At 72.6% G+C, this 115343-nt stretch carries 102 protein-coding genes, 4 tRNA genes and 4 pseudogenes (2 of these 110 running past the window's edge); 50 read left to right on the top strand and 60 right to left on the bottom strand.

What is annotated here, in order from left to right; genetic code table 11:
- Positions 1-324 (top strand): annotated as a pseudogene (locus EF879_RS02900) (PP2C family serine/threonine-protein phosphatase) (it extends 400 nt beyond the left edge of the window).
- Between the two features lie 182 nt (positions 325-506).
- Here EF879_RS02900 and EF879_RS02895 read toward each other — a convergent pair.
- From EF879_RS02895 to EF879_RS02785, 23 genes are all read right to left on the bottom strand, one after another.
- Entirely contained in the window at positions 507-881 is a 375-nt protein-coding gene (locus EF879_RS02895; RefSeq protein ID WP_148086342.1) for a hypothetical protein, read from the bottom strand.
- Positions 882-1143: 262 nt separating this feature from the next.
- Positions 1144-1791, bottom strand: coding sequence for a response regulator transcription factor (locus EF879_RS02890; RefSeq protein ID WP_123554331.1), 648 nt, complete (start codon positions 1789-1791; stop codon positions 1144-1146).
- Complete coding sequence (locus EF879_RS02885; protein WP_123554328.1) at positions 1782-3386, bottom strand: sensor histidine kinase; 1605 nt, start codon at positions 3384-3386, stop codon at positions 1782-1784. Before EF879_RS02885 ends, EF879_RS02890 begins: the two co-directional genes overlap by 10 nt.
- 172 nt (positions 3387-3558) lie before the next feature.
- Positions 3559-4242, bottom strand: a complete 684-nt coding sequence (locus EF879_RS02880; protein WP_123554326.1) for a hypothetical protein — start codon at positions 4240-4242, stop codon at positions 3559-3561.
- 26 nt (positions 4243-4268) lie between these two features.
- Positions 4269-5303: a methyltransferase gene (locus EF879_RS02875; RefSeq protein ID WP_123554324.1), complete on the bottom strand. Its 1035-nt coding sequence runs from the start codon at positions 5301-5303 to the stop codon at positions 4269-4271.
- 59 nt (positions 5304-5362) lie between these two features.
- On the bottom strand, positions 5363-6103 hold the full coding sequence (locus EF879_RS02870) for an SDR family NAD(P)-dependent oxidoreductase (protein ID WP_123554322.1): 741 nt from the start codon (positions 6101-6103) through the stop codon (positions 5363-5365).
- 71 nt (positions 6104-6174) lie between these two features.
- Positions 6175-7398 (bottom strand): cytochrome P450, encoded by a 1224-nt coding sequence (locus tag EF879_RS02865; RefSeq protein WP_123554320.1) that lies wholly within the window; start codon positions 7396-7398, stop codon positions 6175-6177.
- Positions 7399-7655: 257 nt separating this feature from the next.
- Positions 7656-8480: an SDR family NAD(P)-dependent oxidoreductase gene (locus EF879_RS02860; RefSeq protein ID WP_123554318.1), complete on the bottom strand. Its 825-nt coding sequence runs from the start codon at positions 8478-8480 to the stop codon at positions 7656-7658.
- Between the two features lie 151 nt (positions 8481-8631).
- Positions 8632-9270, bottom strand: a complete 639-nt coding sequence (locus EF879_RS02855) for an antibiotic biosynthesis monooxygenase (RefSeq protein ID WP_123554316.1) — start codon at positions 9268-9270, stop codon at positions 8632-8634.
- A gap of 53 nt (positions 9271-9323) precedes the next feature.
- Positions 9324-9917 (bottom strand): NADPH-dependent FMN reductase, encoded by a 594-nt coding sequence (locus EF879_RS02850; RefSeq protein ID WP_123555303.1) that lies wholly within the window; start codon positions 9915-9917, stop codon positions 9324-9326.
- Between the two features lie 5 nt (positions 9918-9922).
- Positions 9923-11164, bottom strand: a complete 1242-nt coding sequence (locus tag EF879_RS02845) for an MFS transporter (RefSeq protein WP_199736104.1) — start codon at positions 11162-11164, stop codon at positions 9923-9925.
- 65 nt (positions 11165-11229) lie between these two features.
- On the bottom strand, positions 11230-12528 hold the full coding sequence (locus EF879_RS02840) for an acyltransferase (protein ID WP_123555301.1): 1299 nt from the start codon (positions 12526-12528) through the stop codon (positions 11230-11232).
- A gap of 23 nt (positions 12529-12551) precedes the next feature.
- Positions 12552-13316: an SDR family oxidoreductase gene (locus tag EF879_RS02835; protein WP_123554312.1), complete on the bottom strand. Its 765-nt coding sequence runs from the start codon at positions 13314-13316 to the stop codon at positions 12552-12554.
- A 29-nt stretch (positions 13317-13345) separates the two neighbouring features.
- A complete protein-coding gene (locus EF879_RS02830) occupies positions 13346-15355 on the bottom strand; it encodes an SDR family oxidoreductase (protein WP_123554309.1) in 2010 nt (669 codons plus the stop codon).
- Positions 15356-15358: 3 nt separating this feature from the next.
- Positions 15359-16306 carry an aromatase/cyclase gene (locus EF879_RS02825; RefSeq protein ID WP_123554307.1) on the bottom strand — a complete coding sequence of 316 codons (948 nt, stop codon included), beginning with the start codon at positions 16304-16306 and terminating at the stop codon, positions 15359-15361.
- An 88-nt stretch (positions 16307-16394) separates the two neighbouring features.
- Complete coding sequence (gene fabG, locus EF879_RS02820) at positions 16395-17180, bottom strand: 3-oxoacyl-ACP reductase FabG (RefSeq protein ID WP_123554305.1); 786 nt, start codon at positions 17178-17180, stop codon at positions 16395-16397.
- A 54-nt stretch (positions 17181-17234) separates the two neighbouring features.
- Entirely contained in the window at positions 17235-17510 is a 276-nt protein-coding gene (locus EF879_RS02815) for an acyl carrier protein (protein WP_123554303.1), read from the bottom strand.
- A gap of 57 nt (positions 17511-17567) precedes the next feature.
- A complete protein-coding gene (locus EF879_RS02810) occupies positions 17568-18785 on the bottom strand; it encodes a ketosynthase chain-length factor (protein WP_123554301.1) in 1218 nt (405 codons plus the stop codon).
- On the bottom strand, positions 18782-20035 hold the full coding sequence (locus tag EF879_RS02805; RefSeq protein WP_305036032.1) for a beta-ketoacyl synthase: 1254 nt from the start codon (positions 20033-20035) through the stop codon (positions 18782-18784). The genes EF879_RS02810 and EF879_RS02805 overlap by 4 nt, the downstream gene beginning before the upstream one ends.
- Positions 20036-20058: 23 nt before the next feature.
- Entirely contained in the window at positions 20059-20385 is a 327-nt protein-coding gene (locus tag EF879_RS02800; RefSeq protein WP_123554297.1) for a TcmI family type II polyketide cyclase, read from the bottom strand.
- A 19-nt stretch (positions 20386-20404) separates the two neighbouring features.
- Positions 20405-21916: an FAD-dependent monooxygenase gene (locus EF879_RS02795; protein ID WP_123554295.1), complete on the bottom strand. Its 1512-nt coding sequence runs from the start codon at positions 21914-21916 to the stop codon at positions 20405-20407.
- A gap of 549 nt (positions 21917-22465) precedes the next feature.
- Positions 22466-23158, bottom strand: a complete 693-nt coding sequence (locus tag EF879_RS02790) for a response regulator transcription factor (protein ID WP_123554293.1) — start codon at positions 23156-23158, stop codon at positions 22466-22468.
- Between the two features lie 607 nt (positions 23159-23765).
- The gene (locus EF879_RS02785) at positions 23766-25223 is read right to left on the bottom strand and encodes a DHA2 family efflux MFS transporter permease subunit (protein WP_123554291.1); all 1458 of its coding nucleotides are present in this window, start codon (positions 25221-25223) and stop codon (positions 23766-23768) included.
- Between the two features lie 136 nt (positions 25224-25359).
- Between EF879_RS02785 and EF879_RS02780 the strand changes: the two genes are divergently transcribed.
- Positions 25360-26022, top strand: a complete 663-nt coding sequence (locus EF879_RS02780) for a TetR/AcrR family transcriptional regulator (protein ID WP_123554289.1) — start codon at positions 25360-25362, stop codon at positions 26020-26022.
- A 444-nt stretch (positions 26023-26466) separates the two neighbouring features.
- A complete protein-coding gene (locus tag EF879_RS02775; RefSeq protein ID WP_123555299.1) occupies positions 26467-27006 on the top strand; it encodes a GNAT family N-acetyltransferase in 540 nt (179 codons plus the stop codon).
- 34 nt (positions 27007-27040) lie between these two features.
- Here the strand turns inward: EF879_RS02775 and EF879_RS27150 are convergent, their stop codons facing one another.
- The 4 genes and pseudogenes from EF879_RS27150 to EF879_RS02770 all read right to left on the bottom strand — a co-directional run bounded on the left by EF879_RS27150 (position 27041) and on the right by EF879_RS02770 (position 28071).
- Positions 27041-27178: a hypothetical protein gene (locus EF879_RS27150; RefSeq protein WP_158624101.1), complete on the bottom strand. Its 138-nt coding sequence runs from the start codon at positions 27176-27178 to the stop codon at positions 27041-27043.
- 58 nt (positions 27179-27236) lie between these two features.
- Complete coding sequence (locus EF879_RS27145; RefSeq protein WP_158624100.1) at positions 27237-27404, bottom strand: DUF6228 family protein; 168 nt, start codon at positions 27402-27404, stop codon at positions 27237-27239.
- 10 nt (positions 27405-27414) lie between these two features.
- Positions 27415-27474, bottom strand: a pseudogene (locus tag EF879_RS28705) (hypothetical protein); the annotation flags it as partial.
- Positions 27475-27998: 524 nt separating this feature from the next.
- Positions 27999-28071: transfer RNA gene (locus tag EF879_RS02770), tRNA-Lys, on the bottom strand.
- Positions 28072-28195: 124 nt separating this feature from the next.
- Here EF879_RS02770 and EF879_RS02765 point away from each other — a divergent pair.
- The gene (locus EF879_RS02765) at positions 28196-29521 is read left to right on the top strand and encodes a low temperature requirement protein A (RefSeq protein ID WP_123554287.1); all 1326 of its coding nucleotides are present in this window, start codon (positions 28196-28198) and stop codon (positions 29519-29521) included.
- Between the two features lie 254 nt (positions 29522-29775).
- Here EF879_RS02765 and EF879_RS02760 read toward each other — a convergent pair whose 3' ends face one another.
- The 9 genes from EF879_RS02760 to EF879_RS02720 form a co-directional block, all read right to left on the bottom strand.
- Positions 29776-30480 carry a C39 family peptidase gene (locus EF879_RS02760; protein WP_123554285.1) on the bottom strand — a complete coding sequence of 235 codons (705 nt, stop codon included), beginning with the start codon at positions 30478-30480 and terminating at the stop codon, positions 29776-29778.
- 375 nt (positions 30481-30855) lie between these two features.
- Positions 30856-32001 carry a MalY/PatB family protein gene (locus EF879_RS02755; RefSeq protein ID WP_123554283.1) on the bottom strand — a complete coding sequence of 382 codons (1146 nt, stop codon included), beginning with the start codon at positions 31999-32001 and terminating at the stop codon, positions 30856-30858.
- Between the two features lie 203 nt (positions 32002-32204).
- Positions 32205-33482 carry a HAMP domain-containing sensor histidine kinase gene (locus tag EF879_RS02750; protein WP_233604184.1) on the bottom strand — a complete coding sequence of 426 codons (1278 nt, stop codon included), beginning with the start codon at positions 33480-33482 and terminating at the stop codon, positions 32205-32207.
- Complete coding sequence (locus EF879_RS02745; RefSeq protein ID WP_233604183.1) at positions 33479-34165, bottom strand: response regulator transcription factor; 687 nt, start codon at positions 34163-34165, stop codon at positions 33479-33481. Before EF879_RS02745 ends, EF879_RS02750 begins: the two co-directional genes overlap by 4 nt.
- A 50-nt stretch (positions 34166-34215) precedes the next feature.
- Complete coding sequence (locus tag EF879_RS02740) at positions 34216-35502, bottom strand: cation:proton antiporter (RefSeq protein WP_123554281.1); 1287 nt, start codon at positions 35500-35502, stop codon at positions 34216-34218.
- A 46-nt stretch (positions 35503-35548) separates the two neighbouring features.
- Positions 35549-36922: a cytochrome P450 gene (locus EF879_RS02735; protein ID WP_123554279.1), complete on the bottom strand. Its 1374-nt coding sequence runs from the start codon at positions 36920-36922 to the stop codon at positions 35549-35551.
- Positions 36919-37977 (bottom strand): alpha-hydroxy acid oxidase, encoded by a 1059-nt coding sequence (locus EF879_RS02730; RefSeq protein ID WP_233604182.1) that lies wholly within the window; start codon positions 37975-37977, stop codon positions 36919-36921. The genes EF879_RS02735 and EF879_RS02730 overlap by 4 nt, the downstream gene beginning before the upstream one ends.
- A 66-nt stretch (positions 37978-38043) precedes the next feature.
- Complete coding sequence (locus EF879_RS02725; RefSeq protein WP_233604181.1) at positions 38044-39624, bottom strand: FAD-dependent oxidoreductase; 1581 nt, start codon at positions 39622-39624, stop codon at positions 38044-38046.
- A gap of 117 nt (positions 39625-39741) precedes the next feature.
- Positions 39742-40743: a sigma-70 family RNA polymerase sigma factor gene (locus tag EF879_RS02720; protein ID WP_233604180.1), complete on the bottom strand. Its 1002-nt coding sequence runs from the start codon at positions 40741-40743 to the stop codon at positions 39742-39744.
- A gap of 175 nt (positions 40744-40918) precedes the next feature.
- Between EF879_RS02720 and EF879_RS02715 the strand changes: the two genes are divergently transcribed.
- Positions 40919-41746, top strand: a complete 828-nt coding sequence (locus tag EF879_RS02715; protein WP_123554273.1) for an alpha/beta fold hydrolase — start codon at positions 40919-40921, stop codon at positions 41744-41746.
- Positions 41747-41796: 50 nt separating this feature from the next.
- Here EF879_RS02715 and hutH read toward each other — a convergent pair whose 3' ends face one another.
- Positions 41797-43308, bottom strand: a complete 1512-nt coding sequence (gene hutH, locus EF879_RS02710; RefSeq protein ID WP_123554271.1) for a histidine ammonia-lyase — start codon at positions 43306-43308, stop codon at positions 41797-41799.
- 77 nt (positions 43309-43385) lie between these two features.
- On the opposite strand from hutH, the gene EF879_RS02705 reads away from it, so the two are divergent.
- From EF879_RS02705 to EF879_RS02690, 4 genes are all read left to right on the top strand, one after another.
- The gene (locus tag EF879_RS02705; RefSeq protein WP_123554270.1) at positions 43386-44957 is read left to right on the top strand and encodes an NAD(P)-binding domain-containing protein; all 1572 of its coding nucleotides are present in this window, start codon (positions 43386-43388) and stop codon (positions 44955-44957) included.
- Positions 44944-46713, top strand: coding sequence for a class I adenylate-forming enzyme family protein (locus EF879_RS02700; protein WP_123554268.1), 1770 nt, complete (start codon positions 44944-44946; stop codon positions 46711-46713). Before EF879_RS02705 ends, EF879_RS02700 begins: the two co-directional genes overlap by 14 nt.
- 114 nt (positions 46714-46827) lie before the next feature.
- Positions 46828-47106, top strand: a complete 279-nt coding sequence (locus tag EF879_RS02695; RefSeq protein WP_123554266.1) for a cell division protein SepF — start codon at positions 46828-46830, stop codon at positions 47104-47106.
- A gap of 90 nt (positions 47107-47196) precedes the next feature.
- Entirely contained in the window at positions 47197-48282 is a 1086-nt protein-coding gene (locus EF879_RS02690) for a GlxA family transcriptional regulator (protein WP_199736103.1), read from the top strand.
- Here the strand turns inward: EF879_RS02690 and EF879_RS02685 are convergent.
- The 6 genes from EF879_RS02685 to EF879_RS02660 all read right to left on the bottom strand — a co-directional run bounded on the left by EF879_RS02685 (position 48180) and on the right by EF879_RS02660 (position 56281).
- Positions 48180-48767: a hypothetical protein gene (locus tag EF879_RS02685; protein WP_123554262.1), complete on the bottom strand. Its 588-nt coding sequence runs from the start codon at positions 48765-48767 to the stop codon at positions 48180-48182. The two genes, EF879_RS02690 and EF879_RS02685, sit on opposite strands and share 103 nt — an antisense overlap.
- 127 nt (positions 48768-48894) lie before the next feature.
- Positions 48895-50481: a S41 family peptidase gene (locus tag EF879_RS02680; RefSeq protein ID WP_158624099.1), complete on the bottom strand. Its 1587-nt coding sequence runs from the start codon at positions 50479-50481 to the stop codon at positions 48895-48897.
- Between the two features lie 396 nt (positions 50482-50877).
- Positions 50878-51405 carry a hypothetical protein gene (locus EF879_RS27140; protein ID WP_158624098.1) on the bottom strand — a complete coding sequence of 176 codons (528 nt, stop codon included), beginning with the start codon at positions 51403-51405 and terminating at the stop codon, positions 50878-50880.
- Between the two features lie 241 nt (positions 51406-51646).
- Complete coding sequence (gene lon / locus EF879_RS02670; protein WP_123554256.1) at positions 51647-53989, bottom strand: endopeptidase La; 2343 nt, start codon at positions 53987-53989, stop codon at positions 51647-51649.
- 114 nt (positions 53990-54103) lie between these two features.
- The gene (locus tag EF879_RS02665) at positions 54104-55129 is read right to left on the bottom strand and encodes a fibronectin type III domain-containing protein (RefSeq protein ID WP_158624097.1); all 1026 of its coding nucleotides are present in this window, start codon (positions 55127-55129) and stop codon (positions 54104-54106) included.
- A 180-nt stretch (positions 55130-55309) separates the two neighbouring features.
- Positions 55310-56281, bottom strand: coding sequence for a PaaX family transcriptional regulator C-terminal domain-containing protein (locus tag EF879_RS02660; protein WP_123554252.1), 972 nt, complete (start codon positions 56279-56281; stop codon positions 55310-55312).
- Positions 56282-56725: 444 nt separating this feature from the next.
- Between EF879_RS02660 and EF879_RS02655 the strand changes: the two genes are divergently transcribed.
- Positions 56726-58060, top strand: a complete 1335-nt coding sequence (locus EF879_RS02655) for a PHB depolymerase family esterase (protein ID WP_199736102.1) — start codon at positions 56726-56728, stop codon at positions 58058-58060.
- Positions 58061-58228: 168 nt separating this feature from the next.
- Positions 58229-58819, top strand: a complete 591-nt coding sequence (locus EF879_RS02650; RefSeq protein ID WP_123554250.1) for a hypothetical protein — start codon at positions 58229-58231, stop codon at positions 58817-58819.
- A 56-nt stretch (positions 58820-58875) separates the two neighbouring features.
- Here EF879_RS02650 and EF879_RS02645 read toward each other — a convergent pair whose 3' ends face one another.
- Positions 58876-59184, bottom strand: a complete 309-nt coding sequence (locus EF879_RS02645; RefSeq protein WP_123554248.1) for a hypothetical protein — start codon at positions 59182-59184, stop codon at positions 58876-58878.
- Between the two features lie 134 nt (positions 59185-59318).
- Between EF879_RS02645 and EF879_RS02640 the strand changes: the two genes are divergently transcribed.
- Positions 59319-61559, top strand: coding sequence for an ATP-dependent RecD-like DNA helicase (locus EF879_RS02640; RefSeq protein WP_233604179.1), 2241 nt, complete (start codon positions 59319-59321; stop codon positions 61557-61559).
- Positions 61560-61679: 120 nt separating this feature from the next.
- On the opposite strand, the gene EF879_RS02635 is transcribed toward EF879_RS02640, so the two are convergent.
- The gene (locus EF879_RS02635; RefSeq protein ID WP_123554246.1) at positions 61680-62885 is read right to left on the bottom strand and encodes a hypothetical protein; all 1206 of its coding nucleotides are present in this window, start codon (positions 62883-62885) and stop codon (positions 61680-61682) included.
- Positions 62886-63253: 368 nt separating this feature from the next.
- Positions 63254-63964 carry an A24 family peptidase gene (locus EF879_RS02630; protein ID WP_123554244.1) on the bottom strand — a complete coding sequence of 237 codons (711 nt, stop codon included), beginning with the start codon at positions 63962-63964 and terminating at the stop codon, positions 63254-63256.
- Between the two features lie 620 nt (positions 63965-64584).
- Here EF879_RS02630 and EF879_RS02625 point away from each other — a divergent pair.
- The 12 genes from EF879_RS02625 (at position 64585) to EF879_RS02570 (ending at position 74053) form a co-directional block, all read left to right on the top strand.
- The gene (locus EF879_RS02625; protein WP_123555288.1) at positions 64585-65142 is read left to right on the top strand and encodes a hypothetical protein; all 558 of its coding nucleotides are present in this window, start codon (positions 64585-64587) and stop codon (positions 65140-65142) included.
- On the top strand, positions 65136-66074 hold the full coding sequence (locus tag EF879_RS02620; RefSeq protein WP_123554242.1) for a hypothetical protein: 939 nt from the start codon (positions 65136-65138) through the stop codon (positions 66072-66074). The genes EF879_RS02625 and EF879_RS02620 overlap by 7 nt, the downstream gene beginning before the upstream one ends.
- Entirely contained in the window at positions 66071-66727 is a 657-nt protein-coding gene (locus tag EF879_RS02615) for an SAF domain-containing protein (RefSeq protein ID WP_199736101.1), read from the top strand. The genes EF879_RS02620 and EF879_RS02615 overlap by 4 nt, the downstream gene beginning before the upstream one ends.
- Positions 66728-66729: 2 nt before the next feature.
- The gene (locus tag EF879_RS02610) at positions 66730-67530 is read left to right on the top strand and encodes a ParA family protein (RefSeq protein WP_123554240.1); all 801 of its coding nucleotides are present in this window, start codon (positions 66730-66732) and stop codon (positions 67528-67530) included.
- Between the two features lie 23 nt (positions 67531-67553).
- Positions 67554-69122, top strand: coding sequence for a CpaF family protein (locus EF879_RS02605; protein ID WP_123554238.1), 1569 nt, complete (start codon positions 67554-67556; stop codon positions 69120-69122).
- Between the two features lie 133 nt (positions 69123-69255).
- Positions 69256-70167: a type II secretion system F family protein gene (locus tag EF879_RS02600; RefSeq protein ID WP_123555284.1), complete on the top strand. Its 912-nt coding sequence runs from the start codon at positions 69256-69258 to the stop codon at positions 70165-70167.
- A 115-nt stretch (positions 70168-70282) separates the two neighbouring features.
- Entirely contained in the window at positions 70283-71149 is an 867-nt protein-coding gene (locus EF879_RS02595) for a type II secretion system F family protein (RefSeq protein ID WP_233604235.1), read from the top strand.
- Between the two features lie 32 nt (positions 71150-71181).
- Positions 71182-71409, top strand: coding sequence for a hypothetical protein (locus EF879_RS02590; protein ID WP_123554236.1), 228 nt, complete (start codon positions 71182-71184; stop codon positions 71407-71409).
- 3 nt (positions 71410-71412) lie between these two features.
- Positions 71413-71901, top strand: coding sequence for a TadE/TadG family type IV pilus assembly protein (locus EF879_RS02585; protein ID WP_370375436.1), 489 nt, complete (start codon positions 71413-71415; stop codon positions 71899-71901).
- 29 nt (positions 71902-71930) lie between these two features.
- On the top strand, positions 71931-72392 hold the full coding sequence (locus EF879_RS02580) for a TadE/TadG family type IV pilus assembly protein (RefSeq protein WP_233604178.1): 462 nt from the start codon (positions 71931-71933) through the stop codon (positions 72390-72392).
- Positions 72389-72823 carry a pilus assembly protein TadG-related protein gene (locus tag EF879_RS02575; RefSeq protein WP_123554235.1) on the top strand — a complete coding sequence of 145 codons (435 nt, stop codon included), beginning with the start codon at positions 72389-72391 and terminating at the stop codon, positions 72821-72823. The genes EF879_RS02580 and EF879_RS02575 overlap by 4 nt, the downstream gene beginning before the upstream one ends.
- Positions 72824-72838: 15 nt before the next feature.
- On the top strand, positions 72839-74053 hold the full coding sequence (locus tag EF879_RS02570) for a LysM peptidoglycan-binding domain-containing protein (protein WP_123554233.1): 1215 nt from the start codon (positions 72839-72841) through the stop codon (positions 74051-74053).
- 19 nt (positions 74054-74072) lie between these two features.
- On the opposite strand, the gene EF879_RS02565 is transcribed toward EF879_RS02570, so the two are convergent.
- Together EF879_RS02565 and EF879_RS02560 are read right to left on the bottom strand one after the other, a co-directional pair.
- Entirely contained in the window at positions 74073-74735 is a 663-nt protein-coding gene (locus tag EF879_RS02565; RefSeq protein ID WP_123555276.1) for a TetR/AcrR family transcriptional regulator, read from the bottom strand.
- Positions 74736-74866: 131 nt separating this feature from the next.
- Positions 74867-75718, bottom strand: coding sequence for a Rieske (2Fe-2S) protein (locus tag EF879_RS02560; RefSeq protein WP_123554231.1), 852 nt, complete (start codon positions 75716-75718; stop codon positions 74867-74869).
- A 122-nt stretch (positions 75719-75840) separates the two neighbouring features.
- Here EF879_RS02560 and EF879_RS02555 point away from each other — a divergent pair, with 122 nt between their 5' ends.
- The 4 genes and pseudogenes from EF879_RS02555 to EF879_RS02540 form a co-directional block, all read left to right on the top strand.
- Positions 75841-76872 (top strand): NAD-dependent epimerase/dehydratase family protein, encoded by a 1032-nt coding sequence (locus tag EF879_RS02555; RefSeq protein WP_158624096.1) that lies wholly within the window; start codon positions 75841-75843, stop codon positions 76870-76872.
- A 56-nt stretch (positions 76873-76928) separates the two neighbouring features.
- Positions 76929-77297: a nuclear transport factor 2 family protein gene (locus EF879_RS02550; protein WP_123555274.1), complete on the top strand. Its 369-nt coding sequence runs from the start codon at positions 76929-76931 to the stop codon at positions 77295-77297.
- Positions 77298-77511: 214 nt separating this feature from the next.
- A complete protein-coding gene (locus tag EF879_RS02545; RefSeq protein ID WP_199736100.1) occupies positions 77512-78036 on the top strand; it encodes a DUF402 domain-containing protein in 525 nt (174 codons plus the stop codon).
- Between the two features lie 243 nt (positions 78037-78279).
- A pseudogene (locus EF879_RS02540) lies at positions 78280-79026 on the top strand (crotonase/enoyl-CoA hydratase family protein); the annotation flags it as partial.
- A 183-nt stretch (positions 79027-79209) separates the two neighbouring features.
- Here EF879_RS02540 and EF879_RS02535 read toward each other — a convergent pair.
- On the bottom strand, positions 79210-80880 hold the full coding sequence (locus EF879_RS02535; RefSeq protein WP_123554224.1) for a glycoside hydrolase family 13 protein: 1671 nt from the start codon (positions 80878-80880) through the stop codon (positions 79210-79212).
- 336 nt (positions 80881-81216) lie between these two features.
- Complete coding sequence (locus EF879_RS02530) at positions 81217-82218, bottom strand: LacI family DNA-binding transcriptional regulator (RefSeq protein ID WP_123554222.1); 1002 nt, start codon at positions 82216-82218, stop codon at positions 81217-81219.
- A 502-nt stretch (positions 82219-82720) separates the two neighbouring features.
- On the opposite strand from EF879_RS02530, the gene EF879_RS02525 reads away from it, so the two are divergent.
- The 3 genes from EF879_RS02525 to EF879_RS02515 all read left to right on the top strand — a co-directional run bounded on the left by EF879_RS02525 (position 82721) and on the right by EF879_RS02515 (position 86121).
- Positions 82721-84097: an ABC transporter substrate-binding protein gene (locus tag EF879_RS02525; protein ID WP_123554220.1), complete on the top strand. Its 1377-nt coding sequence runs from the start codon at positions 82721-82723 to the stop codon at positions 84095-84097.
- Positions 84098-84267: 170 nt separating this feature from the next.
- On the top strand, positions 84268-85221 hold the full coding sequence (locus EF879_RS02520; protein WP_123554218.1) for a carbohydrate ABC transporter permease: 954 nt from the start codon (positions 84268-84270) through the stop codon (positions 85219-85221).
- A gap of 12 nt (positions 85222-85233) precedes the next feature.
- Positions 85234-86121 (top strand): carbohydrate ABC transporter permease, encoded by an 888-nt coding sequence (locus EF879_RS02515; RefSeq protein ID WP_123554216.1) that lies wholly within the window; start codon positions 85234-85236, stop codon positions 86119-86121.
- 85 nt (positions 86122-86206) lie between these two features.
- Here EF879_RS02515 and EF879_RS02510 read toward each other — a convergent pair whose 3' ends face one another.
- Together EF879_RS02510 and EF879_RS02505 are read right to left on the bottom strand one after the other, a co-directional pair.
- Entirely contained in the window at positions 86207-87718 is a 1512-nt protein-coding gene (locus EF879_RS02510) for an NAD(P)/FAD-dependent oxidoreductase (protein ID WP_123554214.1), read from the bottom strand.
- A gap of 5 nt (positions 87719-87723) precedes the next feature.
- Positions 87724-88677 carry a phytoene/squalene synthase family protein gene (locus tag EF879_RS02505; protein WP_123554213.1) on the bottom strand — a complete coding sequence of 318 codons (954 nt, stop codon included), beginning with the start codon at positions 88675-88677 and terminating at the stop codon, positions 87724-87726.
- A gap of 182 nt (positions 88678-88859) precedes the next feature.
- On the opposite strand from EF879_RS02505, the gene crtI reads away from it, so the two are divergent.
- The 5 genes and pseudogenes from crtI (at position 88860) to EF879_RS02480 (ending at position 91722) form a co-directional block, all read left to right on the top strand.
- Positions 88860-90350 (top strand): phytoene desaturase family protein, encoded by a 1491-nt coding sequence (gene crtI / locus EF879_RS02500; RefSeq protein ID WP_123554211.1) that lies wholly within the window; start codon positions 88860-88862, stop codon positions 90348-90350.
- A pseudogene (gene idi, locus EF879_RS02495) lies at positions 90347-90925 on the top strand (isopentenyl-diphosphate Delta-isomerase); the annotation flags it as partial. The gene crtI and the pseudogene idi, both read left to right, overlap by 4 nt.
- A gap of 436 nt (positions 90926-91361) precedes the next feature.
- Positions 91362-91434: transfer RNA gene (locus EF879_RS02490), tRNA-Glu, on the top strand.
- 31 nt (positions 91435-91465) lie between these two features.
- A tRNA-Asp gene (locus EF879_RS02485) sits at positions 91466-91542 on the top strand.
- Between the two features lie 103 nt (positions 91543-91645).
- Positions 91646-91722 (top strand) — tRNA-Phe (locus EF879_RS02480).
- 635 nt (positions 91723-92357) lie between these two features.
- Here the strand turns inward: EF879_RS02480 and EF879_RS02475 are convergent.
- On the bottom strand, positions 92358-92537 hold the full coding sequence (locus tag EF879_RS02475; RefSeq protein WP_123554207.1) for a GntR family transcriptional regulator: 180 nt from the start codon (positions 92535-92537) through the stop codon (positions 92358-92360).
- Between the two features lie 188 nt (positions 92538-92725).
- Between EF879_RS02475 and EF879_RS02470 the strand changes: the two genes are divergently transcribed.
- The 5 genes from EF879_RS02470 (at position 92726) to EF879_RS02455 (ending at position 95757) form a co-directional block, all read left to right on the top strand.
- The gene (locus EF879_RS02470; RefSeq protein ID WP_123554205.1) at positions 92726-93826 is read left to right on the top strand and encodes a helix-turn-helix domain-containing protein; all 1101 of its coding nucleotides are present in this window, start codon (positions 92726-92728) and stop codon (positions 93824-93826) included.
- 201 nt (positions 93827-94027) lie between these two features.
- Entirely contained in the window at positions 94028-94276 is a 249-nt protein-coding gene (locus tag EF879_RS02465; RefSeq protein ID WP_148086340.1) for a hypothetical protein, read from the top strand.
- Entirely contained in the window at positions 94270-94425 is a 156-nt protein-coding gene (locus tag EF879_RS27135; RefSeq protein WP_158624095.1) for a hypothetical protein, read from the top strand. Before EF879_RS02465 ends, EF879_RS27135 begins: the two co-directional genes overlap by 7 nt.
- The gene (locus EF879_RS02460; protein ID WP_123554201.1) at positions 94422-94622 is read left to right on the top strand and encodes a hypothetical protein; all 201 of its coding nucleotides are present in this window, start codon (positions 94422-94424) and stop codon (positions 94620-94622) included. Before EF879_RS27135 ends, EF879_RS02460 begins: the two co-directional genes overlap by 4 nt.
- A gap of 616 nt (positions 94623-95238) precedes the next feature.
- On the top strand, positions 95239-95757 hold the full coding sequence (locus EF879_RS02455) for an SRPBCC family protein (RefSeq protein ID WP_123554199.1): 519 nt from the start codon (positions 95239-95241) through the stop codon (positions 95755-95757).
- A gap of 76 nt (positions 95758-95833) precedes the next feature.
- Here EF879_RS02455 and EF879_RS02450 read toward each other — a convergent pair whose 3' ends face one another.
- Together EF879_RS02450 and EF879_RS02445 are read right to left on the bottom strand one after the other, a co-directional pair.
- Positions 95834-98014: an FUSC family protein gene (locus EF879_RS02450; RefSeq protein ID WP_123554197.1), complete on the bottom strand. Its 2181-nt coding sequence runs from the start codon at positions 98012-98014 to the stop codon at positions 95834-95836.
- Positions 98015-98308: 294 nt separating this feature from the next.
- Positions 98309-98698, bottom strand: a complete 390-nt coding sequence (locus EF879_RS02445; RefSeq protein ID WP_123554195.1) for a hypothetical protein — start codon at positions 98696-98698, stop codon at positions 98309-98311.
- Between the two features lie 171 nt (positions 98699-98869).
- On the opposite strand from EF879_RS02445, the gene EF879_RS02440 reads away from it, so the two are divergent.
- The 7 genes from EF879_RS02440 to EF879_RS02410 all read left to right on the top strand — a co-directional run bounded on the left by EF879_RS02440 (position 98870) and on the right by EF879_RS02410 (position 109718).
- Positions 98870-100231 carry an ABC transporter substrate-binding protein gene (locus tag EF879_RS02440; protein WP_123554193.1) on the top strand — a complete coding sequence of 454 codons (1362 nt, stop codon included), beginning with the start codon at positions 98870-98872 and terminating at the stop codon, positions 100229-100231.
- 290 nt (positions 100232-100521) lie between these two features.
- Positions 100522-101154, top strand: a complete 633-nt coding sequence (locus EF879_RS02435) for a hypothetical protein (RefSeq protein ID WP_123554191.1) — start codon at positions 100522-100524, stop codon at positions 101152-101154.
- 152 nt (positions 101155-101306) lie between these two features.
- Positions 101307-101555 carry a hypothetical protein gene (locus EF879_RS02430; RefSeq protein WP_123554189.1) on the top strand — a complete coding sequence of 83 codons (249 nt, stop codon included), beginning with the start codon at positions 101307-101309 and terminating at the stop codon, positions 101553-101555.
- Between the two features lie 334 nt (positions 101556-101889).
- Positions 101890-105096: an FtsX-like permease family protein gene (locus EF879_RS02425; protein WP_123554187.1), complete on the top strand. Its 3207-nt coding sequence runs from the start codon at positions 101890-101892 to the stop codon at positions 105094-105096.
- A gap of 49 nt (positions 105097-105145) precedes the next feature.
- Positions 105146-107887, top strand: coding sequence for an FtsX-like permease family protein (locus EF879_RS02420; protein WP_123554185.1), 2742 nt, complete (start codon positions 105146-105148; stop codon positions 107885-107887).
- Positions 107887-108936, top strand: a complete 1050-nt coding sequence (locus EF879_RS02415; protein WP_123554182.1) for an ABC transporter ATP-binding protein — start codon at positions 107887-107889, stop codon at positions 108934-108936. Before EF879_RS02420 ends, EF879_RS02415 begins: the two co-directional genes overlap by 1 nt.
- 65 nt (positions 108937-109001) lie before the next feature.
- A complete protein-coding gene (locus EF879_RS02410) occupies positions 109002-109718 on the top strand; it encodes an ABC transporter ATP-binding protein (protein ID WP_123555270.1) in 717 nt (238 codons plus the stop codon).
- 152 nt (positions 109719-109870) lie between these two features.
- Here EF879_RS02410 and EF879_RS02405 read toward each other — a convergent pair whose 3' ends face one another.
- Together EF879_RS02405 and EF879_RS02400 are read right to left on the bottom strand one after the other, a co-directional pair.
- Positions 109871-110080, bottom strand: coding sequence for a BldC family transcriptional regulator (locus tag EF879_RS02405; protein ID WP_007073996.1), 210 nt, complete (start codon positions 110078-110080; stop codon positions 109871-109873).
- A gap of 265 nt (positions 110081-110345) precedes the next feature.
- Positions 110346-111185 (bottom strand): hypothetical protein, encoded by an 840-nt coding sequence (locus tag EF879_RS02400; protein WP_123554180.1) that lies wholly within the window; start codon positions 111183-111185, stop codon positions 110346-110348.
- Positions 111186-111487: 302 nt separating this feature from the next.
- Here EF879_RS02400 and EF879_RS02395 point away from each other — a divergent pair, with 302 nt between their 5' ends.
- On the top strand, positions 111488-112570 hold the full coding sequence (locus tag EF879_RS02395; protein WP_123554178.1) for a Glu/Leu/Phe/Val dehydrogenase: 1083 nt from the start codon (positions 111488-111490) through the stop codon (positions 112568-112570).
- Between the two features lie 421 nt (positions 112571-112991).
- Positions 112992-113210: a DUF3073 domain-containing protein gene (locus tag EF879_RS02390; RefSeq protein ID WP_123554176.1), complete on the top strand. Its 219-nt coding sequence runs from the start codon at positions 112992-112994 to the stop codon at positions 113208-113210.
- Between the two features lie 355 nt (positions 113211-113565).
- Here EF879_RS02390 and amcA read toward each other — a convergent pair whose 3' ends face one another.
- From amcA to purM, 3 genes are all read right to left on the bottom strand, one after another.
- Positions 113566-113805: a multiple cyclophane-containing RiPP AmcA gene (gene amcA / locus EF879_RS02380; RefSeq protein WP_123554172.1), complete on the bottom strand. Its 240-nt coding sequence runs from the start codon at positions 113803-113805 to the stop codon at positions 113566-113568.
- Positions 113774-114877: a cyclophane-forming radical SAM peptide maturase AmcB gene (amcB, locus tag EF879_RS02375; protein ID WP_305036036.1), complete on the bottom strand. Its 1104-nt coding sequence runs from the start codon at positions 114875-114877 to the stop codon at positions 113774-113776. The genes amcA and amcB overlap by 32 nt, the downstream gene beginning before the upstream one ends.
- A 243-nt stretch (positions 114878-115120) precedes the next feature.
- On the bottom strand, positions 115121-115343 hold the 3' end of the coding sequence (gene purM, locus EF879_RS02370) for a phosphoribosylformylglycinamidine cyclo-ligase (protein WP_123554168.1). Its footprint extends 923 nt past the window's final position; the window shows 223 of its 1146 coding nt (coding positions 924-1146); its start codon lies off the right edge, out of view; its stop codon occupies positions 115121-115123.

Raw genomic sequence — 115343 nt, 5'->3', positions numbered from 1 at the left:
ACCTTCGTCCAGGAGCTCGTCGACCACGGCGGGCTGACCCCGGAGGAAGCGCGGCGGCACCCGCAGCGGTCGCTGGTGACCCGCGCGGTGCAGGGCGTGCCGATCGATCCGGCCACGACCGTCCTGCGGGTGACCCCGGACGACCGGCTGTTGCTGTGCAGCGACGGGCTCTCCGACGTGGTGGAGGACGAGCTGATCGGGCAGGTGCTGGGGACGTACCCGGACCGGGAGGGGTGCGCGCGCCAGCTGGTCAAGCTGGCGCACCAGGCCGGCGCCCCGGACAACGTCACGCTGGTCGTGGCGGACGTCGCCGAGACGGGCTGAGCCGTCCGGCCCGGCAGGCGCGTCCCGATGATGGCCGGTATCCCGGCGGACGAGCCGCAGCCCGGGCGCTGGCCGTCGACGGTGCCGCCCCGGCCGCCGCGCCGCCACTGCGCGAGATCCTCCCGCAGCCCTCGTGACGTCGCCGGCCGGCAGGTGGTCACGGGCCGGGTGTCACCAGACCGTCACCTCGCGGCCAGCCACTCTCCGCCGCGTGCCGCCACCCGGCCGAGCAGCACCACCAGGACGAGGCTCGGCACGATCATGAAGAGGTGGTCGACCCGGAACACGTCGTCCCGGACGATGTGGGTGCACAGGGAGACGGTGAGGACCGCCGCCGCCCACGCGAAGGCAAAGATCATCCCCGGCACCGCCGCCCGGCGCGGCAGCATCGGCGTCACGAGGGCGAACAGCAGGACGAGCGCATCGGGCACCAGGAACGGGTTGTCGGATCGGATCGCGCCCGAGGTCAGGAAGTAGACCACCATCACGACGACGATCGCCGCCGCCGCGAGCCGCGCGACCAGCACGGTGTCCAACCGACGAACAGTCCCAGACACCCTCGTTCCTCCCGAGTTCGCCGTCCCGACCCGGTGTCGGGACCCCGCACCGAGTCTGGGGCGGGCCTCGCCGGCCGCCAACCGTGCCAACCCTCAGCCGCCCGCAGGGTCGCCGCACCGGGCCGGTACGGCTACCCGCACCACCGCCCGACCGTCGCCCGCGCTCGGCGGCCCACCCGCGGCGCGAGATCGGCCCACCCGCGGCTCGAGATCGGGCCGGCCGGGGCGCGAGATCGGGCCGGCCGGGGCGGGCCCGAGCCGCTCAGCCGTTGAGGTAGCGGAGTACGGCGAGCACCCGGCGGTGGTCGTCGGGCCGGGAGGGCAGCGAGAGCTTGGCGAAGATGGCCGTACAGTGCTTCTCCACCGTCCGCTCGGCGATGCCGAGCCTGGCGGCGATCGCCTGGTTGGTGCGGCCCTCGGCCATCAGGGCCAGCACCGCCCGCTCCCGTTCGCTCAGGTCACGCAGCGGGTCGTCCGGGCGGTCCCGGCGCCCGACGAGCTGGTCGATCACGACCGGGTCGAACGCCGACCCGCCGTTGCCGACCTGCCGTACCGCCGTTGCGAACTCGGTCAGGTCCGACACCCGGTCCTTGAGCAGGTAGCCGACCCCCCGGGCGCCGCCGTCGAGCAGCTCGACCGCGTAGCTGGCCCGGACGTACTGGGACAGGACGAGGATGCCCGTCTCCGGGTGTCGCCGCCGAATCTCCCGGGCCGCCCGCAGCCCCTCGTCGGTGCGGGTCGGCGGCAGCCGGATGTCGACGATGGCCACCTCCGGCCGGTGCCGGGCGACCTCGGCGAGCAGCGCGGCGGCGTCCGCGACACTCGCCGCGACAGTGAACCCGACCTCCGCGAGGAGCCGAACCAGCCCCTCGCGCAGCAGCGTGTTGTCCTCGGCGACAACTACCCGCACGGCAGTGTTGCCCGTACCCGCGTCCCCCTGCCGGGCGGACTCTCCACCTGGAACACTCCTCCCTCGACCGCCACCCGCTCGGCCAGCCCGCGCAGTCCCGACCCGGACGCCGGATCGGCTCCGCCCCGGCCGTCGTCGCGGACCTCCAGCGTGAGCTGCCCGGCGCGCAGCCCGATGCGCAGCTCGGCCTCGTCCGCCGCGGCATGCTTGGCGATGTTCGCCAGTGCCTCCGCGACGACGTAGTACGCCGTCGTCTCCACCTCGGCCGGCAGTCCGGCCGGCACGTCGTCCGGAATCCGCAGCGGCACCGGCGACAGCGTAGCCAGTTCCCGGATCGCGCCGGCCAGCCCGCGTTCGGTCAGCATCGGCGGGTGCAGGCCCTGGGTCAGGGCGCGCACGTCGTCCAGGACCGCCAAACCGGCCTCCCGGGCCTCGCGGAGCAGCGACCGGGCCCGCTCCGGATCGTCCGGCAGCACCGCCTCGGCCAGGCTCAGCGCCATCGGGATCGAGAGGAGCCGCTGCTGTACGCCGTCGTGCAGGTCCCGCTCCAGTCGTCGGCGTTCCGCCTCGGCGGCCCGGACGAGGTGCCGACGGGACTCGGCGAGTTCCCGGAGCCGGGACCGAAGCTCGGCGGTCAGGCGTTCGTTCTCCAGCACCAGGCCCAGGGCCGCGCAGGCCGCCTCGATCAGATCCGGTTCCTCCAGCAGCGCCCGGTCGTGGACCACGATCGCGATCGGCTTGCCGTCCCGGTCGATGCGGGTGACCGCCCGATCCGGCTCATCCGGCGAGGGAGGCGTGACCGGATGTCCGCCGGTGTCGACGTACCGGCCGGAATCGGCCACCCAGTAGCCGATGCGCAACGTCGGGTCGTGCAGCGTGCGGGCCAGTACGATCTCCGGGCGCACCGGACGGTCCGCCCGGTGCAGCCGGACGACCAGGTCGGCGACGCCGGCCCGGTCGATCCGGCGACGCAGCAGGCCGGCCAGGTAGGCCAGCGGGATCGTCGTCAGCGCCACCTGGAGTACGGCGTTCAGCCCGGCGACGTCCCGCCCGGCGATGGTGGCCGGCTTCACCGCGACGACCAGCGCCGCCGCGATCACCGCCACCCCGAGCAGCGGACTGAGCTGGCGGCGGCGGGGCCCGGTGCTGCGTACCCAGCGGACGGTCAGGTGCACGACCACGGCGGCGCCGGGAACGACGACCCCGACGATCGCGACCACACCGGCGCCGCCGCGGCCCGGCCCGGCGCCGGGCCACAGTGCGGTGAGCGTGCCGACGACGGTGAGACTGAGATATCCCAGTGCGACGACCAGCCGCGACGCCACCGTGCCGAGCCGCCCGGCCGGAAACGCCACCACCAGGTGGACGAACATCGCCGCCCAGGCGCCGGCGCGGACCACCGCGACGCCGTCCGGCAGCGCCACCGCAGCCGGCAGTTTCGCCAGCACCCACAGCACGCCGACGGCGAGCAGCAGTGGCCCGACCCGATTGCGAGGGCGGGCTCGCCAGCCGACCAGGCCGGCCAGGACGAAACTCAGGCCGACCAGGCACGCGACCCCGAGATCGAACGCACCGGCCGTCACAGGCTCGATCATCCACGTCCGTCCCGGTCGCGCAAAGGTGCGTGACCCGTGCGCGACAGGTGCGCGACGGCGGCGAACCCGACACGCACGCACCGGACGTCACCCGGCCGCCGGGCGGTGGCGGTTACCGGCGTCGCCGGGCTCCCGAGTCGCGGCGATGGCCGAGGTCACCCCCAGCCCGAGGTCACCGCTGTTCCGGCGCGGTGAGCGTCACGTGGTGCCGGTAGCGGGCACCGGCACCGGTGTCCCCGCTGCCGACCTGTTCCAGAATCGGCTCGATGACCTCGGCGATGTGCGCCACCGCCTCCTCCTCGGAGGCCCACTCGGAGAGCAGGAACACGCTCGTTCCGTCGACGCTGATGTGGAAGTTGGCGGCGATGGCGCCGGGGTAGGCCCGCTCCTTGCCCTCCGCCGCCTCCTCCGAGGCCAGCAGGCCATCGACCCAGTTGCGGGCCGCCGTCTCGTTCTCCATCTTGAAGATGGCGGCCGGGAAGCACTGTGGCACCGGAGCCGGGTCGGTGATCGCACCGCCCCGCACCACCCGGTACAGCTTGTACTGCCGGGGTTCGGGGGACTCGACGCCGGGTATCCCCCAGCCCGGCACGCCGCGGGAGATGCCGCCCTCGTCTCGTAGCGAGGCGGCCAGCGCCTGGTCGGAGGACCACTGGGCGTAGGTCAGCACCAACTCGCCGTCGGTGCTGACGAAGCAGGTCAGCGACACGAGGCCGGCAGACCAGGAACAGGACCGCCAGTGGGCCACGATCGCGTCCGCCACGGCCCGTTGCCGCCCGGGGCCACCGGCAACGATCTCGGCGACGAGCACTGAGGTGACGTCTGGCCGGTCGATGACCGGCGGTACGTGGGACATGCGCGACTCTCCTCGGGGTGCGGTGGTCAGCGGTCCTTGTGCCCGATGACCAGGACGTCGTCCGGCATGCCGGCCGGCGCGACCGTTTCCGGGCGGAAGCCCACCTTGGTCAACCAGCCGTGGCACTCCTCCACCGAGTACTCGCTCCCGCCCGCCGACCAGACCAGCATGCTCAGGCTCGCCAGCACGGCGTTGAACGGTGGGTTCGCGCCGTCGACCATCGGGTCGTAGACGAGGACGGCGCCACCGGGGCGGACCGCCTGGTACGCGTTCTGGAGCAGCTTGATCCGGTGTTCCTCACTCCAGTTGTGCAGGATGTGGCCGAAGATCAGCACATCGGCCTCGGGAAGGGGGTCGGTGAAGAAGTCGCCACCCACGAACGAGACCGCGTCGGTGCCGCCGAGGGCGGCCATGTGCCGGGTGAAGGCCGACTCCAGCTGGGGCAGGTCGAACACGATCGCGGTCAGGTGAGGATTCCTGGTCACCAGGGTGTGTGCGAGGTTGCCCCGCGCGCCGCCGACGTCGACCACGCTGCTGTACGGGCTCCAGTCGAGGCTGCTGACGTGCAGCCCGATCGGCGTGTTGAACATGTCCATGCTGTCCAGGAACGCCTCGGTGGCCGCCTCGTCCCGGTACAGCGAGTCGTACGGGTTGCCCTCGATCGCGGCGCGGTTCTGCGGTTGGCCGGTGCGGAGCGCCACGGCGAGGCCGTCCCAGGCCGGGTTCAGCTCGCGCGCGCAGAACTGCAGATAGCCGCCGATGTACTGGGGCCGGCCCCGGACCAGGAACTGCTCGGCCGTGGCCGAGTTGCGCAGTCTCCCATCGTGGGACTCGAGCAGCCCCAGGCCGACCAGGGCCAGGAAGAAACCCTTGGCGCCGGGCATCCGGTAGCCCAGGCGCTCGCTCAGCTCGGGGATGGTCGCGGAGGAGCCGGAGAGGTTGGTGAACAGGTCCGCCTCCACCGCGGTCACCAGGATCTTGGTCTGCCAGTGCCCGGTGGCGATCGCCATGATCGCTCCGAGGTCAGGATCTGCGGGGGGCTCGGGGTGTGCGGAGTTCATGTCGGTCGCCTCCTCGAAACGGGGCCGGTCGCCCGTACGCGGTGCGCCTCGCGCCGGGGCTACCAGCGGTACGGTGTGCCGTCGTAGTTGAAGAACCGGCCGGTGACGCCGTCGTCGTTGTGCAGCGCCAGCCGGACGACGCCGGCGGCGCCCTCGGCGGGATCACCGGCGCCGGGGGGCGGCGATCCACCGCCGAAGCCCGTGGCCCGCAGGCCAGGACAGATCGCGTTGACGGTGATCCGGGTGTCCCGCAGCTCGGTCGCGTACAGCACGGTGACGGCGTTGAGCGCCGCCTTGGACGACCGGTAGGCCAGCGGCGTGAGATCGGCCCAGCGAGCCGTCGGATCCGTGAGCAGGTGCATCGCTCCCAGGACACTGGTGACGTTCACGATGCGGGCCGCTGGGGAACGCCGCAGCAGCGGCAGCATCGCGTTGGTGGTGGCGATGACGCCGAACACGTTGGTCTCGTAGGTGGCCCGTACCTCGTCCAGGCTCGCCTGCGACGGCGGTGCGAAGCCGGCCGCGATCCCCGCGTTGTTGACCAGAATGTCCAGCCGTCCCGGGTCGGCTTCGATCGCCTTGGCCGCCGCCGCCACCGAGGCCGCGTCGGTCACGTCCAGTTGGACCAGGTGAACGTCGAGCCCGTCGGCGGCCAGGGCCGCCACGGCGGCCCGCCCGCGGTCAAGATCCCGCGCCCCGAGCAGAACGTGCACCCCCGCCTCGGCAAGCTGCCGGGCGACGTGGTAGCCGATCCCCCGGTTGCCACCGGTGACCAGGGCGACCTTTGCCGTCTCGGTCATTCCCTCCGCCTCCGTCGTCGCTCACCCGCGCCGCCCGGGTGGCCGGTGCCACCCGGGCGGCGCGTCGCCGGCTACCACCGCACCGGCAACTCGTCGACCGCACGCATGACCCGGTTGGTCCGGAAGACCACCTCGTCGGCAGGGACCGCGAGCCGGAGCCCGGGCAGCCGCCGGACCAGCGTCCCGAGCGCGACCTGGAGTTCCAGCCGCGCGAGCGGAGCGCCGACACAGTGGTGCACGCCGTGTCCGAAAGCCATGTGCGGGTTCTCGGTACGCGTGAAGTCGATCTCGTCAGGACGGGCGAACACGGTGGCGTCCCGGTTGGCCGAGGCCAGTTGGACGATGACCGCCTCGCCGGCACGGACCGTCCGCCCGCCCAGCTCGATGTCCTCGGTCGCGATCCGGGCGAAGAAGCCGACGGTCGCCTCCAGCGGGGTGAACCGCAGCAGTTCCTCGACCGCGCTCGGCACCAGCTCCGGCTCGGCGACCAGGCGGTCCCACCGCTCCCGCTGACTGAGCAGCAGGTAGACGAAGTTTCCGATCTGGTTGGCGGTGGTCTCGTGGCCGGCGACGAGCAGCGTGACCCCGAAGGCGACCAGCTCCTCCTCGCTGAGTTTGTCGCCCTGGTCGCGGGCGGCGACGAGGGCACCGAACAGGTCGTCGGTCGGCTGTGCCCGGCGCTGCGCCATCAACCCGGCCAGGTACGAGTCGAGGCTCTCCCGGGCGGAGAGGATGACCTGCGGATCGTCGGCGGAGAGTGCGACCAACTGGTCGGTCCAGGTGCGGAACGTGTCCCGGTCGTCGACCGGCACCCCGAGCATCTCGCAGATGACGGTGATCGGCAGTGGCCAGGCCAGGGCGGCGGTCAGGTCGGCCGGCGGACCCGCCGCGATCATCTGATCCAGCAGGTCGTCCACCAGGGCCTGCACCCGCGGGCGCAGGTCACTGACCCGACGGCTGGTGAACGCCTTCGCGACGAGCCGACGCAACCGCGTGTGCTCCGGCGGATCCATCCCCAGCAGCGAGCCGCCCTGCTGGTCCACGGGGGTGATCCGGGGCGCCGCGGTACCCACCGCGGCAGCCCGGCTGAACCGGGGGTCGGCGAGCACCGTCCGCACGTCCTCGTAGCGGGTGGCGAGCCAGGCGTCGCCGCCGTAGGGCATGGTGACCCGGGAGAGAGGCTCCTCCCGCAGAGCGGCGTAGCGCGGATCGAGATCGAGGCGTTCCGCGACGAAGTCGCTGGCGGGGCGGGGGGTGGGCGGGGCCTGCCGGGAGTCCACCTGGGGGGAGTTCATGGGCTGAGCGCCTCCTCGGGGAATGGTGGCGGCCGCGGATCGACCAAGGGCCGGGCGAAAATCTTCCAAATTGACTGACATAAATTGTCAATTGATCGCGCGGCGCCTTTCATAGTAGGCGTGTCGCGGACCGTTTCAATCAGGCGGACCTCAAGCTATCGTCAATTCTTCGTCAAGTCCTCACCCCGCCCGGCCCCTGCCGCCGGCGATGCCCGGACGTCAGCCCGTCCCCAGATCTCGCCGCCTCGGACGACCATTCAACGGGACAGCATCTTCTCGGTGAGGGTGTGCAGCCGAAGCGCGTCGTCGCGATCGAACGCAGGACCGTCCACGCTGATTCGTCGCCCTTCCACGAAGGCGCTCAGCGGCTCGTCCGGTGGCGTGTCCAGCAGCGTGAGAATCGGAGCAACGCTCTGCTCGACCGGCTTCCCGAACCGCTTCATCGACTCGATGTGGGCGGCGGTCGGCGGGTCGTACTCCCCGGCGAAACTGGTCGCGGTGCTGCCGGGATTCACCAGGACGTACCGGATTCGGCTTTCCGGGTGGACGGCAGGGAAGGCCGCCCCGAGCAGATCGTTCAGCCTGCCGCCCTGCATGAGGGCGGTGACGCCATCGTAGTTGCGGGCGAGCCCGAGGTCGTCCCAGTGGATGTCGGTCGGGTTCGGGCCGGGGCCGGCGACGTTGACGACGACAGGTTGCTGGGCCCGCTCCATCGCGTCGGCGAGCCCGTGCCCGAGCAGGAACCGACTCAGGTAGAACAGGGCCAGGTTGTGCTCGAACCCCTCCGCGGTCACCGCGTGCCTGCTGCGGAAGAACCGGGCGCAGAGCACCAGCGCGTCCACGGTCGGAAAGCGAACCTTGATCTCCTTGACGACCCGCTCGTTCTCGCTGACCAGGCTCAGATCCGCCCGGACGACCATCGCCTCGGCGACGGCTCCCCCTTTCCTCGCGGCGTCGACGAGCGCCGCGCCCTTCGCCTGGTCCCGGCCGACGATGACGACAGTGTCGCCCCGACGCAGGCAGGCCAGCGCGAGCCCGGCGCCGATCCCGTCGGTTCCGCCCGAAATCACAATGGTCTTCACGAACTGACTCCTTCATCGACCCGGGTTGCGCCTGGCATCGACGTGGGCACGTCAGAGCTCATCGGGCCGTCGTCCGGGCCACATCATACCGATTGGTCCGTCATACTGTACCTGCCAGTTCAAGTTGTTGGACGACCGTACCGGCTCGAAGCTACGGCTGACAGCTCTCGTGCAGGTGGTAGCGGGTGAAGCCGATGGGGCGTACGCCCGGCGTGGTGGTACTGATCCGCAGAGCGGTGGCCCGGGTCGAACCGGCGAGAAACGTTTCGTGCGCCTCGTCCGTGGTCCACTCCGCGTAGTTGAGCACCCGGCTCCCGTCCACACTGACGTGGAAGTTGGCGGCGAGCAGCCCAGGCTGGCCGTCCGGTGGTGCCTGTTCGATGGCGTCGACGATGGCGTCGACGATGTGCGCCTGCCGGTCCGGCCCGTCGACGTCGAAGGTCGCGACGACCACACACCCGGGCGCCCCGTCGGCGCACACCACGCAGCGCCGCAACCGGTACTCCACCGCTCCGACCTGCACCGCGCCCGGGGTGGACCGCATCGCCCGACGGTAGCCCGCCGGGTCGGCGCACTGGACGTACGCCAGGATCGTGTCTCCGGCGACGCTGACGAAGGAGCTGGCAGAGACGATTCCCGCTCCGCCGGCCGGGTCGCGCCACTGCCGGCCCAGCCCGCCGAGCAGGCGCGACCGGCTCTCCGGGTCCGGGACGTACCAGGTGCTGACGAAGACGGCCGTCGCGTCGGTGCGGCGTACGTCTGGCATGGTCTTCACGGTCGCCGTGGTCATCAGGTCTCCTGTCACCGTGGTTCTCCAATCTGGCGGTACGACACCTCGGTGCCTCAGCGGCGGTACGGCCGGACCGCCCGCGCCGTCCGCAACGCCTCCGCCCACCAACAGAGCTGGTCGAGCAGGGCCTTCGCAGCGGCCTCGGCCTCCCCGGCGGGTGCCGGGACCCCACGCTCGTCAAAGCGGGTCCAGGCGTTGTGAAAGCTGACCGTCTCGCGGACGGTCACGGCGTGCAGTTCGGCGAAGACCTGACGCAGGTGCTCGACCGCGCGCAGGCCCCCGGCGAGCCCGCCGTAGGAGACGAAACCGACCGGCTTGGCCGCCCACTCGTCGAGGAACCAGTCGAGTACGTTCTTCAGCGGCGCGGGGAAGCTGTGGTTGTACTCCGGTGTCACGACGATGAAGGCGTCGGCCGCGGCCAGCCGGGCGCCCAGCCGGGCGCGTACCTCGGCGGCCTCGGCGGACGGCGGATGTTCGGGGGACGGCAACGCCAGCGGCAGCGGATGGTCGAGCAGGTCGATCCGGTCGACGGCCAGGTCCGGCCGCTCACTGGCCCGGCCGACCAGCCAGTCGGCAACGGTGGGGCCGAGCCGCCCGGCACGGACGCTGGCGATGATGACGGCGAGTCTGATCGGGTGGTCCGGCAACTGACTCACTCCTCGACGGCTCGGTGGGTCGGAATCCGCTGGCCCTCCGCCGCCTCGGCCCGCGGTCGTTGCCCGGCTCGGTCGGCGGCCGGTCCGCGCGTCAGCCCGATCAGCGCGGTGACCAGCCCGACGGCGGCGGCCGACGTGGTCAGCGCCAGCGCCGCACGGTGACCGCCGGCTGCCGCCGCCAGGATCACCAGCGGCAACAGCAGCGCGGCACCGAACTGGACGGCCGTCTGGTACAGCGCCACCGCGACGCCCCGCCGAGGCACCGGGATCTCGGCGGTGGCCTGCATGTTCAGCGCCGCGAACGCGAACACGAACCCCGCCTCGACCAGCAACAGCGCCGGCAGGGCAGTGGTCGGATACGGCTCGGCCGCCGGACGCCACAGGTAGTACGCCTGGCCGAGAAACGCCGCGAAGGCACCAACGGCTATCAGCCGGGCCGTGCCGAACCGGGCCACCATCGCGGCCGCGAAGGGAACGGTGAGCACCAGCGGGACACAGGCTGGCAGCAGCGCGAGCACGGTCTGCCAGGGACGCCAGCCGATCCCGCCGGCCTGGAAGGTGAAGAGCACCAGCAGGCTCTGGTACGTGCCGTTGAGCGTGGCGGCGCCGAGTGCGGAGCGGACCAGCGCGCCACGCGGGAGCCCGCGGAGCCGCGGTGCGGCGGATCGGGGTGGGTCGGGGGGAAGCAGGCGCAGCCCGGACACGAGCAGCAGCAGCGCCACCGGGGCAGGGAACAGGAAGACCCCGTGCCAGTCCACCTCCACCAGCCCGGCGGAGAGCAGTAGCCCGAGGGTGAAACCCACCGCGCCGACCCAGGCGTAGACCGAGACGGCCCGCCGCTGGGGCGTCCCGCCGGGGAACGTGCTCACGATGATGGCGAGCCCGGCCGGGGCGGTCAGTGCGGCACAGCAGCCCTTGACCACCCGGGTGGCGACGAGCACCGCGATGTCATCGGAGAGGCCGCCGACCAGCGAGGCGAGCGCGAACCCGGCCATCGCCGCGAGGTAGAGGCGGCGGGTGCCCCAGCGGGCGGTGATCCGGCCCCCGGCGAGCAGCAACACGCCGAAGCCGACCGCGAAGCCGCTCATCAGCCACTGCGCGCCCCACGGCGAGAGGCCGAGGTCGGCGCCGATGGTCGGTAACGCGACCAGCACCACCGACACCTCGACGGAGTCCAGCGCCATGTTGCCGGAGAGGACCAGCAGCAGCGCCCAGAGCCGGGGCTCCCATCGGGTCACCGGCGTCCGGCGGGCCGCGGTCCCGGCCGTCCTCGCGGATCCCCCATTGGCGTGGTGGACAGGCGTCATCGCGGCTCCACCACTGACACGGTGGGCAGTTCCGCCGGTGGGGCGGCGGACGGGCCAGTCGGCGCGGCCATGGTCGCCACCGCGCCGGCAGCCTCCGGTGCGGACCCCACGGCGGTCGCCTTTCGGGCCGGTGCCACGACGGTACCGCGGCGCGGGTGGCTCCAGCGCCGCATGATCGGCCGCTCGACACCCACGTAGAGCATCCATCCGGCCAGCAGGTTGGCCAGGAACAGCCCGGCGATCACGGCGGTGGCCTCGGGCACGTCGAAGACCCGCTCCGGACCGAGTAGCCATCGACCGTAGAACAGGACGATCCCCTGGCAGATGTAGAGCCCGAAGGACACCTCGCCCAGCCAGCGCATGACCCGCCCCCGCAGCACCGACGGGGCACCCCGGTGGTCAGCCGCCGCCGCGGCACAGATGAGCGCCCCGATCGGCAGGATCGTGGCCACGGTGAACTTGAACAGGAACGGAACGACCTGCACCGCCGCGTACCCGAGCAGCATCAGACCGGCTGCCGGGGCGATGCCGAGCGGCAGCCACCGCCCGGAGAGCACGATTCGCGCCAGCACCATGCCGAGCACGAACTCGAACAGGCGCGGCACCGGGAAGAAGTAGCCGAACCAGAACTGCGCCACCGACGCCGGGCTTCCCTGGTACGAGGGCTGGTCCGGCAGCAGGAGGTAGCCCACGACCGGGACCAGGGCCATGCCGACGACCAGCACGCCGGCCCACGTCCAGAGCCGGTTTTGGGGTATCCGCCGGACCGGACGGACGATCAGCGGGAACAGCAGGTAAAACAGCAGCTCGCAGCTGAGCGTCCAGGATGGCACGTTGACGGTGAGAAAGAACTCCGGCGACGGGAAGAACGCGTGCACCAGCAACAGGTTCGGCAGCCATCGGGATGGCGGGGTGAGCACCGCGGCGAACAGCACCATGGCCAGCGCCCAGGTGACGAGGTGGTTCGGAAAGATCTTCAGGATCCGCCGGCGCAGGAAGGCCCTGGCCGGCTCACCGGGTCGGAGGGACCAGGTGAGCACGAACCCACTCAGGACGAAGAAGAACGACACCCCGATGAAGCCGAACGTGCCGAATGCCCAGGTCAGGGCGGCGGCCAGGTCGGGGTCGGCGTACGGGTTGATCGGCGTGTACGGCGGTATGTACGAGCCGGCGAGGGTCGCGTGGCACAGGAAGACCAGCAGCGCGGCAACGAATCGCAGCCCGGTCAGCGAGTGCAGCGGGCCGGGACGGTCGGCGGGGCCGGCCCGACCCGAGGGCGGGGTGGGTGTACTCATCTCGGTGGCGTCTCCGTCGACCATCACCACTCCAGCCGCCGCCCGGTCGGCGTTCCGTCCTCGGTGAGGAAGGCGGCCGTGGGCCCGTCGTCGCCGAGGGTCGCCAGCAGCACCGGGATGCGGGCGCCCTGTTCCGGGGTGAGGACGCCCCGGTGGTCGTTGATGTCGGTGGCGACGAAGCCCGGAGAGACCGCGTTGACCAGGATTCCGGTGTCGCGCAGCTCGTTCGCGTAGGTGACGGTGATCGCGTTGAGCGCCGCCTTCGACGTGTTGTAGTCCAGGACCGCCGGGAACACCCCGGGCGGGAAGACCCCGGTCGGATCGGTCCGGTCGGCGGCGTGCCGCAGCGACCCGAGCAGGCTGCTGACGTTCACGATCCGGCCGGCAGCCGAGCGCCGCAGCAGCGGCATCATGGTGTTGGTCACGGTGATCACGCCGAACACGTTCGTTTCGAACGTGCGCCGCACCTGCTCGATCGGGGTCTGGCTGGGCGGCAGGGGCGGCCCGCCGATGCCGGCGTTGTTGACCAGCGAGTCGAGCCGCCCCACCTCCTCCTCGATGCGTTTCGCGGCGAGCGTCACCGAGAACTCGTCGGTCACGTCGAGGCGTATGAAGTGGACGTCGAGGCCCTCGGCGCGCAGCTCGCGCTCGGCGGCGCGGCCCCGGCCCTCGTCACGCGCTCCCAGGTAGACGTGGCAACCACGTTTGCCGAGCCCGCGCGCGATGGCCCGACCGATGCCCCTGTTGGCGCCGGTCACCAGGGCGACGCGGGTACTGTCGGAGATCATGCCGTCTCCTCGTCGAGTCGGTGCCCGGTTCACTGCCCGAGCAGGGTGCCGCCGCTGGCGTCGATGAACGCCCCGGTGATCCAGCGGGCGTCGTCGCTGGCGAGGAAGGCGACCACGTCCGCGACGTCCGCGGCCTCGCCGACACGCCGGAACGCCGACAGCCGCGCCATTTCGACCACGATCTCCGGCACGTCGAAGACCGGGTTGCCGTTGTTGGTGATGCCGGGTGCCACCGTGTTCACGGTGATCCCGCGCGGCCCGAGGTACCGGGCGAAGTGCAGGGTGATCTGTTCGATCGCCCCCTTGGTCATCGCGTAGACCACCTGATCGGGGTTGGCGCAGCGGGTGAGCCCGGAGGAGATGTTGATGATGCGCCCGCCCTCGGGGATCAGGTCCAGTGCCCGTTGGACGATGAAGAAGGGTGCCTTGGCGTTGATCGCGACGTACCGGTCGAACTGCTCCGGCGTGACGTCAGCCGGCGGGATGCCGGTCGGCGAGGTCTCCGCCGCGTTGTTGACCAGGATGTGGAGCGTCGTGTCCCCGGTGCGTTCCTTCAGCCCCTGCTCCAGACCGAGGAAGAGTTCGTGTACGTCACCGGGGACGCCCAGCTCGGCGCGGACCGGGAAGGCGCGACCGCCATCCTTCTCGATCAGCTCGACGGTTTCCCGCGCCGCCTCCTCGTTCGTCGCGTAGTGCACGGCGACCAGGGCACCCTCCCTGGCCAGCCGCTGCGCGGTGGCCCGGCCGATGCCCCGGCTGGAGCCGGTGACCAAAGCTGTCCTGCCGGTGAGTTTTTCCATTTTGGCGCTCCTGTCGGGTGCGGCGGAACGGGTTCGGTGGCCCTGCGTCGCCGGGGACGCCGGCTCGCCGGCGCCGGCGGTCACGGTCGTCTCCGGTACGTCGAGGCCGCTGATCATCCGGGCGAGGTGGTCCCGGACCACGTCGATGGAGAGCAGCTCGGCGAACGTGGCACGCAGCGCGTCGACGTCGGCGCCGAACAGCAGGTGGGCCTGGGCCCTGATGTTGGTGAGGGTGCGTGCGCCGACCGGGTGCCGACCAGCGTGGTACGCGTCGAGGACGGCCTCGTCGGCCGCACCCGTGACCCGGGCGGCGAGTTTGCTCCCGAGGTCGATCGCGTCCTGGATGCCGAGGTTGAGCGCCTGCCCGCCGATCGGCATCTGCACGTGTGCGGCGTCGCCGGCGAGCAGGACCCGCCCGATCCGGTACCGGGTCGCCTGGAGGCAGGCATCGTCGAACCGGTTGACCCAGCGAGGCACACCGTGGCCGATGTCCTCGCCGGTCACCTCGGCCCAAAGCGCCACCACCTCGGCGAAGTCGGGCGCTGGCTGCCCGGTCCGGGGCGGCCGCCCATACCGGTGCACCATCAACCGGGTCGTGCCGTCGGCCCGGCGGTACGCGGTGGCGACACCATTGGGCAGACGTTGCAGCCGCCGGTTCGGGATGTCGATCCCGACCACGTCGGCTCGGAGCATCTGCCGGGTGGCGCCGGCACCGGCCAGGTCGATGCCGGCCAACCGGCGCACCGTGCTGTCCTCGCCGTCGCAGCCGACCACGTACGCCGCGCTCAGCCGGCGGATCCCGTCGGCGTCGGGCGTGCGTACGTCGACCTCGACCCGGTCGGGGTGCTGGCGCAGTCCGGTCACCAGGTGGCCACGCCGGACGTCGGCGCCCAGGTCGGCGACCCACTCCCCGAGCACCACCTCCAGCCGGGCCTGCGGGCACTCCCACTGGCCGGCGAAGGGATGCCCGGGGGCAGCGGCGGCCAGGTCCAGCCGGATGCCGCCGAAGTGACCGGGTCCGCCCTCGGGAACCGGGCCCAGCCAGTCGAGCACCCCCCGTTCGGCGAACAGGCTCATGGTCCGGGCGTGCAGGATCGAGGCCCGGGACTCGCCGGTCGGCTCGGGCAGCCGTTCCAGCGTGATGGCGCGAACGCCGTTGAGACGCAGTTCGCCGGTGAGCACGAGCCCGACCGGTCCCGCCCCGACGACGATCACGTCGGTGTCTAGGCGGCCGGTCACCGGTCAGCGCCTCGCTTCCGCGTACTCCTTGGCGTGCCGGAGCGTCGCGCGGCTGTTGTTGCCGAGGGCCTCCCGAATGAACGACCGGGCCTCGGTCACCCCGGCCCCCGGCCCGAGCACCTGGGTGATCTTCTCGCTGTCGATCATCACTGTGTGCTGCGAGGTGGCTGTGGTCCAGCCCTGGTCGTCCTCGGTGAACTCCCAGTACCCGGTGTGCAGGGTCATCAGGGCCGGAAGCGTGGTCTGCTTGTACGCGATCCGCCGGTGCGGGAAGCAGACCCGGATCGACTCGGTGGTGTGCGTTGCCCCGTCGCGGGTGCGGGTGTCCATGTTGAGCACCTGCAGGCCCGGGGTGGTCTCGGTGAGACGGACCCGGGCGACGTGGGGCAACCGTTCCGCCCACAGCTGGGCCTCGTTGACGAAGTCGTAGACGTCCTTGGCGGCACCGTTGACCCGGATGCTGTCGGTGAACGAGAGGAGCCGCTCCTCTGCGCCGGCGGCGAGTTCCAGGTTGGTCTTCAGCGCGCCCAGCTCGGCGCGGCTGTTGCTGTCGACCGCCTGCTCGATCCAGGCCAGTCCGTCCGGGTCGTCGCCGACGGCCCGGTACCGGTGCAGCAGGCGCAGCAGGGTCTCGTCGGGACCCTGTGGCTCGATGATCCAGGTACCGCTCATCTCCGCCACCGGAGGCGCGGAGACCTCCTGCCGGAACTCGATGCGCAGCGCCTCCGGGTCAAGCCGCCGGCGCGAGGCCCAGCTCTTGACGTCGCCGTTGGCGGTGGCCCAGATCCTGATCCGTTCCTCGTTCCCGTTCCGCTCCAGGTAGTCGACGTACACCGAGGGTGGGAAGAGCCGTGGCCAGTTCTCCACCTCGGCCAGCAGCCGGTAGACCTCGGTGCCGGGGGCGTGCACGGTGATGGTGTGCTCCACCTCACGCGGCTCGTGCTGGGTCATGCTCTCTCCTCTCGTCGCCGGCCAGGGCGGACACGTGGGTGGCGGGTGGGCCGGCTCGGACGGTCGGTGTTCCGGTTCGAAGGCGCAGTCAGAAGTTGCCGAGGCCGCCGCAGACGTTGAGCGCCTGCGAGGTGATCGACGCCGCGGTGTCCGAGGCGAGATAGCCGACCAGACCGGCGACCTCCTCCGGCGTCGCGTAACGGCCAAGCGGGATCTTGGCTGTGAAGCGACGCAGAATCTCCTCCTCGGAGGTGCCGTACGCCGCGGCGTACCCCTGCCGGACCCGCTGCGCCATCGGTGTCTCGACGTACCCGGGGCAGACCGCGTTGACGGTGATGCCGGTCGGCGCCAGTTCGTTGCCGAGCGCCTTGGTGAAGCCGACCACCCCGTGCTTGGAGGCCGAGTACGGTGCACCCAAGACGACGCCCTGCTTGCCGGCGGTAGAGGCGATGTTGATGATTCGACCCCACCGCTTGGCCCGCATTCCCCCGGCGGTGAGGACCTCGCGGGTCACCAGGAAGACACTGTTCAGATTCGTGTTGATCACGTCGAACCAGAGTTCGTCGGTGATCTCCGCGGTCACTCCGCCGCCGCTGCGGCCGGCGTTGTTGACGAGGATGTCGATCGGTCCGTACCGGTCCACCGCGGCCCGTACCACGGCGCGGACGTCCTCCGGGGAGCTGACGTCCCCGGGAACGCCGTCGACGTCGTACCCCTCGCCCTGCAGATCCTTCACCGTGCCGGCCACCCGCTCGGCGGTCCGGGCGCAGATGAACACCCGGTGCCCGGCCGCGGCGAGCTGCCGCGTCACGGCCAGTCCGATCCCACTGGTGGCGCCGGTGACCAGCGCGACCCTCGACGGTTCTGTGGTCATCTCACTCCTCGTGTCTCGTTCCGGTGGTTCGGCCGGTGACTCCGCCGGCACCCCTCAGCTCGGCCGGGCCGCGAGCCGCTGCTGCACCAGGTCGATCAGTTCGCGGGGAGTGCGGACGCCGGAGACGGCGTCGTCTTCGAGCGTGATCTGGTACTCGCGTTCGATCCGGCTGCCGGTCTCCAGCAGTGCCAGCGAGTCGTAGCCCAGTTCCTCGAACGTGCTGTCGAGGATGTCGCCGTCGAGGTCGACGCTCTCGTCGGAGCCGGCGCCCTCGCGCAGGATGCGCCTGAGATCGTCGTCGGTGAACGAGCCCGTCTGGGCCGTGCTCATCTCCGTCCTTCCTTTCTGTCAGGCTCCGTCAGGGGGTGGTGTGTGCCGGCGCGGGGTTCAGGTCGGGGCGCGCACCACCATCGCCGAGTTGAATCCGCCGTAGCCGCGGGCCAGCACCAGTGCCGCCCGCACCGGGGCGGTGCGTGGCGCGTTCCGTACCAGGTCGATCTCGTACCGGTCGGCGAGCCGGACGTGCGTGGTCGGCGGGATGATCCCGTCCCGGATGCTCAGCAACGCCGCGGCCAGGTCCAGCGGGGCGGCACCGGAGTACAGCCGACCCGTCATCGTCTTGGGTGCGGTCACCGGAACCCCGCCGGGCCCGAAGACGCCGGTGATCGCGGTCGCCTCGACCTGATCAAGTTCCGGTGTCGCCGCAGCGTCGGCGAAGACCACGTCGATTCCGTCCGGTGGGATCTCCGCGTCCCGCAGCGCCTGCTCGATGGCCCGGCGCAGGCCGCTGTCCCGGCCGCTGCCGGGCCGCGGGTCGAACGTCGCGGCGTACCCGGCGATCTCGCCGTACACCTGGGGTGCCTCGCGCCGCCGGGCGTGGTCGGCCTCCTCGATGATCAGCAGGGCGCCGCCCTCGCCCGGGACGTATCCGCAGGCCTCGGCATCGAACGGCAGGTACGCCCGGTCGGGCGCCTCGCTGACGCTGATCCGGCCGCACGCGATTTGCGCCACCCAGCCCCAGGGGCAGATCGAGGAATCCATCGCCCCGGCGACCATCAGCGGGATGCCCTTGCGGATCTGCCGGCGGGCCTGGGCGACCGCGTCCAACCCACCCGCCTGGTCGCTGACCACCACGCTGCTCGGGCCCCGCATTCCGTTCCGGATGGAGATCTGGCCGCTGTTGACCGCGTAGAACCAGGCGAAGGACTGGTAGGCGCTGACGTACTGGCCACCTCTGCTCCACAGTGCCTTCAGCTCGTTCTGGCCGAACTCGAACCCTCCGGCGTGACTCGCCGTGGCCACTCCCATGTCGAACTCGGGCAGCTCCTGTGGCCGTATCCCGGCGTCGGCGAACGCCCAGTCCGCGCCGACCAGCGCGAACCGGGTCATCCGGTCGGTCTGGGGCAGCAGCCGGCTCGGCAGGAGCTCCTCGGCCGCGAACCCGGACACCTCACCGGCGAGCCGGGCCGGGTACGGCGTGGGGTCGAAGCGGGTGATCCGGCCGATGCCGCTGCGGCCGGCGAGCGTCGCGGCCCAGTACGCGTCGCGCCCGATGCCGTTGGACGCGACGATGCCGAGCCCGGTGACGACGGCCCGTGCGGTCATCGCCGATCCCGGTCCGGTCGGGCGAGCACCATCGCGCTCTGGAATCCACCGAACCCGCTGCCCACCGACAGGACCGCGTCGGTCCGCCAGTCACGGGCCACCAGCGGCACATAGTCGAGGTCACACTCGGGGTCCGGATTGTGCAGGTTGGCGGTGGGCGGCACGACGTGGTGCGTCATCGCCAGTACGGAGGCGGCGATCTCGATCGATCCGATGGCGCCGAGCGAGTGACCGATCATCGACTTGATCGAGCTGACCGGCACCCGCCACGCGTGCTCGCCGAGGCTGCGCTTGAACGCGGCGGTCTCGTGCCGGTCGTTCTGCTTGGTGCCGGAGCCGTGCGCGTTGACGTAGTCGATGTCCTCCGGATCGAGCCTGGCCTCGGCCAGCGCGACCCGGATCGCCTCGGCCATCTCCCGGCCGTCCGGACGCAGCCCGGTCATGTGGAACGCGTTCGAGCGGGTGGCGTACCCCGCCACCTCGGCGTAGATCGTCGCTCCCCGGGCCCGGGCCACGCTCAACTCCTCGAGCACGAAGACCGCGGCCCCCTCGCCGAGGACGAACCCGTTGCGGCTGGCGTCGAAGGGCCGGGAGGCGTGCTCGGGATCGTCGTTGCGCGGTGTGGTCGCCTTGATCGCGTCGAAGCAGGCGACCGTGATCGGAGAGATGGGAGCGTCGGTCGCCCCCGCCACCATCACGTCGGCCGTGCCCTCCCGGATCACCTCGGCCGCGTACCCGACCGCGTCGAGCCCGGAGGTGCAGCCGGTCGACACCACGCTGACCGGCCCCTCGGCCCCCACCGCCCAGGCCACCTCGGCCGCGAACGAGCTGGGCACCAGGTAGTTGTAGAGGTGCGGCACCGCGTACCGGTGGTCGACGAGATCGAGCCGGCCGCCGTCGCTGACCGTGCGGTACTCCTGGTCCAGCCCCATCGTGGCGCCGACCGCACTGCCGATGGTCACGCCGGTGCGCAGCGGATCGAGGGCGTCGAACTCGAGCCCACTGTCGCGCACCGCCTGTCGGGCGGTCACCACCGCGAACTGTGCCGCCCGATCCATCCGGCGGATCTCCTGCGGGCGCAGTCCGTGCAGCTCGGGATCGAAGTCGACCTCGGCCGCCACCTGCGAGCGGAACGGCGACGGGTCGAAGAACGAGATCCGCCGGGTCGCGGTCCGCCCATCGGTGAGGAGCTGCCAGAAGTCCTTCACCCCCACCCCGCCCGGCGCGATGACGCCGATGCCCGTGATCACGACCCGACGGTCACCGGCCGCGGTCACGATGCGCTCCAGTGGTAGAACCGCCGCGCCATGGCGTCGGCCGGCGAGCGCCAGGTGGCCGGGTCGTACGCGGTGATGTACGGCTTGAGGTCGGCGCTCACCTGGATGAAGGCGGGCTGGGTCTTCGCCTCCTCGATCCGTTCGCGGCCGGTGTCGTCGTCGAAGTCCTGCAGGTGGAAGTAGAGGCCACGGTAGCTGAAGAGCTGCCGCCGCCGGGTTCCCATGAGGTGCGGCGTGGGGGTCTCGTCGAACCCGGCGAAGATCCGGGCGACCTCCTCTGCCGACTCCGGCGCCATCCTCGCCACGATCAACGTGCTGTGCATGGTGTCCTCTCGCAAGACGTCAGCGGGCAGGCCCGAACCAGCGGTTCAGGGCCATGGGCAGGTCGTGGTGGCTGCCGGGTGCCAGCCACGCGACGTGGCCGTCTGGTCGCAGCAGCACCGCGGTGATCCCGGCAAGCGGGCTGTCCGACGGCAGCTCCGGGGCGACCGCGGTGACGATGTCGACCCGGTGCCGCCAGGGCCGCGCCCGGGTCCGCACCCGGTCGTTGTCTGCCAGGTCGAGCAGCACTCCGCGGCCTGCCCGCAGCAGCCGGGTGGTGCTGGTCTCGCGGGTGCCGACCCGGAGCTCCAGGTGCGGCATGCGCGCGCCGAGCAGCGGGTGGCCGCGCCCGACGTCGTACCGGATGTCCAGGCCGCTGACCTTCGCGGCCAGGTGCCGGGCCACCTCCTCGTACCCGATCAGCTCAGACAGGACGTCACGCAGCGGCTGCACCTCGCTGCCGCCGAGAATGAGCTGGCCCTGGGCCTGGGCGTTGATCAGCAACTGCCGGCCCACCTCGTGCCGCTCGGTGTGGTACGTGTCGAGCAGCGACTCCGGCGCGCCGCCGATGACGGCGGCCAGCTTCCAGCCCAGATTCACCGCGTCCTGGATGCCGGTGTTCATTCCCTGTCCACCGGCCGGCAGGTGGACGTGGGCGGCGTCGCCAGCGAGCAGCACTTGGCCCCGCCGGTACTCGGTAACCAGGTGGGCGGCGTCGCCGAAGGCGCTCACCCAGACCGGCTCGGCGTGCGAGATGTCCTCCCCGGTGAGGCGCTTCCAGGCGTCCGCGACCTCCTCGAAACGAGGCGGGCTGTTCCGCCGCTGCGGTGGAGCGCCGCGCTCGCCGACGATGATGCGGTGGGTGCCGTCCGGCAGCCGGGCGACCATCACCATGCCGCCGGCCACCTGCTGACCGATCATGCGCGGTTCGAGCTCGACGCCGCGCAGGTCGGCCAGGAACAGCTCGGTGGTGGCCGCGGTGCCGGGAAAGTCGAAGCCGGCGGCACGCCGGACGGTGCTCCGGCCGCCGTCGCAGCCAACCAGGTAGCGGGCACGCAGGGTGTGCTCGCCGTCGGCGTTGCGGACCCGCACCGAAACCTCGGTGCCGCTGTCGGTCAGCCCAATGACCTCGTGTCCGCGCCGGATGTCCGCGCCGAGTTCCGTCGCCCAGTTCTCCAGCACCCGCTCGGTCTCGGACTGGGGCACCGTCCGGGCGGCGTGGTGTCTCGTCCCAAGGACGGCGAGGTCAAGCGGAAGTCCGCCGAAGTGGGCGAGCGTGGTGGTCTGAAAGGCGCCGAACCGGCGCAGCAGGTCGCGCTGGTCAAAGACCTCCATGGTCCGGACGGTGAAACCGATTCCGCGCGATTCACCGGTACGCCGGGGCAGGCGCTCCAGGACGGTGACGTCGACTCCGGCCAGCCGAAGTTCGCCGGCCAGCATTAGTCCGGTCGGTCCCGCACCAACAATGATGACAGAAGCATCCATGAGCTTCTCCCGGCTCGCCTGGTCGTCCAATGTGCAGTCTTTTGACATGTGTCGGAGGCAGGTGAGGTCGCGATTTCGCGCGCACCACCGTCGGTGCGGAACAGGAAGATGCAAATGATTGATTCTGGTCTGATCCTGTGACATGCCGGTGTCACCCGCAAGCGGGCGACCGCAAAACCATGCGCAGAAAATCGTCAGAGTATTGTCAACCCGACCGGCGGCCGACGAGGCGAACGCAGCTGCGGGATTGGAACCGGGGCGAGACGTCGGCACGCGGGCCCGGCGACCCGAGCCGGCGCCACCCGGACCGCGGACGCCGGGTGGCGCCGCGCCGGCACGCGCCACCCGCTGGCGCCGGGAGGCTCCCGGGGACGCACGCCGATTCCCGCCCGCGACACCCGCGCCGCCGGCCGGGAATCCACGGCCCGCGGCGCGGGTCGGGCTCGGGTGGTGCGGCCGGGCGGCTCAGCCGGACGCCCACCTCCCGCGCCCGATCCGTCTCGGCCGCAGGGGCGGCCGAGACGGAGGTCCGGGCCTGCTGGTGGGGAGGATCACCTCGCCCGGCCGGGTGCAACCATCACGACGTCCGGCGAAGGGTCAGGTGGTCTGGTCTGCCACACCGAACTGAAAGCCGACGCCCCGCACGGTACGGATCCACTTGCTACCGATCTTGCTGCGGATCGAGCTGACGTGGGTGTCGATGGTGCGGCTGGCCCGTGCGGTGCGGGTGTGCGCGGTCGAGTCGCCCCACACCTCGGCCATCAGCCGTTCGCGGCTGAGCACGCTGCCGGAGTTGCTTGCCAGGTGATACAGCAGGTCGAACTCCTTGCGGGTCAGGTCGACCGGCTGCCCGTGCATCCGGACGTCTCGTGCTTCCGCGTTGATGCAGAGCCCGCCGATCGAGAGGCTTCTCATCTGCCGACACCGATCGTGGGAAGCACGGAACCGGCGCGTCACGGCGTCGATGCGGGCCAGCAACTCCCGCAACTCGTACGGCTTGTTGAGGCAGTCGTCGGCGCCTGCGTGAAGCACCAGGACGCGGTCGACGCCGGCGGTGGCCTCGGTCAACGCGATTATCGGCGTCTGGCTGTGTGCTCGGATGCGGCGGCACACCTCCAGCCCGTCGATGTCCGCCAGGTCGACATCGAGCAGCACCAGATCCACGTCACCGTACGCGGCGAGGACGGCGCCACCGGTGTCAGCGGTGATGACCCGGTATCCGTTGCGTGCCAGGGCATCGCCGAGTGGCTGGGGTGTCCGCGCTCGGTCTTCAGCAACGAGGATACGCATGGAAACCCCCGTTCGACGTCCGTTGCTCGCAGGCGTGGTCCACCTCGGCGAAGATCGACACCTGCACGGAGTTGAGCAGCGGGGCAGGCGACTCCCCACAGGGGATACCCGGCGTTTCCGAAACAGGTCTAGATCTTGCCAGTTGATTTATACACGTCTTTGAAGCAAAGTAGCAAGTTATTTGTGGAAAGAGTTACGTATGTAACGACATTGAGTTCGTGCATTCGGCTTGTTGTGGCACGAATCAGGCACCGGACACCGAATAGCGGCAGTAATGGTGACGCGGGTCACGCCGCCGATACGGCGGCCTCGGTAGGGCGGTCGCCCGCCGAGAGGTGTCACCAGATCACCCGAAGACGGACGGCCCAGTCGAGAACAGCGACCAAGGACACGAGACATCCGAAACTCGGCAATCGTCGGCCTGCGTTCAGCAACGCGCCGAGCCGCCTGCCGACAAGATCATGTTGTGGATTCGGCCAACTGGCCGGGGATGGCACGTTGCAGGGCGGCCAACCCCGCCCCGTCCGGCTCACCGCCTTGTTCGTCGCTGTCCACTCGGGACACCGGGCTCGGGGTCGGCCTGCCCCACCGCGATCCGCGCGAAGACTCAGTGCGCCGTCGTCGGCACGGCCGCCGGGTCGGCCGGGTCCGCCGGGGTCGCCGCGGCCTCCTCGGGCCGCCCCGGCAGCAGGGCGCTGCCGGCCAGGATGACGAGGACGGTCGCGAAGACCCACCAGTAGACTCCGTGGAAGCCCCGCATCGGGTCGTCCTGTCCAGCGACGTCGACGATGACCGCCACCACCGCGATCCCGATCGAGGCGCCGAGCTGATTGAGCATGTAGAGCACGGAACTGCCCTGCGGCACCAGGTGCCCGGGCAGGGTGCGGTACAGCGAACCCATCGTCGGAGCTCCGACGAAGCCCAGGCCGCCGCCGATGACGAACGCCGCCAGCCCCGACCAGACCGGGTGGGTGTCCGCATCGATCCGGGTGAAGGCGAGGGCACTCAGCGCGGCCACCACCGCCCCACCCAGGGCGAGACCGCGGGCACCGAGCCGGTCACTGAGCCGCCCGGCCACCGGCATGGCGAGCACGGAGCCGAGCCCCATCGGAGCCACCAGCAACCCGGCGACGAACGCGCCGTCACCGGCTCCCTGCATCTGCTGGTAGTAGAGCGGCAGCACGAAGAGGATCGAGAACGAGGCCACCCCGACCAGCCCCTGCACCGTCACGCTGGCGGAGAAGCTTCTGCTGCGGAACAGCCGGACGTCGATCAGCGGTGGCACGTCCCGCACCCGGAGTGCGTGCACGACGTAGGCGACCAGCAGAGCGGCGCCGAGAACGAGCGGGAGGAGCACCGGCCCGGCCAGGAACCTGCCGGTCTGCGCGACCTGGGTCAGGGCCAGGATCAGCGCCGCCGCCCCGGGGCCGCTCAGCGCCAGGCCGAGCACGTCGAGACGGCTCTGGGGCTGCTCCTCCGCCGGCGAATCGACCGGCACGACGCGCAGGGCGAGCAGAAACGCGACCGCCCCGATCGGAAGGTTGACCAGGAACATCCAGCGCCAGTTCAGAGTGTCTAGGACGATCCCGCCGACGACCGGACCGAGCACCGGACCGAGCGGCAGGACCGCTCCCATCAGGCCCATCACCCGTCCCGCGCGGGCTGGTCCGGCGGCTCGGGCGAGCAGGGTCAACACGAGTGGGTCGAGGATGCCCGCCCCGACGCCCTGTGCGAGCCGGAACACGATCAGGCTGGCGACGTTCCAGGCGAGTCCGGACGCCAGCGAGCCGGACAGGAACAACAGCAGACCGAACAGCCAGAGCCGACGGGCCCCGAAACGGTCCACCGCCCACGTGGTCACGGGGATCGTCGCGGTGAGGGCGAGCAGGTAGCCGGTGGAGACCCAGCCGATCGTGCTCACCGCGGTGTCGAACCTGGCGGTGAGGGTGTCGACCGCGACGGCCACCATCGTGCCGTCAAGGATGCCCATGATCCCGCCCAGCAGCACCACGCCCACCAGTCGCAGCAGTGCGGGATCGAGCCTGTCGTCACGCGCTTGCGTCATCGGTGTCTCCACATCAACGGACGCGCACTTGAACCAGTAGGTTCAAGTTAGTGCTCGCTCGGGTACTACGCAAGCGAGTTCAGACAATTGAACCCGTTTGTTTCTGATCTGTTGCAGCGCGATAGGCTCACAGGTTGTGAGCGACGTACGGGTCCTGTCGGCTACCGGGCGCAAGCCCCAACGTGGGCGCATCGACAAGCGGCGAGCGATTCTGAACGCCGCTTTCGCGGTCTTCTCGCGTCAGGGTTACGCGCAGGCGTGCGTCAACGAGATCGCCGCCGAGGCAGGCGTGGCGAAGCCCACGGTGTACAACCACCTCACCGACAAGGCGAACCTGTTCCGGCACGCGATCGAGGCGGCGGCCGCGACATTGACGGCCGAGATTATGGCCGCGATCGAGCGGATGGCCGATCGCGGCGACGACCTGCGCGCGATGCTGGAGGCTGTGGGGCACGAGCTGCTTCGCTGCTACTGCGACGAGCGCTCCTGGGCGATGCGGCGCCTGCTCTACGCCGAGGTCACCCGTTTTCCCGACCTGCTCGACGTGCTGCCGGTGGATGGACCGGGCGTCACCAAGGCGCTGGCCGACCGGCTCGCCCGGCTCTGCATCGCCGGTCACATCCGTCCCACCGATCCGGATCAGGCCGCCGAACAGTTCATCAGCCTGCTCACCGGACCGGTCGAGTCACGCTCCCGGTTCGGCACCCGTCCCGTCGCGGAGGAGGAACTCCGCGACATCGCGCGCGCCGCCGTCGACACCTTCATGCGCGCCTACGCCGCCTCACCCCAGCACGGCTAGGGCCCCCGCACCGGGCCCCGGCCGCACCCGTCCCGCGCCCCGGGGAGGGCCGCACGAGGCGCCCGCTGCGGGAGACACTCGGCCACGGTGTGTTGCCCACGCGGTACCACGAGCGGGGAGCCCGGGTGTCTCGTGGCCGGCCTGCTTCCCCGGCGGCTTCCTCGATCCGGCCGGTGGCCGCGACGACGGTGGGCGCCGGTGGCGCGCGAGCGTACCCCGTTGCAGATGCACCGGGCATCGTGCCTGATCCAGTCCGGACACGTCGCGGACGGGCTCCGGTACGCCGCCGACGTCCTCGACGAGCTGCCCGCCGACCAGCACAACGCCCTGTTGTACGAGGTCGCCCGTCGAGTTGTCGCGGTCCGGAGACGGAGCGACGCCGAGCCGAGGCCGGCGATCTGCGAGACCGGTTGGCGGTACTGCCCGCTCGGTAGGCTGCTGGCCATGGCCGACCTGAAGTACGACCTGCTCGACGCCGACCAGGCGCGCGCGCTCGCCGGCGAGATGCAGGAGCTGTACGCCGAGGTGTACGCGGAGCCACCGTACGAGGAGGGGCCGGAGCACGTCGCCCAGTTTCGGCGCCGGTTCCGCGACCAGCTCCGACAGTCCGGTTTCAGCCTGGCCCGGGCGGTGGACGCTGACGCTGGTCGGCTGGTCGGCGCGGCTTACGGCCACACGATGCCGGCTGGAGAGTGGATGGAGCCGCGGGTCGGCGAGCCGCCGGCAGACCTGCTCGACGTACCGAAGCTGATGATTCCAGAGTGGATGGTCCGGAAGCCGTACCGCGGCCGGGGCGTCGGCCGCCGGCTGCTGGGGATGCTGCTCGACGGCCGGCCGGAGCCGTACGCGATCTTGGCAAGTAATCCGGCGGCACCGGCCCGACGCATCTACGAGCGGATGGGGTGGCAGCAGTGCGGCACGATCGCCCCGAAGCTGATTCCGCCGATGGACGTCCTGGTGCTGCCGCTACCGAGGTCGAGCTGAGTTCCGGCGAAGGGTGGGACCGCCACTTCGGACGCTACTCTGCGGGCACGCCAGCGCCGGGGGCGGTCGGCGCGCCGCCGAGGGCCAGCGCCTGCTCGAGGTCGGTCGTTGCCGCCGCCCGGAGCTGTTCGTCCGGCCAGGCGGCATCGGCCGCGCCGAGGTCGTCACCCACGTTGCCACGGGGCTGTGTGCCCAGGCGGCCCGCAGGTGCCGGGACAGCTCCGCTCCGCCTACGTCGCAAGGAAGTGGCTGAGGTCTGCGGCGAGGCGGGTCATCTCCTCCCCTGCCTCCAGGACGAACACGGCCCGTGCGGACCAGGCGCTGTTCCCCAGGTCGAGGCCCGGTGCCCGAAGCGTCACGCCGAGCGACACGTAGCCCCGCCCCGTCGTGGCGAGCATCGAGGGCAAGATGGTCCTCCAACGACGTCCAGACGCGGACTCCGTCCCAACCCCGCCAATCCGCCGCCAGCGCCCGCTACGAAGCTCGGCAGCCTCGTAACGCGAGGGTCGACGATGATCCCGTCGATGTTGGCAACCGTCGACGCTGTCATGCCGTCCTCATGCAGTTCCGTGGCAACGGTGAAGACGTAGCCGTCGCCATACGGGTCTTGGGGCGGATGAACCACCCATCGGGCTCCGCCGGGCCTGCTGAGGACGAATGGATCGCTCATCGTGCCTGGGAGTATGCCGTTACCTCCGCTGGCTCCGCCTCTCCGTTTCCTACCGCCGCCGCCCCGCCCAGCCGACCGTGCCGGCGGCACCGCCCAGGGAAAAGCAGAGGCAGGCGGGCCACGGCCCCGACCAAGGGGTACGGCGAAAGGCTCAAGGTCCTGCCGGCCGACGTCGAGCGGGCCGCGATGGACGCTGCCGCCGCACGTCTGTTCGACGATCCACCGGCTACGTGTCGGCGCTGGCTGTACGGATGGTGGTACCAGCCCACCACGACGACAGCCCAGGTTTCGGCATAACGCCTGTGACCCGGGCTTTTGTCCGTGGGCCGCCAGGGACTCGAACCCTGAACCCGCTGATTAAAAGTCAGCTGCTCTGCCAATTGAGCTAGCAGCCCGCCAGCGCGTACAGCGTACCGGACGTCGCCCGGCGTACGCGGCGGTGATTCGCGCCCGCGCCGACCTGGCCGGATCCGCGAAACCGGGTCCGGTCGGTACGCCGAGCCGAGATGATTACCGCCTGTGAGCTGGAGCCGGGACGACGCGGACACCGGCCGTACGCCGGGAGCGCGCCGCCGACGCGCCACGACACGGCGGCGACGCGCCGTCACGCGGCGCCGGGGCGACCCCGATCGCCCGCGGCGGCGGCTCGGGCCCCGGCCCTGGCTCGCCGCCCGCTGGGGACTCGATCCGTCCGCCCTCCCGGCCGCCGAGGGCGAGGAGCGGCACGCGAGTTGGCTGGAGCTCTTCTTCGACCTCGTCTTCGTGCTGGCGCTCCTCGCCGTACAGAACCGGCTGCACGGCTCCACCCCCAGCTACGGCGAGATCCTCCAGGCCGCCGGGCTGTACGCCGTGGTCTGGGGGTCGTGGGCCGGACAGGCGTTCTACGACACCCGGTTCGATCCCGACGACGCCGCGCACCGGCTGGCCGTCCTCGTCGGCATGCTCGGCGCCGCGGGCATGGCGATCGGCGCCGAGGAGGCTCCGGACACCCTGCTCCTGCCGCTCGGTTACCTCGTCGTACGCGGTACCCTGCTCGCGCTCTACCTCCGGGTTCGGGGTATCAGCCCGAACGCCCGGCGGCTCACCACCGTCTACCTCACCGGGTTCGGACTCGGCTCGCTGCTCTGGGCCGTGTCACTGGCTCTTCCCGTACCCCTCCGGCCGGTGCTCTGGATCGTCGGACTCGTCATCGAGTTGCTGACACCCTGGGTCGGCCAGCGCTGGCTGGTCCGACATCCGGTCCACCCGCTGCACCTGCCCGAGCGGATCGGGCAGTTCACGATCATCCTCCTCGGGGTGAGCCTGACCGACGTGCTCGACGCGGTACCCGCCCGGCCGTCGATGGCGGACGTCGGCGTCGCGATCGCCGCCTTTGCCATTCCGGCCTCGGTCTGGTGGGTCTACACCACCTTGATCACCGTCGGCCTGAGCGTCCGCCGGCTCCACGCCGGGGCCGGTTACTCGGCGGTGCACGGGCCCTTCGGCGCGGCCCTGCTCCTGCTCGGCTGGGCTCTCGGGCAGATCGTCCGGGAGATCGAGGCTCATTCGCCCGAACTGCCCGGAGTCCTGCGGCTCCTCGTCGCCGCCTCGCTCGGCATCTGGATGCTCTGCGGCCTGGCCCTGCAACGGATCTCCCTCGGTCACCTGCCGCCGTCCCGGATCGCCGCCACGGCGGTCGGGGTCGCGCTGGTCGTCCTGGTTCCGGCCGCCACCCCGTCGCCGACCCTGATCCTGCCGCTCCTCGCCGTCGCCGTGATCTGCCACGCGGTCGTCGTCGCTCAAATGATCATGCGGTTGGGTGCGGAACGACCCTCGACCGTGCGGGCGCCTCCGGCCGGCGGGTGAGCAACCGTCCAGGCCGGGGGGTGAGCGATCGCCCAGGCCGGCGGGTGGTGGCGCCCCCGGCGGTGGAGACGTGGCCCGGACGGCCGGAGGGCCGGCCCCGGTGAGTCCGAGCGAGCGAGACGGACATCATGCCCGCCGGCCGCCCATCGCCGTCTCGTCGGCGAAGGGCGAGGTCTGACCGGTCTTTGGGTATGGGGAAGGGCCGGTCCCCCGGGTGGGGGCCGGCCCTGTCCGTTGGTGGTGTGTGGGGGGTGTCAGGCGGAGTAGCCGCGTTCGGCGATCCAGTTGGCCAGGGTGATGGTGCTCATCTGGTACTGGCTGTGGTTCGGGTCGGCCGGGTCGGCGATGGTGACGGTCCGGCCGTGGTCGTCGTAGCCGACGATGGTCAGGTAGTGGCCGCCCTCGTAGGAGTGGGGGTTGCCGTCGGTGTCGACCGCGGTGCCCTTGATGTTGGCCACGACCGGTCGTCCGGCGTCGATGGCCTGGACGACGTCGATCTGGAGGCGGTCCATCTCGGCGGGGATGGGGGTCGGGTTCGGGATCTCCACCGTGTGGTAGCCGGTGCCGCCGGTGTCGTTGAGGACCCGGGTGGTGTCCTCGGCCGAGTTGGTGCCGGCCTCGGTGGTGCCGAGTTTGGCGGCCACGTCGTCCTGGCTGGGGGTGTGGCCCTGCGCGGACAGGGCGATACGGGTCGCGGCGGGCGCGCAGTAGAAGTACGTCGACTGGGGCTGGTACTGGTAGTTCAGGTGTTTGGCCGCCGGACGCTGCGATTCGATGTCCTTGATGGTGTGGGTGACCGCGGCGGGGTCGAGGTTCAGGCTGGTGCCGGGGCCGGTGTCGAGGGTGGCGACGGGGCCGGCGATCGCGCCGCCGGCGATGGCCAGGCCGGCCACGGCGAGTGCGGTCTTTCGGACGGGGGTGTCGGTGATGGCCGGTAGCCATCGGGTGACGAACGTCATGATGGTTCCTGCCTTCCGTTGCTGGCTTGGGGGAGATGCACACACCCGTGCCCGGTGGGCACGAACACACGTGGGAGACCGGCCGCCCGGAAACAACCGGTCGGCGACGGAAACAACCGGTCGGCGACCGGACTAGCCTGACCGAGCTGGGACTGGACCTTCGCCGGTCAGGGACGAGCGGCCCGAAGCTGAGGGCCGGGTGGTCCTGCTGGCCACCCGCACGGGGGATACAACCCCGCCCGGCCGGCCGATGTTCCCCGACCGGCCACCCACCAACACCCACAAACCGGACAACGGACCCGACAGGTCAGGCAGGGCTCCATCTCCGCCCATCCGCGGCGATGTCGGGAGGCTTTGACCAGCCTACGACGGCTCTCAGGACACCGCGGCGGCCATCCGCCGGACCGCCTCGGTGATGATCTCCGGGGAGGTCGCCAGGTTGAGCCGGGCGTGGCCGGCTCCGCCGGTGCCGAAGGTCGGCCCGGAGACCAGCGCGACCCGTCCCCGGTCGAGGAAGACCTCGGCCGGGTCACCGGGCAGTGCCAGGTCCCGGCAGTCGAGCCAGGCCAGGTAGGTGCCCTCCGGCGGCTGGTACCGGACCTGTGGCAGGTGTTCGGTGAGCAGCTTGCCAAGGAGATGGCGGTTGTGATCGAGGCCGGCGAGCAGGTCGTCCAGCCACGGCTCGCCGTACCGGAGGGCGGCGCTGTGGGCGATCACGCCGAAGTGGCTCGCCCCGTCCGCAACCACCGTCGGCATCCGGGCCAGGTCGGCGGCGGCCTCCGCCCCGGCGACCGCCACCGCGGCCTTCATCCCGGCCAGGTTCCACGCCTTCGAGGCGGAGAGCAGCACGAAGCCGCGTTCACTGCCGGGCAGCGAGAGGTACGGCCGGAACGTCGTCCCCGGGTAGACCAGCGGGGCATGGATCTCGTCCACCACGACCCGGACGCCGTATCGGTCGGCCAGCTCGGTGACGGTGGCCAGCTCGTCCGGGTGGTGCACTGTGCCGCTGGGGTTGTGCGGGTTGCAGAGCAGGTACGCGGCTCGCCGGCCGCCCGCCACCGCCGCGGCGAACGCCCGCTCCAGCGCCTCGGGGTCGAGCCGGTGCGCCGCGGTCAAGGGCGCCTCGACCACCCGGCGGTCGGCCGCGGCGACGAAGTCGTAGAACGGCGGGTAGACCGGCGGGCTGATCACCACTGCGTCACCGGGGTCGGTGACCAGCTTCAGCACCTCGACGATGCCGAGCATCACGTCGGGGACGAGTCGGGCGTGGTCGGCTTTGATGGTCCAGCCCCAGCGCCGGGCGGCGAACCCGGCGAGCGCCTCGACGTACTCGGCACCCATTGGATAACCGGTGTCGCCGCGCGCGACCGCCTCGGTGAGTGCCCGGGCGACGGGCTCGGCCAGCGACACGTCCATTTCGGCGACCCAGAGCGGGAGAACGTCCGGTGGGTACCGCCGCCACTTCTCGCTGGTCCGGGTTCGGAGTTCCGCGAGGGTGAGGCGCTGCAAGGGGTTTTCCATGTCGGCACACCTTACGCCGACCGCCGCTGGCCCGGAGGTGTCGGCGCTCCCGTCCGGCCGCCGGGCCGGCGGACCCACCGGTGCCGGGGCCTCGCCCGCCCTGGCGGAGGTCACCCGCGTGCCGGCCCTTCCGAACAGCCGGTGAGCCCGACCCGGACGGGGTGGCGCGCCCGACCGCCGGCGGCCGGTGGCTCCGGCGCGGCTCAGCCGCCGACCCGGGCCACCGGCCGAGCCTGCTCGGTCCGGGCCGGCAGCCGGACGGCGAAACTGGCGCCCTGGCCGGGGCGGCCCCGGGCCTCGATCGTGCCGCCGTGGCCGGTGACGACCTCGCGGAGCAGCGCCAGCCCGAGGCCCGTATGTCGTCCAGCCCTGCCGCTGTGGAACGGGTCGAAGATCCGGTCGGCGGGATCGAAGCCGGTCCCGGTGTCGGTGACGACCAGTTCGACGACGTGGCCGTCACGGCGTACGACCACCTCGATCTGCCCGCCGGCGGGCGTGTGCGTCAGGGCGTTGGCCAGCAGTTCGCTGGCCACCCGGCGTAGCGCGGAGCCGACGCCGAGCACCGGCAGCGGGACGTCGGGTCGGCTCAGCGTGACCGTCACCCCGTGCTCGGCAGCGCGGTCCGTCTCGGCGACGACCGCCGCCTCGGCAAGAGCGGCGAGATCCACCAGGTCGGCCACCGGCCGGTTGTCCGGCAGGGCCGCCAGCCGGGCGGAGAGCAGCAGGTCGTCGACGACCTCGCCGAGCCGCCGCGTGGTGCCGATCAGCCGGTCCAGTTCGGCGCGGTAGTCGGCCGGCACGCCGGCGTTCCCGGCCCGGCGGGCGAGCACCTGGGCCCGGGTGTGCACCTGGGCGATGGGCGTCCGCAGTTCATGGCTGACCTCGGCGACGAACCGGCGCTGCCGGGCGAGCGCCTCGGCGAGCGGCGCGACGGCGCGCCGGCCCAGGGCCATGCCGCTGGAGACCGCGACGAGCAGCCCGGCCGCCTCGGCGACGGCGAGAGCGAGAAGCAGGTGGCGCCGGTCGGCGAGCTGGTAGCGGGCGTCGAAGATGGCCTGCACCACGTCCTCGCCGCGAGGCCGGGTCAGGACGACGTAGACGGTGCCGTTGCGCTCGACGGTGGTCACGTGGGTGGTCCGGGTGGCGGCGGTCGCGGTCAACACGTCGGTCAGCGGGAAGCCGGCCGGCACAGGGATCCGGCCGGTGACCAGCTCTCCCTCGTGAAGGACGACGAGCCAGGTGCAGCCGGGCGGGCCGGACGGGTCACCGTGCTCGGCGGCGTAGGCCAGTTCCCGCTGGATCTGGCGTTCCTGGCCGCGTACCAGCATCCCGTAGGCGACACCGCCGACCGCCGTCACCAGCACCGTCACCGCGACCCCGACCAGCAGCCCGATCCGTCGTCGGGCCCGCGCGACCACCGCGCGTTCGGCGGCGGCCCAGGAGATCCCGGTCCGTGACGGCGCCGGCCGGTCAGCTCTCACAGCTCACCCAGCCGATAGCCGAGGCCGTGCACGGTCCGCACCGCGGCCCGGCCGAGCTTACGGCGCAGGTAGTACACGTACGTATCCACAATGGACGGGGATGCCGCCTCGTCGAACACCCGGCGGCGCAGCTCGGCCCGGGAGTGCACCATCCGGGGGCGGACGGCGAGCACCCGGAGCAGTTCGAACTCCCGGGCCGAGAGTGCCACCCGGGACCCGTCGGGCAGCACGACGTCGCGCAGGGCGAGGTCGAGCTGGCCGGCCCCGATCGGGAGCGCGTCGGCGCCGTCCGAGGTGCGCCGGCACAGTGCCCGCAGCCGCGCGCTCAGCTCGTCCAGGTCGAAGGGTTTGATCAGGTAGTCGTCGGCTCCCGCGTCCAGCCCGGCGACCCGGTCGTCGACCGCACCGAGGGCGGTGAGCATCAGGGCCCGGGCGCCGACCGCGCGGGACCGCAGCCGGGCCAGCAGGTTGAGCCCGTCGAGCGCCGGCAGCAGCCGGTCGATCACCATGACGTCGTATGGCCGCGTGAGCCCGAGGTGCAGGGCGCGCTGTCCGTCCCGGGCCACGTCGACGAGGTACCCCTCGTCGGTCAGCACCTCGCTGAGCATGTCCGCGAGTTCCACGTCGTCCTCGACCAGAAGCAGCCGGGGCACGACGGGTGACTGACCGCTTGCCTTCAGCACACGTCGAGGATCGCACACCACCCCACATATATCGATAGTGATAGATGTCCCTATGTCCTGTCGGCGGTCGATTGAACCGCTAGCATCGGATCTTTCGTGTTCAGCAGACCGGGACTTCTCGCCTCACGCCGCGCGATCCAGCGCAACACCGGGGTGGTCATCAGCGTCGTGACGAGCGCGACCAGCACCAGAGCCGTGAAGAGCGTCGCGTTGACGATCCCCGCCGCCATGCCCACGTTGATCGCGATGAGCTGCATCAGCCCGCGGGCGTTCATCAGGGCGCCGATCCGCAGCGCCACGCTCTTCGGCTCGCCCCGCATCCGGGCCACCGACCAGCAGGCACCGAACTTGCCGACGACGGCGAGCGCGACGCAGGCCAGCGCGAAGAACAGCACCGACGGCTGGCCGAGCAGCCCGAACTCGGTGTGCAGGCCCGAGTAGGTGAAGAAGAGCGGTAGGAAGGCGATCTGGCAGACCGGGGTGATGGTGGCGACCATCCGGTCGGTGCGGGGGTGGTGCCGCATGATCGCGCCGACCGAGAAGGCGCCGAAGACCGCGTACAGGCCGACCTCGTCGGTGAACCACGCAGCCGCGAAGAGGAGCACGACCAGGCCGAGCAGCCGGGCCTGGTCGCCGAGCCGGTCACTGCCGATCAGCACGGCGACCAGCCGACGACCGACGAACCAGAGCAGTACCCCGAACAGCACCGCGCCGCCGACCGTCACCAGCGCCGGGCCGGGGCGGCCGGAGGCGGTGGCGAGGACCCCGGCGAGCAGGATCCAGGCGACCACGTCGTCGATCGCGCCACTGGCCAGGGCCAGCGAGCCGTACCGGGTGCCGGCGTGCCCGCCCTCGGTGATGATCCGGGCGAGCATCGGGAAGGCGGTGATGGCCAGGGCGACCCCGACGAACGCGGCGGTGACCCCGAGGGGGGCGCCCTCCGCCACGACGGGCGCGTGCGCGGCGGTGGCGAGCACCAGCAGCACGCCGAGGCCGAGCGGCACGAAGATCCCGGCCAGTGACACCGCGCCGGCGGTACCGGCCAGCCCGGTGATCGGATGCGCGGTGAACGCGTACCCGGCCTGGAACATGAAGATGACCAGACCGACCTGTCCGACGACGTAGAGCACCGGGTAGAGCGGCTCCGGGAACAGCGCGTCCTGGACGCCAGGCGCCACCAGACCGAGCAGGGACGGCCCGAGCAGAACGCCGGCCACCATCTCACTCACCACCGCCGGCTGGCCGACCCGGCCGAGCAACCACGCCATCAGCCGGCAGAAGAGCAGGATCACCGCGACGGCGAAGAAGAAGCGGGGTGCCAGCTCCACCGGGCTCATGTCGCCCCGCCTCCCGCCCTGACCGCCGCCACCGAACCGGACGTAATCATTTGCGTACCTCCTCGAAGTAGGTCGCGCACAACCGTTGGCGTCGCGCGTCGAGCACCATCCAGGTGCCGAGCACGAGCTGGACGAGGCTGCGCCAGACGTCGGCCCAGCGGTCGCGCAGCCGCATCGCCCACAGGCGGATCCGCCCCGGGGGCCGTACCCCAGCCGGGACGAGGAAGCAGGGTCCCCGGTTCGGCAGCGACCGGGTGTGCCGGACGCTGGAGACCAGGGTGTACCAGCGCAACACCTCGCGGGCGACCGCGCGCATCATCACCGGGGCCACCCCGCGGGCCGGGCAGGCCCGGTTGGCGGTGACCCCGAACGGGATGAAGTGGGCGTCGCCGCGCGCCAGCCTCCGCCAGCGGGACGGGTCGAAGGTGTCGTCGGCGGCCACCCCGGTGCGCTGGAAGGCGAGGTAGTTGAAGAGCAGCACCGACCCGGCCGGGATGGTGACCTTGGCGTCGACCTCGATCGGACCCGTGGTGATCCGGTGCGCCACGCCGAAGAGCGGGTACACCCGCAGCGTCTCGTCGATCACCCGGTCGAGTGCGCGATCCCCCTCGCCGTCGACGTCGTCGAGGGTGGCCAGCAGCTCGCGCCGCGTCGGCGGATGCTGCGCGATGGCGAGCAGCAGGTGCGCCATCGCCTCCGACATCTGGACGACGGCGGTGTTGAAGTAGGTCCCCTGGAGGTACCAGACCGTCTCCTCGGCGGTGAACGGCGCCGGGAGGGTCACCGGCGCGGTGCCGGCGTCGACCCGGGCCCGCAGGTAGCGGGTGAGCCGGTCCCGGCGGTCCAGGTGGCGCAGCCCGCAGCACTTGAGCGCGGTGACCACGTCGTCGGCGTTGGCCACGATCAGCGCCCGGGCCTCGGGCGGGCACGGCTCGGCGAAGACGAGTTCGTAATAGACCTCGGCCCAGAGTGGCATCATCAGGTCGCGTAGCCGGACGTGACAGGGACGGTCGGCCGGCAGCCGAGCGAGGACGCGGCGGGCCGCCGCCCCGGCCAGCTCGGCCGCCCGCCGGTGCGGCACGGCGAGCACCCGTCGGGTCGTCCGGGCGACGATGCGGTAGCGCTCGCCCGGTTCCAGGTGCTCCTGGTGCATCTGCGGGCCGGGTGCCAGCCAGTACCAGAACAGGTCGGAGAGGCCGGCGCCCCGGCTCCGCCCGTTGGCCGCGAGGTGCGCATAGACGCGGATGAAGTGCTCGGGGCCGACCAGCGGCCCCGGGATCGGGATGCCCTCAGCGCCGTTCACCCGCACGAAGATCCACTCACGCAGTCGGACCACTGCCGGAGGTAGCCAGCGCGGCAGGAGCCACCCCGCCGCCACCACGGCCACCAGGGCCCACAGCAATACGGGCAGCGTCCTCATCCGGCCGCCCCCGGCAGGATCAGGTCCGGGGTGAGGTCGGCGGGCCGGACCGCCCCGGCGAGGGTCATGGCCCGGGCGAGGTCCGCCCGCAGCCAGTCGAACACCTGCCGTACCCCGGCCTCGCCCCGCGCGGCGAGGCCCCAGACCACCGGCCGCCCGACCCCGACCGCGACGGCGCCGAAGGCCAGGGCGGTGAGGATGTCGGTTCCCCGGCGGACACCGCCGTCGAGTAGGACCGGAACACGCCCCTCGACGGCGTCGACCACCGCCGGCAGCGCGTCGATGCTCGCCGGTACGCCGTCCAGTTGCCGCCCGCCGTGGTTGGAGACCAGGACGGCGTCGACCCCGTGCTCGACCGCCAGCCGGGCGTCGGCCGGATGCAGGACGCCCTTCAACACGACCGGCAGCCGGGTGATCTCGCGCAGCCAGTCGATCCGAGCCCAGTCGAGGCGGTCGTCCATCACGATGTTCCGCACCGTCCCGGTCTGGGGATCCCGCATGTTCTCGCACCACAGGCCGGACGGCAGGTCGAGAAAACCGTTACGCAGGTCGCGTTCGCGCCACCCGAACACCGGTGAGTCGCCGGTCACCACCAGGGCCTGGCAGCCGGCGGCCTCGGCCCGCCGGATCACCGACTCGGTGAAGCCGAGATCCGGCTGCGGATAGAGCTGAAACCACAGCCGGGCCCGCCGCCTTTCGGCGTCCGTCGCCGCGGCGACCGCCTCGATCGGCGTGGTGGCCGCCATGCTCACCACCATCACGGTGCCGGCGGCGGCGACCGCGCGGGCGCAGGCGAGTTCCCCGTCCGGGTGCGCCAGCCGGTGGAAGGCCGTCGGAGAGGCCAGCACCGGCAGGGCGAGCTCGTCCCCGAACAGGGTGATCCGCAGGTCGCGCGCACCCCCGCCGCGCAGCACCCGGGGCAGGATCCGGTACGCGTCGAAGGCGGTCTCGTTGGCCCGCAGGGTGCGCTCGTCACCGGCCCCGCCGGCGAAGAAGTCTCGGTGCACCGGGTCGAGCCGACGCTCGGCCTCGGTCCTCAGGTCGTCGAGGTTCACCAGGGGGCTCGCACCGGCCGTGGGTGTGCGGCGCGAGCCCACCCGGTCCGCCACCGGGGGCACGGCTCACCCCACGGCGCCGTCGAGGCAGCGGTCCAGGAAGGCGACCAGTGGCGCCCGGTGCACGTCCGGCCGGTTCCACCGGTTCTCCAGGTTCTCCGTTAGGTGGTGGACCGCGACCACCCGGCCGTCGCGGTGGTGCCGGACCACCGGGTGCAGGTACGCGGCGGCGTGCGCCTGGCCGACCGCGTCCTGGACGACCCGACGCACCGAGATGTCGAACGGGTCGACCCGGTCATGCTCCGGGCCGTACTCGAGGGTGACGAAGAAGGCGTGTTCGACCGGATGGTCCGCCGTGGCCAGCCCGATCCGGGTGGCGTACTCGACCGGAACCTCCTCGTGGTACCGGGCGTTCGCCCCGGCCACCGTCACCACGTCGGCGAGCACCCCGAACTGCTGCCACAGCCCGGAACTGCGGTTGACCCGCTCGATGATCGCGTCGGCAATCGGCTCGGCGTCGGCGTCGAGCTTCTCGGCGGGCCATGGCTCGTCGTGGTACCGCCGTTCCAGGATGTGGTGCAGCGCACGCACGCCGTACCGGAAGCCGTGGATGAATCCGCTGGTCGAGCGCTTGAAGTCCCGCTCCTGGGAGAGCGTGCCGGCGAAGAACAGGTTCGGGACGCTCACCGACTCCCACTCGGCCGTCTGGGCCGGGAAGCGGTCGTCGATGGTCAGCGCCGGCCGGCAATCGTCGTCGAAGATCGACGCGTCGAACCGGAAGCCGGTGCAGAGCAGCACCCGGTCGTAGCGCAGCTCCTTGGTGACCTCGTCGGCGCGGGAGAAGCTGAACACCACCCGGTAGCCGTCCGCGTCGCGGGCGATCTCGCGGACGTGCCCGTCGAGGATCGCGTTCGCCGACTTGAGCTGGTACGTGTCGAGGAAGTTGTTGTTCACCGCCCGGAGGTGGCCGACGTAATGGGTCCGCCAGGCCATCCGGACCGGGCCCGGGCCGGCGACGTGGATCAGGGTGGTGGTCTCCATCAGGTTGTCGGCGGTCTCGAACGCCGAGTTGCCCTTGCCGATGACGAGGACCCGCTGGTCGACGAAGTCCCGGGGATCGACCGACATCTCGGTGTAGAGCTCGGCGTGCTCGACACCGGGAATCGGCGGGACGTACGGCTGGGAGACCCCGGTCGCCACCACGACCCGGCGGGCCCGGTGCACCGTACCGGTCTGGTCACTGACCGCGAAGCCGCCGTCCGGGGCCCGGGAGACCCGGGTGACCCGGCTGCCGTACCGGACGCGGACCCCGGTCGCCGCCGCGAAGTCCGCCAGGTAGCGGACCATGACGTCGGCGTGCGGGAAGTACCGCTCGGTGTACCGGGTGAAGCGCAGCGCCGGATCGTCGCTGAGCAGCGAGTTCCAGTCCAGCCGCAGGTTCAGCTCCGGGTCGTCGGAGCCGGTGTGCGGCTTGTTGATCGAGATCAGCCGCCGGTGCCGTGGAAACCGGGTGAAGAACGCGCCGGGGGCGGCGGCGGACTCCAGCACCAGGTAATCCCGGCGGCCGTCTCGCTCGAGAAGCGCCGCGAGCTGGAGTCCGGCCGGACCCGCCCCGATGATCAGATAGTCGAGCATCTCTGCGGTCACGCCGCAGACCGTACGAGGGAGAACTCAGAGAAAACTCAGGCCGACGAGGTGACCATCTGGGCGCACGCGGCGGTGCCCGACATCCGGCTGCGGGCCGCGCCCGTTCACCGGCGCCGGCTACGCGCCCTCACCGGCCTGGCCGCGGTCGTTCCACCGGAGGGCGGTTCGGCCCTCGAACCGCATCGGGAGGCCGAACAGCGGAAACAGCCGCTCCACGTCGAGGAAGTTGGTGATCTCCCGGATCCGCCCCTCGGAGATGTCCAGGACGACGAGCGCCCACGGCCCGGTCGGGCGGTACTGGCCGAACGCCGGCATCCCGTTCGCCACCGTGGGCACCAGCCGGGAGCCACGACACCCGCTGCCGGTGCCGAGCATCCAGTCGCGGATGTCGGCGTGCCCGCGCAGCCACAGCGGCAGCGGCGGCATGTTCAGCGTGACGTCCTCGTGCAGCAGCGACGCGAGCGCGTCCATGTCGTATTCCTGAAACGCCGTGACGTAGCGTTCCAGCAGTTCGGACTGGGCCGCGTCCATGGGGCGCAGGGTGTCGCCGCCGAGGTCGGCGTCGGCCAGCGCGGCCCGGGCCCGCTGAAGGGCGCTGTTGACGGAGGCGACCGACGTGTCGAGTAGCTCGGCCGCCTCGGCAGCCGACCAGGAGAGCACATCCCGCAGGATCAGCACCGCCCGCTGCCGCGGCGGCAGGTGCTGGAGCGCCGCGACGAAGGCGAGCCGGATCGACTCCCGTCCCACCGCGACCTCGGCCGGGTCGCCGGCGGCGACCAGCGCGTCCGGGATCGGGCTGACCCACACGTCCTCCGGCAGCGGCTCGCCGGGCGCCGACCGGGCGGTGCCGGCCGGGCCGAGATCCATCGGGCGGGCGCGCCGCTGGGCGCTGCCCAGCATGGTGAGACAGACGTTGGTCGCGATCCGGTACAGCCACGACCGCAACGCCGCCCGGCCCTCGAACCGGTCCAGGCCCCGCCAGGCCCGGATCATCGTGTCCTGCACGGCGTCCTCGGCCTCGAACACCGAGCCGAGCATCCGATAGCAGTAGCCGATCAACTCGCCCCGGAACGCCTCCAGGCGCAGCTCAGCGGGCTCGACCGTGGTTCCCTCGCTCACCGGCACAACGTACCTCGACCCCCCGTCAGCGGCGGCTCGGCCGACCATGGGGAGCCGGCAGCCACGACGCCCGACACCGGCGAGAAAAAGATTTCTGGCGGATCACCGATGAGTTCCGGACGGCCCCACGGTCTGACCCGGTGACAGCCACATACCGGCAACGAGGAGTAACACCATGACAGCGTGGAGCAACGACACCCAGGGCACGGGCCGGTACGCGGAGGTCAACGACGTCAACCTGTACTACGAGACCCACGGTTCCGGCCGCCCCATGCTCCTGCTGCACGGCGGGCTCGGCTCCGGCGACATGTTCGGCCCGATCCTGCCCACGCTGGCTGAGCGTCACCAGGTCATCACCGTCGACTTTCAGGGGCACGGGCGGACCGCGGACGTCGACCGGCCGTTGGACCCGGACTTCCTGGCGGACGACATCGCGGCGCTGATCGACCACCTCGGACTGGACCGGCCGGACGTCGTCGGCTACTCGCTCGGCGGCGGAGTGGCGCTCCGCGTCGCGGTGCGACACCCGAACACGGTCGGCCGGATCGTCGCGGCCTCGGCGTTCATCCGGTCGGACGCCGTCTACCCGGAGATCCGGGCGCAGCAGGGCCAGGTGGGCGCCGCCACCGCCGAGATGATGAAGGACACCCCGATGTACCAGCTGTACCAGCGGGTCGCGCCACGCCCGGAGGACTTCCCGCGGCTGCTGGACAAGATCGGGGCGGCGATGTCGAAGGACTTCGACCTCACCGAGGAGGTTCGGGGGCTCCAGGTGCCCACGCTGATCGTGGCCGGTGACGCGGACATGGCTCCGCCGAGCCACTTCGTCGAGGTCTTCGCACTGCTCGACGGCGGACAGCGGGACGGCGGCTGGATGGGCGAGGGCCGGCCGAAGGGCGGCCACGCGCTCGCCATCCTGCCCGGCTGTACCCACTACACCATCTTCATGTCGCCGCTGTTCGCCGCGGCCACCCTCGCCTTCCTCGACGATCAGCGGAACTGAACCAGCCCCGGTCGCCGGCGGCCCGCCTGTTCGTCCGTACCCCGACGGGATCAGGCGATCGACCCGGTCAATCGGTCGAGCAGCTCGGCGGCGCGGACGACGTCCGCGTCCAGCGGCCGATCCGGGTCGATCGCCGGTACGGTCTCGGCCAGTCGCGCGAACGCGGCGGCACAGCCGGGTGCGGTGGGGGTCCGCGCGCCGACGTACCCGGCCTGCCGCAGCCCGACGGCCAGCGCACCGCAGAGCAGCCGGAGCAGCCCGGCCTGGTCCACGGCTCGCAGTGCCGCCTGGGTGCCGAACGGCACGACGTCCTGGTTGTGCAGGTTCGTCGGCAGGCTCTGGGTGCTCGCCGGGGTGGCGGCGCGACGGAGCTCGGCGACGATCGCGGTCGCGGCCAGCTGCACGCCCTGCAACCCGTGCTGGCGTCCCGGCCCCGCCGCCAGCATCGGCGGCAGGCCGCCGTTGCGTGTCGGGTCGACCAGCAGGTCGAGCTGGCGCTCGACGAGGTTGCCGAGCTGGGCGGTGACCAACGCCAGTACGTCGGCGGCGAAGGCGGCCGGCTGGCCGAAGAAGTTGCCGCCGTGCAGTACCAGGTCGGCGTCGGGGAAGAGGAGCGGGTTGTCACTCACACTGCCCAGGTCCGCCGCCACCACGCCGTCGACGTACCGCAGCGCCTCCTCGGCCGCGCCCAGCAACTGGGGGGTGCAGCGGATGCTGTACGCCTCCTGCAGCGGCCGGTCGCCGGAGGGCACCGCGCCGGCGAGCAGCGTCCGCATCTGCGCGGCGACATCGGCGGCGGCCGGGTGGCCGTACGCAGCCAGCAGGCGGGGGTGGAGGAACTGGTCGGGGTCGCAGCCGAGCAGGTCGACGAGGAGACAGGTCAGCAGCTGGGCCGCCCGGTGGGAGGCCCGGACGCTCTCCAGGGCGAGTGCGGTGGCGGCGGTGGTCAGCGACGTGCCGTTGACCAGAGCCAGGGCGTCGCGACCGTCCAGGACGAGCGGAGTCAGGCCGACACGGTCCAGCGCCTCGGCCGCCGGCAGCCGCACCCCGTCCAGGTAGGCCCAGCCCCGCCCGCGCAGCGACTGCGCGGCGTAGGCGAGCGGGATCAGATCGCCGCTGGCCCCGACCGAGCCGAGCCGTGGCATCGCCGGCACGAACGACGTCCCCAGCATCGCGGCGAGGCCGTCGACGACCCCGACCGAGACGCCGGAGTGGCCCTGGGCGAGCGACCAGACCCGGACCAGCATCGTGGCCCGGACCACGGCCGGGTCGAGCTGCGGACCCTGACCCGCCCCGAGGTGGGCAAGGGTGTTGTCGCACTGGTCGGCCCCGTCGTCCCGGCCGGCGAAGCCGACGAGCGCACCGAACCCGGTGGTGGCGCCGTACACCGGGCGGTCGTCGCCGAGGACGGCCCGCAGGTGCGCCCGGGACCGCCGGACCCGGTCGCGGACCTCACCGGTGACCTCGACGCGCAGCGGCTCTGCCGCCCGCCGCAGGTCCAGTGGTCGCAGCGGACGGGCCAGATCGACGGTGTGGGCGGTGGCGGTCCCGGGCTGGGTCATCACCGGGCCGACCGTAGCGGGGAAATCTCAGAACGATCTGAGTAATCTCTGATGACCGAACGCTACGGTCCGGCCGCATGACGCACGAACGCCTGACCACGCACGATTACCTGATCATCGGCGCCGGCCCGGCGGGCCTCCAACTGGCCGCCCTGCTGGAACGCGACGGCCGCGACTACGTCGTGCTGGAGGCCGGCACCGCGCCGGGCACCTTCTTCGCCACCTACCCGCGACACCGCAGGCTGATCTCCATCAACAAGGTGTACACCGGCTCCGACGACCCCGAGTTCAACCTGCGGATGGACTGGAACTCGCTGCTCAGCGACGATCCGGCCCTCCGGTTCGGCCGGTACAGCCGCCGCTACTTCCCGGCCGCCGACGACCTGCGGCGCTACCTCGCCGACTTCGCCTCGGCGACCGGGGTCCGGGTGGTCTACCAGACCCGGGTGGTCCGGGTCAGCCGCGACACCGACGGGTTCGCCGCCGTCGACGCCGACGGCCGGACCTGGCGGGCTCGCCGGCTGGTGGTCGCGACCGGCGTCTCCCGGCTCTACGTGCCGCCGATCCCCGGGATCGAGCACGCCGAACGGTACGACACGGTCACCGTCGACCCGGAGGACTTCGTCGACCAGCGCGTCATGATCATCGGCAAGGGAAACTCCGGATTTGAGACCGCCGACAACCTGGTGGAGACCGCCGCGGTCGTCCACGTGGCCGGGCCGCACTCGATCCGGTTCGCCTGGCAGTCGCACTACGTCGGCCACCTGCGGGCGGTGAACAACAACTTCCTCGACACGTACCAGCTCAAGTCGCAGAACGCGGTCCTCGACGGCACGGTGGAGAGCATCGAGCGCCGCGCCGACGGCGGCTACCGGGTCCGGTTCCGGTACGCCCGCACGGTGGAGGCGATCCGGGAGATCGAGTACGACCGGGTCATCGTCTGCACCGGCTTCCGCTTCGACGCCGACATCTTCGACGACACCTGCCGGCCGCGCCTGGTCATCAACGACCGGTTCCCGGAACAGACCCCGGCGTACGAGTCAACCACCGTCCCCGACCTGTACTTCGCCGGCACCCTCACCCAGCAGCGTGACTTCAAGAGGTCGACCAGCGGCTTCATCCACGGCTTCCGGTACGGCGTCCGGGCGCTGCACCGCATCCTCAACGCCCGCTACCACGGGATCGGGTGGCCGGCCACCCCGATCGAGCCGACCCCGGAGGCGATCGCCGACGCCATCATCGCCCGGGTCAACCGCTCCTCGGCGCTGTGGCAGCAGTTCGGCGTCCTCGGCGACGTGGTGGCGCTCCGCGGCGGCACCGCCGCCTACCACGAGGAGGTGCCGGTGGCGTACCTCGCCGAGGGCGGGCTCGGCGGGGGTTCCGCGCTCGTCGTCACCCTGGAGTACGGCGCCAACCACGACATGGTGGACCCGTTCGACATCTCGGTCCCCCGGCCCCGGGAGAACGACGCGAGCGCCGCACACGAGGCCAGCTACCTGCACCCGGTGGTCCGCCACTACCGGGACGGGACGGTGGTTGCGGTACACCACCTGGCGGAGAACCTGGAGAACCAGTGGAACCTGCCCACGGTCCACCAGCAGCCGCTGGCGGCCTTCGTCAAGGAGCGCCTGGCCGATGTCGGGTGCTGAGCCGGATCCGCGTCCCGTCCTCCCCCTCGCCGGGCCGGCGCCGGGCAGCGCCGGCCCCGGACGGCACCCGGCCCGTCCACATAGGATTCCGGCGCGGCCGGCCGGGCCGGGCTACCCGCAGGCCATCCTCGACCTGCTCGCCGCGGGTCGGGACCGCCCCGTCTTCGAGCACGGCCCGCGCATCGTCGGGGCCGACGAGATGCGGGATCTGATCGGCCGGATCGCCACCGGGCTGCGGGATGCCGGGATCGGCCCCGGCGACGGGGTGGCCCTGGTCCTCGGGGTGACGCCGGAGGCGTTCGCCGCCACCATCGCGGCGCAGGTCGTCGGCGCCCGGGTCGCCGGCGTCCGGCCCGGGCTCACCCCCGGCCAGCTCCGACACATCCTCGGCCACCGGATCGCGGCGGTGCTCGTCGACCCCTCGACCGCGACCCCGCCGCTGCGGTCGGCGGCGGCCGGGCTGCGGCTGCTGGCGGTCGGCCCGGTCGACGGGACACCCGACCTGACCGCGACTCCGGCGCCGCCATCCCCGCCGGTCCCGGCCGGCCGCCCCGACGACATCGCCCGGGTCGTCTACACCAGCGGCAGCACCGGCGACCCGAAGGGCTGCCTCCAGACGTACGCCGCGCTCGGCCGCGCCTGGGCACCGTACCCGGACCGGTGGCCGCCGGCGGTCCGCGACCTCGCCGGCAACCTCGACCGGTACCTGGTCTTCGGCTCGCTGAGCAGCCAGGTGATGCTGGAGTACGGCATCCTCACCCTCGCGGCCGGTGGCACCATGGTCGTGGCCGACCCGCCCCGGGGGCCGGAACCCTTCTTCCCGGCGGCGATCGCCCGGCATCGCGCCACCGCCAGCGTGATCACCGTGCCTCGGCTGGCGAAGCTGGTGGCGGTCCAGCGGAACACTCCGGCCGACCTCGGCTCGCTGCGCGCCCTGCTGGTCTCCGGCTCGCCACTCGACCCGGGCCGGCTCGCCGAGGCGATGGCGGTCCTCGGGCCGGTCATCTATCACGGCTACGGACAGACCGAGACCGGCATGATCTCGATGGTGACCCCGGCCGAGCTGAGCGCCGCCCTGGCCGGCCGTCGGCCGACCGTCCACGGTCCCTCGACCCATCCGCCGGCCAGCCCCGCCCCGCTCGGCGGCCGGCCGGACGGCCCTGGTGTGACGGGCGGCCCGTCGCACGACCCCGGCGGGCGGGTCGGATCGTCGGACATCCTCGCCTCGGTGGGCCGCCCACCGGACGCGGTCGAGGTGCAGGTCCGGGACGCCGACGGCCGGCCGGTGCCGGTGGGCACCGCGGGTGAGCTGTTCGTCCGTACCCCGGCCCAGGCGAGCGGCTACTGGGCCGATCCGGCGGAGACCGCCGAGGTCTTCGTGGACGGCTGGGTCCGCACCCGCGATCTCGCCCGGCTGGACGCCGACGGGTACCTGTACCTACTGGGCCGGACCCGGGACGTCATCATCGTCAACGCCGACCTCCGGTACGCCGGCCCGATCGAGCGCACGCTGGCCAGCCACCCGGACGTGGCCGAGGCGTACGTGGTGGCGGCTCCGGACGAGGAGACCGGCGAGGCGGTGCACGCCTTCGTCGTACCGGCCGAGGGCCGGCGCCCCGACCCGGCGGTGCTCCGGACACTGGTTCGGGAGCGGCTCGGGGCGGCGAGCGTACCCCGGGTCGTCACCGTCATCGGTGAGGTGCCCGTCTCCCCCGCCGGCAAACCCGACAAGCGGCGCCTCCTGGCCGGCGGGTGAGACGGGGCACCACATCGAGTGAAGCCGAATCGAAGGATTGTCGCGCCGCCGTACCCGGATACGAACACCGGGGGGTGCCGAAAGGCCGACAACGCCTGGAGCAGACTGGCCCCCATGGTCAAGACGGTACGACCGCGCAACTACAGTGAGGTGTGCTACGTCGGGCACTACTTCTGCCAGGGCTACCCGGTGGTCATGGACCTGACGGGCCTGTCCAACGATGAGGCTCTCCACCTCGTTGACTTCGCCGCCGGCCTGGTGGTGGGCCGGGACGGCGCGATGGAACGGGTGGCGCCCAAGGTGTTCCTGCTCCAGCCCCGACCGGTGGCCCGGCAGGACGCGCCGATGCGGCCGGTGGCCCGGCGGGGCGCACCGATGCAGCCGGTGGGTTGACCGGGCAGACCGGGGCGCCGTACGCCGGCCGGAGAGCTGGGGGAATCGACGTACTTCCCGCCGTGTGAGCCGGGGCAGTACAGTCGCGCTGTGGACGGGCCACGACGCGTGGTGGTCGTCGGCTATCCCGATGCGGAGCTGCTGGACATCGCCTGTCTGACCACCGCCTTCGACTACGCGAACCGGGCCGGCCCGCTCTACGACCTCCTGGTCGCGTCGCCGGCCGGGCGGCCGATCACCTGCCAGTCCGGGCTCGTCCTGAACGCCCAGGCTGCCGTGGAACGGCTGCGTGGTCCGCTCGACACTTTGATCGTGTCCGGCGGGGAGGGGCACCTGGCCGCCGCCGAGGACGCCCGGCTCGTCGCACACGTTCGGCGGCTGGCCCGGGAGAGCCGGCGGGTCGCCTCGGTCTGCACCGGCGCGTCGGTGCTCGCCGCCGCGGGGCTGCTCGACGGGCGCCGTGCCACCACGCACTGGCTCTACGCCGACCAGCTCGCCGCCCGCTACCCGGCCGTCGAGGTGGACCCCCGGCCGATCTACATCCGGGACCGGGGCGTCACCACCGCCGCCGGGGTCACCAGCGCGCTGGACCTGGCGCTGGCGTTCATCGAGGAGGACCACGGCGCCGAGCTGACCCGGCACGTCGCCCGCGCGCTGGTGACGTATCTCCAGCGGCCGGGAAACCAGGCCCAGATGAGCATGTTCGTCGCCGCACCGGCGCCGGACGACGACCTGGTCCGCGAGCTGGTCCGGCTGATCCGTACCGCACCGGACGCCGACCTCAGCCCCGCCGCGCTGGCCGCCCGGGCCGCGGTCAGCGAACGTCACCTCACCCGGCTCTTCGTCGCCCAGCTCGGCCAGTCCCCGGCCCGGTACGTCCGCGCCGTACGGACCGAGGCCGCCGCCCAGTTGCTCGGGTCGAGCCGGCTGCCGCTGGCCCGGATCGCCGCCCGCTGTGGCTTCCCCTCGGCCGAGGCGCTCCGCCAGGCCTTCGTCGACCGGTACGGCGCCACGCCCTCGCACTACCGGGCCCACTTCGCCACCACCCGCGGCCGGGCCTCGGCCGGGTCGGGTCAGCCGACCGCGGCCAGGACGAGGAAGCCCAGGCCGAGCGGCAGGTCCAGCAGCATGCAGGCTTCCGCCAGTGACCGGGGCACGACCCGGGCGCGCCGGTAGTGGATCGCGTCCCAGCCGGCGTGTGCCGCGAGGACGAGGCCGACCAGCACCAGGCCGGCCTGGGGGGCGAGGTGGAGCGCGGCCACGGCGAGGCCGCCGTACCCCAGCGCCGCCCCGCCCTGCGCGGCGAGATCCCGGTACGAGACGCGGCCGAGCAGCCCGACCCCGACCAGGACGAGCGCGGCGACGCCGGTGACGACCCACCAGGGACGATCGAGAAGGTCGCTGGCGACGATCACCACGCCGAAGCCGGGGACCAGCGCCCAGGCGACCCAGGGCCGGGCCAGCGCGGCAGCGCCGAGGTAGCAGAGCGTCGCGGCGCAGACGACGATCGACAGCGTCTCCCGGTCCGCGCCGGTGGCCAGGACGGCGACGGCGGCGGCCAGCCCGAGCACGCTCGGCCAGCGGTGCAGGATCGCGTGCCACCGGCGTACGCCGACCCCGACGGGCAGGGACGTGGTGGCGTTCGGTCCAGGCGTGTTCATGCTCCTGACGGTGCCGCCCGGCGGGGCGCGAGGGCGAGACCGGGCCGCGAACCGGTCCGGATTTCCGGGATGCCGGTCCGCCAACCCGGGTTCCGGCCCCGTCGGTCCGTGAGGAGTCTCTGCGCCGTCAGTCCGTGAGGAGTTTCCGTGCCGTGCGGAGGCCGGGATCGCGGCCGGCGGAGAGGTCCGCCGAGGTGAGCGGCACATGGTGGTCGGGGGCGACGCCGATGGTGTCGATCACCTCCCGGTTCGCCGCGATCTCGTGGTACCGGGGCAGGCTGAGCAGGCTTCCGTCGTCGAGCGGGTACAGCTCGCCGGGCCCCGCCACGGCACCCGCGGTACGGGTGCCGACCAGCGTGCCCAGTCCGAGATCCTTGACCGCGCTGCTGAAGGAGTCGCAGGCCGAGGCGCAGCCGCGGTCGGTGAGGACGGCGAGCGGCAGGTCCAGCGCCGCCACCCCCTCGTCGCCGCGGTTGGGGATGCAGTGGTCCCGCACGTCGCACCAGTAGCTGAAGATCCTGCCGGGGGCGAGCGCGCCGAGCAGGCGCGAGACCTCCCGGGGACTGCCACCGCCGTTGCCGCGCAGGTCGAGGACGATCCCTCGCAGGTCCGCCGTCTTCCGCAGGTCGGCGATGGCCTCGAGTACCTGGTCGGCGAGTCCGGGGGCGAAGGCCGGCAGCCGGACGTACCCGAGGCCGTCGTCCAGCGGCCGGGCCTCGACGCGGGGACGGGGCGCGGGCTCCGTCGCCCGGGCGGTGACCGTGGTGGTGACGGTGGCGCCGGTGGCGGGCCGCCGCAGTTCGAGCGTCAGCCGGGTGCCCTCGGGGCTGCTGGTGATCCAGTCGAGGGCGCCTTCCGCCAGCACCCCGTTCACGTACGGCGGCACGCCGTTGACCGCGAGTACCTCGTCGCCCGGCCTGACGTGGGCTCGGTCCGCCGGACTGTCCGGCGCGACCCGGGTGACGAAGAGCGGCGGCGTCGCGGTCGGGTCGACGTGGCCGGGACCGGTGTGGGCGGAGACCTCGATGCCGGTCGTGTTCCTCCGCGGCGACCGCCGCCAGGTGGCGTGGTTGTCGTCGAGGCTCTCCACCATGGCCCGGAGGGTCGCCTCCGCGACGGCCTGCCGGACCGCCGCGTCCGGGGGCAGCCGGTCGGTGATCTGGTCGTACACCTGGCGGAACGCGGCCCAGTCCTGGTCCTTCCCACCGGTCAGCGCCGGCAGCGCGGCCTGCGGCTGGTCCAGCCCGCGGCGCTGGAGTTCCTGGGTCAGCGCGGCGAAGGCCGGCACCAGTAACGAGCGGCTGTCCAGGAGCGGTCCGCGGTAGTAGCTGTCGAGAATGCAGTAGTACGCCTGCCCGATGGTGGTGACCGTCGTCGGCTTCAGCTCATGCGGCCGTGGCTCCGCGGGCTCTCCGGCCGGAGCCGGCCGTCCGGACTCCTCGGCCGGACGGTGTTGCCCGGAATCTTCGCGCGGCGTTCGCTCCGGAACCCGGTCGCTCGGTGACGGGCTTGTGCACCCCGCGGCCGGCCGGGCGGCGGGCTCGCCGGCCGTCGGGTCGGTCGCGGACAGGCGGGGGTAGGCGAGCAGGCCGGCGGCCACCAGCACGGCGACCGCACCGCCGGCGAGCAGGCGCCTCCGGACACGGGTACGCCGATCGCGCCGTACCGGCGAGGGACGCGGATCCCGCTCGGCGCTCGGGCCGTTGTCGCTCATACCACCTCCGTGCGACGGATGGGTCGGCTGCCGGGCCTCGGCGCCGGCCAGCACCGCGTCGGTTGCGCGCCCGGGCGGGGCCCCTGTGCTCCACATCGGACGCGACTGCCGGCCCCGATGTTCCGGGGCACGCGGCGGCCCTCGCCGCACCGCTCCCGGGGCCGGGACCGGCCGGCGATCGCCGTACGGGGGCTGGCTCAGTCGTCGGTGGTCGGTGGCGGGGCTCCGGGGTCGGCCGGTACCGGGGCGACGGGAGCCCGCACCGCAGCGACAACGGCGCAGGTCGCGGCGATGTGCCTCATGACATCGTCCACGATAGCGCCAATACGACCGTAGCGATACTTATGTCCGATTAACTCGCATCGTCCGTACGCTCCCGGCGGGCCCGGGCTTCGGTCACGGCATCTGGACCGGATACGCCCCGGGGCCGTACGGCATCGAGCTGGGCTGCACCGGAAGGGTGTCGCGCCGCTCGGCCTGGACGAACCCGGCCGACCGGTACGGCACCTGCGGCCAACCACCGGCCTCGTGGAAGAGCCGCAGCGCGGTCGCCACGACCTCGGCGAGCGGCTCGTTCGCCTCGATCTCGATCGTGGCGCCCGGCGTGTCGATGCGGACCTTCGTCTGGTGCGAGTCCTTGTCGTCCGACGTCGCCGACCGCGTCTCGTCGCGCGACGTCGCCTCCGCCGACTCGGCGGAGGTCGATCCGGTCGACGTCGCCCCGGCGGACGTCGACGCCGGGGCCGGCGTGGACGACGGACCAGCCGGAGCGGGCGTGGCCGGCGCCTCCGGCGAGGCCGGGACCTCCTCGGGCCCGGTCGGCGGCTCCGGGGACGGCGCCGTCTCCGGCGGGGCGGGCTGGGCGGGGAGCGACCCGGAGAGTGACTGCTCAGGCTGCTCGGGACGGGGTGGCTGGCTTGTCACGGGGACCATTCTGCGACCCCCACACCCCGACCCGCCACGTCCGGTGCCCTCGCCCGCCGTACCGGCCGTCACTCCGGGTGATCGACAGCCGGCGGCGAGGTGGACGGGCCGGGTGACCCGCGACGGGATCACGCCTGACCGCCCAGAGCGGGTCGCCCGGCCCCACTCTGGTGCCGACCCGCCGTCGCGCGCCGCGCCGGCCCGCCGAGAACGACGGCCGGCGGCGGCGCGTCAGGGCACGTCAGGCCGCGGCGAGCGCCGGGCCGTCGACCCTGCCGAGGTCACCGAGGTCGTCGGCCGGCCGCAGGGCCAGCGCGAGAACGTCGGCGACGTCGGAGAGGGTGTGCACGGTCAGCGCCTCCCGGACCTCAGCCGGCAGGTCGTCCAGGTCGGGCTCGTTGCGGGCCGGGATGATCACCTCGGTCAGGCCCGCCCGGTGCGCGGCGAGCAGCTTCTGCTTCACCCCGCCGATCGGCAGCACCCGGCCGGAGAGGGTCACCTCACCGGTCATCCCGAACTCGGGGCGTACCGGCCGCCCGGAGGCGAGCGACGCCAGCGCGGTGACCATGGTGATGCCGGCGCTCGGGCCGTCCTTCGGCACCGCGCCCGCCGGGACGTGCAGGTGGATCCGCCGCCCGGCCAGGGCGTTCGGGTCGAGCCCCAGCTTCCGCCCGTTGGAGCGGAGGTAGGAGAGGGCGATCTGCGCCGACTCCTTCATCACGTCGCCGAGCTGGCCGGTCAGGGTCAGCCCCGGCTCCCCCTCCATGCTGGTCGCCTCGATGAACAGCACGTCACCGCCGGCACCGGTCACCGCCAGGCCGGTCGCCACCCCGGGCACCGCCGTCCGCTCCGCCGACTCCGGGGTGAACTTCGGCCGCCCCAGGTACTCGGTCAGGTCGCCGCGGTCGACCCGGATCGGCCCCTCGGTCGACGCCAGCTTGACCGCGACCTTGCGGAGGATCTTCGCCAGGGCGCGTTCGAGCTGCCGTACGCCGGCCTCCCGGGTGTACTCGCCGGCGATCGTCACCAGGGCCGCGTCGGAGACGCTCACCTCCTCGGCGGTCAGCCCGGCCCGTTCGATCTGCCTCGGCAGCAGGTGGTCCCGGGCGATGGCGACCTTCTCCTCCTCCGTGTAGCCGTCCAGGGTGACCAGCTCCATCCGGTCCAGCAGCGGGCCGGGGATCGCCTCCATCACGTTCGCGGTGGCCAGGAAGAGCACGTCGGACAGGTCGAGATCGACCTCCAGGTAGTGGTCCCGGAAGGTGTGGTTCTGCGCGGGGTCGAGCACCTCCAGCAGGGCAGCGGCGGGGTCACCGGCGTACCCGACGGAGAGCTTGTCGACCTCGTCGAGGAGCACCACCGGGTTCATCGAGCCCGCCTCGCGCAGCGCCCGGACGATCCGGCCGGGGAGCGCGCCGACGTACGTCCGGCGGTGGCCCCGGATCTCGGCCTCGTCCCGGACACCGCCGAGCGAGACCCGGACGAACCTCCGACCGAGCGCGCGAGCGACGGACTCGCCGAGGCTGGTCTTGCCGACGCCGGGCGGGCCGGCCAGGGCGAGCACGGCGCCGGAGCCGCGACCTCCGACGACCTGGAGGTTGCGGGCCGCGCGCCGGTTACGCACCGCCAGGTACTCCAGGATCCGGTCCTTCACGTCGGTGAGGCCGGCGTGGTCGGCGTCCAGCACCGCCCGGGCCTGGGCCAGGTCGGTGTTGTCCTCGGTGCGAATGTTCCAGGGCATCTCCAGCACGGTGTCCAGCCAGGTACGGATCCAGCCCGCCTCCGGGGAGGCGTCGCTGGCCCGCTCCAGCTTCCCCACCTCGCGCAGGGCCGCCTCGCGAACCTTCTCCGGCAGGTCGGCGGCCTCAACCCGGGACCGGTAGTCGGCCGAGCCGTCCGGTTCGTCCTCGCCCAGCTCCTTGCGGATCGCGGCGAGCTGCTGACGGAGCAGGAACTCGCGCTGCGACTTCTCCAGCCCCTCGCGGACGTCGTTGTTGATCCGTTCGGCGACCTCCTGCTCGGCCAGGTACTCCTTCACCCAGCCGACCAGCAGTTCGAGCCGGGCGGTGACGTCCGGCGCGGTGAGCAGTTCGATCTTCTGCGCGACGGTGAGCCACGGCGCGTAGCCGGCGGAGTCGGCCAGCTCCGACAGGTCGGTCATCCGTTCGATGGCGTCGATTGTCTGCCAGGCGCCCCGCTGCTGGAGCAGGGAGGTGAGCAGCGCCCGGTACTCCCGGGCGAGTTCCCGTGCCTTGCCGGCCGGGGCGGGCTCGGTGAGTTCGGTCGCCTCGACCCAGAGTGCCGCCCCGGGACCGGGTACGCCGGACCCGATCCGGGCCCGGGCCAGGCCACGGACCACGGCAGCCGGTTCGCCGCTGGGCAGCCGGCCGACCTTCTCGATCGTGGCGATGACGCCGGTGGAGCCGTACTCCCCGTCGACCCGGGGCACGGCGAGGAGCTTCCTGTCACCCGTGGCCCGGGCGGCGTCGACCGCGGACTGGGTGGTCGCGTCGAGGGTCACCGGAATGACCATGCCGGGCAGTAGGACAGCATCGGTCAGCGGAAGAACCGGAAGAGTTGCCATCGAACACCTGCCATCGTTAGTTGAGCCTGTACGACTCAAGTAACAAACGGTGTCCCATGTTCCGTGATGTGACCCACGCCACCGCCACGGGCAGATCCCGGCCGGATCGACCGACTAGCCTCCCGTCACGCAGGGCGAGTCGTTCAGGACAAATCGGGTCGGTGTCGGGGCGGGCGCGGTGGTGACGTAGTTGATGAAGTGCGTCTCCCCGGGGAGAATCACCCGGTCGTCGGCGGGGTGCCGGACCGTCAGGGTCCCGCCGCCGCGCCGGACCAGCTCGGCGCCCCAGAGGGCGAGCAGCGGCTGGCTGTCCGGGAAGGCCCAGGTCAACGTCCAGCCGTCGATCGCGACCGAACCGATGGCGCGGATTGTCAGCTGCGCCAGGAGGCCGGTCGTCCACTCCGCGGCGACCCGGTACCCGACGCTGCAGATCGAAGCCGACGGGGTGGTCACGGTCACCGGCGCGGACAGTGCCGAGTAGTTGCCGGCCTCGTCCCGGGCACGAACCGCGAAGGTGTACGTCGTACCGGCGGTCAACCGGGTCACCCGGACCGCGGTGCTGGGATTGGCGGGCGGCATCAACCAGACAGTCGCCACCACGGTGGTCCCGGACGGGCTGATCGACAGCACCTCGTAGCCCGCGAGCTGGACGTTGTCGGTGGAGGCGTCCCAGGCCAGGTCCACCGCCGTCTCGGCCACCCCCGTCACCCGCAACCCGCCCGGCACGCTCGGCGGCACGTCGTCGCCGGGCGGCATGATCAGGCGCAGCGTCCGGGACGAGGGCGACGAGTTGCCGGCCGCGTCCACGGCCCGGACGCCGAACGCGTACGTCCGGGAGGGTCGGAGACCGGTGAGCCGGAGACCGGTCGCGGTCGTCCGGTGCAGCACCACGACGTCGGTGAAGAACTGCGACACCTCGTATCGGTCCACCCCCACGTTGTCCGTGGCGGGCGTCCAGGTGAGCAGCACGCTGGTGGTGGTGATCTCGGCGACGGTGATCGGACCGGGGGCACTCGGCGGCTCGGTGTCGGTGGCAGCGTACGCCGGGACGGCACCCGCCGCGATCAGGACGGCCGTCAGGACACAGAGGAGCAGACCGCGGACCCCCGGGTACGGCGTCCGGGACGGACGGTCGGGCACGATGATCCCTCGCTCTCGACTGCCGGCGTCGGCCCGTCCGACGCTGGACATTCATCATGAGCGATGGACTGTGTCGCGCAGAATCCGCTTTCCGGCCGGTACCGGGCGTCCCTCCCCGCCACCGTCTCGGCCCCGGAACCCGCCGGGCGGCCGGTCAGGGCACATCCGCCGGGCGGCCGGTCAGGACCGCGGCTCGGGTCCGGGCACCAGGTCCCGCAGCTCCGTGGTCGTGTGGGCTCGGATGTCGGACAACCGGGCGGCGCCGTACCGGCCGGCCACGGCCCGCACGTACTCCTGGGCGGGTACGGCGAGGCCGTCGTAGACCGCGGCGAACACCTCCCGGGCGGCCTGCCGGGGCCAGCCCGCCGGCATCAACCGGAGCGGCAGCAGTGGGTCCAGGGTCGGGAAGCGCCGGTACGCCTCCATGACCTCGGTACGGGCGCGTACCGCCGCGGCGCCGGTGACGGCTCCCGCATGGACGCGGGGCAGCAGCGCGCTCCAGCTCTGGATGAAGTCGTCGTACTGCCGGGCGAGGGCCGCGGTGTCCCAGGCGTCGACCGGCTTCTGGCTGGCGATGGCCTCGATCTCCACGTGCCTGGCCCGGAACACGCTCGTGGCGCCGGGCGCGATCTTCGAGAGCTCTGCCGTGACCGTCTCGTTCAGGTCGTGCGGCGACACCCACAGCCCGTCGTACAGCGGCGCGTAGCCCTGCCAGCGAAGCTGCCCGCGCAGGGCGCGGCGCTCCGCGCTCGCCTGCTGTGGCAGCGAGAACGCGATCAGGGTCCACCAGCCGTCCCACGACTCGGCCTCCACGGCGAACCTCGCGATCTGCCGTCCACCGTGGACGAGGTTGTCCGCCGCGGGCCGGGTCAGGCGGTACGAACTATGCCGTCCGTGCCGACGGCTCTCGATCACCCCCCGCCGGGTCAGCCGGCTGATGGCGGTACGGCCACCCGTCGTGGTGACACCGGACTCCGCGAGCAGCGCCACGATGGCGGCCGATGGCAACCAGGCACGGGTCCGCAGCGTGTAGTCGGCCAGCAGCGTCACCGCCAGGCTCTGCGGCGAGCCACGCGATTGCCTGCGGGGCAACCGGACGGAGCCGGTCACGACGTCCGGAAAGATCTCCTCGATGTCGAACGGGCTGACCACATGACGCTCCGGCGCGGATCGAGACAGACATCGATTTTGATCGCAGGGCTCGATTATCGCAGTCACCCGGCCGGGCACCGCCCGGTCCGCGTCGTCACCGTCCACGGGACCCCGACGCGGCGCGCCCCGGGTGTCGCCCCACACCCATCCATCGCGATACATCGATTGACAGTATTAGCGACTGCGGGGACGCTAGATGCGACACGTTCGCCGTCGCGGGAGCCAGCAGGGCCAACGGGCAACCGGTCGACCCCGTCCGGGCAGGGGTCACCCGGCGAGCCGGGCCGGCATGAACGCCCCTGACCGGCGATCCACCACGGCCGGGCCGGGTCCCAGCCGGGCCGGGGCGACCGCCGGGTCCAAGACAGTCAGGAACCGTCGGCGAACGAGCCGACGGGCGACGGCGCGCCGCGCGTACCGCGGCGCCAAGGGAGTGACAGACACGTGAAACTCACCCGAAAGCTGGTGACCGGCTTGGTCGCGTCCCTCGCGCTGGCCGGTGCGGTGGTGCTGGTACCGGGCCTGACCAGGCCAGCCACCGCGGCGTCGTTGGTCGAGGTGACCGCCTTCGGCGACAACCCGGGCGGGATGCGGATGCACGTCTACGTCCCCGACAACCGGCCGGCCAACCCGGCGATCGTGGTCGCCATGCACGGCTGTGGTGGCTCCGGTCCGGGCTTCTACTCGAGCAGCGAGTTCGCCTCGCTGGCCAACCAGTACGGCTTCATCGTCATCTATCCGACCGCGACCCAGCAGGCCGGGTTCGGCAACTGCTTCGACACCTGGTCGGACGCGGCCAAGCGCCGTGGTGGCGGCAGCGATCCCGTCTCGATCATGTCGATGATCACCTACGTCCAGCGCCAGTACGGCGGTGACCCTGATCGCGTCTACGCCACGGGAAGCTCGTCCGGCGGCATGATGACCAACCAGATGCTCGCCCTCTACCCGGACGTCTTCCGGGCCGGAGCCGCGTTCATGGGCGTGCCCTTCGCCTGCTTCGCCAACGCGGCCGACTTCCCACCCGGGACCAGCCGGTGTACCGGCGGAAGCATGGACCGCACCCCTCAGCAGTGGGGTGACGCGGTCCGCCAGGCGTACCCCGGCTACACCGGCCCTCGGCCCCGGGTGCAGCTCTGGCACGGCACCAACGACACCCTCGTGCCGTACCAGCTGCTCCAGGAGGAGATCGAGCAGTGGACCAACGTCTTCGGTCTCAGCCAGACCCCGACGTCCACGGACACTCCGCAGCCCGGCTGGAATCGTCGCCGCTACGCCGACGCGTCCGGCACGGTCCAGGTCGAGGCGTACAGCATCCAGGGGGCCGGGCACAGCCTCCCGGCCGGCGGGATGGCCGCGGCGGCGGTCGCCTTCTTCGGCCTCACCGACCGGCCAACGACCCCACCCACCTCGACCCCACCCACCTCGACCCCACCCACCTCGACCCCACCCACCTCGACCCCACCGACGTCGACCCCGCCGGTCGGGGGCGCCTGCTCGGCCAGCTACCGGCAGGTCAACTCCTGGCCGGGTGGCTTCCAGGGCGAGGTCACGGTCCGTGCCGGGACCTCCGCGATCAACGGGTGGACCGTCGGCATCAGCGTCCCCGGCGGGATCAGCATCAGCCAACTGTGGAACGGCGTGCTCTCCGGTAGTGGATCGAGCTACACCGTACGGAACGCCTCCTGGAACGGGTCGCTCGCTGCCAACGGTTCGACCGTCTTCGGGTTCATCGCGAGCGGAACTCCCGCGACTCCGACCCTCACCTGCACCAGCCCCTAGTCGTACCTGCGCCGCTCCCTCGTCGGCGGGCCGGTACGCGAGACATCGCGGACCGGCCCGTCCGTGGTCGGGGGAACCGCTCGACACGGCGGCGGACGGCGCGCGACGAACCGGGGACACACCGCCGTGGACCGGGGCGGCTTGACCGAAAAGTCTAGGGTCGGCGGCATGCGAGAGATTCGATATCCGCTGCTGGTCGTGATCATCGGGGCACTGCTCGTGGGCTGCGGCACCGACGGGTCGTCCGGCACGGCGTCGCCGCAGGTGGTGTCGTCGTCGGCCACGTTGTCGCCGACCGGCGCCGACGCCACGCCCGTGGCGACCCCGGCCGGACCATCTCCGTCGAGCACGGCGCCGGAGACCTCACCACTGACCCGGGAGAAGCAGGCCGCCCTCGAGGCCGCCTTCGCCAAGCACTCCGAGCCCGACCTGGACAAGTGCACCGGGAGCACGCCGCTGACCAACCGAGCCTGCGGCCGGGAGCTCACCACCGCCAGCAAGGTCGCCAACGAGACCGTACGGCGGCTGCGAGCGTCGCAGCCGGAACACGCCACGCTGCTCTACGGTCCGATCTTCACCACCGCCACCCAACTACAGCAGGACATGCAGCGGTTACGTGACCCGATCCCCTGCTACGGCCTCAGCAAGGCACCACAACCCCCGCCGCAACTGGCGGCGGAGGCGCAGGCCATCTGCGCCGAGGCCGCCGACATTTTCAAGACCCGGTACCGGATCTTCATCACCCAGGTTCTCGCCTGACCGCGGAGGCGGTACGGGGCCGACGGCGGGAGCCGCCCGGGCCGGTCCGGCCCGATTCAGAGCCGGTACAGTTCGTCGGTCTCGTCGAGTTCACGCAGCAGAGCCGCCCGGCCGAACTCCGGACGGACCGTCCGGCGGAAGGCGGCCGGCACCGGCCGACCGGTCGCGGCGTAGAGGCGCTTGATCGCCGCGCCGGTCCCGCGGAGGTCCTCCAGCAGCCCCGGTTCGATCCGCTCGAACTCGGCCTCGATCAGCTCCGTGAGAGCCTCCACCACGCTCTGGTTGCGGTAGTCGGCGAGCATGACCAACAGTTCGTACAGCTCTCCGTCGACCACCACCGCCTGGGTGGCGCTGGCATCGTCCATAACCTCACGCTAGGGCGACCGGCGCCGGCACAGGCCCGGATCGGCACAGGTCGGGACCGCCGGGACCGGTGAGGCTGCCGGGATCGCCGTGGCGGGGCGGACGTGCCGGGAACCGCGTGCTGCATGATGCTCGGGTGACCGCGACCCAGGCGCAGGCCCCCGCCGCCGGACGCCGCCCCGGCACCGTGGTGCTGGAGGCGGTGCTGGAGCGGATCACCTACGCCAACGAGGAGACCGGCTACACCATCGCCCGGTTCGCCACCGAGCGCAGCGGCAGCGATCTGCTCACCGTCGTCGGCTCCCTGCTCGGGGTTCAGCCCGGGGAGAGCGTACGGCTGGTCGGGCGCTGGGGGTCACACCCGAGGTACGGGCGGCAGTTCGAGGTCGAGTCGTACACGACGGTGCTGCCGGCGACGATCCAGGGCATCGAGCGGTACCTCGGGTCCGGGCTCATCAAGGGCATCGGACCGAAGATGGCGACGCGGATCGTCGACCACTTCGGCGTCGACACCCTGCGGGTCATCGAGGAGGAGCCCGGCCGGCTCGTGGAGGTCCCCGGGCTCGGCCCGAAGCGCACGAAGATGATCGCCACCGCCTGGGCGGAGCAGCAGTCCATCAAGGAGGTGATGGTCTTCCTCCAGGGGGTCGGGGTCTCCACCTCGCTCGCGGTACGCATCTACAAGACGTACGGCGACGGCTCGATCTCGGTGGTCCGCAACGAGCCGTACCGGCTCGCCGCCGACGTCTGGGGCATCGGCTTCAAGACCGCCGACACCATCGCCCGGGGCGTCGGCATCCCGCACGACAGCCCGCAGCGGGTCAAGGCCGGCATCCAGTACACCCTCTCCGAGGCCGCCGACGCGGGCCACTGCTACCTGCCGGAGCCGAACCTCGTCGCGGACGCCGCCGAGATCCTCGGGGTGGGGCCGGAGCTGGTCCGCCGGTGTCTCGACGAGCTGGCCGCCGACGAGGGCGTGGTCCGGGAGGCGGTGCCGAACCCGACCGTCGAGGGCGGGAGCATACCGGCGGTCTACCTGGTGCCGTTCCACCGGGCCGAGACCGCGCTGGCGAACGGCCTGCTCCGGCTGCTGCGTACCTCGGCCGACCGGATGCCGGCCTTCGCCACCGTCGACTGGGACCGGGCGCTGGCCTGGCTACGTACCCGGACCGGGGCCGAGTTGGCGCCGGAGCAGGAGACCGCGGTACGGCTCGCGCTGACCTCGAAGGTCGCGGTGCTGACCGGCGGTCCGGGCTGCGGCAAGTCGTTCACGGTCTCGTCGGTCATCCAGCTCGCCGCCGCCAAGAAGGCGAAGATCGTCCTTGCCGCGCCCACCGGCCGGGCCGCGAAGCGGATGACCGAGCTGACCGGCCACCCGGCCGCCACCGTGCACCGGCTGCTGCAACTGCGGCCGGGCGGCGACCCGACCCACGACCGGGACAACCCGATCGACGCCGACCTGATCGTGGTCGACGAGGCGTCCATGCTGGACCTGATCCTGGCGAACAAGCTGATCAAGGCCGTACCGCCGGGAGCACACCTGCTGCTGGTCGGTGACGTCGACCAGCTTCCCTCGGTCGGGGCGGGCGAGGTGCTGCGGGACATCCTGGCCGCCGAGGCGGTGCCCCGGGTACGGCTGACGAAGATCTTCCGCCAGGCGCAGGAGTCCGGGGTGGTGGTGAACGCCCACCGGATCAACGCCGGGCAGTCGCCGATCCTCGGGGCGTACCCGGACTTCTTCCTCTTCCCGGTCGACGAGCCGGAGGCCACCGCCGAGCTGGTGGTCGACCTCGTGGCCCGCCGGATCCCCCGGAAGTTCGGCCTGCACCCGCGGGACATCCAGGTACTGACCCCGATGCACCGGGGGCCGGCCGGGGCCGGCAACCTGAACGTCGCGTTGCAGCAGGCGCTCGCCCCGTACCGGGAGGGACAGCCGGAGCGGCGACACGGTGCCCGGGTCTTCCGCGTCGGCGACAAGGTCATCCAGATCCGGAACAACTACGACAAGGGCGCGGCCGGGGTCTTCAACGGCACCGTGGGGGTGGTCACCGGGATCTCGGTCGAGCAGCGGCAGCTCACGGTCCGCACCGACGAGAACGAGGAGATCGAGTACGACTTCGACGAGCTCGACGAGTTGCAGCACGCGTACGCCATCACGGTGCACCGGTCGCAGGGGAGCGAGTACCCGGCGGTGGTCGTACCGGTGACCATCAGCTCCTACACGATGCTGCAACGGAACCTGCTCTACACGGCGGTGACCCGGGCCCGGAAACTGGTGGTGCTGGCCGGGTCACGCAGGGCGCTCGCCATCGCCGTCCGAACCGCCGGCACCGGACGCCGGCACACCGCCCTCACCCACCGGCTCGACACGCCCTGACCCCGCCGCGCCCACCGGTCCGGGCGCGATCGCCGACAGCGGTGGCGATGCTGGTCGACCGCTGCCACGCATTCGGTCGGCGCGTGACCGGCCGGTCGGGTCGGGCGGCGGGTGGCCGGGTCAGTCGGTCGACTCCTCGTCCCCGGGGTTCACCAGCATCACCCGGCGGCGCCGGGACAGGAAGACCAGCACGCCACCGACCAGCAGCACCCCGGTGCCGATCCCGGCGATCAGCCCCGCCTGGACGCCGGTCACCGGCAGCCCCTCGCCCGCACCGCCTCCGCCACCGTTCGGCGGCCCGGCCAGGTACGCCACGAACCCGTCCACGTTGTCCGCCGGGTCGGCGTCCTCGACCTCCCGGGCCGAGACCGCCCGGACGTTCTCCGGCAGGGCCGGCCCCCGGCCGCGCCTGCGGAGGGCGGGATCCGGATCGTCCATGGTGCCGAGTGCGGCGGCGTACAGCTCGCCCCCCTTCGCGACCAGCGGCCCGGGAGCGTCCTCCGCGACCCGGACCGGAAAGTAGACCCCGATGACCGCGGGAGGCGCGCCCGGTTCGGCGCCCCGACGCACCGGAACCAGAAGAAGCTGCTGGTAGTCACAGGTGACGGTGCGCCTGTCGGCGGTGTAGTCACAGCCGGGCTCGGCCTCGGCGAAGGTGACGTACCGCGGCAGCGTGACCCGGACCCGGAGGCCGTCGGCGACGGTGTCGCCGAGGTTGCCGACGATTCCGACCATCATGCTCTCGCCGCCCGGCGGCACCGGCGCGTCGGTTGGCTCGCCCGCCGCGGTCACCTGGTGGATGTCGTCGGCCTGGACCACCAGGTCGACCCCGACCGCCGGCGCCTCGACCTCGAAGCGGCCCGCGTTGTTGGCCGGGACCGGATCGCCCTCGGCGACGACGGTGACGGTGACCGAACCCGCCGGGCCGTGCCGGCCGGCGACCTTCGTCAGTGAGAACGGCAGCGGCCCGCGCCAGCGGTGCCCCGCGCCCAGTGCCGTCTCCCCGGGGCAGACGAGGCGCTCGCCGCCCAGCCGGCACCCGGGACCGAACCTGTCGCCAACCGTCACCACCTCGTCGTCGAGGCCACCGAGGTCGTACTCGACGTGCCAGCCGCCCGCCGGGCCCGGGCCGTGGTTCGTCACCACGACCTCGACATCGCGAAATGGTTCACCGAGGCTGACCCGCGATGCGGAGAGCGCCAACTCCAGGTCGCCGGGCTCGTCGGCGTGGGCGGCACCGCCGACCGCGATCATCGCGCCGGTGGTCAGCGTCGCGAGCAGGGCAACACCGGTACGCGTCCAGGCGCGCCGGGTACGCAGAATCATCGTGCCCCCGATGAGTAGGGAGTCGGAGTGGAATGACCCGCCGTACCGTACCGGCGATCGCCATTCTTCGCGACCCCGCCGCCAACGGTTTTCGGCGTATCCGCGAATCACCGAATTAGTCGACTGTGGACAGCGTGTCGATCACGGGATCGCGGGATGCTCCGGCGCGACGTCGGGCGATCGGATTGGTCGGCCGACCACTGTTCACGCGACGACGAGGATCATTTGGGAGGCCGGTTCTCGGCCGGAACGACATCGGTGGCCCGAGGACCGAAATCGCAAGGATCGTGTCGACAAGTCGACAGGAGGATGTCGCACGGGATGATACCCGCCGGCGCCCACGATCCCCCCGGTACGATCCGCGTGCCTCAACCCGCCGCGAGAACGAGTCCGCCGAGGACGCCGAGGATCAGGAACGGGCCGAAGGGCAGGTGGTCCCGCCAGGCAACCCGCCGGGCGGCGAGCAGCACCAGTCCGTAGAGTCCCGATCCGACGAAGGCCAGGACCAGCCCCGACACCACCACCGGCCACCCGAACCAGCCGAGCACGGCGACCGCGCCGAGCGCCAGCTTCGCGTCGCCGAGCCCGAAACCGCGCGCGCCGAACAGCACGGTGGTCAGGGCGAACAGCCCGGCCGCGCCGGCCCCGGCGAGCAGCGCCCGCCACCAGGCCGCGACCTCACCGCCCAGCAGCGCCGCGAGGCCGAACAGGGCCAGCGTGCCAGCCGCCGCGGCGTACGTGAGCCGGTCCGGCAGGCGGCGCACGGCCACGTCGACGAAGAACAGCGGTACGGCGCAGCCCACGAACCAGACGAGCGCCGCCGTCTCCGGCCACGGGCGCCCCGCCGCCGCCACGGCTGCCAGGGCAAGGAGCAGCACCACCTCCACGGCCAGCGGGGGCGGGCCGACCCGGCACCCGCAACCCGCGCAGCGGGCCAGCGGGGAGACCGCCCGGAGTGGACCGGCCGGGCCGATCGGCGTACCGCAGGTGTCGCAGCCGGATCGGCGGGGTTGGCCGAAGGGGACCGAATCCGCCACCGCCAGCCAGCGCAGCAGCGGGGCCCCGGTCAGGAGCAGCATCGGCCAACGCCGGATCCGCCGGGAGCGTTGGTTACGAAGCGTAACTACATGATCGCCAATAACGGATCTTCGCTCCCCCGCCGGATCCGGTCCGGGGTCCGGCCGAGGGGCGCGCGAGCGCGGCGCCACGGGGCCGGCACCGGCCACGGCCGGCCGCTCGGACCCGAGTACGGAAGCTGTCAGATCATCGTCATCCATGGCAATTCACCCCGAGGCGCCGGCACAATCGAACCCGAGACAACCGCGATCACCTGAGGTCGCCACTTTATCGATCACAGGCGACATATCGACTTCCGTCATACCGATCTGACTTTGATCAACAATGAAGATCGTAACCGTGGGTATTGTCTTGTCCCGCCTCTGTTGCATCGCCGTCGGCCAGCCTATGCTCGCCCCTTGAACGACGGACAACCGCCAGCGAAACCACTTCCAGATCAATCGGCGCAGCCCGACGGAAAAGCAAGATCGATTTAATCGACAGTGGACGCCCGTTGTGAGCCCGACCGAGCGCCCCGGGTCGGGCCGGCGGACGCCACATTCCGGTCGAGCCGTCGAAGGCCCGACACCGAATGGGCGGCCGGCACCGTCCCGGCCGGACGGAGCAGGAGGAGGAGAGACCGTTGCGGACCCGGCGATCGGCCACACTCCCGACCATCCTGCTCGCGATCGCCGCGTTGGCCCTCGACGCGGGCTGCGGCGACCGTGCCGGTTCCGCCGCCCCACCGGCCGACACCCGGGCGGCGGCGAGCCCGGATCCCCGGGTCGTCGAGGCCGAGCGCACCGCCCTCGCCGTCTACGCCGGCTACCTCGAAGCCCTGCGCAAGGCGGAGTCGGCCAGCGACCCCCACGATCCACGGTTGGCGAAGTACCTGGCTGATCCCCTGCTCACCCGGGTCAGGCTCACCATTCGCGACGCGAAGGAGCATGGCGCGATGCGTACCGGAAAACTCGTCTCCGACCCGACGGTGACCGAGGTCAGCCTCGACACCGTACCGCCCACCGTCTCGATCCAGGACTGCCTCGACTCCACCGGATACCGCCTCGTCTACCGCGCCGACCGGTCCGTGGTCCCAGGTTCCGAGGGCGGCCGGTACGTCGCCACCGTCACCGTGACCCGCTACCCCGACGGACAGTGGCTGATCAACGAGGGTGCCGTCCACAAGGGGCAGCCGTGCTGACCCGGCGGGCCCGGGGCACCCGGGCCGCGACGCTGCTGGCGCCGGCCGCCACGCTGGTACTGGTGCTGGCCGCCACGCTGGCGGTGACCGCCGGCCCGGCCGTCGCCGAACCCGACGCCGAGTGCCCACCCGGTCAGCACAACTGCAACGTCTGGGACAACGAGGACGGCAACGCGGGCGGGGACGGTGGCGGCGGCAGCCCGGGCGGATCGAACGGCGGCAGCGGCGGCAACCGGGTCTGTAAGAAGGACGACGGCACGGTCGTTCCCTGCTACGACGACCTCCGCGGCTGGTTCAACAGCGCCGACGACTGCTACTACAAGCTCGCCGACAGGCAGCCGCCGGAGACCCCGGCCGGGATGAGCGCGTACATCCGGACGTGCAGCAACGGCCCGGCCAGCTCAGAGATGGTCTTTCTGGCGGACCCGCCGCCTGGCTTCGACCCGCCCGACCCCCGGCAGCTGGCCCTCGACCTGCTGGCCTCGGTGCCGCTGGCCGCGCCGGCCATCCGGACCGCGCCCGACGACGCGCCCGGCCTGGTCGGCGTTCCGGTCTGGCTGTACGACGCGTCGTCCTGGGAGCCGGTGCCGGCGAGCGACTCCGAGGGCGGGGTCAGCGTCTGGATCGAGGTCGTCCCGACGTCGATCGTCTGGACCATGGGCGACGGCGAGACCCTGACCTGCGAGTCTCCGGGAGTCCGGTTCCGGGCCGGCGTCCACGACCCGCGGCGTCCGCCGCGCGACGCCTGCACCCACACCTACGCCCGACCGAGCGACGACGAGGCCGGCGGCACGTACGAGATCACTGCGGTCAAGCACTTCACCGTCCGGTGGGGCAGCAGCATCGGCGGCGACGAGGAGCCGCTCGCCGCGCGGTCGGCGGTGGCCGAGGACTCGATCCAGATCGACGAACTTCAGGTGGTGACGCGGTGACGGTGGCGACCACGACCAGCACGGGCGGGCCGGTCGACGCGCCGGTCACCCCGCCCCGGATCGTCCGACAGCGCCGGATGCGGCCGGGCCTGCTCGGCCTCGCCGTCCTGCTGATCGCGCTCGGCGGGCTCGGCTCGGCGTTCGCGGTCACCTCGGTCCGCGCCACCGGCGCCTACCTGGCGGTCGCGCGTACCGTACCGGTCGGCACCGCACTAAGCGCCGACGACCTGGTGACCGTACAGGTCGCCGGCGGCCAGGGGCTCGACCCGGTGCCGGCGGACCGGATCGGCGAGGTGCTCGGCAAGCGGGCGCTGGTGACGCTGGTCCCCGGCACCCTGCTGACGATGGCGCAGGTCACCGACAAGCCGCTGCTCGAACCCGGGCAGCAGCAGATCTCCCTCGGCCTCGCGCCGAGCGAGGTGCCGGCGAAACGGCTCCGCCCGGGCGACAGGGTGCTGCTGCTCAGCACGCCGGGACGGAACGGCGACCCGGACGCCCCGCCGACCCGCTTCCAGGCCACGGTCATCGACATGGCCACCCCCACGAACAACTCCGTGGTGCTCTACCTCGCGCTGGCGGCCCGGGACGTGCCGGCGGTGGTGGCGCTGGCCAGCAGTGATCGGCTCGCGGTCGTCCTCAACGCGGCAGCCTGACCATGGCCATCATCGCCCTCGTCTCGGCCAAGGGGTCACCGGGGGTCACCACGACCGCCCTCGCCTGCACCCTGAGCTGGCACCACCGGGTGGTGCTCGCCGAGTGCGACCCCGCCGGCGGCTCGATCATGGCCGGCTACCTCGCCGGGGCGCTGCCCGGGCCGCGCGGCCTCGGTGAGCTGGCCGTCGGTGAGTTGCGCGACGGCAACCTGGAGGAGACGTTCTGGTCGCAGCTCGTCGACCTCGACGCGCCCAAACGGGAACGGCTGCTGCTCCCCGGCGTCGTCGACCCGGCCCAGGCCGGCAGCGTGATCCCGCTCTGGCAGCGCTTCGCCGACTTCTTCGCCGCGCTCGGCAGGGGCCGACCGGCCTACGACGTGATCGTCGACTGCGGGCGTCTGCACGTCGTCGGCACCCCCTGGCCGATCCTGCGCGCCGCCGACGTCGTCCTGATCGTCACCGCCGCCCGGCTGCCCAGCCTCTCCAGCAGCCAGGCGACGATCCGGGCGATCGAGCGGGACTTCGCCGAGCACCGGGTCCCGGCCGGCTCGCTGCGACTGCTGCTGGTCGGCGACGGACACAGCCGCGGCGAGGTCAGCAAGGCGCTGCGGCTGCCGGTGATCGAGCACCTGCCGCACGATCCGCGTACCGCCGAGGTGCTCAGCCACGGCGGCACCGTCCGCAGCGGACGTCCGCTGATGCGCGCGGCCGGCGCCCTGGAGGTACCGGTCCGGGCGCTGCTCGACCGCCGGCGGGCGCGGCTGGGCTGGCCCGCCGCCCAGGAGGTGCCCGATGCGGTGTGACCTGGTCTCCCCGGAGGTGCCGGATGCGGTTTGAGCCGGTCTTCCACGATCCCCGTCCCCGGGACCCGGCCGCCGGGCCGACCTGGCAGACGGTGCCGCACAACGGCCACCCGCACCCGGGAACCGTCACCGCCGGCACCCCGCCGTACGTCGTGGTGCCGCACCTGCCGGCGCCGCAGCCGGCCCCGGCGCCGGCGGCACCGCCCCGACAGGTCGACTTCACGGTGGTCCGCGAGCTGCGCCGGGAGCTGAGCGAGCGGCTCGCCGCCTGGCAGCGCGGTCGGGAGTTCACCACCGAGGACGAGGACCGGGAGCGGAACCGGATCGCCGCGGCAGTGGTCGCCGAGTACGCCGACTCCGTCCGTCGGGCCGGCACCCCGATGTCGGCGGCCGAGGAGCGGCTGCTGCTCGACCAGGTCAACGCCGAACTGGTCGGGCTGGGCCGGTTGCAGAGCCTGCTCGTCGACGACTCGATCGAGGAGGTGCACATCCTCGGCTGTGACCTGGTGCGGATCACCCGACGCGGCGGCGCCGTCGACTGGGGCGATCCGATCGCCGACAGCGACGAGGAGATGGTCGAGATCCTCCAGGCGGCGGCCCGGCGGGCCGGCGCCACCGAACGCTCCCTCTCCACCTCGAAGCCGACCCTCGACCTGCAGCTGCCGGACGGCAGCCGGCTCGCCGCGGTCTACCTGGTCAGCCACCGCCCGTACGCGGTGATCCGCCGGCACAACACCCTCGAGGTCTCCCTCGACGACATCGCGGGCGGGCGGGCCGACCTGGACGAGATGATCGACGTCCTGATCCGGGACTTCCTGCGGGCCGCGATGCGGGCGGGGCTGAACATCATGGTGGCCGGGCTCGCCGGCGCGGGGAAGACCACGGTGATCCGGGCCCTGATGGACGAGATTCCGCCCGACGAGCCGTACGTGCTGCTGGAGGAGAGCCGGGAACTGCTGCCCGCCCGACGCCGGCACCGGCACCGGGCGGTGATGAGCTTCGAGTCCCGGGAGGGGCACGGCGACCGGGGTCCCGACGGACGGCCCGCCGGCGAGGTGACCATCGCCGACCTGATCCCGCTGGCGCTGCGGATGGGCGTGCTCCGGATCATCGTCGGCGAGGTCCGCTCCCGGGAGATCGTGCCGATGCTCCAGGCGATGACGACCAGCCGGGGCTCGATGTGCACCATCCACGCCCGTACCCCGGCCGGGGTCAGCGAGCGGATCATCGAGCTGGCCCTGTCGCACGGCCGGGAGATGACCGTCGAGCAGGCCCGACGGATGGCCGGCAACGCGCTCGACCTGATCGTCTACGTCACCATCGAGGACGAGACCGCGATCGGTGGTCGCAAACACCGCTTCGTCTCACACGTCGAGGAGGTGATCGGCGTTGGCGAGGGCAGCCGGATCACCACCACCACGGTCTTCGGGCCGGGGCCGGACGGACGGGCGATCCCCCGGCACCTGCCGGAGCGGATCCGCGACCAGTTGCTCCGGGTCGGGTACGACGCCCGGTTGCTGACCCGGTACATCGAGGCCGGTACCGGCGCCTGGCGTCGTCCCCGGCACAGTCTTCTGGGCCGGCAGCGATGACCGCACCCGTTTTCCCCGCTCCGGCTCCCACCTCCCTCGTCGGGCCGGGGGTCGCCCGGCCGGAAGGGCCGGAAGGCGCTGCCCGGGGGCGGCACCGCCATGGCCGACGGAGTCGGAGGGGAAGACCGTGACCCTGCCGTCGAACGTCGAGCTGATCGCCGTCGGATCCGGCGCCGCCTGCGTCGCCGGGCTGGTCCTTGCCGTGGTCGCGATCGTCGGGACCACCCGGCCGGCCCGCCCGGGTCCCGGCCCCGGACTGCGGCGGCTCTGGCAGGGCAGCGGCACCACCGCGCGGGAACGTCGGGCGTACCAGAGCCTCCTCGTCGGCGCGCTCCTGGCCGGCGCGGTGGCGTTCCTGCTCACCGGGCTGCCCGTGGTCGGCCTGCTGGTCGCGATCGCGGTACCCGGAGCGCCGTGGCTGTTCACCACGGGTCGGGCCGAACGGCGGGCGATCAACCGGATCGAGGCGATCGGCGAGTGGACCCGCCGGCTCCGGGACGTCTCCGGCACCGGGCAGGGGCTGCAACAGGCGATCATCGGGACCGCCGCCACCGCGCCGGAGCAGATCGACGAGGAGGTACGCCTGCTCGCCGCCCGCCTGGCGGCCGGCTGGCACGGCCGGACCGCGCTGCTCGCCTTCGCCGACGAGATCGGCGACCCGGTCTGCGACCAGGTCGTGGCGGCGCTGATCCTGCACCTGACCGACCGGGGCGAGCGGCTCGGCGACGTCCTCGGGGCGATCGCGAACGCGGCGGCCGCCGAGGTGATCACGCGGCGCGAGGTGGAGGCGAAGCGGGCGCAACCGCGCTTCGCGGTCCGCTTCCTGACCGGGATGACCCTGCTGGTGCTCGCGTACGGGCTGGTCAACGCCGACTACATGCGCCCGTACGGCACCCCGACCGGCCAGCTGGTGATGGTGCTGCTCGGTACCGCGTTCGTCGGCCTGCTCGCCTGGGCCCGGGCGATGAGCCTGCCCCCGCGGCCCGCACGGTTCCTCGCCCCGCCCAGCGGCGAGGAGGTCGCCACGGAAGGCAGGGCCGGATGAGCACGCCGGACGAGCGGGGCCGGCCGAGCGAGCCCGGAGCGCGCGGCGGACGGCACCCGTCGCACGAGCCGCATCGGCGGGCCGCGAGGTCCGGAGTGGAGGGAGGAGCCACGTGATCCTCAACGGGCATCTCGCGGTCAGTGTGCTCGGCGGCGGGGCGGTCGGGCTCGGCGTGTTCCTGCTGGTCCGGGAGGCGATGCCGGCCACCCCCGCCCTCGGTCCCGCGCTGCGCCGGCTGCACCCGCCCACGGGGCTGACCCGGCCCGGGTCCAAGGGGCGCGACCTGGAGTGGCTAAGCGGGCTCACCCGCTGGGTACGTCCACCCCAGCGGCAGCTCGCCCTGCTCGGCCAGACCCCGGAGCAGTACACGCTGTCCCTGGTGCTGTCCGCCCTGGTCGGTCTGGCCGCCCCCGCCGTGTCGACCGCGATCCTCGTCGCGGCCGGCATCCGGCCACCGATCGCGGTGCCGACCGTCGGGGCACTCGGCTTCGCCCTCGTCGCCGTCCTGCTGGCGCACCGCAGCGTGTTGACGCGGGCCGAGCGGGCCCGCCGCGAGTTTCGGCAGGCCGTCTGCGCCTACCTGGACCTGGTGGCGTTGCAGCTCGCCGCAGCGCACGGGCCGGTGCAGGCGCTGGAGCGGGCCGCCGAGGTCTGCGACGGTTGGGTCTTCGAACGGATCCGCGAGGCCCTGCGGATCGCACAGTTGCAGATGCACTCCCCCTGGGCGGAGCTGCGCGAGCTCGCCGAACGGATCGGGGTCCCGGAACTCGGTGACGTCGGCGCCATCATGCAGTCCTCCGGGACCGAGGGCGCCCAGGTACACGACTCGTTGCGAGGCCGCGCCGACTCGCTGCGGGACCAGATCCGTACCGACAACCTGGCCCGGGCCGAGGCGGTGACCAGCCGGCTCGACATCCCGGGCGCCCTGCTCGTCTTCGTCCTGATCGGCTTCATGATCTATCCCTTCATGGCCCGCCTGTGACCCGCCACACATCCAACCCGAGAAGGTGCCACATGATCGCCATCGTCTACCTGCACACCGCGTGGAAGGCGCGTCTCGCCGCATTGCGCCGGTACGGGGACCGGGGCGACAGCCCGGTGCCCACCGCCGTCATCATCTTCGGGCTGGTCGCCGTGGCCATGGCGGTCACCGCCCTGGCCCTGGGCGTGGCCGAGGACTGGATGGACCAGATCCCCGAGCCCACCGACCCGGGCGCGGGCGACGAGGCCGGAGTCGAGTGACCCGTGCCGCGCCCGCCCAGCCGCCGACTCCCGCGCCGCGGCCCGGCCGGACCGGTCCCGGGCCGGCGTCCGCGCGCGGGGGTCGGGGACCGGATCGGAGGTGCGCGGCGGGACCGGGGAGCGAATCCGGTCGAGCTCGCCGTCCTGATGCCGGCCATCCTCGTCCTGCTCTTCGCCTCCATCCAGACCGCCGCCTGGTTCATCGCCCGGGCCACGGCGTTGCACGCGGCCCAGGCCGCGGTCAGCGCCCAACGGACCTACCGGGCGGAGGAGGGTGCCGGTGTCGAGCGCGCGGAGGACTTCCTGAACCGCGCCGGGGACTGGCTGGCCAGCTGGGAGGTGACGGTGACCGGCCCGGGGCCGGGCGGCGAGCGGGTGAGTGCCACCGTGACCGGCCATCCGCTGCGGGTGGTGCCGCTGGTGCCGCTGCCCGGGATCAGCGAGACGGCCTTCGGCACGGTCGAGCGGTTCACCGAGGCGGGATCGCCGTGACCGGCGGGTCGAGCCGGGGGCGGCGTCGGGTGGACCGTGGCTCGGTCTCGATCGAGGTGGCGGTCCTCGCCCCGGCCTTCCTGGCCCTCATCGTGCTCGCCGGCGTGGCCGGCCGGACCGCCGTGGCGGACGAGGCGATCGAGGCCGTGGCGCACGACGCCGCCCGGGCCGCGTCGATCTCCCGGACCGCCGACGCCGCCCGGACGGCGGCCGAGGAGGCCGTCCGGGCCGGGCTCCGGTGGCGGGGACTCTCCTGCGCCGAGCCACCGCTGCCCACCCTCACCGGTACGGTCGACGGCACACCCACCAGCCTCGACGAGGCGTTCGCCACCGCCCCCGGCACGGACGCCGCGGTCGTCGTGACCGTCTCCTGCGACGTGGACGTCCGGGACCTGTGGCTGCCGCAGCTCTCGCCGATGCCGGCGTACACCACGGTCGAGGCGACGTTCGTCTCCCCACTGGACCGCTACCGCGCTCGGGAGACGCCATGACCGGCCGCCTCGACCGGGACGCGGGACGGGTGAGCCTCTTCCTGGTGATCGCCATGATCGGCGTACTGGCGATCATCGCGCTGGCGTACGACGGCGCGGGCCAACTTCGGACGATGCAGCGCGCCGACAACCTGGCGGCCGAGGCCGCACGCGCCGGCGGTCAGGCCGTCGACCTCCAACAACTGCTCGAGGACGGGAGCACGGTCCTGGAGGAGGACGCGGCCCGGGCCGCGGTCGACAGCTACCTGCGTGGCGTGGACGACGTCACGGAGTGGGACGTCCAGATCGAGACGGTCGATGGCGTCCCCCGGCTGACGGTGGAACTCGCGATCACCTATGACCGGGCCTTCCTGGACCTCTTCAGCTTCGCCGACACCGTCTCGGTTCCCGGCACCGCCACCGCGACACTCCTCACCACGTCAAACCGCTGAATAGGGGGCACTGCCATGCCTGGATCGCGGACGGCCCACCGGGCCGGTCGACTGGCCGCCGGCCTCGGCGCGTTGATCATCCTGGTCGGACTCCTGGCGGGTGCGCCGATCGCCCTGCTGACCTTCGCCGGCAACCCGCTCCCCGACCACGTGCCCACCCTCGGCGAACTCGGCACCGTGCTGACGAGCCGGGACGACGGACAGCTCTTCCTGCGGGCGCTGGCCCTCGTCGGCTGGGCAGGGTGGGCGACCTTCGCGCTCTCCGTACTCGTGGAGGTGCCGGCCCGGATCCTTCGCCGACCCGCGATCCGGCTGCCTGGGTTGGGCCGTCAGCAGCGCTGGGCCGCGGCGTTGGTCGGCTCGGTCGCCCTGGCCCTGGTCGCGAGCCCGGCGGCGGCCGTCACCGCGACGGCGGCCGGGCCCGCGGTGACGACGAGCGCCCCGCCGTCGACCGGGCCGGCGGCCACACCGGCCAGCACGGCGACCACACCGGTGAGCCCCGGCGTCACACCGTCCGGTCCGGCACCACACTGGCTCGCCCCCCGACCCTCCGGACCGGCACCGCACTGGCTCGCCGCCCCGGCCACCCCGGCCGAGCGGTCCGGCCGGCCAGAGCCGGTCTACCGGGTCGAGAAGGGGGACTACCTCGGGCACATCGCCGATCGGTACCTCGGTGACTTCGACCGGTACCCGGAGCTGGCCCGGCTCAACAAGATCCGTAACCCGGACCGCATCCATCCGGGCCAGATGCTGCGCCTCCCCGAGTCAGCCGAGGACCGGGGCGTACGCGAGCACGCCACCGGGCTGGTCGCGACCCCGCCGGCGCCCGGCGGCCCGGAGGAGGACAGCAGGCGCCGCAGCCAGCCGAACCCGGACCAGCCGGAGCAGAAGGGCGGGGAGTCACGCACCGACGGTGTCCGGCCAGACGTGACGCCACCGGCGAAGGGCTCCGGGCCCGGTCAGTGGCAGCCGTCGGCCCCGGCTCACGCCCCGTCCGCGGCCCCGACGCCCGGCCCGCACTCCGGCACCGGTGGCGACGACCGCACCACGTACGTGGCCGGTGCCCCGGCCGAGGACGCGACGGACGAGGTCAACCGACCGCTCGCGGTCTCGGCGGTGCTCGCGGTGGCGGGCATGGTCGGCGCGCAGCTCGGCACGGTCTTCGGGCTGCGCGGCCGGTCGGCCCGGCGCCCCACCGCCACCAGCGGCCGGCACCGCCTCCGCGACTGAGCCCCGGCCAGCGCCGTCCTCAGCCCGACGCCCGCTCCGGCCCGGGCTCGTCGCGCACGGGCACAGCCTCCCCCGGTGCGTCGCCCGGTGGTGCCAGGAGACCGGCCAGGAGCGTACGGGTCAGGGAGGCCGCGAAGCTCCTCCGGGCGTCCTCGTCGTCCGGCCGGTCGACGAAGTGACAGAGGAAGGCCCGCTGGAAGCAGGCGCCGAGCAGGAGCGCCGCGGCGGCCTGCGGGTCGGCATCGGGCCGGATGCCGCCCTGGTGCTGCTCCGCGACGAGGTAGTCGGCCAGGGTGTCCACGACGTGCTGCGGACCGATGCCGTACCGGCGCAGCGCCTCGCGGTGCGCGGCGAGCAGCTCCGGTTCGGAGAAGAGCGACGCCCCGATCGGGAAGGTGTGGTGGTAGAAATCGACGGCCGCCCGGGCGACCTCCTCCAGCGTCTCCCGCAGCAGGCCCCGCCCGACCCGCTGGCGCAACCCGTCGAACATCGCCACGGGGCTGTTCGGGGTGCGTTCCGACAGCACGGCGAGAAACAGGTCGGCCTTGTCCCGGAAGTACTTGTACAGCGCGGCCTCGGAGCAGCCGGCCGCCCTGGCGATCTCCTTGGTGGTCGTGCGGGCGAGACCCCGGGTCCGCATCACGTGCGCGGCCGCGTCGAGTATCCGGTCGCGGGTGCTCATCGACACCTCCGGGCGCGGGTAGGCGAGCGCGCCCAGTATAGTGAGTGATCATTTACTCAACGTGGGCGAGAAGACCCCACGGGCGCGGGCCGGTCGCGGCGTGAGCCGAGGCGAGCCGGGGTCCGGGCCGGTCAGGGCAGGCGGACCTGAAGGACCCCGCCGACCACCCGGGTGGGCAACGCCTGCTGGTCGGTGCCGGCCGGGCCGCGCACCACCTCGCCCCCGTCAAGCCGGAAGGTGCTGCCGTGCCACGGGCACGTCACGCAGGCATGGCCGTCCACCGTCACCAGTTCCCCCTCACCGAGCGGGCCGCTCTGGTGGGAACACCGCTCGAGCAGGACGCTGACCCGATCGCCCTCCCGGTAGACCAGTACCGGCACGTCGTCGATCCGGCGGGTCAGCAGCGTCCGTTCCGGGAGCGCGGCCAGGTCCGCCACCGGGTGCCAGCCGTCGGACATCAGACGCAGGTCGGGAACGCCGTGGTTGACCTGCGCCGCCTGCCGGTACGCCAGGTGCCCGCCGAGAAACCCGCCGCCGCCGGCCGCGGCCAGGCCGGCGAAGCCGAGGCTACGACCGATGCCGTGCCGGCCGGTGAGCCGGGCGGCGAGCGAGCCGGCGTAGCACAGCAGACCGACGGCGTTCGCGGCGGCGTGCACCAGGCCGACCCGGCGCTGTTCCCGGGCGAGCGCCGCCCAGTCGTTCGCGCCGGCGACGGCGGCGGGCAGCGCGGACGCCGTACCGATCGCGACGAGGGTGGTGGCGGCACGGCGCTGACCGGGCAGCAGGTCGAGGACGGCCGCGCTGATCCAGGCGCCGAGCGGTACCTGCACCAGGGCCGGGTGCAGCGGATGACCCAGCCACACCCCGTGCAGGACGTCCCGGACCCGCTGCGGGCGCAGCACGGCGAGCACCCCGCGCTGGAGTCGGTCGCCGATCCGGTCCAGTTCGGCAGCCTGTTCGAGTCGGGTCAGTAGTGCACGCACCCGACCGCGTTACCCGCCGCGACGACCGGCAAACCTCGCGGGCTTCGACAGCACAGGTCGGACCGGTACACTTCGGGCGCGTCGCCGGCATGTCGCCGGGCGGGCCGGGTAGAACGACAGGCATGCGGATCGCGATCACCGGGGCCACCGGCAACGTCGGCACCGCGCTGCTGCGCCGACTCTCCGCGGAGCCGGACATCGAGGTGATCGGCATCGTCCGACGCCGCCCACAACCGGACGCGGGGCCGCCGTACGACGGGGTGGAGTGGCACGCCGCCGACCTGTCCGATCCGGCCTGCCTGCACCCGCTCGCCGACCGCCTCGCCGGGCTTGATGCGGTGGTGCACCTGGCCTGGCAGTTCCATCCCGGTCGCCAGCCGACACCGCCACGGCGTACCAACCTCAACAGCCTCCGACACGTCCTCAACGCGATGCTCGCCGCCGACGTACCGAGGCTGGTGTACGCGTCGTCGGTCGCGGCCTACGCGCCCGGGCCGAAGGACCGGCGTGTCGACGAGAGCTGGCCGACGGCCGGGATCGGCCGGCGCTCCGGCTACAGCGTCGACAAGGCGGCGGCCGAGGCGATGCTCGACGCCGCCGAGCGGGACTACCCGAGCCTGCGGGTGGTACGGCTCCGCCTGCCCCTGGTCGTCCAGCGCGAGGCCGGTGCCGAGGTGGCCCGGCAGTTTCTCGGTCGACTCGTCCCGATCCCCCTGGTCCGGAACGGTCGGATCCCGGTGGTGCCCCGCCACCGCCTGCTCCGGGCCCAGGTCGTGCACGCCGACGACGCCGCGGAGGCGTTTCTGCGGGTGCTGCGCAGCGACCGCACCGGAGCCTTCAACATCGCCGCCGAACCGGTCCTCGACGGGCGGCTGATCGCCGCCGAGTTCGGCGGCCTGGCTGCGCCGCTGCCGCTGCCCCTGCTCCGGCTGCTGGCGCGGACCGCCGGGCGGAGCCGCCTGGTCCCCGCCGGCGAGAGCTGGCTGGAACTGAGCGCCGCCGTTCCCCTGCTGGACTGTTCCCGGGCCGAACGCGAGTTGGGCTGGCGGGCCCGGCACGACGCCCGGGACGCCCTGCGTGACCTGCTCGCCGGCATCGCCGCCGGGTCCGGCGCCGACAGCCCGCCGATGCGGCCCCGGCAGCAGGCCGCCTAGTGCCGCAGCGGTACGGCCCAACCATCCTGCTCGCCCACGCACACCCTGGAGAGAACATGGACCGGACCCACGTGGCGGACTGGATCGCCGGGTACCAGCGGGCGTGGCGTACGGCCGGCACCGCACCGCTGGCCTCGCTCTTCACCGAGGACGCCCGCTACCTACAGGGGCCGTACCGGGAGCCGGTGGTGGGCCTGCCGGCGATCGCCCGGATGTGGAAGGCGGAACGGGAGGGCCCCGACGAGGACTTCACCATGACGTACGAGATCGTCGCGGTGGACAACGATGTCGCGGTGGCCCGGGTCGAGGTCCACTACGGCGAGCGGCCCGGCCGGGAGGAGTTCCGCGACCTCTGGATCATGCGGTTCGCCGGCGACGGCCGCTGCAGCGCGTTCGAGGAGTGGCCCTTCGCGCCGGAGCGCTGACCGGGTCGCGAAAGGGGGCCGCGGGACCCGGTCGCGGAAAGGCGCGCGGGACCCGGGCCGCGGAAGGGGGACGGGATCCGGTCACGCGTCCCCGCCGCTTTGGGGGCGCAGCCAACGACGCGGCTCATGGTGCGCGGCTCTCCGGGGACCTACCCACCGGGCGGTCGCGTCGACGCTGGTAACGTCGGCCGCCGGCTCGACGAACGGAGTGCCAGTGGCGGAACACAAGGATCCCGGGCCGCGGCTCGCGTCGGGCAGCGCGGTGACGGTACGCCTGGTCAAGGCCCCCCGGGCGGACAAGTCGTACCCGGCGTTGGTGCTCACCGACGACGGCGTCCGCGTCGTGGTCCGGGCTCCCTGGACCGGCCCGGAGCGGGATTTCGGCTTCGTCCGGTTCGCCCCCGGCGACGTCTTGGTGGAGCACTACTGGCGGGACCGCTGGTACGCGGTGAAGGAGGTCCGTGACGCGACCGGCGCGCTCAAGGGCTGGTACTGCGACGTGACCCGGCCGACGCAGGTCCGCGACGGCGTCCTGGAAGTACGGGATCTGGAGCTCGACCTGTGGGTCCCGGCCGACCGGAGCCAGGCGGTCCGCCTCGACGAGGACGAGTTCGTCGCCAGCGGCCTGCCCGAGCGGGATCCGGCGGCGGCGAAACGAGCCCGCCACGCGCTCGACGAACTGGTCGCCCTGGCCGACGCCGGCTTCCCCGGGCTCGCCCTGGACCCACCGCCGGCCTAGCGGCCGCACCGGTCCGCCCTCGGCGCCCGCGCCACCGCCGGTGAGGTCGGCCCGGGCCGGGCCGCCCCGATACCTCCGACCGGTTTGGCGCCGGCGGCCGGGGGTCGGTGCGGCTCCTCCACACGTCACCGACGCGCCACGGCTCCACCATCCGGCCGGGCTGCCCGACGGACGGCGAGGCAGACCGGCCGCTGCGCCGGTTGGGGGGTGCGGCGTGGGGGACGGGGCAGGCATGCTGGATCGATGGGCGTACGGGTGGAGGGAAACGGTCCGGTTCGGACGGTCGTCCTGTCCCGGCCAGAGCGCCGGAACGCGGTGGACGGGGCGACCGCCCGGGCGCTGGCCGACGCGTTCCGGGCCTTCGACGGCGACGACAGCGCGGCGGTGGCGGTGCTCTGGGGCGAGGGCGGGAGCTTCTGCTCCGGCGCCGACCTCACGGCGATCGGCACGCCGAGCGGCAACCGGGTGGAGCCGGACGGGGACGGACCGATGGGCCCGACCCGGATGGTGCTCGGCAAGCCGGTGATCGCCGCCGTCTCCGGGTACGCCGTCGCGGGCGGCCTGGAGCTGGCGCTCTGGTGCGACCTGCGGGTCGCCGAGACCGACGCGGTCTTCGGGGTCTTCAACCGTCGCTGGGGGGTACCACTGATCGACGGTGGGACGGTACGGCTGGCCCGGCTGATCGGCGAGAGCCGGGCGATGGACCTGATCCTCACCGGCCGCCCGGTCCCGGCGACCGAGGCGTACGAGATGGGACTGGTGAACCGCCTGGTGCCGCCGGGCGAGGCGCGGGCGGCCGCGGAGAGGCTGGCCGCCGAGATCGCGTCGTTTCCGCAGCGCTGCCTGCGCAACGACCGGCTGGCCCTGCTGGCCGGTGCGGGGCGGCCGGAGGTGGAGGCGCTCCGGGCCGAGCTGGCGTACGGGATGGACTCGCTCACGGACGCACTGGACGGGGTCGCCCGGTTCCGCGCGGGTGAGGGCCGACACGGGACGTACGACCCCACTCCGCGTCCCCGGCGTGGCCCGGCAAGCCGGCCGGCGCGCGCGACCGACGACGCCGGATCGCCGGGGCAACCCGAGTAGCGGCACCCGCCCGCGGGCCGAACCGCCGGGATATTCCGGCGGTCCGGCGGGCCGGGCGCCCGCGCCCCGCGGCCCGCGGGCGTGGAAGGTTCAGCCCGTCGCGAGCCAGACCGCGGTGTCCGGCGGCAGCAGACTTCCCTCGACGGGCCGGCTGGTCAGCAGCCGGGCCCGGTGCGCCGGGATCGGAACCGGGTCGGCGGAGAGGTTCACCACGCAGGCGAAGCCCGGGTCCCGGGCGAAGGCCAGGACACCCTCGGGGGCGTCCAGCCAGCGCAGTGCCCCGTCGCCGAGCGCCGGTAGCTCGCGGCGGAGCCGGATCGCCGTCCGGTACAGCTCCAGCATGGAGTGTGGGTCGCCGGTCTGCGCCTGCACCGTCCGGTCCTTCCAGGTCGCCGGTTGGGGCAGCCAGGGGGCGCTGCTGGCCCCCTCGGGGCTGAACCCGAACGGCGCCGCGTCGCCCGACCAGGGCAGTGGTACCCGGCAGCCGTCCCGGCCCGGGTCGACGTAGCCGGAGCGCGGGTACATCGGGTCCTGTCGCAGCTCGGGCGGAATGTCCTCAACCTCCCAGAGCCCGAGTTCCTCACCCTGGTAGACGTAGGCGGCGCCGGGCAGCGACAGCGACAGCAGCGCGGCGGCCCGGGCCCGGATGGTGCCGAGTTCCAGGTCGGTCGGGATGCCCTCCCGTTTGCTGGCGAAGCTGAACGTGGTGTCGGCGCGGCCGTAGCGGGTGACGACCCGGGTCACGTCGTGGTTGGAGAGGACCCAGGTGGCCGGGGCGCCGATCGGGACGTGTTCGGCCAGGGTGCCGTCGATGCTGTCCCGCAGCTTCGCCGCGTCCCACGCGCAGGTGAGGAAGTCGAAGTTGAAGGCGGTGTGCAGCTCGTCCGGGCGCAGGTAGTTGGCGAACCGCTGCCGGTCCGGCAGCCAGACCTCGCCGATCAGGGCCCGGGGTGGGGTGTAGCCGTCGGCGATCCGCCGCCAGCTCCGGTAGATGTCGTGCACGCCGTCCAGGTCGTGGAACGGGTGCGGCCGGTCCGGGTGCACCTCGGGGAGCGTGGGGTCCTTCATCAGCAGGGCGGCCGAGTCGATCCGGATCCCGTCGACGCCTCGGTCGAGCCAGAACCGCAGGATCTCCTCGAACTCGGCGCGCACCCGCGGGTGGTCCCAGTTGAAGTCCGGCTGCTGGGGCGTGAAGAGGTGCAGGTACCAGTCGCCCGGGGTGCCGTCCGGGTTGGTGGTCCGGGTCCAGGTGCCGCCGCCGAACTCCCCGACCCAGTCGGTCGGGGGCAGCTCGCCGCCGGGGCCCCGCCCGGGGCGGAACCAGAAGAGCTCCCGTTCCGGCGCGCCGGGTCCGCCGGCGAGCGCCGCCTGGAACCAGGGGTGCTGGTCGGAGCAGTGGTTCGGCACCAGGTCGATGATGATCCGCAGACCCCGGTCGTGCGCCTCGGCGATCAGCGCCGACACCTCGTCCAGGGTGCCGAACACCGGGTCGATGGCCCGGAAGTCGGAGACGTCGTACCCGGCGTCGGCCATCGGCGACGGGTACCACGGCCCGAACCAGATCGCGTCGACGCCGAGGCCGGCCAGGTAGTCGAGCCGTTGCCGGATGCCGGCGATGTCGCCGATGCCGTCACCGTTGGCGTCCGCGAAGCTGCGCGGATAGACCTGGTAGATCACCGCGTCTCGCCACCACTGGCGACTGTCTGCTGTGGACACGAGCACCTGCTCTCTGGATCGGTCCGGGGCCGCTGCGGCCGGCATCCGCGCGCCCGCCACCCTCCCGGACGGTGGGGGACGGGAGCGTGGCGGAGACCTGGTACGCCTGGTTTCGTGTCGACGACCATACAAACCCGGCCGAGCGATTGCAATAAGCCGACAGAAGTTTGAAAGATGGCGACTGCGACTGCCCAGGCACTCGCGGGGCCGGCCGCCAGCGTGTGCGGGATCGGTCCGGCACCACGCCGCGACACGGCATCCAGACCCGGGCGGTGGCGGTGGCGAGGGGCCGGTGGCACACCGCCGGGCACGCACCCGTCGCCGGACACCGCACGGGCGGCACGGGTGGCAGACCCGGCTGGCGGGAGGAGACTGCGCCGATCAGTGGCCGGGCGCCGGCGCGGTCGACCCGCGTACCACCAGTTCCGGTTCGAAGAGCAGCTCGTCGGTGAGCACCCCGTGACCCTCGATCTGGTTGACCAGGAGGTCCACCGCGGCCTGGCCCATCATCTCGATGGGCTGCCGGATCGTGGTGAGCGGCGGATCGGTGCAGGTCATCAGCGCCGAGTCGTCGAAGCCGACCACCGAGATGTCGGCCGGGACCGCCCGGCCCAGTCGACGGGCGGCCCGGATGGTGCCCAGCGCCATCACGTCGCTGGCGCAGATCACCCCGGTCACGCCACGCTCGATCAGCTTGGTCGCCGCGACCCGGGCACCCTCCATGGAGAAGCTGGAGCGCTCCACGCACTCCTCGCCCTCGGCCCAGCCGGCGACGTTCGCCAGCGCGGCCAACTTCCGCCGGGACGGTACGTGGTCTGCGGGTCCCAGCACGAGACCGATCCGCTCGTGCCCGAGCGACCGCAGGTGTCCGTACGCCTGCTCGACCGCCACCGCGTCGTCGGTCGACACGCGTGGGAAGGCCAGTTCGTCGACGCCCGCGTTGACGAGCACCACGGGCAGCCTCCGCTCGGTGAGCCGCCGGTAGTGGTCGTGCGGGGCGTCGGCCAGCGCGTACGAGCCCCCGGCGAAGATCACCCCGGAGACCTGGTGGTCCAGCAGCATCTCCACGTAGTCCGCCTCGGAGATCCCGCCGATGGTCCGGGCGCAGAGTGCCGGGGTGAGCCCGCGTTGGGCGAGTGACCCGGTAACCACCTCGGCGAGCGCCGGAAAGATCGGGTTCTGCAGCTCGGGAAGGACCAGCCCGACCAGGCGGGCGCGTTCGCCCCGCAGTTTGCTGGGCCGCTCGTAGCCGAGCACGTCCAGCGCGGTGAGCACGGCCACCCGGGTGCTCTCCGAGACCCCGCCCCGGCCGTTGAGCACCCGGCTCACCGTGGCCTCGCTGACCCCGGCCTTCCGGGCCACCTCGGTGAGTCTTCTCGTCACGCCGCGATCGTACGACAGGAACGTGCAAAAACCGAACCAAAGTTCGCCGTGCCACTGCAACAAACCGTCACAGCACTGCCTCAAGCGTCAGCCAACGACTGGCTCAGACCTGGCGGGGGCGGCGTATCCGCGGGTCATCCGGGACGCACGCGGCCGCCGCCGACCGGTGGAACGCCGCGACGCCGCCCGCCACCCAGACAGGCTCGGCGGGCGGGCTGACGCGGGTGCCGACCGACCTCGGCGAATCCGGTCAGAGGTGAGGTTTCCGGCGCGTAGCTCGTTCTTGTCATTGTCTGCCGTAATCAAGTCGTGTCTTTTCATCTCGCGATTCAGATCTTGCGGGAAAGAGTTCACGTCGCTACAGTGACCCCACTCACACACACTGACGCCACCCAGCTTCAGGGGCCCGGCCACATGGCGGACAGCTCGGCGGCCCAGCCATGGCGACGATCCGGCGGACCGGCAGCGGCCCTGGAGACTCCCGTTCCCGAAGGGATGGAACATGTCCGTACCGCAGTACCGGAAGGCCGCGGCGTTGGCGCTCGTGGCCGGCCTGGGGCTCAGCCTCACGGCATGCTCCACAAAGAGCGACGACGGCGGCAGCGCCGACGGCAAGGTCACCATCACGATCGACTGCCAGCCGGTCGGCGCCCAGAAGGAGCTGTTGCAGAACTGGAACGACGACGTCGCCGAGTTCCAGCGGCAGAACCCCGACATCATCATCAAGAGCGTCAGCGTCGGCGAGCAGTGCAACAACCCGCCGGACTTCACCGCCCGGCTGGCCGGCGGCACCATGACCGACGTCTTCTACGGCTACATGACCGACCTGCAGCAGGTGCTGGACTCCGGTCAGGCGATGGACATCACCGAGTACGTCAACACGGAGACCATCCCGACCTGGGACAGCGTCGACCCGGCGCTCAAGGAGGTCTTCAGCGACGGTGGCAAGCTCTACGCCATCCCGGTGAAGAACTACTCGATGGGCCTGGTCTACAACAAGGTCCTGTTCCAGCGGGCGGGGCTTGACCCGAACAACCCGCCGAAGACGTGGCCCGAGGTCCGGGAGGCCGCCAAGAAGATCGCCGCGCTCGGCGACGGCATCGCCGGCTATGCCGAGTACAGCGCCGGCAACACCGGAGGCTGGCACTTCACCGCCCTGCTCTACTCGCAGGGCGGCCAGATCCTGACCCCGGACGGCACGAAGGCCGACTTCAACAACCCACTGGGTCGGCAGGTCCTGCAGAACCTCAAGGACATGCGGTACGGCGACAACAGCATGGGCAGCCGCCAGCTGCTGCAGTGGGGTGATCTGCTGACCAACGCCGCCGCGGGCAAGGTGGGCATGTTCATCGGCGCGCCGGACACCACCCAGGCGATCGTCAGCCAGTTCCAGGGCAGGTTCCAGGACTGGGCGATGGGTCCGATGCCCGGTCAGGACGGCCCGGCCAAGGCGACACTCGGTGGCGGCGAGGGCTACTTCTTCAAGAAGGGCCTCACCCCCGAGCAGGTCCGGGCCGGCCTGAAGTGGATCGCGTTCCAGAAGCTGACGCCGGGCAAGGGCCAGTTCGACTACGTCCGGGCCAAGCCGCAGAACTACCCGGTGGGTCTGCCCCAGCCGCTGCTCTTCGCCAACGGCACCGAGGCGCAGAAGCAGGAGCTGGAGCTGCGCAAGGCGAACGCGAACGTCGACACCGCGAACTTCGCGGCCTTCGAGGCGAACCCGGTCCCGATCAAGGGCGAGCCACGGAACGCGCAGGCGATCTACGCGATCCTCGACGCCGCGATGTCCGGGGTGCTGACGAACCCGAACGCGGACATCGACGCGCTGCTCAAGACGGCCGAGGACAAGGTCAACCAGCTCCTGGCCGCCGAGCGCTGACTCGGCGTACCCGTTTCCACCCGGACGGTGGCGCCGACGCCCCGACCCCGGCCCGAAGCCACGACGGCCGCGGGGGAGGTCGCCGAACACGCGCCGGTGTGGGGGCTGCGGGCCGGTCCCCACACCGTCCGGGCCGCACCGCCCACCCCACGACGTCCGCGGGAGTTGCCTTGGCGATCACCACCGTCCCGGGTACCACCAGACCCGATCGCCCGGCGTCGCCGATTCCGGCGAGGCCGCGCCGACGGAGCCTCCGCCGCGCGCTGGTCGACAACCTCACCGGGCACGCGTTCCTGATCGGCGCGGTGCTCTGCTTCGCGGTCTTCTCCTGGTACCCGATGATCCGCGGCATCGTCATGAGCTTCCAGCGCACCCGCCGCGGCGAGACCACCTGGGTGGGTTGGGACAACTATGCCCGCATCCTCGACGACCCGAGCTTCTGGACCGCATGGAAGAACACGATCTACTTCACGGTCCTCGCGCTCGTCCTCGGGTACGCGGTGCCGTTCCTCGTGGCGATCCTGCTCAACGAGTTCCGCCACTTCAGGGGCTACCTGCGGATCCTGGTCTACCTGCCGGTGATGCTGCCGCCGGCCTCGGCGCTCTTCCTCTTCAAGTACTACGCGTACGACCCCAGCGAGGCGGGACTCTTCAACGCCATCCTCGCGGCGTTACACCTGCCGACCTCGGAGTGGATGCAGTCCCCCGAGATGACGATGCCGGCGATGGTGATCGCGTCGACCTGGATGAACATGGGCAGCGCCGTGCTGATCTACCTGGCGGCGTTGCAGAACATCCCCGGCGAGCTCTACGAGGCGGCCGAACTCGACGGCGCCGGAATCTGGCGGCGGATCCTCACCGTGACGATCCCCCAGACCCGGCTGATCCTCCTGCTCATGGCGATGATGCAGATCGTCGCCACGATGCAGCTCTTCATCGAGCCGCTGATCCTCGCCAACGGCGCGGGCGCGGAGGACTCCGCGACCTCGGTGGCGTACCTCATCTACCAGCACGGCTTCTTCCAGAACGACCTCAACGGCGCGGCGGCGCTCGGCGTGATCATGCTCGTGGTGCTCGCCGGATTCTCCGCCGTCTACGCGCGGCTGACCTCGAGACAGGACTAGGACGGGCGGACCATGGCACGCGACTCCGGCACCCGGACCCTCATCTCCCACGCCCAGCTCCGGCGCGGGCGCGGCAAGGTCGTCTACTGGACGCTGCTCACCGTCGTCGTGGTGGTCTTCACGCTCGTCTTCCTCGGGCCGCTCTACTGGATGGTCACCGGCGCGCTCAAGTCCGGCCAGGAGATCGCCCAGACCCCGCCGACGCTGTTTCCCAAGGATCCGCAGCCGCAGAACTACGTCGACGCCTGGAACAACCTCGACCTGGCCAAGCTGCTCTTCAACACGTTCTACTACGCGGCCGGGGCGCTGTTCTTCCAGCTCGTTCTCGACACCGCGGCGGCGTACTCGCTGTCGAAGCTCCGTCCGGTGCTCGGCAACGTGATCCTCAGCCTGATGCTGGCCACGCTGATGATCCCGGCCATGGTCCTCATCGTCCCGCAGTACGTGACCGTGATCGACCTGCCGATTCTGCACATCAACCTGCTCGACTCGCCGTTCGCCATCTGGCTGCCCCTGGTCGCGAACGCGTTCAACATCTTCCTGCTGAAGCGGTTCTTCGACTCGATCCCCGAGGAGCTGATGGCGGCGGCCGTGATGGACGGGGCGACGCCGCTGCGTACGCTGTGGTCGATCATCCTGCCGATGTCCCGGCCGATCCTCGGGGTCGTCTCGATCTTCGCCGTGACGGCCGTCTGGAAGGACTTCCTCTGGCCGAAGCTGGTGATGCCGTCACCCGAGACCCGGACGATCAGCGTCGGCATCTACGCCTTCTCCGGCGGGACGCCCATGAACGTCGTGGTCGCCGCGTCGGTCATCGCGGCGATCCCGACCGTCATCATCTTCCTGATCTTCCAGCGGAACATCATGTCCGGGCTGACCACCGGCAGCATCAAGGGATGACCGGCGAGGCCGCGCGGACGCGGGCCGCCACCGCCGGCCGGGAACCGACCGGTGGGTACCCGGCCCGGGCGTCCGGTGCGGCGTCCTACTCCAGCACCTGGCGTACCGCGGTCTCGATCGCCCGGTGGAACGTCGGGTAGGCGTACATCATCCCGGCCAGCGTCCGGACCGGAACCTCGCCGTGCACCGCCACCACCAGCGCGCTCAGCACCTCGCCGCCGTCCGGTCCCACCGAGCTGGCACCGACCAGCACGCCGCGGTCGGCGTCGGCGACCAGCTTGACGAAGCCGGAGTCCCCGACCCGGTGGATCCAGCCCCGGGTGGAGTCGGAGAGCGGCGTGAAGCCGACCCGGACGTTCAGGCCCCGCTCCCGGGCCTGCCGCTCGGTCAGCCCGACCGCGCCGACCTCCGGATCGGTGAAGGTGACCCGGGGCAGGGCCCGGTAGTCCGCGCGCAGCGGACCGGGTGGGGTGGTCCCGACGGCGACGCCGGTCCGGGCGGCCTGCTGGAGGATGTCGCGGACCGCGATACCGGCCTGGTACATCGCCACGTGGGTGAAGGCGCCGCGTCCGGTCACGTCGCCGACCGCCCAGATCCCGTCCGCCGCCCGCATCCGGTCGTCGGTCTCCAGGAAGCGCCGGCCCGGGTCCAGCCCGACCCGTTCCAGTCCGAGCCCGTCGAGGACGGCCCGGCGACCGGTGGTGACCAGCAGCCGCTCGGCCCGGACCGGCCCCCGGCCGGCGAGCCAGACCGTGAAACCCTCGTCCTCGTCGTACGCCACCCGTTCGGCGGTCACCCCGACGTGTACGCCCACCCCGTCGGCGCGCAGCGCCGCCGCCACCTGGGTCGACGCCTCCGGCTCCTCCATCGCCAGCAGCCGGTCGGCCGCCTCCAGCACGGTGACCCGTACGCCGAACCGGGCGAAGACCTGCGCCAGCTCCACCCCGATCGCGCCACCGCCGAGGATCATCAGCGACTCGGGGAGCTCGGCCAGCGCGACCGCCTCGCGGTTGGTCCAGTACGGCGTGCCGGCGAGCCCGGGCACCGGCGGAACGGTCGGGACGGTCCCGGTGCCGAGGACGATTCCGACCCGGGCCCGGTACGTGTCGTCGCCGACCCGGACCAGCCGCTCGCCCGCCAGCCGGCCGTGCCCCCGGACCAGCCGGCCGCCGTTGCCGGTGAACCGCCGCGCCGCGGCGTCGTCGGTCCAGCCCGCCGTCGCCTCCTCGCGGATCCGCCGGGCGACCGTCGCCCAGTCGGCCTCCACCCGCGCCCGGCCGGCGAGCCCGTCCACCCGACGCGTCTCGGCCAACGCGTTCGCGGCCCTGATCATGATCTTGCTGGGCACGCAACCCCAGTACGGGCACTCGCCGCCGACCAGGTTCCGTTCGACTCCGACGACCGAGAGACCGGCCCGGGCGAGTTGGTTCGCCACCTCCTCGCCGCCGACCCCCATCCCGATGACGACGACGTCCACGTCCAGGTCGACGCCCCCGTCCGGGTCGGTGACGCTCCCCCTCCCGCCGCCGGCCGGCTCCGCCTCGTGGCCCTCTCCCGCTGGCCCGACCTCGCCGCCCGGCCCTTCCCGTTCGTCCATGTCGTTCAGCTAACCGCATCGACCATCGTCCCGGCCAATCGCACCGGTGACCGACGCGGCGCCCCCGGGACGACCACCGGCGCGCCGGGCGGGGTCAGCAGGGACCGGGCCACGACGGCGGCGCGGCGGTGCCCCGGCACCACGGCCCGGCGGGCGAAGACGTCGTAGCCGGCCGCGACCACCTCGTCGAGAATCCCGCCGTAGAGGACGTACGCGGCCCGGATGCAGGCCTGGGAGCGGGGGGCGAGCAGGGCGATCCCCGGTGCGGCGGCGGCGTAGTGCGCCCGGGCGCGCGCCACCTCGTACGCGATCAGCCGCCGGATCGGCGGGGTGGCCGCCCGACGGGACGCGGCCTCGACCAGGTCGGCACGGGTGACGCCGAACTCCGCCAGGTCGGCGGCGGGCAGGTAGACCCGTCCCCGGCCCAGGTCCTCGGCGACGTCCCGGATGAAGTTGGTCAGCTGGAAGGCGAAGCCGAGCTGCCGGGCCGGTTCCCGGGCGGCGGCCGGGTCGGTGCTGCCGAGGATCGGCAGCATCATGGTGCCGATCGCCGCCGCCGAGCCCGCCATGTAGTCGAGCAGGTCCGCGTAGCTCGGATAGTCGGTGACGGTGAGATCCATCGCCATGCTGCGCAGGAACGCGGCGAAGTCCTCCCGGTCGAGGTCGAAGACCGCGATGGTGTGCAGGACGGCCGGCAGCAGCGGGTCGTCCACCGGGTCGCCGGCCAGGCCGGCCAGGAACCGCTCGGACCAGTCGGCCAGTCGGGCGGCCCGGGCGGCCGGCGGAAGCTCCTCGGTGCGGTCGACGATCTCGTCCGCGTAGCGGGTGAAACCGTAGAGGGCGTGCACGTGTCGCTGTTTCCACGCCGGCAGCAGCCGGGTCGCGAGATAGTAGGTCCGACCGTGCCGTCTGTGCAGCTCGCGACAGCGCTGGTAGGACACAGCGAGGCTGTCGTCCACCGACCCTCCAGGAAATCAACCATAAATCGATGCAACTCGTGACATCAGGGTACGCTCAGCGTCGGGTCCGACGACGTGGTTCACTCGCCGGGTGACGTCGGGCGCGGCCGGGCAGCACGTCCGCGACCAGCGGCGGCGGTTCCGGTCGGCGGCAGACGGTGACGGCGTGGCGGAGGTGACGGGTGCGAACCGTACGGGGACGGACCGACCGTGTGGTGGTCGTCGGAGCCGGCCTCGGCGGGCTGGCCTGTGCGCTGCACCTGGCCGCCGCCGGGCGGGAGGTCACCGTGCTGGAGCGCGAGGCGCAACCGGGCGGTCGGGCGGGCCGGCTCACGCTGGACGGGTACGAGTTCGACACCGGTCCGACCGTACTGACCATGCCGGAGCTGCTCGCCGAGGCGCTCGGCGCGGTCGGTGAGGAGCTCTCCGACTGGCTCGACCTCGTGCCGCTCGACCCGGCGTACCGGGCGCACTATCCGGACGGCTCCACACTGGATGTCGTCGCCGACACCGCCCGGATGGCCGCGGAGATCTCCCGGGTCTGCGGCCCCCGCGAGGCCGACGGCTACCTGCGGTTCGTCGACTACGTCCGGCACCTCTGGCGGCTCGAACGCGCCGACTTCATCGAGCGCAACCTGGACGGGCCGGCCGACCTGCTCACCGTCAACCTGCTGCGGCTGCTCGTCGCGGGCGCGTTCCGTCGGCTCCAGACCAAGGTCAACCAGTTCCTCACCGATCCCCGCACCCGGCGGATCTTCTCCTTCCAGGCCATGTACGCGGGGCTCGCCCCGCACGACGCGCTCGCCATCTACACGGTGATCTCCTACCTCGACACGGTGGCCGGGGTCTGGTTCCCGCGCGGCGGCATCCACGCGGTCGCCCGGGCACTCGCCGGCGCGGCCGAGAAGCACGGGGTGCGGATCCGGTACGGCGCTCGGGTCGTCCAGGTCGAGACCTCGGAGGATCGGGCGACCGGGGTGGTCACCGCGGACGGCGAGCGGGTCCCGGCCGACGTGGTCGTCCTCAACCCCGACCTGCCGGTGGCGTACCGCGACCTGGTGCCCCCGGCGCCACTCCGGCACCGCCGGCTGCGCCACTCGCCCTCCTGCGTGGTGCTGCACCTGGGCGCCCGGCAGGGCTACCGGAGGATAGCCCACCACAACATCCACTTCGGCCGTGCCTGGCGGACGACCTTCGACGAGGTGATCCGGCAGGGCCGGTTGATGTCGGACCCGTCGCTGCTCGTCACCAACCCCAGCCGGACCGACCCGTCGATGGCGCCGGCCGGTCGACACAGCTACTACGTCCTGGCCCCGGTCCCCAACCTCGACCGCGGTGGCGGCCTCGACTGGCGGGGCGGCCTGGCCCGGCGGTACGCCGACGACCTGCTGGCGACCCTGGAGCGACGCGGCTACCGGGGACTGACCGAGAGCGTGGAGGTCCGTCGCGTCGTCACCCCCGCCGACTGGGCCGACTCCGGGATGGCCGCCGGCACCCCGTTCGCCGTTGCCCACACTTTGTGGCAGACCGGCCCGTTCCGTCCCGGTAATCTCCACCACACATTGTCCAATGTGGTTTTCGTCGGCTCCGGTACCCAGCCGGGAGTGGGCGTGCCCATGGTGCTGATCTCCGGGAAGCTCGCCGCTGCCCGGGTGACGGGAGGTAACGGATGACGTCGGGTCGCGAGGCGCTCCTGGTCGAGCTCGTCGACGAGTCGGGTACGGCAATCGGGACACGTACGGTCGACGAGGCACACCAGCCGCCCGGCCTGCTGCACCGGGCCTTCTCCGTGCTGCTGGTCGACCCGGAGGGGCGCGTCCTGCTCCAGCGGCGGGCCGCCGCCAAGACCCGCTTCCCGCTGCGCTGGGCGAACAGCTGCTGCGGGCACCCGGCTCCCGGCCAGTCGCCGGGTGACGCCGCCCGGGTCCGGTTGCACGAGGAGCTCGGCATCGACCCGGTGCCGCTGACCGAGGTCGGGGTGTATCTCTACCGGGCCGAGGACCCGAGCACCGGCCGCGTCGAGTACGAGTACGACCACGTGCTGCGCGGCGAGTTCAGCCCTTCCACGTCGGTCCTGCCCGACCCGGACGAGGTCGCCGACCTGCGCTGGATGCACCCGGAGGAGCTGCGGGCCCGGATGGCGACCGACCCGGACGCGTACGCGCCATGGCTGGCCGGGGTGCTGCAACGCTTCACGGCCACGGCCAACGGGGCGGCCGGAGCCGGCGCCACCACCCAGCCGGCCGGAGCCGGCACCGCCACCCCGGCGGCCGGGAACGGTCGGGTCGCTGGGAGGCGCGGAACGGGCCCGGAGGCGGTCGACGCGGGCGCCGACGGCACCGAGCCCGAGCCGGTGGCGGAGCGGCCGGGTGGCGGCCGATGACGGCCTGAGCGCCGGGCCGGCGCCACGCCGGCCCGGATCTCGCCCGCGCCGGCGAGGAACAGCGCAGTCCGCCGCCGGGGAGGGCTGGCCGCCGGGTTGGCCGAGGTCGGGGGACGCGTACCGGCCGACCCCTGTCCTCGTATAGACGCTTTCGCGATGAATGGTGGGTTTAGCCTAGATTAGGAAGCGCCGGATACCGGTTTGGTCGGGCGGCTCGGCATCACGTATGCTTTCGGAGCCTCCGGCGGGGCCGGATGGGAGCACAGCCGTCAGAGTTGTCATGTGCAATGATGGCGGGGCCGCCCTCATCGTCTAGCGGCCCAGGACGCCGCCCTTTCAAGGCGGTAGCACGGGTTCGAATCCCGTTGGGGGCACGATCCCCGGCCTCGGCCGGGGGCATGGCATGGTCCTGTGGAGCAGTCGGAGTGCTCGCCGCCCTGTCAAGGCGGAGGTCGCGGGTTCAAGTCCCGTCAGGACCGCCAACGCCGACCGCCGTGCGTCCGTACGCGCGGCGTTCTGCGTATCGGCCCGGGTCACCCAGGCGGCGGAGATCCTGTCGTCCGGGTAACATGGGCCGAGCGGCCTGGCCAGGTAGCTCAGTTGGTACGAGCGTCCGACTGAAAATCGGAAGGTCGGCGGTTCGATCCCGCCCCTGGCCACCAGCCCTGACAGGGGAGACGCCCCGCCGGAGGAGATCCGGTGGGGCGTTACTCGTTGTGTGGGGACAGTCTGGGGACAGGCCTACTCGTCGTCGCCAGGCCGAAGCGCTTGGGCGAGCCGGTCGATGGTCAGGGCCACGCCGTGCCGGAACCCGTCGCGGGCGCCAGTCACCGCCCGGACCACGAGCGCTCCGATGCACATGCAGCCACCAGGATGATCACGGCTGTCGCGGCGGCGCCGACCAGAGCAGCCGTCATCCTGGCGTGGCGGCCTACCAACTCACGATGCCCAGGGTGCCGAGCATCAGCACGCCGATCAGGCCAGTGAGTCCAGCATGATCCACACCCTTGTGGAGTTCATACCCTCGTCCGCTTTCCTTCGGGGTTTGCCGTTCTTGCAGCCGGCGAACGGCCGCCGAGGGAATGGATGGAACTCCGCAGCTCGCGGCCCCTGGTACCGGGATATCAATCATGATCCGGTCATGCGGTCCGATACTGCCCGACAATCGGTGCCGCCTGGATCATGGCGGCGCAACACCGACAGTGAAGTTCGTCAAGGACGAGAGCTTGACTCACGTCAAGACGTTCCTGCCCACTTGTGCAAATAGCGACAGGTTCAGTATCACGAGAGCAGTTGCCTACCCGTCAAGATCGTAGATCTTGACGAATCTCACGCCGCGACCTACTCCGTACTCCTGCTGGAGGCGCCCCTCGTAGGGGAGGAGCTGGCCGGGTCCGATCCGCCCAGAGGTGATCTCGGCGCGCAGCAGGTCGGCGAGCTGCCGGTAGGCAGCGTCTCTGCCTGACCTGATGATCATATGTGGACGGTAGGCGGGCGACGAAGGTTAGGTATCCCGGAGCCCTTCGGACCATATGGCCCTATGTGCCGTCCGAAGGGCGGTCACCGCGGCGAGCCCGTCAACCGGCTGGACCGTGTACCGTCCGAAGTGGCAGCCCGGGGTAGGGCCTGGGCCGCCACCACCCCCAGCCCTACCTGGGAGGTCCGATGCCACGCCCCGTGGCCGTCGATCCGCACTTCCGCGCCGAGCTGCGCCGCCTACGCGAGCAACAAGGGCTATCCGTCCGCGACCTGGCCAGGATCGCCCCGGTCAGCAAGAGCCAGATTCACGACCTCGAGACCGGGCGGCGGCAGCCGACCGAGGAGACCGCCAGCGTGCTCGATCATGCCCTCGGCGCCGGCGGCCGGCTCGCCGCCATGGTCCGCCCCGCCGGGCCGCCGCCGGAGGCCGCCGAGCGGCTCGACTACGTGGCCGTTCACCCGCGCCGGGTCGACCCGGCCACCCTCGACGCCCTGACCGACCTTCTCGCCGCCCAACGCCGCCTGGAGGACTCCATCGGGTCAGCCGCGATCCTCGGCCCGGTCCACGCCCAACTCGGCCTGGTGGCATCGCTCGTCGCCGAGGCCGGCGGCGACCTCCGGCCCCGGCTCGTCGACCTCGCGTCGCAGTGGGCACAGTTCGCCGGCTGGCTGCTCGCGGCCAGCGGCCGGCCTGCCGACGCCAGCCGACAGTACGTCCAGGCTCTCGAATGGGCGACGGAGGTCGGCCGGCGCGACATGGTCGCCACCGCCCTGTCGATGCGTGGGCATCTGGCGTGGATGGCACGCCGCCCCGGGCCGGTCGTCGGCCTGTCGTCGGCCGCGCGTCGGGAGGCGACCAGCCCTGGTGTGCGGGCGCTCGCCGCGCAGCAGGAGGCGCGCGGGCACGCCCTGGCCGGTGACGTGTCGTCCGTGGACCCGCTGCTCGATTTCGCCGAGGAGTTGGCGGCGGCGGACGATCCGTGCCGCCCGGAGTGGCTCTATTTCTACGGCGGCCGGTACCTGACGATGCAGCGCGGCCTGGCGTACCGCCTGGTGGGGCGGCACGCTGCGGCGGTCGAGCAGCTCGCCGCCGGCCTCGGTGACCGGCCGTACGGCGGTTGGCCGGAGTGGGTCGGCCCGTACCTGGTGCACTTGGCGGCGTCACTGCGGGAGGTCGGCGAGCGCGGCCGGGCTGACTGGGTGCTGCACGAGGCGGAGGAGCTGGCGGCGGCGACCGGGTCGGCGCGTGTCCGCGCCGCTGTCCGCAGCCTGTCCGCACGGCGGTAGCGCGGACGCGCGGACGCTGGACCTCACGCGTAGCAGCCGAGACGCTACGTACAGGGCGTCCGGTGGTACCCGACGAGTTCGGACGCCCCGGCCGGTCCGGGTGGCCCGCGAAGTCCACACCCCGGGCCGGCCATCCGATCAGGTGGAGAGCCCCGCTTCGTGACCTGGGGTCCGGGGCGGGGTGACCGGTGGGAGGTGACGGTGGGTATCAGGGCGTGGTGGGAGAGCCGCCGACGGCGGCGTACCGTCGAGGTCGAGCACGCGGCGCGGGAGCAGGACATGGTTGAGGTGGAGGCCGCCCGGCAGCGGGTCATCGAGCTGGCCCGCCAACAGCGTGAGGAGCGCGACCGGCAGCAGATGGCGTGGACCGGGCCGACCCGGATCGACGGGCTGCCGCTGGTGACGTACGGGCAGGCCCGCCAGTACCGAACCGGGGGCGGCCGATGCTGACCTGGATCTGGACCCGGCTACGGCGCGACGCCGTCCGGGACTACCGGCTCACCGGCGGCCCCCAACCGGTCGCCGGCTGGACTGCCGTGCCAGACCGGCCCCGCCGCGGCGCGCGCCGCTGGCTGCGCGTCCCGGGAGCGGACCGGTGACCGACGAGAAGCCGACCTGCCTGCCGTGCTACCTCGCCGACTACCACGGCGACGGAGCACATGACTGCAACGGTGAGATGAAGGTCTGGGACGGCCTCCAGTTCGTGACGGTCACCTGCTCGTGCCCGCGTCCGGACGACCATCCGCCGAAGACCACCACTCCCACCCTGGACCCGAACCGGGGTGACGGCGGCTGAGCCGGCCGCGCCCCCGCGCCGCCCCTCCCAGCACGGACGAGGCGAAGCCTCCGGGATGGGCAGGCCCGACCCATGCCCCGGAGGCAGGCACAGCGGGCCCCGACTCCACCGGCAAGGAGTCGGGGCCCGCACCACATCCCGATCACGGGTCTCACCGACACCCACGGATCCCGCTCACCAATTCCGGTGAGCGGCGTCGTTCGGTGTCGGTTCCTCCGGCAGCGGCTGCACGCGGGTGTTCTGGAACGAGGTCTGCAACCACACTCCGTGCCGTTTGCGCAGCACGTTGTGTTCCGGGAGAGGGAGCCCGAGCTTGCACTCCTGCTGCCCTTCTTGATGATGCAGCTCGGCCGGACGATGAACGCGAGGTCCGGTCCGACGAACCGGACGTGCTCCCCAAGCCGCGGAGTCATCCGGCCCTGCTCCCGGCCGTCCAGAGCGGTGCCGGCCGAGCCCGCCGAGCGGTTTCTGCGGGTACGTCCGGGTCGCCTTCCGACTCCGGCGCCACCGTCGACGCGGCCCGGTCCAAGCAGCGGAAATACCGCTCGGCGCACGGATCGACCGTCCACCGCGCATCAGGTGCACGGCCAGAATCCAGCCGGTATCGTCCGGGCCTATGGGACAAGAGGCCACGAACACCGCCGACGTCCGGCAGGAGTCGAAGGCGTACTCGGTGCGCAGCAGCCTGCACGTCCCGGGTCCGGCTGACCGAGCCTTCCGCGTCTTCACCCGGCGGCTCTCCGACTGGTGGGTGAAGGAGTACACGTGGTCGGGGCCGGAGGCGCTCACGGCGATCGGCATCGAGCCCGGCGTCGGCGGCATGGCGTACGAGATCGGCCCCCACGGGTTCCGCACCGACTGGGGACGGGTGCTGGACTGGCGGCCACCGCGACGCCTGGTCTTCACCTGGCAGATCGGGCCGGACCGCGCCCCGGTCCCCGACCCTGCCCGATGCAGCGTGGTGGAGGTGCGGTTCGACCCGAAGGCCGACGGCACCACCCTGGTCGAGGTGGAGCACCGCGACTTCGACCGGCACGGCGAGGCCGCGGAGGGCTACCGTACGGCCCTCACCGCCGGCTGGCACGAGCTGCTCACCCGGTACGCCGCGACGGTCCGGGCCAGCGCTCGGGACTGATCACCGCCCCCGGCGGGCCGGCAACCGCCCCGGACGGGTGGACCATCGCCCAGGGTGCCAGCCGCCGTGCGCCGCGTCAGCGGCCCCGGGTGCCGGGATCGTCGTCGAGAAGCTGGATCCGGTCCAGGCTGCCGGCGGCGTAGGTCAGCCATGCCGCGACGTCCACCAGGTTCAACGCGGCCGACCGGGGCTCACCCGCGCACGCCACCGCCTGCACCCACCGCGCGACGTCGTCCGGCGGCGGCGCGCCCGGTACGCGCCGGTACAGGCGGTCGGTGGACAACTGCTGCGCGAGATCGACGTAGTCCCGGCGTACCCGCCGGGCGTACTCGGTGAGCTCGCCGGCCGCGCCGGCCGTCCCGGTCAGCCGCGCGGCAGGCCCGCGCCGCAGCCGGGCAAGCGCGCCGGCGTGCAGGAAGTGCGCGGTGCTCAACGCCGCCGACCAGTCGACCGACGGCAGTCCCCGGTTGTGCCGCTCGGCCCGGTAGACCAGGAACGACGCGTCGGCGAGCACCATCCGGTGCCACGCCGTTCCCCTCGCGTCGGCGCCGGCTGGCCGCCCCGCCAGCGCCCTGACCACCTCCTCGGCCACCACCGCGCTCGCTTCGAGGTACTGGACAACGGAGCGGCGGAGTTCCCCGCCGCCGCCCCGTGGCCAGAGCAGTGCCCCGGCGGCCACCCCGATGGCCGCACCGAGCGCGACGTCCAGCAGCCGCGTGCCGGCGAGCTGGGGGTCCGCCGGGCCGACCTGCGCGAACACCAGGACGAACAGCACCGTGAAGAGCGCCTGACCCCAGGTCTGGTGGAGCAGGGGGCCGACCGAGAACGTCAACACCATGACAATCGGCAGGATGGCCAGCTCGATCGGCCGGACGCCCGTGATCAACAGGAGGGTGCCGGCAGCGGCGCCGAGCACCGTGCCGAGCAGGACGGGCCGGAGTGCCCGGCTCGTGTCGGCGGCGGAGGTCCGCATCAGGGTGAGGATCGCCAGCAGCACCCAGAAGCCGTGGTTCAGGTGCAGGAAGCCGGCGACGATCCGGGCGGCGGTCAGCGCCAGCGCGACCCGCACCGCGCCCTGGAAGAAGACCGAGCGGGTGGTCAGGTGCGGCCGGAACTGCTGCCAGTAGAGCGCGGGCCAGGACTGGTGGGCGTACCCGAACTGGTCGCACCCGCGCTCCCCGGCCGGCGGCGCTCCGGCGCGGCCGGCGGCGATCCGGGCGGCGATGCCGAACGCGTGGGCGTTCTCGGCCAGCCGCAGGGCGATCGCCACGACGCGGAGGTACGCCGCGTCCCCGGCCGCGTCGTCCGGTCCGGGCGGGGGCTCGCCAAACACCCGCCGAATCTGGGCCTCGAACCCGGCCAGCTCGTCGGCTCCGATCGGCGCCGGCGCGCCGATGAGGGTCCGGCCGGCGGCGCCGAGGACGGCGGCCGTTCGGCGCAGTAGCCGGGCGAGTTCGTCGTCCGGCCGGTCGGCGACCAGGTCGGTCACCTGGCTCACCTCGTCCGACAGCTGCCGGAGCAGGAGGGCGGCGTGCCGCAGCGCCCGGTCCCGACGGCCGGCCGAGACCGGGCGCTCGGTCGGGGCGAGCCGCGCCATCGAGGTGGCCTCCACCGCCGCGTGGGCGTCCGCCCGCCGCCGGTCCAGCGCCGCGCGGTCGACCCGCCGGCCGGACGGCAGATCCGCGAGGAGGTGGAGGTGTCGGGCCAGCGCGATGGCGCCCTCGCCGAGCCGGTCGCGGTAGCGGGGCGGCGCCGGCTCCGGCCAGAGCAGCCGATTCGTGACGGCGAGCAGCCCGATCCCGAGCGTCACCCCGCCGAGTCGGGACGGCAGGCTCGCCGGCTGGTACGGCGGGAAGGACGCCGCGATGAAGAAGAGCTGGAGTCCGGTGGCGAGCCCGAGGATCCGGGGACCACCGACCCGGGCGAACGCGACGGTGAAGCCGACCACCAGTATCCCGACCGCCGCCGCCCAGGTGTTCACGGCCAGGAGACTGCCGAGGGTGACCAGGAACAGCGCCAGTGGCAGCGCGGCGAGCAGGGCGCGGGCCCGCTCGGTGGGGCCGCCGGGCAGGGTCGAGACGTATCCGGTGGCGATCGCGCCGAAGAGCGTGTAGAGCCCCAGCACGGGGTCGTCGAGCCCGTAGGTGCCGCCGAAGAGTCCGGCCGCGGCGATCACGCTGAGCCGGAGCCCGCGACGGAGGACGGTGTACCCCGGATCCCGTCGGTGCAGCCAGCGCCCGACGCCGGTCCTGGTCATGGCTCCCCTGCTGCTCCCGCCACGCTCGGCCTCCGTACGAGGAAGGCCAGATCCGGGCGGCGGCGTCACCGGTTGCGGCAGACCGCCCGACATCACACCCTCTCACTCCGGCCGCCCGCGGGGCGGGACTTTGCGGCGACCGGGCGCCACCGAGGCGGCCCCACCGGGGACGGCGCCGCGGCCACGACCGCTCTCGACGGCGATATGAAATGATGCACGTCGATGACGGGGTACTCTTGGACGTTCAACGCGGCCCGCTGCTCGGGCGGGCCGGTGGACCGGCAACCCGGCCGGCTACCGGGCGCGGTGACGCAGTGTGGCGACGGCGGAGCCGGCAAGGGTGAGCAGGCACTCCGGCAACTGCCCGTCGGCGATCGCCGCGCCGAAGAGCGCCTCGCCGGTGTCAACGTCGGCGTTGGCGTACGCGCTCACGAACCAGGCCACCCAGCGGGCGTCGTACCGCGCCTCGTCGATGCCGGGGAAGTCGAGCGTCCAGGTGCCCTGGGGGACACCGTCCCCGACCATCGTCGCGGCCAGGCACCAGGCCACCTCGTACGCCCCGGCGACCCCGGCCCGGTCGACCACCGCGTCGAACGTGCCGACCACGCCGTCGCTGTCCCCTGCCAGCGCGGACTTCAGCACCGCGGCGGCGTCGTCGAGCGTCTGGCGCGGTACGTCCGTCACGTGCGGAAGAGTATGCCGCCCGGTCAAGCCGCGTCCGACGAATCCCTCGCCCACCATCTGGCCCGGATGGTATTACCCATCGGTAGACGACGGCGGTTCGCCCGCCACCTACGTCTCCTACCAGGGCGCGCTAAGGTGCGCAACGGATCTCCGGGGAGGAAGGACGACCCGATGCTGGTATCACGCGGCCCGCGGCCCGTCGCGCTGACCGTCACCGCCTGCGCCGCGCTGCTGCTGGCCGGCTGCGGATCGGGCGACGAGGGCCCGGCCGGGGAGGCCACGCCGACCCAGGTCCACCTGTACGGCTCCGACGGCAACATGCAGAACTCCTTCGCCAAGGAGTTCGGGGACCAGGCCGGGCTGCTCAGGGGCATGAAGGGCACGACACCGTTGACCCGGCTCTCCGAGGACTTCAAGCAGCGGCTGCACCGCATCGACCCGAAACTCTCCGACTACGTGTACGCCGCGGAGTCGTACGACGCGGTCGCGATCACCGCGATCGCCGCCCAGCTCGCCGGCACCACGGAGCCGACCGAGATCGCCAAGCACATCGTCGGCGTCACCAACGGCGGCGAGCGCTGCGACTCGATCGCGCGGTGCCTGGAGTTGGCCCGGGACGGGGTGGACGTCGCCTACCGGGGTGCCTCGCTGACCCGAGCCGGCTTCACCGACGCCGGGGAGCCCTCCACCGCCAGCTACGCCACCCTGCACTTCGGGATGGACAGCCAGCTCGACGAGGGCAAGACCGAGTTTCTCGGCGCCGGCGACGAGTCCGCCGCCAGCGTCCAGAAGCCGCCGGCGCCGAAGCGGCAGACCCCGCAGGTCGTACGGACCAGCGGAGCCCCACTGAAGCTCGGCGGTCTGCTGCCCCGGACCGGTGACCTGGCGTTGGCGTACCCGCCGATGGCGGCCGCCGTGAAGCTCGCCCTGAAGGACGTCAACGACGCCGGCGGGGTGCTCGGCAAGGACGTGGTCTGGATCGACGGTGACGACGGGACGAACCCGGCCATCGCGAAGGCGACGGTCGCCCGGCACGTCGACGACGGCGTGCACGTCATCATCGGCGCCGGTGGCTCCGGCATCTCCCGGGCGGTGCTGCCCGACATCGTCCGCGCCGGGGTGGTGCTCTTCTCCCCGAGCAACACCGACGCGGGGCTCAGCACGGTCGAGGACAAGGGTCTCTACTTCCGTACCGCACCCTCGGACATCCTGCAGGGCCGGGCGCTCGCGGACATGATCCTCCGGGACGGTGCCCGCAAGATCGCCGTGGTGGCCCGGAAGGACTCCTACGGCGAGGGCCTGCAGGCCCACGTCCGGGCCGAGCTGGAGCGCGCCGGGCACGGTGGCCCGGACCAGCTCAAGCTCTTCACGTACGAGCCGCCGGCGGGCCAGGATGCCCCACCGGTCGACTTCACGGCCGGGGCGCAGGAGATCAAGCAGTTCGGCGCCGACGCCGTCCTGGTCATCGGCTACGGCGAGTCGGCGAGGGTGATCCAGGCGCTCGCCGCCGCCGGGATGAGCATCGACCAGTAACGACCACCCCCGGGCGCCCGATCCGGTGGCCCGCAGCCCCGCTGCCCGGCGTCGGCAGCTCGGCGGCCCGGCACGGGTAGTCCCGCGACCCCGCGGCGGCGGTCCGGCGTCAGCGGCCTGTGCTGCCCCCAGAGCCGGCGACCAGCGACGGTCGGTCCTGGGCAGACGCTCCGCCGGCCGGCACCGGGCGGACTGGCACACTTCCGGGAGTCGTCGTCGCGGCCGTCGGCCTAGCCTGACTGCCATGCCCGGTGGAACGCCGGAGCGCAGTCGATACGGGGAGGAACGGCATGAGTTTCGACGGTGACCCCACGATGCTGGGTGACGACCTTGCTGGGCAGGAGCTGCCCGTCAACGGGACCGAGGGTCTCGGCGCGGCAGATCTCACGCCGGACCCGCTGGCCGACCTGCTGTCCGACGGGTCGGAGCCGGCCGAGCCGCCGGCGGTGACCTCCGTGGAGACGCACTACGCCGACGGTTCCACCCGGCTGGACACCGACCTCGACGGCGACGGCTACGTCGACCAGGTGCAGGTCGACGCCAACGGCGACGGGACCGCCGACGTCAGCTACCGGGACACCGACTGGGACGGCCGGATCGACACCGTCGAGCGCGACACCAACTTCGACGGTCGGGTCGACCAGGTGCTCGAGGACACCAACGACGACGGCCGGATCGACTCGGTCACCCTGGACCGCAACCACGACGGCGTGGTGGACCAGGTGGTCCTGGACAGCGACCACGACGGCCAGGCGGACGTGTGGGCCTCGGACGAGAACTACGACGGGCGCCCTGACACCGTCCGGATCGACCTCGACGAGGACGGGCAGAGCGACCGGCTCCTGGTCGACACCGACCAGGACGGCACCATCGACCAGGTCAGCTTCCAGGACCAGGACGCCAATCCGTACGTCACCAGCTGACCGGGGTGCCCGCCGATCCCGGCGGGACCACGTCGGGGAGTGCGGGATGGCACAGTCGGTACTCGGGTCCGAGAGCTGCCGGACGAGTCCGGTCGGCGCGGAGACCGAGTGTTCGGGCCTGGGCCGAACGCCATCCGACGGAAGGGCAGCAGATGAGCGAGACGCAGGAGACCGTGGACACCCGCGGTGACGAACGGATCGAACTACTCCAGGCGGACGCGAACCAGGACGGTCGGACCGACGTCTGGGTCGTCGACACCGACGGCGACGGCAAGGCCGACCTGTTCCAGTTCGACACCGACGGCGACGGCAGGGTCGACATCACCATGGTCGACGCCGACGAGGACAGTCGGCCGGAGACGGTGGTGGACGGAGACGGGGGCCATCCACCGACCGCCTGACCGGCGCCGCCGGCCAGCCGTGGCAGCGGCTCCTCCCCTGGGGCCGCTGCCACGGCGCTGTGTGTGCCACCCGCCGCCTGTCTCGAAACGCCCCGCCGGGCCGTCGCGCCCGGGCGGCGGTGGCCACGCCGCGACGACGGGTACGCCGGCCGCCCGGCCGGCGGTTGCGACCGCGCAACGATTCGGTATCGACCGAGGCTGCAGAAGGTCACAAATCCGGTACGACTGACGGATCAGATCCACAGCCCGCCAACCTTTTCGGCCACCTCGCGCGCCCAGCACCCATGAGGGGCGGTCATCCGGCGCCCCCTGGTCGGCGGGGAGCAGCGACACGATGCGGCTGGTGTTTCGGCGCGCCCGAGGGGCGACAGGTCTCCTCCTCGCCGCGACCGGGGCGACCCTGATCGCCACCGCCCTGCTCACCGGGCTCGCGAGCTACGGCCGGACCGTCGTCGACTCGGGCGCCCGGAGCGCCGTCGCGGCGGCGAGCCAGGAGGAGCGGTCGATCCTGATCCGCGGCTCGGCCGGCGGGACCGAGGCCGCGCTGACCGAGCGGGACGCGGCGATGCGGGCACGGTTCGCGGACGGACTCGCCGGGGTACCGACCAGCGTCTCGACCGCCGGCCTGGCCGCCGGCCGCCAGCTCTCCGGCCCCACCGGCACGGCCGTACCCGACGACGACGGGGTCGTCTTCGCCTCGGTGGTCTTTCTCGACGACCTCGCCACGCACGCCGACCTCGTCGCCGGGGCCTGGCCCCAACCGGACGGCCGGCCGGTGCAGGCCGCGCTCGCCGAGCCGGTCGCGCGGATCCTCCGCGTCGGCGTCGGCGACCAGATCCCGATCACCGACCGGGTCACCCGGCAGGTGACCCGGGTGACCGTCGTCGGGGTCTGGGCGCCGCGCGACGCCCGGGACCCGTACTGGCGGCTGGTGCCGGACGTTCTGACGGGGGTGACGCCGGGGTCGGCGACCTACGGCCCGCTGGTCGTGGACCGGGCCGACTTCCTGACCCACTTCGTCGCCAATGCCTCGGTGGCCTGGCTGCTCGAACCGGACCTGACCCGGGCCACGGTGGCGACCCTGGACCGGCTGGCCACGGCGGCCCAGGAGCTCGGGACGAAGCTGCCGGAGGAGGTCGGGCTCGGCAGTTCCGGGCTCGCCACCGCCCGGATCGACCGGCTGGCGGAACGACTCGCCCGGGCCGACCTCGTCGGTCGCTCGGCCCTGGTCACGCCGATGTTGCTGGTCGTGGTCCTCGGCGGGTACGCGCTGCTGCTCGTGGCGCTCCTCCTCACCGAGCAGCGGCGGGGCGAGACCGCACTGCTCCGGGCCCGCGGCGCCGGACGGGGGCAGCTCGCCGGCCTGGCCGTCCGGGAGGCGCTGCTGGTGGTGCTACCGGCCGCCGCCCTCGCGCCGCCGCTCGCCGCGCTGCTCACCCGGCTCGCCGACCAGATGCCGGTGCTGACCGGTGCCGCCCTGCACCTGCGGCCCCGGCTCGACCCGGTGACCTGGCTGATCGCCGGGCTCGCCGCGGCGGGCTGCCTGCTGGCGATGCTCGGCCCGGCCCTACGCCGCGGCGGCACGTACGTCGGCGAGCTTGCCGCCCGATCCCGGCCGAGTCGGCGGACGGTCGCGCAACGGGCCGGGGTCGACGTGGCGCTGGTCGCGCTGGCGATGCTCGGCTGGTTCCAGCTGCGCCAGTACTCCTCGCCACTGGCTGCCGGCGGCGCGGGCACGCTCGCCATCGACCCCCTGTTGGCGACGGCGCCGACCGCCGGGGTGCTGGCCGGCGCGGTGCTCGCGCTGCGCGGGCTGCCGCCGCTGGCCCGGCTCGTCGAACGGGTCGCCGACCGTCGCTCGTGGACCGCCACCACGTTCGGGATGTGGCAGGCGGGACGTCGCCCGCACGCCGGCCCGGTGCTGCTGCTCGCCCTGGCGGTCGCGGTCAGCACCCTCGCCTGGTGCCTGGCCGCCACCTCGGCGGAGTCCCTGGCCGACCAGGCCGACCACCAGGTCGGTACCGACCTGCGGCTGGTCGAGGCGAGCGGCGAGGCGCCGCCGGAGCGGGCGGACCAGCTCGCCGGGCTGCCCGAGCCGGCGCGGATTCTGCCGGCCTGGCGGGACGAACTGCGGCTCGGCGCCGACGGCGAACCGACCGAGATGCTCGCCCTGACCGCGGCCGCCGCCGGGCCGGTCGTCCGGTACCGGGCCGACCTCGCGGACGGTGATCCCGGCCGGCTCTTCACCAACCTGGCCGCGGCCGCGGTCACCGCGCCACTGACCGGGCTGCCGGCCGACGCCCGGCGGCTGACCGGCCGGATCACCACCGCGTCGGCCTCCGACGGCCTGGAGTTCCCGGTACGCAGCGTCGCCGTCGTGGTCGACGCGGTCGGGGCGTACCGGCGGGTCCCGCTCGGCGAGAGTGGCAACGGGACGCCGCTGCGTTTCGACGTGGAGCTGCCGGCGCGCGGCGGACCGCTACGGCTGGCCGGCTTCCTGGTCGAGGGCGTCGCGCCGCCGAACTTCAAGCTCGACTGGCACCTCGCCGATCTCGGGACCCGCGCCGAGGGGCAGGCCGCTGTCCGGCTGCCGCTGCGCGACCCTGGCTCGTGGCGCGTGGTCACCCGCGGCGGCGCGGCGGACCCCGCGACGGCCGGCGACGGCACGCTCCGCGCCCGGTACGCCCCACCGCCGGCGACCACGAGTTGGCTGCGCAGCACGCTGCCGCTGTCGTTCGCGATCGTGCCGGCCGCCGCCCCGGGCCCGGTGCCGGTGGTGGCGACCGCGGACGCGCTGGCCGCGCTCGGCATGACGGTCGGCGGCGAGACGACCCTGACCCTCGCCGGTGCCGCCGTCCCGGTCCGCGTCGTCGGCCGTACGGCGGCGGTGCCGGGGGTGCCGACGAGCGCCGCGCTCCTGGTCGACCTCCCCTCGCTGGGTACCCGGCTCTTCCACGAGCACGGGCTGCTCCGGGCGCCCCAGGAGTGGTGGGTGGCGACCGGGCCCGACGATGCGGCGGCCACCGCCCGGCAGGCGGCGACGTTCGACGGGCTGCGGGTTCTGGATCGCTCGGCCGTCGCCGCCCAGGCGCGCAGTGACCCGTACGGGGTCGGGGCCCGGGTCGCCCTCTTCGGGGCGGCGCTCGGCGCGATCCTGCTCGCCACGGTCGGGATCGGGGTCGACATCCGGGCCACCGCCCGCCGTCGGATCACCGAACTCGCGGTGTTGCGGACCCTCGGCGCCGGGTTCCGGACGCTGACCCGCGCCCTCCTCGTCGAGCAGGGCTTCCTCGCCGGTCTGGGCGTACTGGTCGGGCTGGTGGTCGGAATCGGCGTCGCCGCCGCCATGGCGCCGCTGACCATCCTCACCCCGTCGGCCCAGCGGCCCGTGCCGGCCCCACTGCTGGAGATCGCCTGGCTGCCGGTCGGCGGCACCGCGCTGCTCCTGCTGCTCGTCGCGCTGGGCCTGAGCGGGCTGACCGCCGTCACCCTGCCCGGTCGGCTGTCGGCTGCCCAGGCGCGGATCGGAGAGGACCGTTGAGCGTGCGGGAGCCGGTGGCAACCCCGCCGGCGACGAAAGGAGAGCGCCGGTGACCCGACGTTCCGTACCGCGGCTCCCCGGGCCGCTGCGCCGGATCCGGGCCTTCGCCGGGCACCTGGGACTGCTCGCCGCGCTCGGGCTGGTCGCGGCGCTGCTGGCCACCGGCGCGCCGCGACTGGCCAACCGGTACGCCGACCAGGGGTTGAGCCAGGACGTCGACCGGCTGCCGTACCAGTCCCGGGACCTGATCTTCACCCGTACCCCGGATCCGCACGAGCCGATCGATCCGGCGGCCGCCGCGGCCCGACTCGACCCGATCCGGGACGGGCTCACGGCGCCGCTGCCCGGGTTGGTTCACCGGCAGTGGTTCTCCGGTCAGATCGGGCCGGACGACCTGCGCGCGCTGGGCGACTCCCCGGCCCTCTCCGGAGGCTGCCGGGCGAGCCTGCCGCTGCGGGCGCAGCCGGGCCTCGACCACGTCGCGACCATGGTGGCGGGGCGGTGGCCGGTCTCCGACGGTTCGACGGTCGAGGCGGTGATCTCCCGGGACGCCGCCGAGGTCCTGCGACTCGGGGTGGACAGCCAGGTCACCCTGACCGGCCGGGGGTTCGGCGCCGGCACGGTGCCGGTACGGATCGTCGGGATCTACCAGCCGGTCGATCCGGCGGCACCGGACTGGGACGGAATCCGACTCGCGGACGTCCCGTGCGAGGACCCGACCGCCGGGACGACCTGGCGGGTGCCGCTGCTGACCGACCTGTCCGGCCTGGCCGACGTCGCGCGGCGGCTGCCGACCGTGACCTACACCTGGCGGTACCGGGTCGACGAGCAGCGGCTCAGTACGACACACCTTCCCGGCCTGATGGCCGCGATCGGAGAGGTCCGACGCGCGGCGACCGGTGACGGCCCACGGCTGACGACCAGCCTGGACGCCGCGCTGTCCACCTTCGACGCCCAGCTTCGCTCGGTGCGGGCGCTGGTCGCCGTCGTCCAGGCCGGCATCCTCGCCACCGTGCTCGGGCTGATCGCCCTCGCCGCCGGGCTCGTGGTGGAGCGGCGCCGCGCGGAGCTGACCCTGCTCCGGGCCCGGGGTGCCTCGGCCTCCGAGGTCGGCGGTTGGTTCCTGCGGGAGACCGCGCTGGTGCTGCCGGTCGCCGTACTGGCGGGCTGGGCGCTCGGCCGGCTCGCCCCCGGCCGGCCAGCCGAGGTGGAACTGCCGCTGGTGGCGGCGCTGGTCGTCGGCACCACGCTCGCCGTACCGCTGCTGGCGATGGTCGGCCAGCGTCGGACGAGCGTCGTCGGGCAGCGGCGGGACCTGGTCCGGCACCGTCCCTCCCTGCGCCGGCTCACCGCCGAGGCGGTGGTGCTGCTGCTCGCCGTCCTCGGCGTGGTGCTGCTCCGGCAACGCGAGCTGGGCCAGACCGGCGAGGTCGATCCGTACCTCGCGTCGGTGCCGGTCCTGCTCGCCTCGGCCGCCGCGCTGGTCGCGCTCCGGATCGTGCCGTGGCCGCTGCGAGGGTTGCTGTGGGTCGCCGCCCGGGCCCGCACGGCGGTGCCGTTCCTCGGGTTGGCCCGAGCCGGCCGCGGCGCCCCGGTGACGGTCCTCCCCATGGCGGTGCTTGTGGTGGCGGTGGCGACCGGGATCTTCACCAGCGTGGTGACCAGCACCGTCGCCGAGGCACGGGACCAGGTCAGCGATCGGGAGGTGGCGGCCGACGCCCGGATCGTCAGCGTCACCTACCTCGAGCCGGAGACCGGCGACCGGCTCGCCGCGCTGCCCGGGGTGACCGCGGTGAGCGGGGTGGCCACCGAGCCGGGCCAGCGGCTGCGTTCCCGTAACCCGGACGGGTCGGGCGGACCGTCGCTGGGCCAGGCCCAGGTGATGGTGATGGACGGCCCATCCCTGGCCAAGGTGTTGGCGCACAGCGGAATCGACATCCCGCTGCCGCCCGCGTTCACCCGGCCGGGCCGCCTCGACGGCCCGGTGCCGGCGGTGGTCTCGCCCGAGGTCGCCGAGGATCTCGGCCCGGGGGTGTTCCTGACCGAGGTGCAGGGCCGCCAGTACGCCTTCACCGTCGACACCGTCGCGTCGACGTTCCCGGGGCTGGCGGCCGATGCGCGCCGCTTCGTCGTCCTGCCCTGGCAGGCTCTGCCGGTTCCGGACTTCCAACCGGTCCGGCCCGACCAGTTCCTCGTCGCCGGAGCGGGCCTGTCGCCGGCCGCCCTGACGGCGGCGGCCGAGGCCGGGCAGCGGGCGTACCTGGCGACGGTGCTCGGGAAGCCGATCGAGGAGGTACGGACGTTGCCGGTCACGGTCACGACCTGGGAGGAGCACCGGCGGACCCTGGAACGCAGCGGGGTGAACCGGCTGCTGAGCTTCACCTTCCACACCGGAGTGGCCGGGGCGGTCGCCCTGGCGCTGCTGGCGGTCGGGTTCGCCGTCCTGGCCGAGGCGCCCGCGCGGGGTCGGGTGCTCTCCCGGCTGCGCACCATGGGGCTCTCCAGGCGGCAGGGACGCGGCCTGCTCCTCTACGAGCTGGTGCCGCTGGTCGGGATCGCCGTGCTGGCCGGTGGGCTGGTCGGGGTGGCGCTGCCCCGGCTGCTCGGCCCCGCGCTCGACCTCACCAGATTCACCGGCGGTCTGCCGGCGCCGGTTCACGTCGACCCGTTCCTGGTCGCCGGGGTGCCGCTGCTCGTGGTGGTGACGCTGCTCGCGGCCCTCGGGGTCGAGAGCCTGGTCAACCGCCGGACGCGCCTCGGCGAGGTGCTCCGGCTCGGAGAGGAGGACTGATGGTGGCTCCGACGGGCAGCGCCGTACCCGATCTCGCCCTCCTGCAGCAGCGGGCCATCGAACGGGCGGCGGCCCGGGCCGGCGGGGCGGACCGGTTGCGCGGACACATCGTCTGCGAGGGCCTGGTCCGGATCTTCAAGACCGACGGGGTCGAGGTGGTCGCCCTCCAGGGGTTGGATCTGGTGGTCGACCGCGGCGAGCTGCTCGCCATCGTCGGCGCCTCGGGGTCGGGCAAGTCGACGGTGTTGAACATCCTCTCCGGGCTGGACGTTCCGACCGCGGGGGTCGTCCGGGTCGGCGACTTCGACCTGCTGAACATGTCGCAGAGGCGGCGGCTGCAGTACCGCCGGCACGCCGTCGGCTTCGTCTGGCAGCAGACCTCCCGCAACCTGCTGCCGTACCTGACCGCGCGGGAGAACGTGGAACTGCCGATGCGGCTGGCCCGCGGTCCGCGGGGCCGGGCGGCCCGCCAGCGGGCGACCGAGCTGCTGGAGATGGTCGGGGTCGCCCACTGCGCCGACCGACGGCCGGGGCAGATGAGCGGCGGTGAGCAGCAGCGCTGCGCGCTGGCGGTCGCGGTCGCCAACGATCCGGAGGTGCTCTTCGCCGACGAGCCGACCGGTGAGCTGGACGAGGCCACCGGGGCCGAGGTCTTCGCCGCGCTGCGGACCATCAACGCCGAGCTCGGGGTGACCGTCGTGGTGGTGACCCACGACCCGACCGTGGCCACCCAGGTCCGCCGGACGGTCGCGATCCGCGACGGCCGGACCGCCTCCGAGGTACGCCGCTCCGCCCGGGTCGGCGCCGACGGGGTCGAGGAGGTCGTCACCGAGGAATATGCGGTGCTGGACCGTTCGGGCCGGATGCAGCTCCCGGCGGCGTTCGTCACCGCGTTGCGCCTGCGGGACCGGGTTCGGCTCACCCTGCAACCGGACCACGTCGAGGTGCGCCCGGGCGACGTCGAGGCGGACGGTGGTGGCGAGGCCAGCAGCGCGAAGCCGACCACGAAGAACGGCCGCGGGGTCGACGACGATCGGACGATGCGGTGAGCCGGGTCGGGGGCGGCGGACGGCCACGGCGCGACGGCGGCGCGGCCGGCGAGGAAGGAGGCCCGATGGGCGAGGAGCTGGTCCGGGTTGAGGGAGTGGGGCGCGACTACCGCGACGGCGACCAGGTGGTGCACGCGCTCCGGGAGGTCTCGTTCCGCGTCGGCCGGGGCGAACTGGTGGTGGTCCGGGGCCGGTCCGGCGCGGGCAAGACCACGTTGCTGAACCTGGTCGGCGGACTGGACCGGCCCACCACCGGCCGGATCCACGTGGCGGGGCGCGACGTCACCGCCGCCGGCGCGCGGGAGCTGCTGGACCTGCACCGGTCGATGATCGGGTTCGTCTTCCAGTCCTTCGGGCTGATCCCGATCCTCTCGGCGGCGGAGAACGTGGGCGTACCGCTGCGGCTGGTCAGGCGGCCCCGGGCCGAGCGCGAGGCGCGCGTGGCGATGCTGCTGGAACTGGTCGGGCTGGGTGCCCAGGCGGCGCAGCGCCCGTACGAGCTCTCGGGCGGGCAGCAGCAGCGGGTGGCGCTGGCCCGGGCCCTGGCGAACGACCCGCCGTTGTTGATCGCGGACGAGCCGACCGGGCAGCTCGACTCGGAGACCGGCCAGGAGATCATGGACCTGCTCCGGGCGCTGGTCCGGGCGCGAGGGATGACCGCGCTGGTGGCGACCCATGACCCGAACCTGGTGGAGCTGGCCGACCGGGTGCTGACGCTGCGGGACGGGCGGCTGGTGGGGGCGGCGGAGTCCGCGGCCGCTCCGTCCTCCGCCGCGGGTTGATCCGCCCCGCTGGCGGGGCCGCTCGCCTCACGGGACCGGACGACCGGGCCCGCCGGTCGCCATCCGGCGCCACGGCGGACACGGTTCAGGGGTGGGTTGGTACGGCGTACCAGCCCCACCCCTGAAGCGACGTCGATCTGTGAGCCGCGTCCTCAGTCGCCCTGGCGCTGCTGGGGAATCTGCCCCTGCAGCAGGGCGCGAACCTCCGACTCGCGGTAGCGGCGGTGCCCACCCAGGGTGCGAATCGCGCTGAGCTTTCCCGCCTTCGCCCACCGGGTCACGGTCTTCGGGTCGACACGGAACATCGACGCGACCTCTGCCGGCGTGAGCAGCGGCTCAGGTTCATGCGTACGCGATGCCATCGGTCACTCCTCCACAGGTGCCTATAGACATCGGCCGGGGTCCCGCCGGCCGACGCGTCTCCCATGGTCCGGCTAGTCCCCGATGTCCGACATGGGCCGAACGGCCGAAGGTCCTTGGATGGACGGATGAGCAATGACCGAAATATGGCCATTTTTTGCACCAGAAAAAGACTTAACCGGACGGCTGATTGCCGGACGTGACATCAATATTACGAGCAGCACTCACCTGTGCGCGCTCCCAACGCGCACCGAGTCGCGATGGTCACTAGTTGCAACGTTCCAAGAGTTGAATCGCCCGCCAGCGCGCCACGAGTTTCTCGTACGCCGCGGTGGCGGCCTCCCCGTCGCCCCGGGAGAGCGCGGCGAGCCCCGCCGCCACCAGTTCCGGCGAGTCGTCGGCGGCCAGCGCCTCGTCCGACAGCAGGTCAACCAGGCCGCCGTAGTCGAGTTCCACCACCGACCGCGGGTGGAACTCCTCCAGCCACCGGGCACCCTCCTCGACCGCCTCGGTGATCGGCGCGTCCCCCACCGACTTGCGGAGCACCGACAGGGCCCGCGACGCCCGCCGCCGTGCCTTGGAGATCTCCGTGCGGTACCGGAGCACCCGCCGATCCGGCCGGATCGTCAGCTCGCGCTCCTCGGGCTCCACGAAGACGAACCAGCGCAGCGGCACGCCCCAGGTGGAGATCTGCTCGTGCAGCCGGGGCACACCGTGCTCCAGCACCCGGGCGCCGCTGCGCCAGTCCTCCACCACGGCCTTCGCCTGGCCGGCCAGCACCGGCGGGACGAAGGCGTCGGCCAGCACCGGCGGCACGCCGTCCCGGGCGCTCAGCGCCGCCTCGGCGATCCGCACCCGCAGGTTCCAGGGGCAGATCAGCAGCGTGTCGTCGGCCTCCAGGACGTACGCCTCCTCGGGCAGGTCCGGCAGACGGGTCCAGCCCACCCCCAGCGCCTCGATCACGGCGGTACGCTGCCGGACCGGCCCGTCCACCGGGGCCACCGCTCTGCCCTCCTGGACGTACCGGCGCCAGAAGAGCTGCCGGTCCCGGTCGAAGGCGGTCAACGGCTCGTACACGCGCAGGTAGGAAGCGAAGAGCGACGGCACGGCGCGATCCTCCCACGAAACGGAACGTCCCTGTCGTCAGCATCTCCGATCGACTCCACGGGACAGCACGGGACGCGCCGCACCGGCCCACGGACACGGGCCAAACCGCCGCACGGGCCGGTGGCGGCGGCGGTACCGGGACGCCCCGGTGACCAGCATTCGGACGCACCGGAGCCACTCCTCCGGGCCCCACGATCACCATTACGCTCACAGGTGAGACCGGCACCATCCCGCGCCGGTCCGCCGGGCAACCCCCGCCCGCGACGTCCCACGAGGACGTCCAGTCTCACCAGGAGCGAGCCATGGACGTATTCGCCAGCACCGACGGCCAGGAATCCGACGGCCACGAGCAGGTCGTGTTCTGCCAGGACAAGCAGACCGGACTCAGGGCGATCATCGCCATCTACTCGACCGCGCTCGGCCCCGCGCTCGGCGGCACGCGGTTCTACCCGTACGCCTCCGAGGCCGAGGCGCTGCGTGACGTGCTGGAGCTGTCGCGCGGCATGGCGTACAAGAACGCCCTGGCCGGGCTCGACCACGGCGGCGGCAAGGCCGTGATCTGGGGTGACCCGGAGCGGATCAAGTCCGAGCCCCTGCTGCGGGCGTACGGCCGGTTCGTCGACTCGCTGCACGGCCGCTACTACACCGCCTGCGACGTCGGCACGTACGTCGCGGACATGGACGTGATCGCCCGGGAGACCCGCTACGTCACCGGCCGCAGCGTCGAGCACGGCGGCGCCGGCGACTCGTCCGTCCTGACCGCCTGGGGCGTCTTCCAGGGCATGCGCGCCGCGGCCGAGCACGTCTGGGGCAGCCCGACGCTCGCCGGTCGGCGCGTCGGCGTCGCCGGCCTCGGCAAGGTCGGCAAGCACCTCACCGCCCACCTGCTGGACGACGGGGCCTCCGTGGTGGCGACGGACGTGGACGAGCGGGCCCTGGAGTGGGCCCGCCGGACGTACCCGCAGGTCGACCTCGTCACCGACACGGAGGCGTTGATCACCTCCGACATCGACGTGTACGCGCCCTGCGCGCTCGGCGGGGCGCTCAACGACGCCACGGTGCCGGCGCTGCGGGCCAGGGTGGTGGTCGGGGCGGCGAACAACCAGCTCGCCCACCCCGGCATCGAGAAGCTGCTCGCCGACCGCGGCATCCTCTACGCCCCCGACTACGTGGTCAACGCGGGTGGCGTGATCCAGGTCGCCGACGAGATCGAGGGCTTCAACTTCGAGCGTGCCAAGCTACGGGCGACCCGGATCTACGACACCACCCGGGACATCCTCCGGCTCGCCGACGCCGAGGGTGTGCCGCCGGCGATCGCGGCCGACCGTCTGGCCGAGCGTCGGATGGCCGAGGTCGGCCGGCTCCGGACGATCTACCTGGGCTGAGGCTCCGCGTGGGTCCCGCGCCTGACCGGCCGGGGCCCACCGCCCCGGCACCGGCCCCCGCCCACAGCCCGCCCGGCCGACGACCGGCGGGCCGGCCCGGGTGGGCGACCGCCCGACGAACCGGGACGATCCGGACGAGCAACGCCACCTCGCCGTTTTGCCGCCCCGAGACGGTGACATGAGACCGGGGCGTACCAGCCGGCCCGGCGGGGGACGAAGGTCACGACCGGTAACTGACCGACCCCTTACCTGGCGGTATCGGGCGGCGGGTCGGCGTCCCCGCGACGCGCGGGCACGGACGGTGGCAACCCGAGGTGCCGAACCTGGGCATCCCCATGTACCGTAAGAGCCACGAGAGATGCCTGACGTCATCGGGGCCCGCCTTCGGGCTGCCCCGAATTCTGTGCGAGGGGGTCGAGCCATGGGGCGCGGCCGTGCTAAGGCCAAGCAGACAAAGGTGGCCCGGAGGCTGAAGTACCACTCCCCGAACACCGACCTCGCCGCCTTGCAGCGAGAACTCGGCGGCAGCCGCAAGTCGGACCACGACTTCGACGACGACTACAAAGAGTACGTCGACGACGATGACGAGGATTTCGACGCGGACGACGACCCGGACAACTGGGCTCCAATTCGCCGCTGACCGCTGGTCACATCTGAGCACGCGGTAACCCCGCGTGCTCACGCGTGTCGGAGACGGCGAAGAGCCCGGTGTCGGCGTACCGGCTGGCGGGAGCCCCAGTGCGGTGCTCCCGGGATCGGACACCACGCCGGTACGGACCTGCCGCGTCGGAGCACGGCTCCGACCGGTGGCGGGTTCCGTCCGCGTTCTTCCAGGTTCCGGCCGCCGCTGCCGGGTGGTGGTCGGGGAGGACCAGGGGCGGCGGCGGGGTGGCGCCGCGTACCCGCATCGGGGGCGCGACGACTCCGCCGGCCGCGTACCGTCGGCGTGACGCCCGCAACGTCGGCTGGCCGGGCCACCGGCGCGAACCGGGCGATCAGCGCGGCCGGTTGTTCCAGTTGTAGAACGTCGGAATGTTCTCGAAGTGGTTCCAGGCGCAGACGGCGCCGCCGTCCCCGGCCGCGGCCGCCGCCTCGGCCCGGAGCCGCCGCGCCTCCGCCGCCTCCTGAAGTAGCAGGGTCAGGCCCGCCCGGGCGTCCCGGACCCGGAGGGCCACCGGGTCACCGACCCCCGCCTCGGTCCGCTCAGGCCGGCGTCGGCCCGTGGTGTCGGGCATGATCCAACACTCCCTCTAGTAGACGGATCTTGCTATTTCGGCAGTGGTCGGTCTCCGTACCATCGAAACGCCCGTGTTCGAAGTAACGGTTGGCGGCATGTCCACCTCCGCAGAACCCGAAGTACGGGCACTGGGCACGGCAGGACTCGACCCCGGCGAGGAACTCGGCCACCCAGCGGGTCCGATCGGCCGCGGCCAGAAGGTCCGGCAGCGGGGTCTCCATGACGTTTCCGCTGGTGAAGTCGCCGTAGTCCGGATCTGAGAAGCCGGCGAGTTCCGGAGAGAACAGCACCACCGAGCCGTCGTACGCGATGGTCGGGATGGGGTCGAGCTGCCGGGGCAGCACGTCGTCCTCCACGCCGTCGAGGACCGCCGCCGCGTACCGCAGCGACCACTCGACCTCGCGTAGGTGGATCCGGGGCGCCCGGCGCCAGGCGGCGACAAGTTCGGCCCAGAAGCCGCTGACCTGCTCAGGCCGGTGCGCGTTGCTCCGGGTGTTGACCCCCTCCGTCTCCTCGATGTTGATGCCCAGCACGTCGCAGCCGAGCTCCAGGAAGAAGTCGTACAGCTCGGCGGCGAGCCCGGGCTCGGGCCGGCTCACCACGCAGAGCGCGGAGAACGGGATGCCGTGCCGGCGCAGTGCCGCGATCCCGGCCATGATCCGGTCGTACGCGGGCCGCCCGCCCCGGCTCACCCGTTCGAGGTTCCGTTCCCGCGGCCCGTCGACGCTGACGCTGACCCGGATCCGGTGTTCGGTGAAGAACTCGCACCAGGCGTCGTCGATCAGGGTCGCGTTCGTCTGGACGTGGTGCTCCACGGTCGGGTCGAAGGGGGCCAGCAGCGCGCCGAGGTGCCCGCGACCGGCGGCCAGCGGCTCGCCGCCGTGCCACACGACCGAGAACCGGCCCTGGCGGGCCCAGCCGTTCACCGGAGCGGCGACCGCCTCCGCCACCGCCACCGGCATCCGCCGGTCCACCGCCCGAGCCGGGAGGTAGCAGTACCCACAGTCGAGATTGCAGAGCGTGGTCGGCTGCATGACGACGTAGCTGGGGACCGGGGCGATCCCCCGCATTCCGGAGAACTCCGGTCGCCGGACGGTCATGCTCCCTCCTACCGCGCCTGAGGTGCCCCCAGGCTAGGTGGCGGGGACCACTCCGGTGAAGTCCTGAGCGGGTATGCCAAGAATCACGGAGGTTGGAGGCAACGCTCCGAGGATGTGGGATTTGTGCTTTTCTCGGAACCGTCAGTTACCGGGTGTACGGCCCGATCGGCACCCGGTTCGTCACCGAGCGTAGTGCGGACCGGGATGCGGACCTCAGCCCCGGGTGTGCTGGCCGATCATCTGCACCTCGCCGGTACCCTCGATGATCTCGCCGGCCTGCCACGCCTCGACCCCGCGCCCGGCCAGGCAGGCCAGGGCCCGGTCGGCGTCCTCGGCCGAGACGATGGCGAACATCCCCACCCCCATGTTGAAGGTGGCCTCCATCTCCTGGTCCTCGATCCGGCCCTTCGACTGCACCAGGTCGAAGATCGGCTGA

It is taken from the genome of Micromonospora sp. HM5-17, from assembly GCF_003762835.1.
Taxonomy (GTDB): Bacteria; Actinomycetota; Actinomycetes; order Mycobacteriales; family Micromonosporaceae; genus Plantactinospora.
The sequence above is the reverse complement of the archived record's forward strand: the minus strand, read 5'-3'. Positions and strand labels throughout refer to the sequence as shown.

Coding starts and splice junctions, on each gene's coding strand:
- EF879_RS02790 (WP_123554293.1), bottom strand. CDS start 23,158: ATGCGTATCCTCGTTGCTGAAGACCGAGCGCGGACACCCCAGCCACTC.
- EF879_RS02715 (WP_123554273.1), top strand. CDS start 40,919: ATGACAGCGTGGAGCAACGACACCCAGGGCACGGGCCGGTACGCGGAG.
- hutH (WP_123554271.1), bottom strand. CDS start 43,308: ATGACCCAGCCCGGGACCGCCACCGCCCACACCGTCGATCTGGCCCGT.
- EF879_RS02800 (WP_123554297.1), bottom strand. CDS start 20,385: ATGCACAGCACGTTGATCGTGGCGAGGATGGCGCCGGAGTCGGCAGAG.
- EF879_RS02795 (WP_123554295.1), bottom strand. CDS start 21,916: ATGTCAAAAGACTGCACATTGGACGACCAGGCGAGCCGGGAGAAGCTC.
- EF879_RS02700 (WP_123554268.1), top strand. CDS start 44,944: ATGTCGGGTGCTGAGCCGGATCCGCGTCCCGTCCTCCCCCTCGCCGGG.
- EF879_RS02880 (WP_123554326.1), bottom strand. CDS start 4,242: ATGTCCCACGTACCGCCGGTCATCGACCGGCCAGACGTCACCTCAGTG.
- amcB (WP_305036036.1), bottom strand. CDS start 114,877: ATGCGGGGGATCGCCCCGGTCCCCAGCTACGTCGTCATGCAGCCGACC.
- EF879_RS02810 (WP_123554301.1), bottom strand. CDS start 18,785: ATGACCGCACGGGCCGTCGTCACCGGGCTCGGCATCGTCGCGTCCAAC.
- EF879_RS02740 (WP_123554281.1), bottom strand. CDS start 35,502: ATGAGCCCGGTGGAGCTGGCACCCCGCTTCTTCTTCGCCGTCGCGGTG.
- EF879_RS02405 (WP_007073996.1), bottom strand. CDS start 110,080: ATGGCATCGCGTACGCATGAACCTGAGCCGCTGCTCACGCCGGCAGAG.
- EF879_RS02415 (WP_123554182.1), top strand. CDS start 107,887: ATGGTGGCTCCGACGGGCAGCGCCGTACCCGATCTCGCCCTCCTGCAG.
- EF879_RS02410 (WP_123555270.1), top strand. CDS start 109,002: ATGGGCGAGGAGCTGGTCCGGGTTGAGGGAGTGGGGCGCGACTACCGC.
- EF879_RS02510 (WP_123554214.1), bottom strand. CDS start 87,718: ATGGACGAACGGGAAGGGCCGGGCGGCGAGGTCGGGCCAGCGGGAGAG.
- EF879_RS02705 (WP_123554270.1), top strand. CDS start 43,386: ATGACGCACGAACGCCTGACCACGCACGATTACCTGATCATCGGCGCC.
- EF879_RS02525 (WP_123554220.1), top strand. CDS start 82,721: ATGTCCGTACCGCAGTACCGGAAGGCCGCGGCGTTGGCGCTCGTGGCC.
- EF879_RS02605 (WP_123554238.1), top strand. CDS start 67,554: ATGCGGTTTGAGCCGGTCTTCCACGATCCCCGTCCCCGGGACCCGGCC.
- EF879_RS02875 (WP_123554324.1), bottom strand. CDS start 5,303: ATGAACTCCGCACACCCCGAGCCCCCCGCAGATCCTGACCTCGGAGCG.
- EF879_RS02760 (WP_123554285.1), bottom strand. CDS start 30,480: ATGACGTTCGTCACCCGATGGCTACCGGCCATCACCGACACCCCCGTC.
- fabG (WP_123554305.1), bottom strand. CDS start 17,180: ATGACCACAGAACCGTCGAGGGTCGCGCTGGTCACCGGCGCCACCAGT.
- EF879_RS02785 (WP_123554291.1), bottom strand. CDS start 25,223: ATGACGCAAGCGCGTGACGACAGGCTCGATCCCGCACTGCTGCGACTG.
- EF879_RS02515 (WP_123554216.1), top strand. CDS start 85,234: ATGGCACGCGACTCCGGCACCCGGACCCTCATCTCCCACGCCCAGCTC.
- EF879_RS02865 (WP_123554320.1), bottom strand. CDS start 7,398: ATGAACTCCCCCCAGGTGGACTCCCGGCAGGCCCCGCCCACCCCCCGC.
- EF879_RS02550 (WP_123555274.1), top strand. CDS start 76,929: ATGGACCGGACCCACGTGGCGGACTGGATCGCCGGGTACCAGCGGGCG.
- EF879_RS02755 (WP_123554283.1), bottom strand. CDS start 32,001: ATGGAAAACCCCTTGCAGCGCCTCACCCTCGCGGAACTCCGAACCCGG.
- EF879_RS02680 (WP_158624099.1), bottom strand. CDS start 50,481: ATGAGCGACAACGGCCCGAGCGCCGAGCGGGATCCGCGTCCCTCGCCG.
- EF879_RS02430 (WP_123554189.1), top strand. CDS start 101,307: ATGAGCGAGACGCAGGAGACCGTGGACACCCGCGGTGACGAACGGATC.
- EF879_RS02735 (WP_123554279.1), bottom strand. CDS start 36,922: ATGAGGACGCTGCCCGTATTGCTGTGGGCCCTGGTGGCCGTGGTGGCG.
- EF879_RS02565 (WP_123555276.1), bottom strand. CDS start 74,735: ATGAGCACCCGCGACCGGATACTCGACGCGGCCGCGCACGTGATGCGG.
- EF879_RS02570 (WP_123554233.1), top strand. CDS start 72,839: ATGCCTGGATCGCGGACGGCCCACCGGGCCGGTCGACTGGCCGCCGGC.
- EF879_RS02650 (WP_123554250.1), top strand. CDS start 58,229: ATGCGAGAGATTCGATATCCGCTGCTGGTCGTGATCATCGGGGCACTG.
- EF879_RS27135 (WP_158624095.1), top strand. CDS start 94,270: ATGCTGACCTGGATCTGGACCCGGCTACGGCGCGACGCCGTCCGGGAC.
- EF879_RS02775 (WP_123555299.1), top strand. CDS start 26,467: ATGGCCGACCTGAAGTACGACCTGCTCGACGCCGACCAGGCGCGCGCG.
- EF879_RS02630 (WP_123554244.1), bottom strand. CDS start 63,964: ATGCTGCTCCTGACCGGGGCCCCGCTGCTGCGCTGGCTGGCGGTGGCG.
- EF879_RS02575 (WP_123554235.1), top strand. CDS start 72,389: ATGACCGGCCGCCTCGACCGGGACGCGGGACGGGTGAGCCTCTTCCTG.
- EF879_RS02390 (WP_123554176.1), top strand. CDS start 112,992: ATGGGGCGCGGCCGTGCTAAGGCCAAGCAGACAAAGGTGGCCCGGAGG.
- EF879_RS02455 (WP_123554199.1), top strand. CDS start 95,239: ATGGGACAAGAGGCCACGAACACCGCCGACGTCCGGCAGGAGTCGAAG.
- EF879_RS02685 (WP_123554262.1), bottom strand. CDS start 48,767: ATGAACACGCCTGGACCGAACGCCACCACGTCCCTGCCCGTCGGGGTC.
- EF879_RS02825 (WP_123554307.1), bottom strand. CDS start 16,306: ATGACCCAGCACGAGCCGCGTGAGGTGGAGCACACCATCACCGTGCAC.
- EF879_RS02870 (WP_123554322.1), bottom strand. CDS start 6,103: ATGACCGAGACGGCAAAGGTCGCCCTGGTCACCGGTGGCAACCGGGGG.
- EF879_RS02815 (WP_123554303.1), bottom strand. CDS start 17,510: ATGAGCACGGCCCAGACGGGCTCGTTCACCGACGACGATCTCAGGCGC.
- EF879_RS02635 (WP_123554246.1), bottom strand. CDS start 62,885: ATGATTCTGCGTACCCGGCGCGCCTGGACGCGTACCGGTGTTGCCCTG.
- amcA (WP_123554172.1), bottom strand. CDS start 113,805: ATGCCCGACACCACGGGCCGACGCCGGCCTGAGCGGACCGAGGCGGGG.
- EF879_RS02435 (WP_123554191.1), top strand. CDS start 100,522: ATGAGTTTCGACGGTGACCCCACGATGCTGGGTGACGACCTTGCTGGG.
- EF879_RS27145 (WP_158624100.1), bottom strand. CDS start 27,404: ATGCTCGCCACGACGGGGCGGGGCTACGTGTCGCTCGGCGTGACGCTT.
- EF879_RS02425 (WP_123554187.1), top strand. CDS start 101,890: ATGCGGCTGGTGTTTCGGCGCGCCCGAGGGGCGACAGGTCTCCTCCTC.
- EF879_RS02855 (WP_123554316.1), bottom strand. CDS start 9,270: ATGACCACGGCGACCGTGAAGACCATGCCAGACGTACGCCGCACCGAC.
- EF879_RS02535 (WP_123554224.1), bottom strand. CDS start 80,880: ATGCCGGCCGCAGCGGCCCCGGACCGATCCAGAGAGCAGGTGCTCGTG.
- EF879_RS02440 (WP_123554193.1), top strand. CDS start 98,870: ATGCTGGTATCACGCGGCCCGCGGCCCGTCGCGCTGACCGTCACCGCC.
- EF879_RS02395 (WP_123554178.1), top strand. CDS start 111,488: ATGGACGTATTCGCCAGCACCGACGGCCAGGAATCCGACGGCCACGAG.
- EF879_RS02835 (WP_123554312.1), bottom strand. CDS start 13,316: ATGATCTCCGACAGTACCCGCGTCGCCCTGGTGACCGGCGCCAACAGG.
- EF879_RS02590 (WP_123554236.1), top strand. CDS start 71,182: ATGATCGCCATCGTCTACCTGCACACCGCGTGGAAGGCGCGTCTCGCC.
- lon (WP_123554256.1), bottom strand. CDS start 53,989: ATGGCAACTCTTCCGGTTCTTCCGCTGACCGATGCTGTCCTACTGCCC.
- EF879_RS02450 (WP_123554197.1), bottom strand. CDS start 98,014: ATGACCAGGACCGGCGTCGGGCGCTGGCTGCACCGACGGGATCCGGGG.
- EF879_RS02645 (WP_123554248.1), bottom strand. CDS start 59,184: ATGGACGATGCCAGCGCCACCCAGGCGGTGGTGGTCGACGGAGAGCTG.
- EF879_RS02555 (WP_158624096.1), top strand. CDS start 75,841: ATGCGGATCGCGATCACCGGGGCCACCGGCAACGTCGGCACCGCGCTG.
- EF879_RS02610 (WP_123554240.1), top strand. CDS start 66,730: ATGGCCATCATCGCCCTCGTCTCGGCCAAGGGGTCACCGGGGGTCACC.
- EF879_RS02695 (WP_123554266.1), top strand. CDS start 46,828: ATGGTCAAGACGGTACGACCGCGCAACTACAGTGAGGTGTGCTACGTC.
- EF879_RS02475 (WP_123554207.1), bottom strand. CDS start 92,537: ATGATCATCAGGTCAGGCAGAGACGCTGCCTACCGGCAGCTCGCCGAC.
- EF879_RS02470 (WP_123554205.1), top strand. CDS start 92,726: ATGCCACGCCCCGTGGCCGTCGATCCGCACTTCCGCGCCGAGCTGCGC.
- EF879_RS02885 (WP_123554328.1), bottom strand. CDS start 3,386: ATGATCGAGCCTGTGACGGCCGGTGCGTTCGATCTCGGGGTCGCGTGC.
- EF879_RS02840 (WP_123555301.1), bottom strand. CDS start 12,528: ATGAGTACACCCACCCCGCCCTCGGGTCGGGCCGGCCCCGCCGACCGT.